The organism is Halorubrum rutilum (genome assembly GCF_024494565.1).
Genome location: NZ_JANHDN010000008.1, coordinates 1 through 114,654 on the forward strand (window position 1 = coordinate 1; position 114,654 = coordinate 114,654).

At 70.9% G+C, this 114,654-nt stretch carries 98 protein-coding genes, 1 tRNA gene and 1 pseudogene; 51 read left to right on the forward strand and 49 right to left on the reverse strand.

Annotation, left to right across the window (positions count from 1 at the left end):
• Positions 1–106: 106 nt before the first annotated feature.
• A tRNA-Ala gene (locus tag NO900_RS14980) sits at positions 107–178 on the reverse strand.
• 257 nt (positions 179–435) lie between these two features.
• Here NO900_RS14980 and NO900_RS14985 point away from each other — a divergent pair.
• The 3 genes from NO900_RS14985 (at position 436) to NO900_RS14995 (ending at position 3,352) form a co-directional block, all read left to right on the forward strand.
• Entirely contained in the window at positions 436–1,203 is a 768-nt protein-coding gene (locus NO900_RS14985) for a CTP-dependent riboflavin kinase (RefSeq protein ID WP_256409845.1), read from the forward strand.
• Entirely contained in the window at positions 1,203–1,991 is a 789-nt protein-coding gene (gene ribB, locus NO900_RS14990) for a 3,4-dihydroxy-2-butanone-4-phosphate synthase (RefSeq protein WP_256409846.1), read from the forward strand. Before NO900_RS14985 ends, ribB begins: the two co-directional genes overlap by 1 nt.
• 431 nt (positions 1,992–2,422) lie before the next feature.
• The gene (locus tag NO900_RS14995; protein WP_256409847.1) at positions 2,423–3,352 is read left to right on the forward strand and encodes a branched-chain amino acid transaminase; all 930 of its coding nucleotides are present in this window, start codon (positions 2,423–2,425) and stop codon (positions 3,350–3,352) included.
• Positions 3,353–3,416: 64 nt separating this feature from the next.
• Here NO900_RS14995 and NO900_RS15000 read toward each other — a convergent pair whose 3' ends face one another.
• Positions 3,417–4,121: a DUF502 domain-containing protein gene (locus tag NO900_RS15000; protein ID WP_256409848.1), complete on the reverse strand. Its 705-nt coding sequence runs from the start codon at positions 4,119–4,121 to the stop codon at positions 3,417–3,419.
• Between the two features lie 127 nt (positions 4,122–4,248).
• Entirely contained in the window at positions 4,249–5,088 is an 840-nt protein-coding gene (locus NO900_RS15005; protein WP_256409849.1) for a proline dehydrogenase family protein, read from the reverse strand.
• Positions 5,089–5,192: 104 nt separating this feature from the next.
• On the opposite strand from NO900_RS15005, the gene NO900_RS15010 reads away from it, so the two are divergent.
• The 5 genes from NO900_RS15010 to NO900_RS15030 all read left to right on the forward strand — a co-directional run bounded on the left by NO900_RS15010 (position 5,193) and on the right by NO900_RS15030 (position 9,732).
• The gene (locus NO900_RS15010; protein WP_092565637.1) at positions 5,193–5,735 is read left to right on the forward strand and encodes a CDP-2,3-bis-(O-geranylgeranyl)-sn-glycerol synthase; all 543 of its coding nucleotides are present in this window, start codon (positions 5,193–5,195) and stop codon (positions 5,733–5,735) included.
• A 219-nt stretch (positions 5,736–5,954) separates the two neighbouring features.
• A complete protein-coding gene (locus NO900_RS15015) occupies positions 5,955–6,137 on the forward strand; it encodes an HVO_0416 family zinc finger protein (RefSeq protein WP_092565639.1) in 183 nt (60 codons plus the stop codon).
• An 88-nt stretch (positions 6,138–6,225) separates the two neighbouring features.
• The gene (locus tag NO900_RS15020; RefSeq protein WP_008002314.1) at positions 6,226–6,384 is read left to right on the forward strand and encodes a DUF7563 family protein; all 159 of its coding nucleotides are present in this window, start codon (positions 6,226–6,228) and stop codon (positions 6,382–6,384) included.
• Positions 6,385–6,469: 85 nt separating this feature from the next.
• Positions 6,470–8,314, forward strand: a complete 1,845-nt coding sequence (locus tag NO900_RS15025) for a UvrD-helicase domain-containing protein (RefSeq protein WP_256409850.1) — start codon at positions 6,470–6,472, stop codon at positions 8,312–8,314.
• A complete protein-coding gene (locus NO900_RS15030; RefSeq protein WP_256409851.1) occupies positions 8,311–9,732 on the forward strand; it encodes a M24 family metallopeptidase in 1,422 nt (473 codons plus the stop codon). The genes NO900_RS15025 and NO900_RS15030 overlap by 4 nt, the downstream gene beginning before the upstream one ends.
• A gap of 15 nt (positions 9,733–9,747) precedes the next feature.
• Here NO900_RS15030 and NO900_RS15035 read toward each other — a convergent pair whose 3' ends face one another.
• Positions 9,748–10,032: a DUF7533 family protein gene (locus tag NO900_RS15035; RefSeq protein ID WP_256409852.1), complete on the reverse strand. Its 285-nt coding sequence runs from the start codon at positions 10,030–10,032 to the stop codon at positions 9,748–9,750.
• Positions 10,033–10,144: 112 nt separating this feature from the next.
• Between NO900_RS15035 and NO900_RS15040 the strand changes: the two genes are divergently transcribed.
• Positions 10,145–10,774, forward strand: coding sequence for a riboflavin synthase (locus NO900_RS15040; RefSeq protein ID WP_256409853.1), 630 nt, complete (start codon positions 10,145–10,147; stop codon positions 10,772–10,774).
• Positions 10,775–11,393: 619 nt separating this feature from the next.
• On the opposite strand, the gene NO900_RS15045 is transcribed toward NO900_RS15040, so the two are convergent.
• Complete coding sequence (locus NO900_RS15045; protein ID WP_256409854.1) at positions 11,394–12,101, reverse strand: phosphoglycerol geranylgeranyltransferase; 708 nt, start codon at positions 12,099–12,101, stop codon at positions 11,394–11,396.
• Positions 12,102–12,180: 79 nt separating this feature from the next.
• On the reverse strand, positions 12,181–13,260 hold the full coding sequence (locus NO900_RS15050) for a tubulin/FtsZ family protein (RefSeq protein ID WP_256409855.1): 1,080 nt from the start codon (positions 13,258–13,260) through the stop codon (positions 12,181–12,183).
• Positions 13,261–13,334: 74 nt separating this feature from the next.
• Here NO900_RS15050 and NO900_RS15055 point away from each other — a divergent pair, with 74 nt between their 5' ends.
• The 12 genes from NO900_RS15055 (at position 13,335) to NO900_RS15110 (ending at position 26,217) form a co-directional block, all read left to right on the forward strand.
• The gene (locus tag NO900_RS15055) at positions 13,335–13,979 is read left to right on the forward strand and encodes a DUF7310 family coiled-coil domain-containing protein (protein WP_256409856.1); all 645 of its coding nucleotides are present in this window, start codon (positions 13,335–13,337) and stop codon (positions 13,977–13,979) included.
• A gap of 69 nt (positions 13,980–14,048) precedes the next feature.
• Positions 14,049–14,618 carry a DUF7311 family protein gene (locus tag NO900_RS15060; RefSeq protein WP_256409857.1) on the forward strand — a complete coding sequence of 190 codons (570 nt, stop codon included), beginning with the start codon at positions 14,049–14,051 and terminating at the stop codon, positions 14,616–14,618.
• Positions 14,619–14,651: 33 nt separating this feature from the next.
• Entirely contained in the window at positions 14,652–16,577 is a 1,926-nt protein-coding gene (locus NO900_RS15065; RefSeq protein WP_256409858.1) for an ATPase, T2SS/T4P/T4SS family, read from the forward strand.
• Positions 16,574–18,385 (forward strand): type II secretion system protein, encoded by a 1,812-nt coding sequence (locus NO900_RS15070; protein WP_256409859.1) that lies wholly within the window; start codon positions 16,574–16,576, stop codon positions 18,383–18,385. The genes NO900_RS15065 and NO900_RS15070 overlap by 4 nt, the downstream gene beginning before the upstream one ends.
• A gap of 96 nt (positions 18,386–18,481) precedes the next feature.
• Positions 18,482–18,970, forward strand: coding sequence for a DUF7283 family protein (locus tag NO900_RS15075; protein ID WP_256409860.1), 489 nt, complete (start codon positions 18,482–18,484; stop codon positions 18,968–18,970).
• Positions 18,951–19,391: a DUF7285 family protein gene (locus NO900_RS15080; protein WP_256409861.1), complete on the forward strand. Its 441-nt coding sequence runs from the start codon at positions 18,951–18,953 to the stop codon at positions 19,389–19,391. Before NO900_RS15075 ends, NO900_RS15080 begins: the two co-directional genes overlap by 20 nt.
• Positions 19,388–20,080 (forward strand): DUF7284 family protein, encoded by a 693-nt coding sequence (locus tag NO900_RS15085; RefSeq protein ID WP_256409862.1) that lies wholly within the window; start codon positions 19,388–19,390, stop codon positions 20,078–20,080. Before NO900_RS15080 ends, NO900_RS15085 begins: the two co-directional genes overlap by 4 nt.
• Before the next feature lie 2 nt (positions 20,081–20,082).
• Positions 20,083–23,334, forward strand: coding sequence for a DUF7286 family protein (locus NO900_RS15090; RefSeq protein WP_425492676.1), 3,252 nt, complete (start codon positions 20,083–20,085; stop codon positions 23,332–23,334).
• A 42-nt stretch (positions 23,335–23,376) separates the two neighbouring features.
• Complete coding sequence (locus tag NO900_RS15095) at positions 23,377–23,844, forward strand: DUF5791 family protein (RefSeq protein ID WP_256409864.1); 468 nt, start codon at positions 23,377–23,379, stop codon at positions 23,842–23,844.
• Complete coding sequence (locus tag NO900_RS15100) at positions 23,841–24,761, forward strand: NAD-dependent epimerase/dehydratase family protein (RefSeq protein WP_256409865.1); 921 nt, start codon at positions 23,841–23,843, stop codon at positions 24,759–24,761. Before NO900_RS15095 ends, NO900_RS15100 begins: the two co-directional genes overlap by 4 nt.
• Before the next feature lie 78 nt (positions 24,762–24,839).
• Complete coding sequence (locus tag NO900_RS15105) at positions 24,840–26,015, forward strand: DHH family phosphoesterase (RefSeq protein ID WP_256409866.1); 1,176 nt, start codon at positions 24,840–24,842, stop codon at positions 26,013–26,015.
• A gap of 70 nt (positions 26,016–26,085) precedes the next feature.
• Positions 26,086–26,217 carry a hypothetical protein gene (locus NO900_RS15110; RefSeq protein WP_256409867.1) on the forward strand — a complete coding sequence of 44 codons (132 nt, stop codon included), beginning with the start codon at positions 26,086–26,088 and terminating at the stop codon, positions 26,215–26,217.
• 45 nt (positions 26,218–26,262) lie between these two features.
• Here the strand turns inward: NO900_RS15110 and pan1 are convergent, their stop codons facing one another.
• A complete protein-coding gene (pan1, locus tag NO900_RS15115) occupies positions 26,263–27,480 on the reverse strand; it encodes a proteasome-activating nucleotidase Pan1 (protein ID WP_256409868.1) in 1,218 nt (405 codons plus the stop codon).
• Positions 27,481–27,620: 140 nt separating this feature from the next.
• Here pan1 and NO900_RS15120 point away from each other — a divergent pair, with 140 nt between their 5' ends.
• The 4 genes and pseudogenes from NO900_RS15120 (at position 27,621) to rad50 (ending at position 32,383) form a co-directional block, all read left to right on the forward strand.
• On the forward strand, positions 27,621–27,884 hold the full coding sequence (locus tag NO900_RS15120; protein ID WP_094525277.1) for a MarR family transcriptional regulator: 264 nt from the start codon (positions 27,621–27,623) through the stop codon (positions 27,882–27,884).
• A gap of 100 nt (positions 27,885–27,984) precedes the next feature.
• A pseudogene (locus NO900_RS15125) lies at positions 27,985–28,338 on the forward strand (DUF7966 family protein).
• Positions 28,335–29,699 carry a DNA double-strand break repair protein Mre11 gene (gene mre11, locus NO900_RS15130; protein WP_256409869.1) on the forward strand — a complete coding sequence of 455 codons (1,365 nt, stop codon included), beginning with the start codon at positions 28,335–28,337 and terminating at the stop codon, positions 29,697–29,699. Before NO900_RS15125 ends, mre11 begins: the two are co-directional and overlap by 4 nt.
• Positions 29,696–32,383 (forward strand): DNA double-strand break repair ATPase Rad50, encoded by a 2,688-nt coding sequence (gene rad50, locus NO900_RS15135; protein WP_256409870.1) that lies wholly within the window; start codon positions 29,696–29,698, stop codon positions 32,381–32,383. The genes mre11 and rad50 overlap by 4 nt, the downstream gene beginning before the upstream one ends.
• Before the next feature lie 13 nt (positions 32,384–32,396).
• Here rad50 and NO900_RS15140 read toward each other — a convergent pair whose 3' ends face one another.
• The 3 genes from NO900_RS15140 to NO900_RS15150 all read right to left on the reverse strand — a co-directional run bounded on the left by NO900_RS15140 (position 32,397) and on the right by NO900_RS15150 (position 33,661).
• Positions 32,397–32,897 carry a DUF7346 family protein gene (locus NO900_RS15140; protein ID WP_256409871.1) on the reverse strand — a complete coding sequence of 167 codons (501 nt, stop codon included), beginning with the start codon at positions 32,895–32,897 and terminating at the stop codon, positions 32,397–32,399.
• A gap of 26 nt (positions 32,898–32,923) precedes the next feature.
• The gene (locus tag NO900_RS15145) at positions 32,924–33,370 is read right to left on the reverse strand and encodes a DUF7322 domain-containing protein (protein ID WP_256409872.1); all 447 of its coding nucleotides are present in this window, start codon (positions 33,368–33,370) and stop codon (positions 32,924–32,926) included.
• A gap of 117 nt (positions 33,371–33,487) precedes the next feature.
• The gene (locus tag NO900_RS15150) at positions 33,488–33,661 is read right to left on the reverse strand and encodes a DUF7331 family protein (protein WP_256409873.1); all 174 of its coding nucleotides are present in this window, start codon (positions 33,659–33,661) and stop codon (positions 33,488–33,490) included.
• A gap of 102 nt (positions 33,662–33,763) precedes the next feature.
• On the opposite strand from NO900_RS15150, the gene NO900_RS15155 reads away from it, so the two are divergent.
• The 6 genes from NO900_RS15155 to NO900_RS15180 all read left to right on the forward strand — a co-directional run bounded on the left by NO900_RS15155 (position 33,764) and on the right by NO900_RS15180 (position 42,806).
• On the forward strand, positions 33,764–37,933 hold the full coding sequence (locus tag NO900_RS15155) for a DNA polymerase domain-containing protein (RefSeq protein ID WP_256409874.1): 4,170 nt from the start codon (positions 33,764–33,766) through the stop codon (positions 37,931–37,933).
• A 133-nt stretch (positions 37,934–38,066) separates the two neighbouring features.
• Positions 38,067–38,987: an ABC transporter ATP-binding protein gene (locus NO900_RS15160; protein ID WP_256409875.1), complete on the forward strand. Its 921-nt coding sequence runs from the start codon at positions 38,067–38,069 to the stop codon at positions 38,985–38,987.
• 52 nt (positions 38,988–39,039) lie between these two features.
• On the forward strand, positions 39,040–40,470 hold the full coding sequence (gene sufB, locus NO900_RS15165; RefSeq protein WP_256409876.1) for a Fe-S cluster assembly protein SufB: 1,431 nt from the start codon (positions 39,040–39,042) through the stop codon (positions 40,468–40,470).
• 1 nt (position 40,471) lies between these two features.
• A complete protein-coding gene (gene sufD, locus NO900_RS15170; protein ID WP_256409877.1) occupies positions 40,472–41,692 on the forward strand; it encodes a Fe-S cluster assembly protein SufD in 1,221 nt (406 codons plus the stop codon).
• Positions 41,693–41,839: 147 nt separating this feature from the next.
• Positions 41,840–42,325 carry a ferritin-like domain-containing protein gene (locus tag NO900_RS15175; RefSeq protein WP_256409878.1) on the forward strand — a complete coding sequence of 162 codons (486 nt, stop codon included), beginning with the start codon at positions 41,840–41,842 and terminating at the stop codon, positions 42,323–42,325.
• Between the two features lie 43 nt (positions 42,326–42,368).
• Entirely contained in the window at positions 42,369–42,806 is a 438-nt protein-coding gene (locus tag NO900_RS15180; protein WP_256409879.1) for a metal-dependent transcriptional regulator, read from the forward strand.
• A 38-nt stretch (positions 42,807–42,844) separates the two neighbouring features.
• Here the strand turns inward: NO900_RS15180 and prf1 are convergent, their stop codons facing one another.
• The 3 genes from prf1 to NO900_RS15195 all read right to left on the reverse strand — a co-directional run bounded on the left by prf1 (position 42,845) and on the right by NO900_RS15195 (position 46,844).
• A complete protein-coding gene (gene prf1, locus NO900_RS15185) occupies positions 42,845–44,095 on the reverse strand; it encodes a peptide chain release factor aRF-1 (RefSeq protein WP_256409880.1) in 1,251 nt (416 codons plus the stop codon).
• Positions 44,096–44,581: 486 nt separating this feature from the next.
• Positions 44,582–46,390: an arginine--tRNA ligase gene (gene argS, locus NO900_RS15190; protein WP_256409881.1), complete on the reverse strand. Its 1,809-nt coding sequence runs from the start codon at positions 46,388–46,390 to the stop codon at positions 44,582–44,584.
• Positions 46,391–46,508: 118 nt separating this feature from the next.
• A complete protein-coding gene (locus NO900_RS15195; RefSeq protein WP_256409882.1) occupies positions 46,509–46,844 on the reverse strand; it encodes a putative quinol monooxygenase in 336 nt (111 codons plus the stop codon).
• Positions 46,845–47,016: 172 nt separating this feature from the next.
• Between NO900_RS15195 and NO900_RS15200 the strand changes: the two genes are divergently transcribed.
• Entirely contained in the window at positions 47,017–47,997 is a 981-nt protein-coding gene (locus NO900_RS15200) for a hypothetical protein (protein WP_256409883.1), read from the forward strand.
• A gap of 32 nt (positions 47,998–48,029) precedes the next feature.
• On the forward strand, positions 48,030–48,677 hold the full coding sequence (locus NO900_RS15205) for a helix-turn-helix domain-containing protein (RefSeq protein ID WP_256409884.1): 648 nt from the start codon (positions 48,030–48,032) through the stop codon (positions 48,675–48,677).
• Positions 48,678–48,715: 38 nt separating this feature from the next.
• On the opposite strand, the gene NO900_RS15210 is transcribed toward NO900_RS15205, so the two are convergent.
• Both NO900_RS15210 and NO900_RS15215 read right to left on the reverse strand, forming a co-directional pair.
• Positions 48,716–49,651 carry an NAD-dependent epimerase/dehydratase family protein gene (locus NO900_RS15210; protein ID WP_256409885.1) on the reverse strand — a complete coding sequence of 312 codons (936 nt, stop codon included), beginning with the start codon at positions 49,649–49,651 and terminating at the stop codon, positions 48,716–48,718.
• Positions 49,652–50,074: 423 nt separating this feature from the next.
• Entirely contained in the window at positions 50,075–51,685 is a 1,611-nt protein-coding gene (locus NO900_RS15215) for an ABC transporter permease (RefSeq protein ID WP_256409886.1), read from the reverse strand.
• A 117-nt stretch (positions 51,686–51,802) separates the two neighbouring features.
• Between NO900_RS15215 and NO900_RS15220 the strand changes: the two genes are divergently transcribed.
• The 3 genes from NO900_RS15220 (at position 51,803) to NO900_RS15230 (ending at position 54,902) form a co-directional block, all read left to right on the forward strand.
• Entirely contained in the window at positions 51,803–52,357 is a 555-nt protein-coding gene (locus NO900_RS15220; RefSeq protein WP_256409887.1) for a gluconate 2-dehydrogenase subunit 3 family protein, read from the forward strand.
• Positions 52,354–54,012, forward strand: coding sequence for a GMC family oxidoreductase (locus NO900_RS15225; protein WP_256409888.1), 1,659 nt, complete (start codon positions 52,354–52,356; stop codon positions 54,010–54,012). The genes NO900_RS15220 and NO900_RS15225 overlap by 4 nt, the downstream gene beginning before the upstream one ends.
• A gap of 236 nt (positions 54,013–54,248) precedes the next feature.
• Positions 54,249–54,902 carry a dolichyl-phosphate hexose transferase gene (locus tag NO900_RS15230; RefSeq protein WP_256410010.1) on the forward strand — a complete coding sequence of 218 codons (654 nt, stop codon included), beginning with the start codon at positions 54,249–54,251 and terminating at the stop codon, positions 54,900–54,902.
• Positions 54,903–55,471: 569 nt separating this feature from the next.
• On the opposite strand, the gene NO900_RS15235 is transcribed toward NO900_RS15230, so the two are convergent.
• Genes NO900_RS15235 through NO900_RS15250 form a run of 4 tightly spaced genes read right to left on the reverse strand, consistent with a single transcriptional unit; the run spans position 55,472 to position 61,487 of the window.
• On the reverse strand, positions 55,472–57,844 hold the full coding sequence (locus NO900_RS15235) for a DUF7846 domain-containing protein (protein ID WP_256409889.1): 2,373 nt from the start codon (positions 57,842–57,844) through the stop codon (positions 55,472–55,474).
• A gap of 15 nt (positions 57,845–57,859) precedes the next feature.
• Positions 57,860–59,008 (reverse strand): extracellular solute-binding protein, encoded by a 1,149-nt coding sequence (locus NO900_RS15240; protein WP_256409890.1) that lies wholly within the window; start codon positions 59,006–59,008, stop codon positions 57,860–57,862.
• A gap of 39 nt (positions 59,009–59,047) precedes the next feature.
• Positions 59,048–60,229 (reverse strand): alpha-1 4-glucan-protein synthase, encoded by a 1,182-nt coding sequence (locus NO900_RS15245; RefSeq protein ID WP_256409891.1) that lies wholly within the window; start codon positions 60,227–60,229, stop codon positions 59,048–59,050.
• Positions 60,230–60,251: 22 nt separating this feature from the next.
• On the reverse strand, positions 60,252–61,487 hold the full coding sequence (locus NO900_RS15250) for a lysylphosphatidylglycerol synthase transmembrane domain-containing protein (protein WP_256409892.1): 1,236 nt from the start codon (positions 61,485–61,487) through the stop codon (positions 60,252–60,254).
• A 193-nt stretch (positions 61,488–61,680) separates the two neighbouring features.
• Between NO900_RS15250 and NO900_RS15255 the strand changes: the two genes are divergently transcribed.
• The gene (locus NO900_RS15255; RefSeq protein ID WP_256409893.1) at positions 61,681–62,241 is read left to right on the forward strand and encodes a rhomboid family intramembrane serine protease; all 561 of its coding nucleotides are present in this window, start codon (positions 61,681–61,683) and stop codon (positions 62,239–62,241) included.
• 74 nt (positions 62,242–62,315) lie between these two features.
• Here NO900_RS15255 and rpsJ read toward each other — a convergent pair whose 3' ends face one another.
• From rpsJ to NO900_RS15275, 4 genes are all read right to left on the reverse strand, one after another.
• The gene (rpsJ, locus tag NO900_RS15260) at positions 62,316–62,624 is read right to left on the reverse strand and encodes a 30S ribosomal protein S10 (protein WP_004048854.1); all 309 of its coding nucleotides are present in this window, start codon (positions 62,622–62,624) and stop codon (positions 62,316–62,318) included.
• Positions 62,625–62,627: 3 nt separating this feature from the next.
• A complete protein-coding gene (tuf, locus tag NO900_RS15265) occupies positions 62,628–63,893 on the reverse strand; it encodes a translation elongation factor EF-1 subunit alpha (protein WP_256409894.1) in 1,266 nt (421 codons plus the stop codon).
• Between the two features lie 210 nt (positions 63,894–64,103).
• Positions 64,104–65,090 (reverse strand): homoserine dehydrogenase, encoded by a 987-nt coding sequence (locus NO900_RS15270; protein ID WP_256409895.1) that lies wholly within the window; start codon positions 65,088–65,090, stop codon positions 64,104–64,106.
• Positions 65,087–65,680 (reverse strand): amino acid-binding protein, encoded by a 594-nt coding sequence (locus NO900_RS15275; protein WP_256409896.1) that lies wholly within the window; start codon positions 65,678–65,680, stop codon positions 65,087–65,089. The genes NO900_RS15270 and NO900_RS15275 overlap by 4 nt, the downstream gene beginning before the upstream one ends.
• Positions 65,681–66,051: 371 nt before the next feature.
• Between NO900_RS15275 and NO900_RS15280 the strand changes: the two genes are divergently transcribed.
• Positions 66,052–66,831: a hypothetical protein gene (locus NO900_RS15280; RefSeq protein WP_256409897.1), complete on the forward strand. Its 780-nt coding sequence runs from the start codon at positions 66,052–66,054 to the stop codon at positions 66,829–66,831.
• Here the strand turns inward: NO900_RS15280 and NO900_RS15285 are convergent.
• Positions 66,828–69,017 carry an elongation factor EF-2 gene (locus tag NO900_RS15285; protein WP_256409898.1) on the reverse strand — a complete coding sequence of 730 codons (2,190 nt, stop codon included), beginning with the start codon at positions 69,015–69,017 and terminating at the stop codon, positions 66,828–66,830. The two genes, NO900_RS15280 and NO900_RS15285, sit on opposite strands and share 4 nt — an antisense overlap.
• A 196-nt stretch (positions 69,018–69,213) precedes the next feature.
• Between NO900_RS15285 and NO900_RS15290 the strand changes: the two genes are divergently transcribed.
• On the forward strand, positions 69,214–69,858 hold the full coding sequence (locus tag NO900_RS15290) for a bifunctional 4-hydroxy-2-oxoglutarate aldolase/2-dehydro-3-deoxy-phosphogluconate aldolase (RefSeq protein ID WP_256409899.1): 645 nt from the start codon (positions 69,214–69,216) through the stop codon (positions 69,856–69,858).
• A 258-nt stretch (positions 69,859–70,116) separates the two neighbouring features.
• On the opposite strand, the gene polC is transcribed toward NO900_RS15290, so the two are convergent.
• The 6 genes from polC to NO900_RS15320 all read right to left on the reverse strand — a co-directional run bounded on the left by polC (position 70,117) and on the right by NO900_RS15320 (position 81,230).
• A complete protein-coding gene (gene polC / locus NO900_RS15295) occupies positions 70,117–75,774 on the reverse strand; it encodes a DNA polymerase II large subunit (RefSeq protein ID WP_256409900.1) in 5,658 nt (1,885 codons plus the stop codon).
• A 16-nt stretch (positions 75,775–75,790) separates the two neighbouring features.
• Entirely contained in the window at positions 75,791–76,210 is a 420-nt protein-coding gene (locus tag NO900_RS15300) for a PPC domain-containing DNA-binding protein (RefSeq protein ID WP_256409901.1), read from the reverse strand.
• 181 nt (positions 76,211–76,391) lie between these two features.
• On the reverse strand, positions 76,392–76,769 hold the full coding sequence (locus tag NO900_RS15305) for a NifU family protein (protein ID WP_144799984.1): 378 nt from the start codon (positions 76,767–76,769) through the stop codon (positions 76,392–76,394).
• 95 nt (positions 76,770–76,864) lie between these two features.
• Positions 76,865–77,191 (reverse strand): DUF5783 family protein, encoded by a 327-nt coding sequence (locus NO900_RS15310; protein WP_256409902.1) that lies wholly within the window; start codon positions 77,189–77,191, stop codon positions 76,865–76,867.
• Between the two features lie 232 nt (positions 77,192–77,423).
• Positions 77,424–80,129, reverse strand: a complete 2,706-nt coding sequence (locus tag NO900_RS15315) for a heavy metal translocating P-type ATPase (protein WP_256409903.1) — start codon at positions 80,127–80,129, stop codon at positions 77,424–77,426.
• 501 nt (positions 80,130–80,630) lie between these two features.
• A complete protein-coding gene (locus NO900_RS15320; protein WP_256409904.1) occupies positions 80,631–81,230 on the reverse strand; it encodes an AsnC family transcriptional regulator in 600 nt (199 codons plus the stop codon).
• Positions 81,231–81,362: 132 nt separating this feature from the next.
• Between NO900_RS15320 and NO900_RS15325 the strand changes: the two genes are divergently transcribed.
• Positions 81,363–81,560: a heavy-metal-associated domain-containing protein gene (locus tag NO900_RS15325; RefSeq protein WP_256409905.1), complete on the forward strand. Its 198-nt coding sequence runs from the start codon at positions 81,363–81,365 to the stop codon at positions 81,558–81,560.
• A gap of 34 nt (positions 81,561–81,594) precedes the next feature.
• Here NO900_RS15325 and lpdA read toward each other — a convergent pair whose 3' ends face one another.
• From lpdA to NO900_RS15360, 7 genes are all read right to left on the reverse strand, one after another.
• Positions 81,595–83,022, reverse strand: coding sequence for a dihydrolipoyl dehydrogenase (gene lpdA, locus NO900_RS15330; RefSeq protein WP_256409906.1), 1,428 nt, complete (start codon positions 83,020–83,022; stop codon positions 81,595–81,597).
• Complete coding sequence (locus tag NO900_RS15335; RefSeq protein ID WP_256409907.1) at positions 83,022–84,740, reverse strand: 2-oxo acid dehydrogenase subunit E2; 1,719 nt, start codon at positions 84,738–84,740, stop codon at positions 83,022–83,024. The genes lpdA and NO900_RS15335 overlap by 1 nt, the downstream gene beginning before the upstream one ends.
• Before the next feature lie 2 nt (positions 84,741–84,742).
• Positions 84,743–85,729, reverse strand: coding sequence for an alpha-ketoacid dehydrogenase subunit beta (locus NO900_RS15340; protein ID WP_256409908.1), 987 nt, complete (start codon positions 85,727–85,729; stop codon positions 84,743–84,745).
• Positions 85,730–86,833, reverse strand: coding sequence for a pyruvate dehydrogenase (acetyl-transferring) E1 component subunit alpha (gene pdhA / locus NO900_RS15345; protein WP_256409909.1), 1,104 nt, complete (start codon positions 86,831–86,833; stop codon positions 85,730–85,732).
• A gap of 312 nt (positions 86,834–87,145) precedes the next feature.
• Positions 87,146–87,568, reverse strand: coding sequence for a DUF8146 domain-containing protein (locus NO900_RS15350; RefSeq protein ID WP_256409910.1), 423 nt, complete (start codon positions 87,566–87,568; stop codon positions 87,146–87,148).
• 125 nt (positions 87,569–87,693) lie between these two features.
• The gene (locus NO900_RS15355) at positions 87,694–88,344 is read right to left on the reverse strand and encodes an RPA family protein (protein ID WP_256409911.1); all 651 of its coding nucleotides are present in this window, start codon (positions 88,342–88,344) and stop codon (positions 87,694–87,696) included.
• A gap of 1 nt (position 88,345) precedes the next feature.
• Positions 88,346–89,272, reverse strand: coding sequence for a replication factor A (locus NO900_RS15360; protein ID WP_256409912.1), 927 nt, complete (start codon positions 89,270–89,272; stop codon positions 88,346–88,348).
• Between the two features lie 766 nt (positions 89,273–90,038).
• Here NO900_RS15360 and NO900_RS15365 point away from each other — a divergent pair.
• The 4 genes from NO900_RS15365 to NO900_RS15380 all read left to right on the forward strand — a co-directional run bounded on the left by NO900_RS15365 (position 90,039) and on the right by NO900_RS15380 (position 94,554).
• The gene (locus NO900_RS15365) at positions 90,039–90,341 is read left to right on the forward strand and encodes a DUF7091 family protein (RefSeq protein WP_256409913.1); all 303 of its coding nucleotides are present in this window, start codon (positions 90,039–90,041) and stop codon (positions 90,339–90,341) included.
• Positions 90,342–90,427: 86 nt separating this feature from the next.
• Positions 90,428–91,645 carry a hypothetical protein gene (locus NO900_RS15370; RefSeq protein WP_256409914.1) on the forward strand — a complete coding sequence of 406 codons (1,218 nt, stop codon included), beginning with the start codon at positions 90,428–90,430 and terminating at the stop codon, positions 91,643–91,645.
• Positions 91,646–91,771: 126 nt separating this feature from the next.
• Positions 91,772–93,706, forward strand: coding sequence for an ABC transporter substrate-binding protein (locus NO900_RS15375; protein WP_256409915.1), 1,935 nt, complete (start codon positions 91,772–91,774; stop codon positions 93,704–93,706).
• Entirely contained in the window at positions 93,703–94,554 is an 852-nt protein-coding gene (locus tag NO900_RS15380; RefSeq protein WP_256409916.1) for a phosphatase PAP2 family protein, read from the forward strand. Before NO900_RS15375 ends, NO900_RS15380 begins: the two co-directional genes overlap by 4 nt.
• Before the next feature lies 1 nt (position 94,555).
• On the opposite strand, the gene NO900_RS15385 is transcribed toward NO900_RS15380, so the two are convergent.
• Positions 94,556–95,227: a DsbA family oxidoreductase gene (locus tag NO900_RS15385; protein ID WP_256409917.1), complete on the reverse strand. Its 672-nt coding sequence runs from the start codon at positions 95,225–95,227 to the stop codon at positions 94,556–94,558.
• An 85-nt stretch (positions 95,228–95,312) separates the two neighbouring features.
• Here NO900_RS15385 and NO900_RS15390 point away from each other — a divergent pair, with 85 nt between their 5' ends.
• Positions 95,313–96,197, forward strand: a complete 885-nt coding sequence (locus tag NO900_RS15390) for a hydroxymethylpyrimidine/phosphomethylpyrimidine kinase family protein (RefSeq protein ID WP_256409918.1) — start codon at positions 95,313–95,315, stop codon at positions 96,195–96,197.
• A 19-nt stretch (positions 96,198–96,216) separates the two neighbouring features.
• Here the strand turns inward: NO900_RS15390 and NO900_RS15395 are convergent, their stop codons facing one another.
• From NO900_RS15395 to NO900_RS15430, 8 genes are all read right to left on the reverse strand, one after another.
• Positions 96,217–97,029 (reverse strand): ZIP family metal transporter, encoded by an 813-nt coding sequence (locus tag NO900_RS15395; RefSeq protein WP_256409919.1) that lies wholly within the window; start codon positions 97,027–97,029, stop codon positions 96,217–96,219.
• A gap of 74 nt (positions 97,030–97,103) precedes the next feature.
• Positions 97,104–97,250 carry a hypothetical protein gene (locus NO900_RS15400; RefSeq protein ID WP_256409920.1) on the reverse strand — a complete coding sequence of 49 codons (147 nt, stop codon included), beginning with the start codon at positions 97,248–97,250 and terminating at the stop codon, positions 97,104–97,106.
• Complete coding sequence (locus NO900_RS15405; protein WP_256409921.1) at positions 97,247–98,053, reverse strand: hypothetical protein; 807 nt, start codon at positions 98,051–98,053, stop codon at positions 97,247–97,249. Before NO900_RS15405 ends, NO900_RS15400 begins: the two co-directional genes overlap by 4 nt.
• Positions 98,053–99,078, reverse strand: coding sequence for a signal peptidase I (locus tag NO900_RS15410; RefSeq protein WP_256409922.1), 1,026 nt, complete (start codon positions 99,076–99,078; stop codon positions 98,053–98,055). Before NO900_RS15410 ends, NO900_RS15405 begins: the two co-directional genes overlap by 1 nt.
• On the reverse strand, positions 99,078–100,523 hold the full coding sequence (locus tag NO900_RS17570; RefSeq protein WP_321169234.1) for a DUF7467 domain-containing protein: 1,446 nt from the start codon (positions 100,521–100,523) through the stop codon (positions 99,078–99,080). The genes NO900_RS15410 and NO900_RS17570 overlap by 1 nt, the downstream gene beginning before the upstream one ends.
• The gene (locus NO900_RS15420) at positions 100,520–101,269 is read right to left on the reverse strand and encodes a hypothetical protein (protein WP_256409923.1); all 750 of its coding nucleotides are present in this window, start codon (positions 101,267–101,269) and stop codon (positions 100,520–100,522) included. Before NO900_RS15420 ends, NO900_RS17570 begins: the two co-directional genes overlap by 4 nt.
• Positions 101,270–101,528: 259 nt before the next feature.
• Positions 101,529–102,323, reverse strand: a complete 795-nt coding sequence (locus NO900_RS15425; protein ID WP_256409924.1) for a SipW-dependent-type signal peptide-containing protein — start codon at positions 102,321–102,323, stop codon at positions 101,529–101,531.
• Between the two features lie 164 nt (positions 102,324–102,487).
• Positions 102,488–104,137 (reverse strand): SipW-dependent-type signal peptide and vWA domain-containing protein, encoded by a 1,650-nt coding sequence (locus tag NO900_RS15430; RefSeq protein WP_256409925.1) that lies wholly within the window; start codon positions 104,135–104,137, stop codon positions 102,488–102,490.
• Positions 104,138–104,579: 442 nt separating this feature from the next.
• Between NO900_RS15430 and NO900_RS15435 the strand changes: the two genes are divergently transcribed.
• Positions 104,580–105,140, forward strand: a complete 561-nt coding sequence (locus NO900_RS15435) for a DUF7344 domain-containing protein (protein ID WP_256409926.1) — start codon at positions 104,580–104,582, stop codon at positions 105,138–105,140.
• 95 nt (positions 105,141–105,235) lie between these two features.
• Here the strand turns inward: NO900_RS15435 and NO900_RS15440 are convergent, their stop codons facing one another.
• Positions 105,236–106,099, reverse strand: a complete 864-nt coding sequence (locus NO900_RS15440) for a DUF8054 domain-containing protein (protein WP_256409927.1) — start codon at positions 106,097–106,099, stop codon at positions 105,236–105,238.
• A gap of 390 nt (positions 106,100–106,489) precedes the next feature.
• Here NO900_RS15440 and NO900_RS15445 point away from each other — a divergent pair, with 390 nt between their 5' ends.
• The 4 genes from NO900_RS15445 to azf all read left to right on the forward strand — a co-directional run bounded on the left by NO900_RS15445 (position 106,490) and on the right by azf (position 111,308).
• Positions 106,490–106,963 (forward strand): DUF7344 domain-containing protein, encoded by a 474-nt coding sequence (locus NO900_RS15445; protein WP_256409928.1) that lies wholly within the window; start codon positions 106,490–106,492, stop codon positions 106,961–106,963.
• Positions 106,964–107,020: 57 nt separating this feature from the next.
• Positions 107,021–109,810 carry a DNA mismatch repair protein MutS gene (gene mutS / locus NO900_RS15450; RefSeq protein ID WP_256409929.1) on the forward strand — a complete coding sequence of 930 codons (2,790 nt, stop codon included), beginning with the start codon at positions 107,021–107,023 and terminating at the stop codon, positions 109,808–109,810.
• An 86-nt stretch (positions 109,811–109,896) separates the two neighbouring features.
• The gene (locus tag NO900_RS15455; protein WP_092567268.1) at positions 109,897–110,247 is read left to right on the forward strand and encodes a cell division protein SepF; all 351 of its coding nucleotides are present in this window, start codon (positions 109,897–109,899) and stop codon (positions 110,245–110,247) included.
• Between the two features lie 170 nt (positions 110,248–110,417).
• Complete coding sequence (azf, locus tag NO900_RS15460; protein ID WP_256409930.1) at positions 110,418–111,308, forward strand: NAD-dependent glucose-6-phosphate dehydrogenase Azf; 891 nt, start codon at positions 110,418–110,420, stop codon at positions 111,306–111,308.
• A 7-nt stretch (positions 111,309–111,315) separates the two neighbouring features.
• Here the strand turns inward: azf and NO900_RS15465 are convergent, their stop codons facing one another.
• Positions 111,316–112,017 (reverse strand): DUF309 domain-containing protein, encoded by a 702-nt coding sequence (locus tag NO900_RS15465; protein ID WP_256409931.1) that lies wholly within the window; start codon positions 112,015–112,017, stop codon positions 111,316–111,318.
• 55 nt (positions 112,018–112,072) lie between these two features.
• On the reverse strand, positions 112,073–112,354 hold the full coding sequence (locus NO900_RS15470; RefSeq protein WP_256409932.1) for a hypothetical protein: 282 nt from the start codon (positions 112,352–112,354) through the stop codon (positions 112,073–112,075).
• 332 nt (positions 112,355–112,686) lie between these two features.
• Between NO900_RS15470 and NO900_RS15475 the strand changes: the two genes are divergently transcribed.
• Positions 112,687–114,528: a cation:proton antiporter gene (locus NO900_RS15475; protein WP_256410011.1), complete on the forward strand. Its 1,842-nt coding sequence runs from the start codon at positions 112,687–112,689 to the stop codon at positions 114,526–114,528.
• Positions 114,529–114,654: the final 126 nt, after the last annotated feature.

Below are 114,654 nucleotides of genomic sequence, written 5' to 3' on the forward strand. Positions count from 1 at the left end.
CTTTCTCAGCGATGGGAAGCGACGCTACATATACTAGCGAGCTAAACCGGCACGAGAACGCGCGAGACCCGACTCTCTGGTCCTGCGGAGTCGAGTAAAATTCAGATGGACTCGCGGGGATTTGAACCCCGGGCCTCTTCCTTGCGAAGGAAGCGATCTGCCGCTGATCTACGAGCCCGCACCCGGAATCAATCGCCGTTCGTATTTGTACCTTACCTTTCGACGACCCGCACGCGGGTGGTTCGCAGGCGACGGCGGGCGCCGCGGCTCGCGACGAAGGCCGCCGATACCGACGGAATTAGATAGCCGCCCGCCCGATGTGCAGTCGAAACGATCCGCCCGGTGGCCATCAAACCGAGCCTAAACCAGATTAACGTTTTTGGGACGCATCCCACATTCGTTACCCTTTTGCGTGCGGACGACCCAGATCCGGGCATGGCAGAAGCGACGGCGACGGCGGACCCCGACCCGGCCGCGATCGCGGCCCTGAAACACGTCGGGCTCGTCGGCGGCCTGACCGAGACGAAGGTGTCGTGCGCGGCGCTGGGCGACCGCCTCGACGCCTCGACGCAGACGGCGTCCCGGCGGCTCCAGACCCTCGAATCGGCGGGCTACATCGAGCGCGACGTGGTCGGCGACGGCCAGTGGGTGCGCGTCACCGACGCGGGCGAGGCGGCCCTCCGCGCGGAGTACGCAGACTACCGCCGGCTGTTCGAGAGCGAGGTGGAGCTCGTCCTCCGCGGCGCCGTCACCGGCGGGATGGGCGAGGGGCGCCACTACATCACCCTGCCGGGCTACGCCGAGCAGTTCCGCGAGCGCCTCGGCTACGAGCCGTTCCCGGGCACGCTCAACGTCGACCTGAGCGAGGAGAGCGTCCGGCGGCGCGGCGAGATGGCCGGGATCGAGGCGGTCCCCATCGACGCGTGGGAAGACGAGGACCGCACCTACGGCGCGGCCTCGTGTTACGGCGTCACCCTCGTCGCCGGCGACGAGCGCTACGAGTCGGTCCACGCGATCGTCCCCGACCGGACCCACCACGACGACGACCAGCTAGAGCTGATCGCCCCCGACCGGCTCCGCGACGAGCTCGACCTCGACGACGGCGACGAGGTCGAGGTCCGGGTGAGCGCGACGAGCCGCGCCGACGACCCCGCCGAGAGCGAGGCCCCCGACCGCGAGGACCGGGAGACGGAGGTGGCCTGATGCGCGCCGACGTCGACGCCGACGGGGACGCCGAGGTGGCCCCGGGAGGCGACGCCGGGGCGACGGCCGACGGCGGGGCGACCACCGAGGGCGAGGCGGGCAAAGCGGGTGACGCGGCCGACGCGTCCGAGTCGGTCGAGCGCGCGCTCGCCGCCTTCCGCGCCGGCGACCCGGTCTGCGTCCACGACTTCGCGGACCGCGAGGGGGAGACGGACATCGTCTACCCCGCCGGGGCGGTCGACGAGGCCGCGGTCGCGCACATGCGCAACGACGCCGGCGGGCTGATCTGCGTGGCCGTGAGCGACGCCGTGGGCGACGCGTTCGACCTGCCGTTCCTCGCGGACGCCATCGACCACCCCGCGGTCGACGACGACCCCGACTACGACGACCGCTCCTCCTTCTCCCTCCCCGTGAACCACCGCGAGACGTTCACCGGGATCACCGACGCGGACCGGGCGCGGACCGTCTCCGAGCTCGCGAGCGCGGCCGACCGCGTGCGGGACGATCCGACCGGCTACGGGCCGGAGGACTTCGCCGCGGAGTTCCGCGCGCCCGGCCACGTCCACGTGCTGCGCGGCGACCGCGACGGGCTCGGCGGCCGGACCGGACACACCGAGCTCGGGCTCGCGATGGCCGAGGCCGTGGGCGCCGCGCCCGCCGCCGTCGTCTGCGAGATGCTCGACGACGAGACCGGCGACGCGCTCGCGCCCGCGGACGCCGCCGCCTACGCGGCCCGCCGCGGCATCCCCTACGTCGAGGGCGCCGCCCTCGTCGAGGCGCTGAAGTAATCGACCGCCGCTGCGGTCGGCGCGCGCCTGCGAGCGGTCGCCCCCGGCGACCGCGAGCCAGCACGTGCGAGGGACGCGGTGAGCGCTCGCAGAGCGCGAACCGCGAGGCTGGGGAGGCGTGAGGCTGCGGTGCGGGGCGGGTGGGACTCAAAGGGGCAGCCGGGAGGGCGAAGCCCGGCGACGGAAGCACCGCAGCGAGCAATGCGAGCGAGGAGCGCACCGAGCCGCGCGAGTCCCGCGAGCAGCGCGAGCGGGACCACGAACGTCGCAGCCCGCGCAGCGAAGCGAGCAGGAACGACGTTCGGAGGTCCTCCCGGCTGGGGCTTTGGAAGTGTTTGTCGTTGTCCCGTTGGAGGAATCGAAACTCCATTCCTCGCGACGGACCCGGTCGGTTGTTACAGTTTTAAGACCGCCGGCCGCAACCACGAACCATGGGATTCGACGAGATGGACGTCGACACGATCTGGAAGAACGGGGAGTTCCTCGACTGGGAGGACGCGACCACCCACGTTCTGACCCACGCGCTCCACTACGGGAGCGGCGTGTTCGAGGGCGTCCGCTGTTACGACACCGAGCGGGGGCCGGCGGTGTTCCGCTGGGACGAACACCTCGACCGGCTGTTCGACTCCGCGAAGATGTACGACATGGACATCGAGCACTCCCGCGAGGAGATCACCGAGGCGACCCTCGAACTCCTCGACCGGCAGGACCTCGACTCCGCGTACATCCGGCCGATCGCCTACTACGGGTACGACTCGCTGGGCGTCTCGCCGAAGGACTGCCCGACCGACCTCGTGCTCGCGGCGTGGCCGTGGGGGGCGTACCTCGGCGAGGAGGCCCTCGAAGACGGCGTCGACGTGATGGTCTCCTCGTGGCGGAAGCACGCCTCCTCGCAGGTGCCGACGAACGTGAAGACCACCGGCCTCTACGTCAACTCCATGCTCGCGGGCGAGGAGGCCCGGCGGAACGGCTACGTCGAGGCGATCGTCCTCAACAAGGAGGGGAACGTCGCCGAGGGACCGGGCGAGAACATCTTCATGGTGAACGACGGCGAGATCTACACCACCGGTCCCGCGCAGTCCATCCTCGAAGGGATCACCCGCGACACCGTCATCACGCTCGCGGAGGAGCGCGGCTACGAGGTCCACGACGAGGCCGTCATCTCTCGGGGACAGCTGTACACCGCCGACGAGCTGTTCTTCACCGGCTCGGCGGCCGAGGTCACCCCGATCCGCTCCGTCGACGACACCGAGATCGGCGCGGGCACCCGGGGACCGGTGACCGAGGAGCTCCAGCAGGCCTTCTTCGACCTCGTCGAGCGGCGGACCGACGACCACGACGAGTGGTTCGCCTACGTGTAGCGGTTCACGGCGCACCGCGACCCGCGGGAAACCGCGATTCGCGGCGCACCGCGGCGCACCGCGCTCAGTCGGTCTCGCCGTCGGTCGGAGGGCGTTCCGTCTGTCCGGGCGTGCCGTCGGTGCGGACGCCGCCGACCCCGCCCGGGCGGTCGGCGTCGCCCTCGGGCGGACGCTCCTCCTGAACGGGGACCTGGTGGGCGGACTCGGCGAAGCCCGCCGAGAGGACGCGAGTCATCCCCTCCTCGACCGTCTCGCCGGTCTCCTCGATGCGCTCCGGCTCGACCTCGATGACGAAGCCGGTGGTGATGTTCGGCGCCGTCGGCATGAACAAGACGATCTTCCCGTCGCGGGTCTTCTTCCCGGTGCGGAACGCCGTCATGCGGATCCCGGGCCACGTCTCGATGTACACCGGGCTCTGGAGCTCGTCGGTCCCGGAGACGGCCGTCTCGATCGCGAGCTTGGAGGCGTTGTACACCACGCGCAGCGCGGGGATCCGGTTGATCGCGCCGTCGACGGCCGACTCCGCCAGCCGGCCGAACGTCGTCCGCATGAAGTAGCCGACCGCGAGGACGACGGTGGCGAACACCGCGAGCGCGATGACCACGCGGGAGACCGGTTCCAGCGGGCCGGGGATGATCGCCGGCTGGAGCCCCTCGATGAGGGGGATCGAGGCGATGTAACGGTAGATCCACTGAATGACGAGGAGGAGGACGAGGAGGGGCGCCAGCACGATGAGCCCGCTGGCGAAGTCGCGTTTCCACGTGGACATCTGTCGAGTTGGTATGTGGCGGCGACGCTTAAGAGGGCTTCCACGCGTCGGCGACCCGGAACCAGCCGGCGACCCGGAACGCTCGTCGTCGCCACCGGCGAGCGACCTGAAATGCTCGCCGCCACCGTCACCGGCCGGCGACCGCCCGGAGCGCGAACGTCAGGTTCTCCTTGCGCTCGCGGACGCGCCGGTAGAAGTACGAGAGCCACTTGTCGCCGAACGGCGCGTACTGGACCACGTCGACGCCCTGCGCGGCCAGGTCGCGCTGGGCGTCCTCGCGGACCCCCATCAGCATCTGGACCTCGTAGTCGGTACCGTGGTCCCGGGCGAGCCGGTCCGCCAGCGAGATCATCGCCGGGTCGTGGCTGCCGACGGCGACGCCGCGGTCCCGGTGCTCGAAGAGGACGCGGAGGTCCTCGCGGTACGCCTCGTCGACGCGGGCCCCGTCCGTGTACGCGACCGACGCCGGCTCGTCGTACGCGCCCTTCACGAGCCGGATCGCCCCGGGGACGTCGACGAGGCGGTCGAGGTCGTCGCGGGTGCGCCTGAGGTTCGACTGGACGCACTGCCCGACGCGCCACGGGTACTCGGCCGCGATCGACTCGAAGGCGTCGAGGGTGTCGTCGGTGGTGTCGGCGCCCTCCATGTCGCACCAGACGAAGGCGTCGAGCGCGTCGGCGCGAGCGACGATCTCCCGGTAGTGCTCCTCGAAGAGCTCGGCGGAGGCGTCGAGCCCGATCTGCGAGGGCTTCACCGAGATCCGGGCGTCGAGGCCGCTGTCGGCGATGTCGTCGAGCAGAGAGAGATACGCGTCGGCGTCGGCGCGGGCGGCCGCCGGGTCGTCGTAGTGCTCGCCGAGCAGGTTGACGACGACGGCGATCCCGTCCTCGTTGCACGCGCGGACGTGGTCGAGGGCCTCCGGGACGCTCTCGCCGGCGACGAACCGCCGGGCGATCGGGGGGAGCATACCCGAGATGGGGGCGGCGGCGACTTCACTGTTGCCGAGCCGAGGGCCGGCCCCGTCCGGCGCGGATCCGTGGTTTATAAATCGCCGACGCCTGTCCACCGCGTATGATCGGCTCGCTCGTCGCGACGGCGTTCTGGGCGATGGTCCCCGCGTACGTGCCCAACAACGCCGCGGTGCTCGCCGGCGGCGGCCGCCCCATCGACGGCGGCCGCGAGTGGCGCGGGGCGCGCCTGCTCGGCGACGGGAAGACGTGGCGCGGCACGGCGGTCGGCACCCTCGTCGGCGTCGCCCTCGCGCTCGCGCTCAACCGCCTCAACGACCCCGCGAGCGCCGCGCTCGGGGTCGACCTCCCGACGTTCGCGCTCCCCGCGGCGGTCGCGCTCGCGTTCGGCGCGATGTGCGGCGACATCGGCGCCTCCTTCCTCAAGCGGCGCTCCGGCCGCGAGCGCGGCGCCGCGTTCCCCGGGCTGGACCAGCTCGACTTCGTCGTCGGGGCGCTCGCGGCCGTCGCCGTCGTCGACACCGACTGGGCGCTGGCGACGTTCACGCCCGCCGTCCTCGCCGCCGTCCTCGTGATGACGCCCGTCCTCCACGTTGTCACGAACGTCGGCGCCTACCTCCTCGGCCTGAAGGACGAGCCGTGGTGAGGGAGCGCGGCCGCGACCGGCCGCGAGGCCGAGCGGCCGAGGGCGCCGCCGGATCCGACGGAGCCGGCGAAGCCGACGAAACCGATGGAACTGGTAGAATCGACGGAACCGACCGATCCGGCCGATTTCCTCGCGACGACCGATCGCGCGTCGACGTTTCTCCGGACTGACGGGAACGGTGAGAAGATATTTATGTTCGCGTGGTATTCGTTCACACGCATGTCTAGTAGTGCACCCAGCTCGGACGACGACGTGCTCGACGAGTTCCTCTCCGACCGCGGCCACGAGACGGAGATCGTACGCTGGGAGCGATCCTATAACAAGCTCCAGTGTCCGGAGTGCGGTGCACTCCACCCCGAGGGAACGGCGCGGTGTGACGTCTGCGACTGGCGCCCGACCTGACGCCGACGACGGCGCAGGGGGGATTAGCGGTTTTCTTTCGCCTAGACTCGGCGGCAGCATTATGTGGGATCAATCGATACAGTCGACCATGCCGACCTGCCAGAACTGCGGTTCGTTCGTCACGACCGATTACGTTCGGGTGTTCACCCCGAACGAGGTCGACCGCCCTCGCGTCTGCCCCGCCTGCGAGGACCTCGTCCGCGACGGCGCCGACGTTCGGGAGGCCCGCGCGACCCGAAGCAACTGACCCGTCGACGGAGGCGATCGCTGGGTTCCGACCGGAGCGGCCCCGAGCCACGGCGTTTAAGGAGAACCGGGATCACGGGTAGACAATGACCGATCCCACGGTGACGCGACTGTTCGGCGGTCCGGGCAGCGGGAAGACCACGGCGCTCCTGGACCGCGTCGAAGGGATTCTCGAAGACGACGACGCCGATATCCGCGACGTCCTCGTCGTCTCGTACACGCGCGCGGCCGCCGCCGAGATCCGCGAGCGCCTCGCGGAGCGGCTCGACGTCTCCCCGCGCAGCCTCCAGGGGAACGTGAGCACGATGCACGCGAAGGCGTACGAGCTGCTCGATCTGTCGCGCGGCGACGTCGTCGGCGAGGACGACAAGGAGGCGTTCTGCGAGGAGTACGGCATCGAGTTCGAGGACCAGCACGGCGGCGCCGGCCGCCGGACCGCGCGGTCGACGACCATCGGCAACAAGATCATCGCCACCTCGCAGTGGCTCCAGCGCACCGAGCGCGACGTGGCCGACTGGTACGACGTGCCCTTCCAGTGGAACGTCGAGGAGGTCCGGCTGCCGCCCGAGGAGGACCCCAACGCCCAGCAGGGGAACAAGTACACCCCGACGTGGCCCTCCGACGACGACCGGATCGACATCCCCGAGACGATCCGGGCGTGGCGCGGCTACAAGGGCGACAACGACCTCGTCGGCTTCGCGGACATGCTCGAACGCGTCGCGCAGCGCTCGCTCGTCCCGAGCGTCGACTACCTGATCATCGACGAGTTCCAGGACATCACGACGCTGCAGTACAACGTCTTCGAGGAGTGGCGCCCGCACATGGAGAAGGTGCTCATCGCCGGCGACGACGACCAGGTCGTCTACGCGTGGCAGGGCGCCGACCCCGACCTCCTGCTGGACACCGAGGTCGACGAGGACGTGGTCCTCCCGAACTCCTACCGGCTCCCCTCCGAGATCCTCAACGTCGTCAACGCCGAGATCCGCCACATCGACAAGCGCCAGGAGAAGGACCTCCACCCGCGCAAGGAGGGCGGCACCGTCGAGGCGATCCAGGCGCCGTCGATGATCGAGCTCGTCCGGAACGTCCGGTACACGGTCGAGGACGACGAGGGCGACATCATGTGCTTGTTCCGCGCGCGGTACCAGATGTTCGACTTCATCGACGAGTTCATCGACCACGGGATCCCGTTCACGATGCTCACCGACGGGCGGATGTGGACCGACCGCGTGCAGGACTACGTCAGCGCCGTCGAGAAGGCGGAGGCGGGCGATCCCGTGAACGGGCTGGAGGCCCGGCGGCTCGCCGACATGCTCCAGGACTCCGCGTTCGGCACCCACGACCGCGACGAGTTCTACGACTTCCTCGACGACCGCGAGGAGGCCGCCGACGCCGACGACGTCTCCCTGATCGAGGTGACGCCCGACGAGCTCGACGACCACATCCCCTTCATGCCGGACACCGCGAGCGCCGACGACATGGTCCGGAAGGTGACGAGCTTCCAGCGCAAGTCGATGGGGGCGTACTTCGACGGCGACTACGGGGAGACGGACCCGACCCGCGTCCGCGTCGGCACCATCCACTCCGCGAAGGGCCGCGAGGCGGACCACGTGTTCGTCGCGACCGACCTCACGGAGAAGGTCGTCGAGCAGATGGCGGCCTCCATCGACGACCCGACCGACGTCGACGGCGTCGACGAGTTCACGAAGGCGACGAGCCCCGTCCCCGTCCTCACGGACAACGAGCGCCGGGTGTTCTACGTCGGGATGTCCCGCGCCCGCGAGCGGCTCGTGATCATGGAGAGCCTCATCGGCGGGGCGCCGACGCTCCCGATCAGCGTCCTCCTCTTCAACGAGCTCCGCGACGAGACCCCCGAGGAGCTCGTCGAGGAGGTCCAGGCCGAGCTGGCGGTCCCCGAACCGGAGCCGTGAGCGACGGGGGCGAGGGGGACGGCGGCGACGCCGCGCTCGCCGGAGGCGACCGCCGGCTCCGACCCCTCCGAACCGACCTCACCCCGATCGCCGAGGCCGTCGCGGCCGCCGACGCCGACGCGTTCGTCGCGGTCGGCGACCGCTTCGACGACGACGTGCGGTACCTCACGCGCTTTTCCGGCCCGGACCGAGCGTCCGCGCTGGTGGTGGTTCCGGAGGACGGGGCCGAGGGCGACGACGAGGACCGCGACGGCGACGGCGCGGGCGGCCGCGGCGCGGTTGCCCGCGCCGTCTGCTGCCCGCCGAGCCTCTTCGCCGAGCAGGCCGAGCGGGAGTTCGTCGGGAGCGCGCGCGCTCGAAGCGACGGTGAGAGCGACGGCGACGCCGGCTTCCACGACGGCGTCGCCCGCGAGGTCCGGACCGAGAGCGTCGGCGACCACGCCGGGGAACGCGCGGCCGCGGCGGTCGCGGCGCTGCTCGGCGACGGCGACGCGACGGAGGACGAGGGTTCGAACGGCGACGGCGGGTCGAACGCCGACGGCGCCGCCGACCGCACCCTCCTCGTCCCGCCCGCGGTCCCCCACGACGCCGCCGTCTACCTCGAACGCGCCGGGAACGCGCTCGCGTCGACCGACGCGGTGACGACGACGCGGGCCCGGAAGACCGGCGCGGAGCTCGACCGCCTCCGCCGCGTCCAGCGCGCGGCGGCCGCGGGGATGGCGCGCGCGGAGACCGTGCTGGCGGGCAGCGAGGTCGACGAGGGCGACGCGGGGAGACCGATCCTCCGGTGGGCGGGCGCCCCCCTGACGACCGAGCGGCTCCGGCGCGAGGCGAACGCGGTCCTCGCCGCCCGCGGCGTCCGCGACGCCGGCAACACCGTGATCGGCGCCGGCCCGTCGGCCGCGGACCTCCACTACGTCGGCGACGAGCCGGTCCGGCCGGGCGAGACGGTGTTGCTCGACATCTCGCCGCGCGGCCCCGACGGCTACTACGGGGACCTGACCCGGACGTTCGTCGTCGACGGCGACGGCGGCTGGGAGCGCCGCGCGTACGTCGCGGTCGAGGCCGCCCGCGAGGCCGCGCTCGCGGAGGTCGAGCCCGGCGTGCCGGCGAAGACCGTCCACGGCGAGGCGGCCGCCGAGCTGGCCGCCTACGGCTTCGATCCGAACGCCGGCGAGGGCGAGGCGGGGTTCACGCACGGCACCGGTCACGGCGTGGGCGTGAGCCTCCACGAGTCGCCGTCGCTGTCGGCAGGGGGGGCAGGCAAGCTGCGATCGGGACACGTCGTGACGGTCGAACCCGGCGTCTACGACCCGGACGTCGGCGGCGTGCGGCTGGAGGACCTCGTCGTCGTCACCGAGGACGGGTACGAGCTCCTCGCGGAGTATCCGTTCGGAATCGTGCCGGAAGAGCGGTAGGGAGCGCGGCGCGACTCACTTCTCCGATGCATCCGTCGGCGCCGAATCGGTCGCGTCCGCCTCGGCGGCGTCCTCGCCCCGGAGCTGTCGCGGGAGCAGTCCCGAGATCAGCCCGCGGAGGATCCGGCCCGGGTCGAGGAAGTACTGGGGGAGGACGACCATCGCGACGGCGACGACGAGCAGCCCGGCGCCGAGCGCGACCTCGCCGGCGAACAGCCGGATAACGGCGTAGTTCGCGAGCGGCAGCGCGAAGACCAGCGACGCCGCCAGCCCGATCATGTCGGTCAGCCCGAGGTTCATTGGCGGCGGGTTGGCGCCGGGCGTTCAAAAGGGGCGCGGGAGGGAGGGGAACGGGCGCCGAGAGGTCGGCCGAACACCGAACCGATATGTGTCGCGCGCGCCCAGTTCCGGTATGTTCACCGGCATCGTCGAGGGCACCGGGACCGTCCGCGAGCGGACCGAGACCGAGGACGGGCTCCGGCTTCGGATCGGCGTCGACGGCTTCGACGACCTCCACCACGGCCAGTCGATAAGCGTCAGCGGGGTCTGCCTGACCGTCGAGGAGTACGATACCGGCGCCGACGCGAACGGCACCGACGAGGGAGGCGCCGACGGCTGGTTCGAGGTGTTCCTCGCGAGCGAGACGGTGGCGAAGACGTACCTCGGCGACGTCGGTGAGGGCGACGCCGTCAACGTCGAGCGCGCGATGCCCGCCGACGGGCGGTTCGACGGCCACGTCGTGCAGGGCCACGTCGACACCGTCGCCGAGGTGACGGGGATCGAGCGCGTCGGCGAGGACTGGCGGTTCACCTTCGCGATTCCCGAGGGCCACGCCGACTACCTCGTCGACAAGGGGTCGGTGACGCTCGACGGGATCTCGCTGACGGTCGCGGAGAAGCGCGAGGCGGAGTTCGACGTCGCGATCATCCCGACGACGTACGAGCTGACGACGCTCTCGAAGAAGTCGGTCGGCGACCCGGTCCACCTAGAGGTCGACGTGATCGCGAAGTACGTCGAGAACATGCTGGAGGGGTACGCCTGAGAGGTGATATGGCGAGGCGGCGATTCGAAACCTCGGGTAGATCGGCCGTGTAATTCCGGGGCCGAGACCGCAGTGGACTCCGTCAAACAATCAGTCGCTCTTTTATAAACCGGTGTCTACGGATCGGCGGCGAACACCTCCAAAGCCCCAGCCGCGAGGGCTCGGTGCGCTCGCTGCGCTCCTCGTCACTCGCTTCGCTCGTTCCTGCGGTCCTTGCGTCGCGCGCCTTCGCCCTCGCGACTGCCCCTTTGAGTCCCGCCCCGCACGGCACCGCACAGCACCTCACGCCTCCCCAGCCTCGTCACCGGACTACGTCCGGTTGCAAGCGAGAGCTTCGCTCTCGCCCTGTCGCTGGCGACTGGCGCCGCCAGCGACTCCCTCGCGCGTGCTGACTCGCGGCCGCCGGGGGCGGCCGCTCACAGGCACGCGCCGGCCGCATCGACGGTCCGCTCAGTCCGGCGGATCGACTGTCCCCCGCACAGAGCATCCGCGAGCGAAGCGAGCGGTTCACCGACGGCGAGGCGAACGCCGAGCCGTCGGATTTTTCCCTCCAGGTTTTTCGAGGAGAGGTTCCAGAAGCGAACGAAGTGAGCGAAGGAACCCGACGAGAAAGAGGTGGTCAGTCGTCGTGCGCGTCCTTCGCCCCGTTCACCGTCTCGCGGACGGCGTCGACGCCCTCGTCGTGGAGCAGGTCGCCGACGACGATCACGTCGCTGTGGGCGGCCATCTCGTTGGCCGACTCGTAGTCCGAGATTCCGCCGCCGTAGAAGAGCGTGGCGTCGTCGAGCGCGTCGTGGGCGGCGGCCACCTTCTCGGTGTCGCCGAACGTGCCCGAGTACTCGACGTAGACGATCTCCTGGCCGAACATGCGCTCCGCGACCTTCGCGTACGCGCCCACGTCGTCGGCCGCGAGGTCGCAGTTCGCGTCGGTCACCTCCGCGACCGCGGCGTCGGGGTTGAGGACGATGTACGCCTCGGTGTGGGTCCGGTCCCAGTCGAGGTCGTCGATGCGGACCCACTCCTTGTGCGCGCCCGTGATCCAGAACGGGCCGCCGGCGTTGAACACCGTCGGGATCAGGTAGCCGTCGAGCGCGGGCGAGTCGATGACGACGCCGGGGTTCGACGGCTCCTGGTACAGCGGGACGTCGTACTCGGCCGCGGCGTCGACGACGCGCGTCATCTTCTCCGCGGTGACGTCGAGGGTCCCGCCGATCTCGATCGCGTCGGTGCCGGTGCGGCAGACGTCCTCGAAGGTCTCGCCGTCCCGCAGTTCCTTGTCGGGATCGACCTTCAGCACGTGGTCCCAGTCGTCCCACGGGTTACTCATCGGCAACGACTCCACCGGGCGGCACCAAAAAGGTGCGGAACCTGCCTCGTCGTCCGTCCCTCGGCGAACCCCGCGCCGCTCACAGCAGGTCGTCGAGCTCGTCGTTGTCGAACGCGGACGCGGGGTCGACCCGCTCCTCCGCCTCGTCGCGGACCGCCTGCCGGGCGCGTTCGAGGAACGCCTCGACCCGGCGGGAGCGCTCGACGCCGCCGAGCAGCACGAGGGCCGCGATCCGGTCGGAGTCGAGCGGGAAGTCGCCGCCGCGCACCTGCGTCGACCCCGTCTCCTCCTGGAGCCACTTGCGCGCCTTCTCCGCGCCCTTCCGGGAGATCCGGTCCGGGTCGCCGGCGACGGCGACGAGGGCGGCGTCGGCGTCGGTCGCGTTCGGGAGCGACATGCCCGTCATCACCGCGCTCCGGACGGTACTCATCACGGTCGCGACGTTCTCCTCGGCGTCCTCGGCGGCCGGCGCCGAGGCGAACCCGACCGCCGCCATTCCGCCGGCCCGAAGCGTGTTGATCACCTCGCTCGTGTCGACGACGGACTCGCCGACGCCCTCGACCGCCTCGCCGGCGGCCAGGAGGAGGCCGACGCGCCGCGCCATCGACTCGTTGATCGCGGCGTAGCCGCCCTCCACCGACTCGCCCGCGGAGCGCCACGCGTCGTTGTCGAGCAGGAGCGTCGCGTCCGCCTCGCGGACGAGCGTCTTCAGCGAGCGTCCCGCGTTCACCTGGTACATCGCGCCCTCGTCGCGGCCGGGGAGGATTCCGATCGCGTACACCGGCACGTCGTACACCCGGCTCAGCTCGCGGACGAGCACCGGCGCGCCGCCGGAGCCGGTGCCGCCGCCGAGCCCGGCGACCACGAACAGCGCCTCGGCCTCCGCGGTCACCTTCGGCGCGAGCGCGTCCAGCACCTCGGTCGCGTCCTCGTCCATCACGTCGGCGGCGAGCTCGTTGTCGCCGCCGACGCCGTGGCCGTTCACCCGCGACTGCCCGACGAGGACCGCGTCGAGCGGGAGGGGATCGAGGTCCGCCGCGGCCGTGTTGACCGCGAGCGCGTCGAGCACCGCGCCGTAGCCGGCGTCGGCGTCGAACCGGGCGAGGGCGGTCGCGAGCTTCCCGCCCGCCTGCCCGACGCCGAGGAGGACTGTCTTCATGATCGGTGGATACCGGATCCGACGTATTACGCCTTCCCCCGAGTTTAAGTGCGAAATCGGGCCCAACGGGCGACATGTCGAACGCCACCGACGACGGGCGTCGGCGCCCGGACCGCGGAGAGCGATCGCACGCCGCCGGAACCGACGGACGGGGGGACCCGCGGATCGAGGACCGACTCGACGAGCGCCTCAGCGCGGTCGAGCGCGCCGTGACGGAGTCCGACGCCGCCGTCGCGGACCTCGGGGACAGCGCCGCGGCCGCGGCGGAACGCGAGGCGCTGGAGTCGCGCGTGGCCGAGCTCGAATCGCGCGTCGAGGAGCTGGAGGCCGCGACGCAGGCGATCAGGGGGTACGTGGGGTCGATCCGGGCCGTCAACCGCGAGGTCGAACGCCGGGCCGACCTCGCGCTGGCGAGGGCGAGCTGCGGCGGGGACGCCGCCGCGGAGACCGCACCGCGGAGCGAGGCCGACCGCGCCGGCGCGGACCCGGACGGCGCCGGTCCAGGCGACGCGGTCTCGGGAGACGCGTCCCCGAGCGAGGCGGTCCCGGGCGAGGCGGCGCTCGACGCCGCCGTCCCCGAGGACGCCGCCGCTCCGAGAGGTGCCCCCGATCGGGGCGACGGGGGAGGAGCCTCCGACCCGGAGGCCGTCGAGTCCGACGGGGAGGCGGACGGATCGTGGCGAGACGGGCCGTTGGACCGACTCCGTGAGTCGCTGTAACGCGGGCCGTCCGACGGGTTCGGAGGCGGTGCCTCGGAACGGGGCCCCGGCGGGAGGGACGCGGGATCCGTGATCCGCGTCGTGCTCACGGTCCTCGTCGCCGTCGCCCTCCTCGCGGCGGCGGCGCCGGCGCTCGAAGACGCCAGGGCGAGCACGACCGTCGAACGGCTCGACACGGAGGTGGACCGGATCGAGCGCGTCGTCGGCGATCTCACCGCGGGCTCCGTGAGCGTCGCGGACCCCGCGCTCGCCGCGCGAACGACCCTGACCGTCCGGGTCCCGAGCGGGTTCGCGGCCGCGCCGGTCGACGGCGTCGCGCTCGTGGAGACCGGGGGCGTCGACGAGAGCGGCTCGACGACGACGGAACGGGGAGCGACGGACGCCGCGGAAGCGGAGGCGACGGCGACGGACGCCGCGGAGGCGGCGGCAACGGTCGACGACACGGAAGCGAGCGTCGCGCTCCGGTACCGGATCGACGGCGGCCGCGAGCGGACCGTCCAGATCGCGCCGGGGGTCGCGGACGCGACCGTCGCGGTCGACGGGGGAGCGATCGCGCTCCGGCCGGGCGGCGAGAGCCGGCTGGTCCTCCGCCTCGTCGACGACGGCGGACCGACAGTCCGGATCGCCAGGATCGGGTGAGCGCTTATATGCGATGCCGGGGGCACGCCCGCCGTGAACCTCGATCTCCCCTCGCTGTCGCGGATCGGCGGCGGCGAGCCGCCGCTGCGGTCGCTGCCGTGGACCGACGCCGAGCGGGACTGCCGGTGCGAACCGTCGTTCCGGGAACCGGTCGGAACGGGCGTCGGCGACCGCGCCGTGCTCGCGGTCGACGCCGGCGACTGCCCCGGCCGCGGCGACCTCGCCGAGAGCCCGGACTGCCTGGCGACCGTCGTCGAGGCGCTGACCGAGCGCGACGCCGACGTGATCAGGACCCGTCACCGGGGGCGCGAGCGGGCCTACGCCGGGCGGGCCGCCGCGTGTCTCGTCGCGGCGGGTCGGTTCCGCGAGCGGATCGGCTTCCACGAGACCCGGCTCGCCGACCGCGTGACGTGCGACCCGGTCGGCGCCGCCCGGGAGGCAACCGGGCGCGAGGGGCCGCCGGCCCGGATCGCCGCGGAGACGGGCCTCTCGACGGTCGTCGAGGGCGCCGACGAGGTCGGGGACGTGTTGCGAGCGCACGTCGGACCGCGGATCGCGGCCGCGCGGGTCGCGACCGCGCCGCCGCCGGGCGCCGAACTCGTCGATCGCTGGGGGCTGGATACCGGCGCGACCGTCCGGTTATACGAGGGGTCCGGACCGCTCCGGACGTATCACCTCACGCCGCCGGTCCGGGACCTCGACGACGGGGCGGTCGGACGGCTCGACGACGCGAAGCGGCGCCTGCTCGACGACCCGACCGGAGGGGCCCGAGCGCCGGGGCGCGCCGCCCGCGCGGCCGCGGAGGACGGCGACCCCGTCTCGACGCTCGCCGAGGTACTGCGTCGGCACACGCGGGGCTACGGGGCGTTCGAACACGTGTTCGCCGACGACCGGGTGAGCGACGCGACGCTGTCGGCGCCGGTGACCGAGAACCCGCTCCGCGTCGTCGTCGACAGCGAGCGCTGTCGGACGAACGTGCGGCTCCCGCCCGAGGGGGCCGCCACGCTCGCGTCCCGGCTCCGCCGGACCAGCGGTCGGGGGTTCTCGCGCGCGAGCCCCACGCTCGACGCGACGCTGGAGACGGACGCCGGCCGCGTCCGCGTGGCCGCGACGACCGACCCCGCCAGCGACGGCCTCTCGTTCGCCTTCCGCCGCGGCGACCCCGACGCGTGGACCCTCGCGCGGCTCGTCGACGTCGGCACGGTCACCCCGGCCGCCGCCGGCCTCCTCGCCGTCGCCGTCGGGCGCGGCGTGACCGGGCTCGTGGCCGGCGGACGCGGCGCGGGGAAGACGACCGCGCTCGGCGCGCTCCTGTGGGAGCTCCCCGCGGAGACGCGGTCGATCCTGATCGAGGACACCCCCGAGCTCCCGGCGAGCGCCCTGACGGCCGCCGGGCGGGACGCGCAGCGGCTCCGCGTCGGCGACGGGGCGGAGCCGTCGCCGAGCGACGCGGTCCGGACCGCGCTCCGACTCGGCGGCGGGGCGATCGTCGTCGGCGAGGTCCGCGGCGAGGAGGCGCAGGCCCTCTACGAGGCGATGCGCGTCGGGGCGACCGGCGAAACGGTGCTCGGGACGATCCACGGCGAGGACCCGGCCGCGGTCCGGGAGCGGGTGGTCTCCGACCTGGGCGTGTCGCCCTCGTCGTTCGCCGCGACCGACCTGATCGTCCTGCTCGACGACCACCACGTCGACGTGATCGCCGAGGTCGTCGGACGCGACGACGGCGCCGCGTTCGACCCGCTGTTCGAGCGAACGGGCGAGGGGCTGGCGCCGACCGGACGGATCGACCGCGGCGAGAGCCGGCTCGTCGAGCGACTCGCGGGGACAGACGGATCGTACGCCGCGGCCAGGGCGGCCGTCGAGGACCGGGGGGAGCGGATCCGCGAGGCGGTCGCCGCCGGGCGGACCGACCCGGAGCGCTACGTCGAGTTCGTCGGCGCGGACGGTGAGACGGGATGACGGGACCGGTCGAGGGTCCGGCCGACGGCTCGGTCCGCGGGCGGGGAGACGGCGACGCGGCCGGGTCCGCGGAGCTCCGCCGCGCGATCGCGTTCCTCGGCTGGGAGACCCCGGCCGAGCGCGTCGTCGAGGTCGGCCATCGCGCCGGCGTCGGCGCCGGCCTCCTCTCCGTCGCCGCGCTCTCCCTCGTCGTCGGGCCGGTCCCGGGGGCGCTCGCCGGGCTCGCCTGCGGGCTGACGGCGACCCACGCGGTCCATCGGACGCCGGTGTGGCTCGGGGAACTGCGGCGGACGCGTGCGCTCGGGGCGGCGCCCGGTCTCGTCGGCCGGCTCGTGTTGCGGATGCGGCTGGACCCGTCGGCGGAGCGCGCCGTCCGGTTCGCCGCGCGCACCGGGGACGGGCCCCTCGCCGAGGGGCTGGCGCGCCACGAGCGCGGGAGCGCGAACGGGCCGACGAGCGGGCTCCGGGCGTTCGCCCGGGAGTGGCGCCCGTGGTTCCCCGCGATCGACCGCGCCGCGGCGCTGGTCCGGACGGCGGCGTCGGCGCCGGCGGAGCGGCGGGGGCGCTGCCTGGACCGCGCGCTCGACGCGACCGTCACCGGGACGACCGACCGGCTCGCGGCGTTCGTCGGCGAGGTCCGCGGTCCCGTCTCCGCGCTGTACGCCTTCGGCGTACTGCTCCCGCTTGCGCTGATCGCCCTACTGCCCGCGGCCGCGGCGTCCGGAGTGCCGATCGGGGCCGGCGTCGTCACCGGGCTGTACCTCGGCGTCCTCCCCGCCGGGCTGCTCGCCGCGTCGGCGTGGCTGCTCTCGCGGAGACCGGTCGCGTTCGCGCCACCGTCGATCGACGGCGACCACCCGGACGTGCCGGAGCGCGGGCGACGCGCCGTCGCGGCCGGCGCGGTCTCCGGGGTCGTCGCGGCCGCGACCGCCGCGCGGCTGGTCGCCGGGTGGACCGCGCTCGTGGCCGGAGCGGGCGTCGGGACGGGGGCGGCGCTCCTCGTCGGCGTCCGACACCGACGGGCGGTGCTCTCCGAGATCCGCGCCGTCGAGCGCGGGCTCCCGGACGCCATGACCGTCATCGGCGGCGACGTGGCCGAGGGCGTCGCCGCCGAGACGGCGATCGCGAACGCCGGCGAGCGGCTCGACGGCGCGACCGGCGAGCTGTTCGAGCGCGCCGGCCGTCGCAGCGAGACGCTCCGAGTGAGTGTGCGGGAGGCGTTCCTCGGTCGGGGCGGGCCCGCCGTTCCGGTCCCGTCCCCGCGGGTCCGCGGCGCGGTGGCCCTGCTCGCCGTCGCCGCCCGAGAGGGGCGCCCGGCGGGCGACGTGCTCCTCGAACTCGCCGACCAGCTGGAGGAGCTCCGCGCGCTCGAAACCGACGCCCGGCGACAGCTCGCGACCGTGACGGGGACGCTGACGAACACCGCCGCGGTGTTCGCGCCGCTCGTCGGGGGCGCGACCGTCGCGCTCGCGACGGGGATCGAGACGGTCGACGCCGGCGGGTTGGGAGCCGGGGCGACCGCCGGCGCGGACGTCCTCGGAGTCGGCGGCGGGGACCCCGCCGGCGCCGGAGGCGCGGGCACGGCCGAGGGAGACGCCGGCGGCGGCTCCGGAACGCTCTCCGTCCCCCTGCTCGGTCGGGTCGTCGGCGCCTACGTCCTGATCCTCGCGGCGCTGCTCACCGCGCTGGCGACGGGGCTGGAACGCGGGTTCGACCGGACGCTGGTGGCCTACCGCGTGGGGATCGCGCTGCCGACCGCGACGGCGACGTACCTCGTCGCGTTCGTCGGCGCGGAGGCGTTGCTGTAGCGACCGCCCCCCGACCGCTCCGTAGCGACCGACCCCCGACCGCCGCCCGCGTGCTTCGGGCGGTCGGTTAAGTATCATGCCGCGGCCAGCCGCTCCGTGTTCGAGACCAACCTCGACGCGACGTACGCGTGGCTCGGCCTCGCCGCCGTGAGCGTCGCGACGGCCGGCGTCGCCGCGACGCTCCCCGCGTCGCCCCCGCCGGACGCGGCGGGCGTCGCACACACGGTCGAAACGGTCGCCGACGGGGAGTACCCCGCGACGGCGGAACACGGCATCGCCGCCGACCGGATCCGCCTCACGCCTCGGTCGATCTCGCTGGGCGGGGAGGGCGGCAGCGCTCGGGCGCCGCTCCACGGACCGCGGATAACGCCGGTTCCGACGGGCCGACGAGGCGGAGCCGGCGACGACCGGCTTCGACGGGTACTGGAGGGGGTTCCACCGGGCGCGGCGTTCGACGGTCCCGACGCGCTGTCGGCGGCGGCTGAGCGCGCCCGGGCCGTCGACCACGGCTGGCGATCGGCACCGGAGCGGCTCACCGTGCGGCGCGTGCACTACGGAGGGGTACATGTCACGCTCGTCGGGTGAGGCGTTCGATCCGGGAGACGGGACCGCGGACCGCGCGGCGGTCGAACCCCTCGCCGCGCTCGTCGCGGTGGTGGCCGTCGGCGCGGCGCTGGGGCTGTACACCGTCGCGCTCGACGACGCGACGGTCGACCGGGAGCGACCGGGCGCCGAGACGGCGCTCGACCGGACCGAGCGGGCGGCGACGGTCGGCGGCGTCTTGGAGCCGGACCGACTCCGCGACGCGGCGCCGTTTCGGTATCCGACGACGGTGACGGTCGAGGCCGACGGGACGACGTGGCGGGTCGAGTCGGGCGAGGACGCGCCCGGTCGCGCGGCGGTCGAAGCCGCGGACGCGGTCGCGGTCGCCGAGCGACCGGTGACCGTGCGAGTCGGGCCGGGCCGGAACGTCCGCGGGACGCTTCGCGTGGGGGTCCGCCGGTGACGAGCACCGTGCTCGACGTGACGGTCCTCCTCCTCTGCGTGTCCGCGGGCGTCGTCACGCTCTCCGGCGTCGGCGGCGACGTCGGGGTTCGAGGCCCGAGCGCCGGCGAGACGGCCGACCGACTGGTGACGGAGACGGTGACCGTGCGGTACCGAGCGCCCGCGGCGGCGAACGGTACCCGGGGGATACGGGCGACGCGGGCGGAGCTGCTCGCGCTGCTCGTCGCCGACGTCGGAGGTTCGAACGGCGAGCGGGGCGCCGCTCAGGACCGCGACAACGGGACGGCGGAGGCGTTCGAGTCGCGAGCGACGGCGGCGGTCGCGGCGGGGCTCGGCGAACGGACGCGGATCGACGCGACGGTTCCGACCCCCGCGAACCGGGGGCGCGGAACCGGGGGAGCGACCGCCGGCCACTCCGCACCGACTCGCCGCGACGTCCGGCGGGGAGCCGAGCCGAGGGCCGTGTTGGAGGCGTCGAACGCGTCGGAACCCGCTCGGCGAGACGATTCCGGTCGTGGCTCGAATCGAAGCGAACCGGCCCGGTCGGCGGCGGCCGAGCCGACGGCACCGGTCACCGTCGGCGCCGAGCCGCCGCGGGGCGCCGACGTCGTGACCGCGGTCGTCACGCACCCGATGCCGAGCGGAACCGAGGCGGACGGGGCGATGCGAATCGTCGTGAGGCGGTGGTGACCGTGCCGGATCGCGGAGCGCCGAGGCGCCGGCGCGGGCGCGGCGGATCGGACGAGCGAACCGGGAGGCGGTTCGCCGTCAACGAGCGCGCCCGCGTCCCCTTCGCGCTGATCGGCGTGCTGCTCCTCGTGACGAGCACGGCGTACGCCGCGGGGATCGCGGACCAGGGGCTCGTCGGCGAGGACCGGAGCGTCGAGCGGGCCGTCGAGCGCGTCGACGCCGACGCCACGGCCGCGCTGCGGGCCGCGGCGCGCGAGGCGGCGCACGACGCGGCGCGAGAGCCGGTGACGCGGGCGCCGACCGGCGGTGCCGGAGCCGAGGCGGTACGCGAGGGGTCGGCCTTCGCCGACGCGTTTCGGATCCGGTTCGCGGTCGCCGGCGCCGACGCGCTGTCCGCCGTCGACGCGGAGGTCGGATCGGTGACGGCGTCGGCGTCGCTGCCCGCGGTCGACGAGCGGGAACTCTCGGCGGCCCGCGACCGCGTCCGCGTCGAGCCGGCCGCGAACGGGACGGCGACGCGCGTGACCTTCGAGGGGGTGGAGACGACCGCGACGCGGGACGGACGGACGCTCGTGAACCGCAGCGCGGACAGGACCGTCGTGGTGGCGGTGCCGACCCTCGCCGCCCACCGGCGGACGCAGCGGTTCGAGGCGCGGCTCGACAGGGGACCGGTCGAGGGACCGGGGCTCGGCCGACAGCTCACCGCGAGCCTCTATCCGATGACCTGGGCGCGCGGCTACGCCCAGTACGCCGGGGCGCCGGTCGAGAACGTCCTCGCGAACCGCCACGTGGAGCTGTCGACGAACGCGGGGCTCGTCCGGACCCAGCGGGCCGTCTTCGGAACGAGCGACCCGGACGCCCGCGGCGGGGTCGCGCGGGCGACCGCGCGGACCGGGCTGACCGACCTCCTCGCGCCGACCGGGCTCAAGGAGGGGTCGTGGACCGACACGGTGCTCGGGGCGCCGACGCCGACCGGTTCCGGCGGCGTCGCGGCGGGGTCGCGCGCCGGAACGGGCTCGAACGGGGACGCGAGCGAGGACGCCGCGTTCGAGACGGAGACGGACCGGACCGACGAGGAGACGGCGGTCCGGATCGGGCACGCAGCCGACGTCGGAGCGACCCGCGTGCACGGCGACCTCGACGAGGTGATCGACGGGTCGTACCGGGTCGAGGCCGAGGTGGAGACCGCGACGGTGCAGGTCGCCGACGGGGGGCGACTCTCGCCCCCGTCACCCGGCGGCGACTGGCACCGCGTCGACGAGTCCCGGTCGGAGGGCCTAACCGGCGTCTCGGGGAGTGACGTGCCGGGAGGGGTCCCCGCGGGGCTCGTCGCTCCCGGCGAGCCGGTCTCGTTCGGCGACGCGAGCCGCGAGGTGACGGTCGAGCGCACCGCGACCGCGACGTGGGAGCGGGAGGTCGTGGAGCGGGGTCCGAACGGCAGCGTCGTCGACCGAACCGTGTACCGGACGACGACCGGCGACGAGGCGACCGACCGCTACCGCGTCGCGATCGCGGTGACGGGCCGGCACGCCCCCCGCGACGACGCCCCGGACCGGCCCGCGGCGACGTTCGGAGCGGGAAGCGCGGCCGAGGCCACGGATCTGCAGGGAACGCCGGAGGCCGCTCGATCGGCGCTCGACGTCGGTACGGCGGCCGAGGTGGACCGGCTCGCTCGCGACGCCGTCCGGAGCGGCGACGTCGGCGACGCGACGGTCGTCCACGGGTCGCCGTCGGCCGGCGAGCGGGACCGCGCGGCGGCCGACGTCGCCGCGCTCGCCGCCACGGTCCGGGAGTTCGAGACCGACGCGTCGATGGAGTCGGCGGCGGTCGGCGAGGCGGAGCCGTACGCCGACCTCGCCGACGCGGTCCGCGACCGCCGGGCGGGGCTCGTCGACGCGCCGGCGACGTACGACGGGGCGAGCGACCGGGCGCGGACCGCCGCCCGCGCCGCGTACGTCGACGCCGTCGTCGCGGAGCTGGAGGCCGCCGCGGCCGACCGCGAGACTGCGACGGACGGGTTCCTGGACCGGGTGAACGGCGCGTTCAGCGGTCCCTCGGTCGGCGACGTGATCGCCGCCCGCGAGGCGGCGAAGGACCCGGGTACCTACACCGTCGACGGCGGTCCGGGCGGATCGGTGACGTTCTCGCCGCGGGGGGCGCCGGGGTACCTGCCGCGGACGGCGGTCGACGGCGAGCGGCTGGCGGGCGTCGAGGAGGCGTCGACCCGGCCGCTCGCCGTCCGCAATCTCAACTACGTCACCGTCCCGTACGGCGACCTGTCGAGCGGGATCGTGGACCGGATCCTCGGGGCCGGCGATACGGTCCGGATCGGCACCGCCGGGCGGGCGCTCCTGCTCGCCGAGAAGGCGCTAGCCGCGAGCGACGACCCCGGCCTCCGCGACGACCGGGACGCCCTCGCGGATCGGGTTGACGAATCGCTGCGGGCCGTCGATCGGGACCTCGAGGGCGTGCTGCGGGACCGGACGTCGCTCTCGGGCGAAGCGCGGCGCGGAGCGGTCGACGAGGCCGCGGCATCCTACGATTCGGCGGGCTACCGAGCGGCCGCGGTGGGCGACGGCGAGTACGCGGAGCGCGTCGCCGCCGAGGCCGCGACCGCCGGCGGGCTGTCGACCGCGGCCGAGGCGTCGCTGGCCGCGCACCTCCGCGTCGCGCTCCGGCGGGCGGCCGGCGGGGACGACGCCCGCGTCCCGACGCGGTTCGTCGAGCCGCCGACCGAGGGCGCGCGGCTCCTGCTCAGGGACCGCATGGAGAAGGCGATCGAGCGGGAGGCCGCGCGCGCCGGCGAGGCCGCGACCAGGGAGCTCGGCGAGCGGGCGGCCGAGGAGTTCGGCGAGAAGTGGTCGCTGAAGCCCGCCCGGAGCGTCGGCGCGGGGCTGCCGGTCGCCCCGGTGCCCGGCTACTGGGTGACGACCGTGAACGCCTGGCGCGTGCAGGTCCGCGGGGAGTACCCGCGGTTCGCCCTGCGGGCCGACGTCGGCACGCCGGGGAAACCGTTCGAGTACGTCCGACGGGAGGGCGACGTGACGCTCGACGTCGACGGGGAGTCGGTCCGCCTCGGAGCGACGGAGCCGATCCGGTTCGAGACGGGGACCGTCGTCGTGCTCGCGGTGCCCGCCGGCCCGCCGGGGGTCGGCGACGTCGACGGCGTCCGCGACGAGACCTCGCCCGGGTGGCCGTGTCCGGGCGCGACGGCGGCGTCGGAGGGAGGGGAGGCGAGCTGCGCCCCGCCGTGAGCCGACCGCAGCCGTTTTGAGAGACGGCGACCGAAGGCGACCATGTTTCACGAAGTCGTCGAGGACGGGGCGGTGGCCGGGACCGCCGGCGCCGACGAGACCCCCGACGCCGACGAGGTGACCGCGACCGCGCTGCTCGCGGCGTTCGAGTCGCTGGTGAGCGAGGCGGTGGCTGAGGCCGGCCGCGGGCGCGTCGGCGACGAGACCGACGTCGACGAGGCGGCGATCGAGGCGGCCGCCGACGGCGACGCCGCGGGACTCAGCGTGACCGACGCGGCGGCGATCGTCGCCGTGACCGCCGACCGCGACGCCGACGCGGTCGTCGCCGAGCTGCGCGACCACCTGCTGATGGGGATGGCGACGGCGGTGCTCGACGTCGACACCCTCGCGGCGGGGATCGACGCGGACCTCACCGGCCAGGAGGTCCAACAGGCGCTCGAGGGACGCGCCGGGATGACGCTCGGACAGCTCGCGGAGGTCATGGCGGTCATCGAGCGCCGGAAGCGATGAGGGTCGCGATCGTCGGCTGCGGCTACGTCGGCCTCGAACTCGCGGCGCAGCTCGCGGCGCGCGGTCACGCGGTGACGGGCGTCCGCCGGTCGGACGCCGGCCTCGACGCCATCGAGGAGGTCGGGAATCGGATCGACGGCGACGGCAGGGTCGACGCGGTGCGCGCGGACGCGACCGACCCCGCGTCGCTCGACGCGCTGCCCGACGCGAACGCCGTCGTCTTCGCGGCGAGCTCGGGCGGCCGCGGGGCCGACGCGGCCCGCGAGGTGTACGTCGACGGCCTCCGGAACGTGATCGAGGCGTACGCCGGGCGGCCGTCGTCGCCGGACCGGCTCGTCTACACCTCCTCGACGGGCGTGTACGGCGACCACGACGGCGCGTGGGTGGACGAGGGGACGCCGATCGACCCGACCACCGAGAAGACGCGGGTCCTCGCGGAGGCGGAGCGGATCGCGCTGGAGACGGCCGGAGACGCCGGTATCGACGGGACCGTCGCCCGGTTCGCGGGGCTGTACGGCCCGGACCGGTATCGGCTCGAACGGTACGTCGAGGGGCCCGTCACCGCGGGGTACCTCAACATGGTGCACCGGGACGACGCCGCGGGGGCGGTCCGGTACCTGCTGGAGACCGATCGCGCGCGCGGCGAGCCCGTCGTCGTCGTCGACGACGAGCCGGTCGACAAGCACGCGTTCGCCGACTGGCTCGCGGACGAGTGCGGCGTGCCGCGGCCGGAGAAGCGGTCGAAGGCGGAGCGGATCGCGGCCGGCGACCTGTCCGCGGCCGCCGAGCGACGGGTCCGCACGAGCAAGCGCTGTTCGAACGACCGGCTGCGCGCGCTCGGCTACGAGTTCGCCTACCCGACCTTCCGCGAGGGGTACCGCGACGCGGTGCGGTCGTTCCGGGCGGCCGGGGAGTGAGTCCGACGCGCGGTCCCGTCGTCGGCCGGTCGGAAGGGTAACGAACCTTCATGTGTCGGGAGGGAGTGTCGGGGACACATGTGGAACCAGATCGCGGCCGACGAGCGCCTCGCGCGGGCGGAGGCGTTCGTGCGGGAGAATCCGGAGCTGACGGCGGTCGCCGTCGCCGTCGCGCTCGTCGCGATCGCCGGCGGATACCTCCTGTTCCGCGCCCGCTGGACGTCCGGGGTGCGGTTCCGGCGTCTGCTCGCCGAACAGGAGGAGATCGCGGTGCTGATGCACCCGAACCCCGACCCGGACGCGATGTCGGCGGCGCTCGGCGTCGCGTCGCTCGCGTCGCAGGTCGGCGTCGACGCGACGGTGCAGTACCCCGGCCAGATCCGCCATCAGGAGAACCGCGCGTTCCGGACGGTGCTCGACCTGGACCTGGAGCCGATCGAGCACGTGAGCGACCTCGCGGCCGAGTCCGTCGTCCTGGTCGATCACAACGAGCCGCGGGGGTTCGCGGGGGCCGACGGCGTGCTCCCGGCGGCGGTCGTCGACCACCATCCCGGCGACGGCGCCGGAGAGCTGTTCACCGACGTCCGCACCGACTACGGCGCGACCGCGTCCGTCGTCGCCGAGTACTTCGAGGAGAACGACGCGACGCCGGTCCCGCCGGACAAGCACGCGAGCGAGACCGACAGCGACCTCACGCTCCCGACGGACACCGCGACCGGGCTGTTGTACGGCATCCTCGCCGACACGAAACACCTCACGGTCGGCGCGAGCGAGCCGGACTTCGCGGCCGCCGCGTACGTGTACCCCGGCGTCGACCAGGACCGCCTCGACCGGATCGCGAACCCCGCGGTCGACGCGGAGGTGCTGGAGGTGAAGGCCCGGGCCATCGCCGGGCGCCGCATCGAGGGGTCGTTCGCCGTGGCCGACGTCGGCGGCGTGAACAACGTGGACGCGATCCCGCAGGCGGCCGACGAGCTGATCCAGCTCGAAGGGGTCAGCGCGGTCGTGGTGATCGGCGAGCGAGACGGGACGGTCCACCTCTCCGGGCGCTCCCGCGACGACCGGGTCCACATGGGCAACGCGATCGAGTCGGTGCTCGCGGACGTCGAGAACGGCGACGGCGGCGGCCACTCCCGGATGGGCGGCGGGACGGTCGCGCCGCGGATCGACCCGACGAGCGACGATGCCCCGGAGACGGTCGACCGGGACGACCTCGCCGACTCGCTGTTCCGAGCGATGGCCGGCGACGTCTGACCGCGGGAGAGCGGAGAGGGACCCGACGGCCGGTGCCAGTTTTTAATTACCGGGCCGCGGAGGAAGGGGTATGAACCTCGACCTCCCGACCGACGACGGCTGGCGCGCGCTCGCGGGCGTCGGCGTCGGGTACGCGCTCGCGACCGGACTGATCTTCGTCCTGCTGTTCGCGGTCCCGTACCTGATCGTGCGAGCGCTGTGACGGCGGCGGAAAGAGCGGACTGGAGCGGGGGCGTCGCGGCCGCGATCAGGCGAACGCGAGCGAGTCGTCGGCGCCGCCGTCGTCGTCCTGCTGGAGCTTCTCGTGGGCTTCGAGGAAGTCGTCGAGCGTGACCTCGGTGCGGTCGTCGCGGATGGCGAACATCCCGGCCTCGGTGCAGATGGCCTTGATGTCGGCGCCGGACGCGTCCGGCGTCATCTCGGCGAGCTCGTCGAAGTCGATGTCGCTCGCGAGGTTCATCTTCCGGGTGTGGATCTGGAAGATGATCTCGCGGCCGTCGGTGTTCGGCTTGGGGACCTCGATGAGGCGGTCGAACCGGCCCGGCCGGAGGATGGCGGGGTCGAGCATGTCGAAGCGGTTCGTCGCGGCGATGATCCGGACCTCGCCGCGCTCGTCGAAGCCGTCCATCTCCGAGAGCAGCTGCATCATCGTGCGCTGGACCTCGGCGTCGCCCGACGTCTTCGAGTCCGTCCGCTTCGAGGCGATCGCATCGATCTCGTCGATGAAGAGGACGGCGGGCTGGTTCTCGCGGGCGACCTCGAAGAGGTCGCGGACGAGCTTCGCGCCCTCGCCGATGAACTTGTGGACGAGCTCGGAGCCGGCCATCTTGATGAACGTCGCGTCCGTCTCGTTGGCGACCGCCTTCGCGAGCATCGTCTTCCCGGTCCCCGGCGGGCCGTACAGCAGGACGCCGCTCGGGGGCTGGATCCCGACGTCCTCGAACATGTCCGGGTGTTCGAGGGGCATCTCCACGGTCTCGCGGACCTCCTGCATCTGGTCTTCGAGGCCGCCGATGTCGGCGTAGGTGACGTCGGGGGAGTGCTCGACCTGCATCACGCGGGCGCGCACGTCCGTCTCCTTCTCCAGTTTCTTCACGACGGACAGGGAGTTGTTGACCGCGACCCGGTCGTCGGGGTCGAGCTTCTCTCGCATCTCCTGCGTGATCTCCGTCAGCGCCTCCTGATTGTTGCCGTGCTGCTTGATCACGGCGCCGTCGGGCGTGATCTCCTGGACGGTCGCCACGAACAGCGGGGACTGCTTCAGCTTCTTGTTCTCGTGGGTGAGCCGTTCGAGCTTCTGCTGGTACTTGTTGTTCTCCGCGTTCGCGTCGAGGAGCTTGTCGCGCATCTCCTCGTTCTGCGACTCCAGCACGTCGAGCTCCTCCTGGAGGGACTCGATCTTCTCCTGTCTCGACGCCGACCCCTCGTCGTAGGGCATCTCGACGTCGTCGACGGTGTCAGTCATTGTCCGTAATAAGGCGTCTCGCGCGTAAGAGGTTTCGGGTGGGGGAGAGTCGGACGGGACGAATCCGGGTTTGAATGTCCAATAGTAATTAAACAGGATAGTAAATATTATCTAACGGCATGAGATATGGGAAGGTACGCATGAGCACCACCGACGCCGTCACCGCCGACGAGGACGTCACGGACCGCTGGAGCGCCGTCCGCGATCTGCCCCCGAGCGCGAAGCTCGTGGCGAAGGTACTCGACTACAACGACACGCTGACGCAGAGCGAACTCGCCGAGGAGACGCTGCTGCCGCCCCGGACCGTCAGGTACGCGCTCTCGCGGCTGGAGGAGGAGGACGTCGTCGACTCGCGGTTCTCCTTCACCGACGCCCGGAAGCGGCTGTACACGCTCGCGGTGTAAACCGGTGAGCCCGGCGGCGACCGCTAAGCCCGCCGGCGACCGCTGACCTGCCGGCGATCGCCGAGCCCGACCTTATGACCGATGCCGACGCAGGGACGCCGTGGTCTCGACAACCGCCGTCAAGCGGGCGCTGGCCGCGCTGGCGACGCGCACCGACACCGCGACCCGGCCGTACACCGCCGTGATCGACGAGGCCGAGGCCGCGCGGACCGACCTGCGGCGCGCCGCCGGCTTCGTCGGTTCGGTCGGCCTCGACCGACTGGAGGACGCGGTCGCGGCCGCCGAGCGCGACGGCGACGAGGCCGCGGCCGAGCGCGGCCGCGCGGCGCTCGCGACCTACCGAGCGTTCCGCGAGGCGGCGGCCGGCGGGGAGTGAGGCGACCGGGGCGCCGACCACTTCCGCTCCGGCCCCGGAACCCCTAAACCCGGCACCGGCCAACACCCGGGCAGATGACGCGGGTGATCCACACCGGCGACACCCATATCGGGTACGCGCAGTACCACTCGCCGGTCCGACGCCAGGACTTCCTCGACGCCTTCGCGGCCGTGGTCGACGACGCGGTCGACGGCGACGTCGACGCGGTGGTCCACGCCGGCGACCTCTTCCACGACCGGCGGCCCGAGCTCGCCGACCTGATGGGCACCATCTCGGTCCTCCGCCGGCTCGACGACGCCGGGGTCCCCTTCCTCGCGGTCGTCGGGAACCACGAGTCGACGCGAGGCGGCCAGTGGCTCGACCTCTTCGAGCGGCTGGGACTCGCGACCCGCCTCGGCGACGAGCCGACGGTCGTCGGCGACGCGGCCTTCTACGGGCTCGACCACGTCCCCGTCTCGCGCCGCGACGACCTCGACTACGCGTTCGCGGCCCACGACGCCGACTACGCCGCCCTCGTCGCGCACGGGCTCTTCGAGCCGTTCGGCTACGCCGACTGGGACACCGAGGCGGTGCTCGCGGAGAGCGACGTCGACTTCGACGCGATGCTCCTCGGCGACAACCACACGCCCGGCGTCGCCGAGGTGAACGACACGTGGGTCACCTATCCGGGGTCCACGGAGCGCGCGAGCGCGAGCGAGACGGAGGGACGCGGCTACAACCTCGTCACCTTCGACGCCGACGCCGCCGGGGGCGACGATCGCGTGGAGATCCGACGGCGCGCGCTCGACACGCGCCCGTTCGTCTTCGTCGAGGTCGAACTGCGCGAGGGCGAGGGCGCGGCGCGGGTCCGCGAGCGCGTCCGCCAGCACGACCTCGACGACGCCGTCGTGCTCGTGAGCGTGACCGGCGACGGCGACCCGGTCACGCCGGCCGCGATCGAGGAGTTCGCGACGGAGGCGGGGGCGCTCATCGCCCGGGTCACCGACCGCCGCGAGGTCGAGACCGACGCCGAGGTCGACGTGAGCTTCGCCGACCCCGAGGACGCCGTGCGGGAGCGGATCGAGGAGATGTCGCTCTCCGAGGCCGCCCGCGACGTCGACGAGGCGGTCCGCGCCGAGACGCTCCCCGACAGCAACGTCAGGGAGACGGTGAAGGGGCGGGTCGAGGAGCGGATCGACGACCTCGACGCGTTCGACCGAGGCGGGGCGGGCGGTAGAGGCGAGGAGAGCGACGCCGGGGGGGATTCCGAGGGCGGCGACGGCGACGCCGGAGACGACGAGACGGACGGAGACGAGGACACCGCCGACGACGAGGTGATCGACGACGACGCCGACGAGACCGACGACGAGGCGGTCGACGGTGACACTAACGCCGACGACGAACCGACCCCCGAGACGTCCGCGACCGACGGCCAGGTCTCCATGGAGGACTACCTGTGAACTTCGACCGGGTCCGGCTCTCGAACTTCAAGCCGTACGGCGACGCCGACCTCCGGCTGACGCGGGGCGTCACGGTCATCCACGGGCTCAACGGCAGCGGGAAGTCGTCGCTGCTGGAGGCCTGTTTCTTCGCGCTGTACGGGTCGAAGGCGCTCGACGGCACCCTCGACGACGTCGTCACGAAGGGCGAGGAGGAGACGGAGGTCGAGCTGTGGTTCACCCACGACGGGAGCTCGTACCGCATCGAGCGCCGGCTCCGGGTGTACGACGACCGGATCGACCACCAGTGCACGCTCGAATCCACCGACGGGAGCGACGTGAGTCGCGACGGCGCCCGGGCCGTGCGCGAGTTCGTCACCGGGCTCCTCCGGATGGACGCCGAGGCGTTCGTCGGCTGCGCGTACGTGCGGCAGGGCGAGGTGAACGAGCTGATCGACGCCACCCCGCGCGAGCGGCAGGACACGATCGACGACCTGCTCCAGCTCGGGAAGCTGGAGGAGTACCGCGAGCGCGCCGGCGACGCGCGGCTCGGCGTCGAGGACGTGCTGGGGAACCGTCGCGGCCGGCTCGACCAGCTCGACGAGCAGATCGCGGCGAAGGAGGAGCGCGACCTCCACGAGCGGCTCAACGGGCTCGAAAGCGACCTCTCGGAGGTCACCGACGAGATCGACCGCTACGAGGACCAGCGCGAGCGGGCGAAGGAGACGCGCGAGGCGGCGGCGGAGACGCTCGCGACCCACGCGGAGAAGCGCGAGGAGCTGGAGTCGGTCGAGGCGGCGATCGACGAGATCGAGGCGGCGATCCGCGAGGCCGAGCGGGAGCGCGACGAGCACCGCGAGGCGATCCGGGAGGCCCGCGAGCGGATCGCGGAGATCGAGGCCGCGATCGACGACCGGCTCGACGACGCGGGCCTCGACGCGGCGAGCGAGGCGGCGATCGCGGCCCGCCGCGAGGCGCTCGACGACCGGGAGGAGCGGCTCCGCGAGGAGCTCGACGACGAGCGGGTGAGCGCCGAGGCGTTCCGGAACCAGGCGACGAACCTCGCCGGGAAGGCCGACGACCTCGCCGACCGCGCCGCGGAGCTGGAGGGCGAGGCCGACGATCTCGCCGACGAGGCCGAGGCGGCCGCCGAGGAGGCCGACGAGCGCGAGTCCTCGGTCGCGGAGCTCCGCGAGGAGGCCGAGGGGCTCCGCGAGCGGTTCGCGAGCGCCGACGTCGACCGCGACGGCGTCGCCGACGAGCGGGAGGCGCTCCGGGAGCGGCGCGGCGAGGTCCGCGAGCGGATCGCGGAGCTGTCCGCGGAGCTGAAGAACGCCCGGGAGCGCGTCGAGGAGGCCGAGGCCCTGCTCGCGGCCGGCAAGTGCCCCGAGTGCGGCCAGCCGGTCGAGGACTCGCCGCACGCGACGGGGATCGAGGAGGACCGCGAGCGCGTCGACGAGCTCGAGACCGAGCTCGAAACGGCCAGAGAGCGCGAGACGGAGCTCGACGAGCGGGTCGAGGAGCTGGACGAGCTCGCGGCGGCCGCGGACCGGCTCGACGAGATCGAGGAAACGACCGAGACGCTCGAAGAACGGGCGACGGAGAGGCGCGAGGCGGCCGAAGCGAAGCGGGAGGCCGCCGCCGAAAAGCGGGAGAAGGCGGAGGCGAAGCGCGCGGAGGCGGAGGAGACCCGCGAGGTCGCCGCCGAGAAGCGCGAGCAGGCCGAGTCGACCGCGGAGCGGGTGTCGGCGCTCGAAGAGGCGCTCGACGAGGTCGACGACGCCAGGGCGGCGGTCGACGCGGTCGAGGAGCGGCTCTCGGCGGTCGTGGACGCGGAAGACGAGATCGAGCGCCGCCGCGAGAAGCGGGAGAGCCTGAGAGAGGTGAACGACGAGCGGCGCGACCGGCTCGCGGACAAGCGCGAGCGGCGCGACGAGCTCGCGGCCGCGGTCGACGAGGCCGCGGTCGAGGAGGCGAGAGAGCGGAAGCAGGAGGCTGAGGAGTACCTCGAACGCGTCGACGGGGAGCTGGACCGGCTCGCGGAGCGACGCACGGAGCTGGAGAACGCGATCGGGAGCGTGAACGGCGAGATCCGGGAGCTGGAGGCTCTCCGCGAGGAGCGCGACGAGCTGGCCGCGACCGTCGAGGCGGTCGAGGGGCTCCACGAGGAGACGAGCGAGCTGGAGGCGATGTACGGCGACCTCCGCGCGGAGCTCCGACAGCGCAACGTCGCCGAGCTGGAGCGCACCCTCAACGAGACGTTCGACCTGGTGTACGGTAACGACGCCTACTCGCACATCGAGCTCGACGGCGAGTACGCGCTCACCGTCTACCAGAAGGACGGCGAGGCGCTCGACCCCGAGCAGCTCTCCGGCGGCGAGCGCGCCCTGTTCAACCTCTCGCTGCGCTGCGCGATCTACCGGCTGCTCTCCGAGGGGATCGAGGGCGCGGCGCCGACCCCGCCGCTCATCCTCGACGAGCCGACCGTCTTCCTCGACTCCGGCCACGTCTCGCGGCTCGTCCGCCTCGTCGAGGAGATGCGCGGCTTCGGCGTGGAGCAGATCCTCATCGTCAGCCACGACGACGAGCTGGTCGGCGCGGCCGACGAGCTGGTGACCGTCGAGAAGGACCCCAGCTCGAACCGGTCGACGGCCCGCCGCGCGGACGCCGCCGAGCTCGACGTCGCGTCGCTCGCGGACGACTGACCGCGGCCGCCCCTCAGGCGTCCTCGGAGCGGGCGTCCTCGGCGTGGGCGTCCCCGGCCGCGGCGTCCTCACCCGCGTCGTTCCCGTCCGGTCCGCCTCGCAGGAGCCCGATCGCCTCGGTCGCGGCCGCGGTCGCCTCGTACCCGCGTCGTCCGTCGACCTCGACCTCGTCGATCAGGCCGGCCGCGCGCAGTTCGGCGACCGTCCCGTGCAGGTCGGACTCACAGAGGTCGGTCGCGTCGAGCAGCCCGATCACGGGGAGCGGTCCCTCGTCGACGACCACCGCGAGCAGGCCGAGCGACCGGTCGTCGTGGACCGCACGCATCGTCCGGCGAACCGGCGCGGGGATCCCGGAGGCCGCGGTGGCGAGCGGCGACTCGCCGTCGACGACCTCCAGCTCGTCGTTGTCGACGTAGCGCTCCGCGCCGGTGGCCGGGTCGCGGACCCGGCTCGACTCCGCGGAGCGCTTCACGAGGAGGTACGTGTCGCCGTCGGCGTCGCGGACCGTCTGCATGGCCGAGGAAGGGAGACCGCGAGACATTACGCTTCCGGGGATGGGGGGTCGTCGTTCGCGGGCGCGGAGTCCTCGTCCGTGGGTGCGGAGTCCCCGTCCGTGGGCGCGGAGTCGTCACCGGTCTCGGCCGCCTCGTCCCGCGAGCGCTTCCAGGCGCGATACGTCTGGTACGTCCGGAGGCCGGCGAGGAGTCCGAGGGCGAACAGCCCCGCGCCGACCCGCGCCCGTCCCTCGAAGAACCACAGCATCGGGCCGAGCGAGACGAGGAGGACCGCGGCGTTGGCGTAGATGACGGCGGCGACGAACGCGCGGAGGGTGTCGGAGTCGACGTCGCTCGCGCCCTCGAAGTCGCCGTCGTCGTCGAACGTCTTCACCGAGGGGGCCTTCGGGATCTCCGGCGTCATCTCCCGTTCGGCGTCGGAGCTCTCGCCGAAAGAGACCTCGCCCTCGTCGTCCTCGTCGAGACTGAACACGACCCTTCGTAGGCGGGGGCGGGGCAAAGGGGTTCCGTCCGGTCGGCGTCGAGGCGTCGCGAGGGAGTCGGCGTCGGCGAGCCGGACCGTGAACGGGCGTGGGTCCGGGCCGTCCCGTCAGACCGCGTCGGCGAGCCGGACCGTTCGGCTCGCCTCGACCCACGCGAGGGGGTTCGCGGCGTCGAACAACACCACGTTCCCGTCGTCCTCGTACGCCTCCACCTCGGCGTCGACCGCGTCGCGACCGGTCGGGCGAACCGCCTGGGGTTCCGAACGTGGGTCCGAAGACATGGACCGTGGTAAGTCGTCACACATTAAATGCCTTTCCGTGGCGGGACTCCTCGCCGCACCCGAAAGCCGAGTTTTTTAGCCCGGTGCCGCCGAAGGACGGGTATGACTCAGTCGGGGCTGTCGGACTTCTCGTCGGACGCGGACGGCGAGGGGAGCGACGGCACGGAAACCGAACGGGATGACCTCACCGCGCAGGAGGCGGCCGTCGTCGCCGGCGGCGGGCGGGGCCGCGTCAGCGACGTCGTCGACGTCGACGAGGCGAAGTTCCCAGCGTCGACCGGGACCGTCGAGCTGATGATCACCCAGATCGACTACGCCGTCGAGGGGTACGGGAGCGACGAGTACCCCGTCGTCCACGTGTTCGGCCGGCGACCGGCCGAGAACGTCGACGGGGACGCGGACCACCTCGACGGGGACGCCGACCGCGACGTCGTCGAACACCTCCGCGTCCTCGGCGTCGAGCCGTACTTCTACGTCCCCACCGACGACCTTGACCGCGACCCCGTCGAGGCGTACGACGTGGTGATCGGGACGCGTGAGGAGGGCCCGGACGGCGAGCCGTACGAGAGCATCCGCGGCGAGCCGCTCACCCGGATCGTCACCCGCACGCCCCGCGACGTGGGGAACATCCGCGACGACTTCGAGACCACCTTCGAGGCGGACATCCTCTTCCCCAACCGCTTCCTCATCGACAACGGCCTCAACGGCGGGATCCGCGTCGAGGAGCGCCGGTTGGACGACGAGGAGGGCACAATCCAGGTCCACGAGGGCCACCTCGAACCCGCCGAGGTCGACGCCGACCTCCGCGTGAACACCTTCGACATCGAGGTCGACGACCGCCGAGGGTTCCCCGAGGACGGCGAGGAGCCGATCATCTGTCTCACCAGTCACGACTCCTACGACGACGAGTACGTCGTCTGGCTGTACGACGCGCCGGAGGCCGAGATCCCGCCGCCCGAGGACCTCCCCGACTACGAGGGGATCGTCGGCGACGAGGGGTCGGAGCTGGAGTTTCGGGTCCGAACCTTCGAGGAAGAGGCCGCGATGCTCGACGCGTTCGTCGACTACATCGACGAGACGGACCCGGATCTCTTTACAGGGTGGAACTGCCTACCGGCGGACAGTCAAATTCTCAAAGCGGACGGGACCGAACAACGGATCGAGGACGTGTCTGTCGGAGACGAGGTCATAGGGAGCGACGAACAGCAGACGACGACCGCGGAGGTCACGAACAAGTGGGAAAGCGAGAAGGATATTCTTCGATATAGACTCGCGGACGGAACTGATCTCCGCAGTTCGGAGGACCACCGTGTGATGGTCGGTGACGACGATCAAGTCGACTGGAAGGAGGGAAGCGAGATCGACGTCGGGGACTATCTCCTCAAGCCGCGAAAGTTGAACGTCGACTCGGAGCGTGTCCCGACCCTGAGTGACCTCGTCCCAATCGAATGCCAGCGGTTCGGAAGTAGAGAAGCAATCAAATCGTTCAAATCTGGACTTCCTTACGGTGCCGTTTCTGAACTCGCAGAGGAGTTCGATCTCGCCACAGGAACCTTACATCACCCGAAAACAGATGTCTGGACTCCGGAGCGCTGTCTGATCGCGTCTGACCGGTACGACGTTGCGCTCCCTGACGGCGGGCGGGAGTACCGCCGCACGCGGAACGACCTCGACAGGGAACTTACCGACCACGAGATGTATCTCGCGGGACTGGTCCTCACGGACGGAACGATGTCGCCCGATGACGGAGTCCGTTTCTACAACACGCGCGAGGAGTTACACGAACAGTTCCCCGGTGAAACGCATCTCGAACCCGATGGAAAGGGATGCTACAAGCAGAACGTACTGGACTACGCTCGGATGTACGCGTTCAACGGGCTCGGGATTCCATTCGGCAATAAAAACGATGGAGAAGTCGATCTCTCGACAGTTTTCGAACTTCCAGAATCGTATATAGAACGGTTCTTAGCGGGATTGATCGACGGAGACGGGAACATCTCATCTTCAGTGACCGTTGCGGCCGAAAATCGGTCTATCGGAGAATGGTACGTGAAGTTATTCCGCCGGCTCGGCATCTATGCAGAACAACGTGAGGACGTGGTTCGGGTCCCGGACGCAGAGCGTGAGATTCAGCGGCTCAGGGATCGGATCCTCCCGCATCTGTCTCACTCCAAAAAGCGAGAGGCGCTAAAAGCGCTGGACGGCGGAAAGAGTGGACGAAGCGAGAACATCCCGTACGCGCTCTTTGAGGCTGACACCGGCACTGACGAGAAGCGGATCGGCCGGAACAAACACCGCCGAGGAATTAATCTCAAACGCCACGAAACGACTCTCGACGAGTGGCAGGAGTACGTGTTTGTGGAGGTTGAGGACGTGGAGCGTGTCGGTACGGAGACGACCTACGACATCGAGACGACCACGCACAACTTCTTCGCAGATGATTGTCTCGTCCATAACTGCGAGGACTTCGACGTCCCGTACTTCTTCGACCGGATGGAAGAGCTAGATCCGGGAAGCGAGTATAATCTCTCGGTGGATCGATTCTCCCGGATCGGCGAGGTGTGGCGCTCCGGCTGGGGCGGCCCGGACATCAAAGGCCGCGTCGTCTTCGACCTGCTGTACGCGTACAAGCGCACGATGTTCACCGAGCTGGAGTCGTACCGCCTCGACGCGGTCGGCGAGCGCGAGCTCGGCGTCGGGAAGGAGCGCTACGCCGGCGACATCGGCGACCTCTGGGAGCGGGACCCCGAGCGGCTCCTGGAGTACAGCATCCGGGACGTGGAGCTGTGCGTCGAGATCGACCGGGCGCAGGACGTGATCGCCTTCTGGGACGACGCCCGGAAAATCGTCGGCTGTAAGCTGGAGGACGCGACGACGCCCGGCGACGCGGTCGACATGTACGTGCTCCACATGGCGTACGGGAACTTCGCGCTCCCGTCGAAGGGCCAACAGGAGGCCGAGGAGTTCGAGGGCGGCGCGGTGTTCGACCCGATATCGGGGGTCCGCGAGATGGTGAGCGTGCTCGACCTGAAGTCGTTATACCCCATGTCGATGGTGACGATCAACGCGTCACCCGAGACGAAGGTCGACCCCGCGGAGTACGACGGCGAGACGTACCGGACTCCGACGGGCGTCCACTTTCGGAAGGAGCCCGACGGTATCATCCGGGAGATGGTGAACGAACTGCTCGACGAGCGCGAGGAGAAGAAGGCGCTCCGGAACGAACACGATCCCGGAACCGAAGCGTACGAGCAGTACGACCGTCAGCAGGGAGCTGTCAAGGTCCTGATGAACAGCCTGTACGGCGTTTTCGGCTGGGATCGATTCAGGCTGTACGACCGCGAGATGAGCGCTGGCGTCACTTCTACCAACCGAAAGGTGATCGACTTCACCGCCGACGTGACCGAGGAGCTAGACAGAAAAGTTACATACGGGGATACCGATTCGGTCATGCTCTCGCTGGGGGATCTATCGAAAGGGAAGGCGATCGAGACCTCCTTCGAGATCGCGGACCACATCAACGCCCGGTACGACGACTTCGCGCGCGAGGAGCTCAACGCCGACTCGCACCGCTTCGAGATCGAGTTCGAGAAGCTCTATCGGCGGTTCTTCCAGGCGGGCAAGAAGAAGCGGTACGCCGGGCACATCATCTGGAAGGAGGGGAAAGACGTCGACGACATCGACATCACCGGCTTCGAGTACAAGCGCTCGGACATCGCCGGCATCACGAAGGAGGTCCAGCAGAACGTCATCGAAACGATCGTGACGGGCGACGACATCGACGAGGACATGGAGGAGGTGAAGGCGTACCTCGTGGACGTCATCGCCCGCGTGCTCGACGGCGACGTCGACCTCGAAGAGATCGGGATCCCCGGCGGGATCGGGAAAAAGCTCGACGCCTACGAGACGCCGACCGCGCAGGTCCGGGGGGCGAAGTACGCCAACCTGATGCTCGGCACCAACTTCGGGAGCGGGTCGAAGCCGAAGCGGCTGTACATCGAGAAGGTCCACCCGGACTTCTGGGAGCGGATGGAGGAAGACGAGGGCCTCGACCCGCAGCGCGACGGGCTGTACGGGGAGTTCAAGCGCGACCCGGACGTGATCTGCTTCGAGTACGCCGACCAGGTCCCGGACGAGTTCGAGGTGGACTGGGAGAAGATGCTGGACAAGACGCTGAAGGGACCCATCGAGCGCGTGATCGAGGCGCTCGGGATGTCCTGGGAGGAGGTCAAGACCGGCCAGGAGCAGACCGGACTCGGCTCGTTCATGTAGCCGAGTCGTCTCGGAGAAAGCTCTTTTCGATCGTTGGAAAAATTCTTACCGAATTCAAGAGTTTTGACGGGGGAATGCGTAACCATTAACCCCCTCAACCACCACCGTAAACGTACGAGGCACGAGAATACACATGGCTACTCTCGAAATCAACGATCTTCACGCACGAGTGGCGGAAGAGGGCGGCGAACGCATCCTTCGGGGGGTCGACCTGACCGTCGAGTCCGGGGACATCCACGCGCTGATGGGACCGAACGGCTCCGGGAAGTCGACGCTCGCGAAGGTCATCGCCGGCCACCCGGCGTACGAGGTCACCGACGGGGAGATCCTGCTCCACCTCGACGAGGCGGACGTCGCCGACGTCGACGCCGACCTCGACGACGAGGACTACCACTGGGAGCTCCTGGAGCTGGAGCCGAACGAGCGCGCCGCGCTCGGCATCTTCCTCGGCTTCCAGTACCCGGCGGAGATCGAGGGCGTCACCATGACGAACTTCCTCCGGCAGGCGCTCAACGCCAAGGCGGACGAGCGCGAGGAGCTGTTCGAGGACGAGGAGGCCGAGGAGGCCGACGCCGACGAGGACGACGAGGGGTACGAGACCTCCCCGATGGAGGGCCCCGCCGACGACGGCGAGATCGGCGTCGCCGAGTTCCAGCAGATCCTCTCGGAGAAGATGGAGCTGCTCGACATGGACGAGAAGTTCATGCAGCGCTACCTCAACGCCGGCTTCTCCGGGGGCGAGAAGAAGCAGAACGAGGTCCTGCAGGCCGCGATGTTAGAGCCCGCGATCGCCGTGCTCGACGAGATCGACTCCGGGCTCGACATCGACCGGCTCCAGGACGTCTCGAAGGGGATCAACGCGCTCCGCGACGAACAGGGCACGGGCGTCCTCCAGATCACCCACTACCAGCGCATCCTCGACTACGTCGAGCCCGACCACGTCCACGTCATGCTCGACGGCGAAGTCGTCAAGAGCGGCGGCGCGGAGCTCGCCGAGAAGCTCGAGGACAAGGGGTACGACTGGGTCCGCGAGGACGCGTTCGAGGCGGCGTAACCATAAATGGTCACGCGACAGGAATAAACGGGGAAACACGTAACATAAAATCATGAGTTCACAACAAGACGACCTCAAGGAGACAGACACCGAGGCCCGCTTCGAGTTCAAGAAGGAGGAGAAGTCCGCCTTCCAGACCGAGAAGGGCCTCACCGAGGAGACGGTCCGCGTCATCTCGGAGGACAAGGACGAACCGGAGTGGATGCTGGAGCGGCGCCTGCGCGCGCTCGAACAGTTCCAGGAGATGCCGATGCCGACCGACTGGCCCGGGCAGCCGGACCTGAGCGAGGTCGACGTCGACGAGATCATCCCGTACATCCGGCCCGACGTCGACGTCCGCGCGGGCGTCGACGACTGGACGGAGCTCCCGGACGAGATCAAGGACACCTTCGACAAGCTGGGCATCCCGGAGGCCGAGAAGAACGCGCTCTCCGGCGTCGGCGCGCAGTACGAGTCGGAGGTCGTCTACCAGAACATGCAGGAGCGCTGGGAGGAGAAGGGCGTCATCTTCTGTAACATGGACGAGGCCGTCCAGGAGCACGAGGAGCTCGTCCGCGAGCACTTCATGACGAAGTGCGTCCCGCCGAGCGACAACAAGTTCGCGGCGCTCCACGGCGCCATCTGGTCCGGCGGCTCGTTCGTCTACGTGCCGGAGAACACCACGGTCGACATGCCGGTGCAGGCGTACTTCCGGATGAACTCCGAGGGGATGGGCCAGTTCGAGCACACGCTCATCATCGCCGAGGAGGGCTCCGAGGTCCACTACATCGAGGGCTGTTCCGCCCCGAAGTACTCGGCGTTCAACCTCCACTCCGGCGGGGTCGAGGTGTTCGTCGGGGAGGACGCGCACGTCCAGTACTCCACGGTGCAGAACTGGTCGAAGAACACGTACAACCTGAACACGAAGCGCGCCATCGCCGAGAAGGGCGGGCGCATGGAGTGGATCTCCGGGTCGATGGGGTCGAAGGCGACCATGCTGTACCCCTCGACGATCCTGAAGGGACGCGGCGCCTCCGACAACCACATCACCATCGCCTTCGCGGGCGAGGGCCAGGACATCGACACCGGCGCGAAGGTGTACCACAACGCGCCGGAGACGAAGTCGACCGTCGAGTCGAAGTCGATCGCGAAGGACGGCGGCCGCACGAACTACCGCGGCCTCGTCCACATCGCCGACGGCGCCGAGAACTCCTCGACCGCCGTGGAGTGCGACGCGCTGATGTTCGACAACGAGTCGACCTCCGACACGATGCCGTACATGGAGATCAACGAGTCGAAGGTCGACGTCGCCCACGAGGCGACCGTCGGGAAGATCGGCGACGAGGACATCTTCTACCTCCAGTCGCGCGGCCTCGACGACGACGACGCCAAGCAGATGATCGTCTCGGGCTTCATCGAGCCCATCACGGAGGAGCTACCCATCGAGTACGCCGTCGAGCTCAACCGGCTCGTCGAGCTGGAGATGGAGGGCTCGCTCGGATAACATGAGCACGAAGCAAATCGAGAGCCTCTCGGAGGACACGGTACGACGCATCGCCGACGAACGCGACGAGCCCGAGTGGCTCCTCGAGACCCGTCTGAACGCGCTCGCCGCGCTGGAGACGGCCGATCTGCCGGACGTCATCCAGACGCCCGGCCGCCGCTGGACCGACCTGGAGGCGCTCGACTTCGAGTCGCTCGTCGACCCGCTGAACCAGTCCGACGCCACGGAGCGGGCGGCCGGCGACGACGAGGTCGTCGTCCTCCCGTTCACCGAGGCGTTCGACGAGTACGGCGACGTCATCGAGGCGAACTTCGGCTCGGTGCTCGACCCGGAGCACAACTACCTCACGGCGCTGTCGGTCGCGCTGTTCACCACCGGCACGTTCGTCTACGTCCCCGAGGGCGTCGACGTCGAGGACGTGACGGTGCGCGCGGAGATGAACTCCCGCTCGCTGTTCAGCCAGACGCTCGTGGTCGCCGAGGAGTCGTCGTCTGTGACGATCCTCGAATCGATCACGTCCGGTGACGGCGAGGCCGCCGTCGACGGCGACCGGTACTTCTCGAACCTCGTCGAGATCGCCGCAGGCGAGAACGCGAACGTGCAGTTCGGCTCGCTCCAGAACCTCGACGACGACTCGTACACCTACTCGCTGAAGCGCGGCGTGACGGACGCGTACGCGACGGTCGACTGGATCGAGAGCAACTTCGGCTCGAAACTCACCCGCTCGGACGTCGAGACCGAGCTGAACGGCGACGGCTCCGAGAGCCAGATCGTCGGGACGTTCTTCGGCACCGACGACCAGCACTTCGACCTGAACGCCCGGGTCTGGCACCAGGCCGAGCACACGACGGCCGACCTCGTCACGCGCGGGGTGCTCGACGACGTGGCCCGCTCCGTCTACGAGGGCGTCCAAGACGTCGGCGAGGACGCGTGGAACACGTCCAGCTACCAGCGCGAGAACACGCTGATGCTGTCGGACGACGCCGAGGCCGACGCGTCGCCGAAGCTGATCATCCACAACCACGACACCGAGGCGTCGCACTCCGCGACGGTCGGGCAGGTCGACGCCGAGGACCTGTTCTACCTCGAGAGCCGCTCGATCGACTCCCGCACGGCGCGGAACATGCTCGTCGAGGGCTTCTTCGTGCCCGTGTTAGAGGAGATCGCGGTCGACGAGTTCCGCGACGACGTTCAGGAGCTCGTCTTCGAGCGGCTCCAGTAGACGGCCGGCCGCGTTCGAACGCGTGTCGCCGCGGTTCTCGTTTTTTGTGCCGCTGACGTCCCGGGTGAAGGGGAACTCCTTAAGTCGGACTACGCCTGAGCACGAGTGTATGCGAACGGGCGTATCGAGCGGCGACGGGTGGTGGCCGTGAGCGTGAGCCAGCGGATCGGCTCCGACGACCAGCTCGCCCGCCTGTTACAGATCGGGATCGTGTTGGAGGAGGTGGTCGAGGCGCGGGCCCACCACCACTACCGCGGGGTCGACGACGAGCTCGACGACGAGATCGAGGCGCTGCTCGCGGACGCGGCCGAGGAGTCGGCCGACCACCGCGAGCGGCTGGAGTCGCTGATCGCCGGGCTCGGGGTCGACAGCGTCCCGTTCGACGAGATCGAGTCGCTCGTCGACGCCCGCTACGGGCGGACGAAGCCCGAGGACTTCGACGGGATCCTGTACGACCAGCTGTGCAACGAGGAGACGGCCTACAAGTTCTACGACGACCTCATCGAGGCGATCGAGGCGTCCGACGCGGCGTTCTCGATCGACCGGGAGCGCCTCCTGGAGACGTTACGGACGATCCGGGAGGAGGAGGCCGAGGGCGTCAGCGAGGTCACGGAGGTCATGGAGCGACGATGAACCGGCGTATCGAACCGACGACGAGCCCCGACGGAGGAGAGCCGTGAACACCGCAGACCAGTACCTCAAGACGATATACGTCGTACAGGAACAGGAAGACGGGCCGGCCTCGACGGGGTCGATCGCCGACGCCCTCGACGTGAGCCCAGCGAGCGCGAACGAGATGATCGGGAAGCTGGAGGAGCGCGGGCTCGCCGAGCACGAGAAGTACAAGGGCGTCCGGCTCACCGACGACGGGATCGTCCGGGCGCGGGACGCGCTCCAGACGTACTGCATCATCGAGCGCTTCCTCGCGAACGTCCTCGGCGTCGAGGAGTTCCGCGAGGAGGCGCACGAGCTGGAGGCCGTCATCGACGACACCGTCGCCGAGCGGCTCGACACGATCATCGACCGGCAGCCGGAGTGCCCGGACTGCTTCGACCCCGAGACCGACGCCTGCGCGTGTCTGGAGGTCGCGATGGCGCCGGTCGAGTCAGACTGAGCCAGGGGCCCCGAACCGTCGGGAGGTCTCTGCGATCCTCAGACGCCCGTCGAGTACCGCAGGATACCCGCGATACCGCCGAAGGCGTCCATCAGCTGTTCGCCCTTCTCGAAGTCCGTGGAGATAAACTTCGTGTCCGTCCCGCGCTGTTCGGCGATGCTCATCAGGTGTTCGATGGCGTCCTCGCGCTCGTCGACGTCGGCCGGCTCCCCGCACTCGGCGCACTCGTGGTCCGGCGTGGAGTGCCGCGAGTCGACCACCTCGTACTCCTCGTGGCCGTTCGGACACTCGTAGACGACGACGTCGGAGCGGAGGTCCTCGGAGATGAGCAGCCGGTCGACCGACCCCATGATCAGGTTCCGGCGGGTCTGCTCGAAGCCGTACGTGGCCTCCTCGCCGGTGTTGAGCTTCTCGAAGAACTCCTCCATGTGGCGCTTGTCCTCGACGATCTCCTGGTCGGCGAGCGCCTCGCTCGCGTTGTCGACGAGGTCCTTCAGCCCGGACTCGTCGGTGTACGCCACGTCGAACTTCCCGAGCACCTTGTCTTGGAGCTCGTGGTGGAGGTAGTCGCCGTCGAGGAACTCGTCTTTCGTCGGGGAGGGGCCGCCGACGAGGATGCCGTCGAGCTCGTGGCGCTTGTCGACGAACAGGTCGTTGGCCATCCCCGCGACCTCCTGATAGAAGTTGTCGATCGCTTCCAGCCGGAGGCGGGCGAACCGCTGCGCGGACTGACCCCCCTTCCGCTGTTTGCCGGGGACGAGCGAGGAGGCGGACTTGACGGGTTCGACGCGCTTGCCCTTGAGCCAGCCGACGTTGGCCTCGCGGCGGTCCAAGACGATGAGCCCGAACAGCCCGGAGTCCTCCAGCATGTGTTCGAGCGGCTCGGTGAGGAACTCGGAGTCGCAGTGGTAGCGGAACGACTCGACGGGCTGCGGGGGCGACTCCAGCGTCCGGGTGACCATGTCGGTCTGGCCGCCGCCGGCGTCGATCGCCCCCGAGAAGATCACGATCCCGTTCTCGGGCGGATACGTGTCGTAGTAGCGGAGGCGGTCCTTGATCGAGGTGAGCGCGTCCTGTACCGCGGTCCGGGTCTGCTTGGACTTGATGTTGGACGCTTCGCTGTGTTCCTGGGTGACGTGGGCCACCACGTCGGAGATCTGCCGGTCTTCGGGAATGTAGATGGTGACGAGCTGCGTGCCGGAGCCCTCGAACTCCTTGAGCTCCTCGATGACCTTCCGGAACTCGTACTTCCGTCGGTCCTCGCTCGCCGCTTGGGCGTCGCTACTCATTACCCGAACTACGGCGGCGTGCGTGTAAGTAAGCTTTGACCTCCCCGTTAGGAAGGCGGTACCGAGTCGCACGGGCCATCAGATGCGTGGTTGTTTATAACCCAACTGCGGTGGCGCGTGCCTCCGAGCGGCCGCCACCGGCGGCCGAGGAGCACGCGCGAGGGAGCCGGTGAGCGCTCGGAGAGCGCGAACCGCGAGGCTGGGGAGGCGTGAGGTGCAGTTGCTGTGCGGAGCGGGGTGGGATTCAAAGGGGCAGTCGCGAGGGCGAAGCACGGCGCAGCAAGTACCGCAGCGAGTGAGCGAAGCGAACGAGCGAGGAACGCAGCAAGCCGCGCGAGCTCTCGCGGCTGGGGCTTTGGGAGTGTTTGCCGCCGAGTCATCGGTCACGTACTACAGAGCGGCTGGGGATTTAGAAGTGTTCGCAGCAGCGTCAACAGCGATATCCCGATCGAAGAAAGCCGAACGACAACCTCGATAGTACCGCTCCTACATCGACTCTGGCGCCTCGACCCCGAGCACGTCGAGCGCGTTCGCCATCGTGTGCTTCGCGGCCGCGACGAGCGCGACGCGCGCGGCGCGGAGCTCGTCGTCCTCGGCGGTGACGACCGGGCACTCCCGGTAGAAGGCGTTGTACGCGTCGGCGAACTCGCGGGTGAACGTGGCAACCGTGTGTGGCTCTAAGTCGTCGGCCGCCGCCTCAATGACGGCCGGGAAGCGGGCGACCTCGCGGAGGAGCTCGCGCTCCGCCTCGGTCTCGAAGACCGCGGCGTCGACGTCGAGGGCGTCGGCGTCGACGGTTCCCGCGGAATCGGCCGTCACGCCCGGCACGTCGACGCCCTCGGCCGCGGCCTCGTCGAGGATGCCGGCGCAGCGCGCGTGGACGTACTGGACGAACGGCGCCGACTGCGCCTCGAAGTCGAGCGCGTCCTCCCACTCGAAGGTGATCGCCTTCGCGGGCTGCTTCGAGACGATGTCGTACCGGACCGCGCCGATCCCCACCTGATGGGCGATGCGCTCGACGTCCGCCTCGGTGAGGTCGTCGTCGCGGATGCGGTCGTCCATCCGGCTCTCGACCGCCTCGCGGGCGCGGTCGATCGCCTCGTCGAGCAGGTCGTCGAGCATCACGCCCGTCCCGCGCCGGGTCGACATCTTCCCGTCCGGGAGGTTCACGTACGAGTAGATGACGTGGCCGAGCCGGTCCGTGTCGTTGCCGAGGAGTTCGAGAGTCGCGTCGAGCTGGTCGGCCTGCAGCTTGTGGTCCTCGCCGAGCACGGTGACGGCGCGGTCGTAGTTGTCGAACTTCCACTCGTGGTGCGCCAGGTCGCGGGTGGTGTAGAGGCTCGTGTCGTCGGAGCGCAGGAAGACGAGGTTCTTGTCGATCCCCCACTCGTCGAGCTCCAGCTGCCACGCGTCCTCCTCGTAGACCGCCTGCTCGGTCTCCTTGAGCCGGGCCGCGATCTCGTCGGTGGAGCCGTCGCGCATGAACCGCGTCTCCTTGACGAACTCGTCGAACTCGGCGGGAAGCCGGGCGAGACACTCCTTCATCCCGCCGAGAACGGTGTCGACGACCTCGCCGACGCGCTCGTACGTCTCGTCGTCGCCCGCTTCGAGCCCCTGCAGGATCTCGGCGATCTCCGCCTCCGCGGCCTCGACCGCGGCGGGCTCGGCCTCCTCTAAGAAGGCGTTCCCCTTGCGGTAGTACCGCACGAGGTCGTACTCGGCGCGGTCGCGGGCGGGCTCCGCGTCGAGGTCGGACTCGTCGAACCGCTCGTACGCCCACGTGAACACCGCCATCTGGCGGCCGGCGTCGTTGACGTAGTAGTGGCGGTCGACGTCGTAGCCGGCGTACTCCATGAGGTTCGCGACCGCGTCGCCGACGATCGGGTTGCGCGCGCGGCCGACGTGGACCGGGCCGGTCGGGTTCGCGCTCGTGTGCTCGACGACGACCGACGCGTCCCGGTCGGGGAGCGCGCCGTAGCCCGCGTCGGCGGCGGCCGCGTCGAGCGCGTCGACGAGGTAGCGCTCGCCCGCGTGGAAGTTGACGTACGGCCCGGCGGTGTCGACCGAGTCGAGGTAGTCGTAGCCGGCGACGGCGACCGCGTCGGCGACCTCGCCCGCCACCTGCGGCGGGGGCGCGCCGACCTCGCCCGCGAGCCGGAAGGCGACGCTGGAGGCGAGCGTCGCGTCCATGTCGTCGGGCGGGCGCTCGATGCCGAGGTCGTCGGTCGGGAGGTCGAGCGCGGCGAGGGCGTCCGCGAGCGCCGCCTCGACCTCCGACCGGAACTGCCTGAACATACCGACCGTTCGACGGGCTGATTAAAAGGGCCTTCCGAAGCGACGCGGTGGAGGAGCGGGCGCGTGGGAGCGGCCGCCGTGACCGCGCGACCGATACGGAGGGCGGATTCCGCGCGCGTCAGTCCAGCGCGTCGACCGCGTCCCGGGGCGTGAGTTCGACGCGATCCGTCTCGTCGGCGCGGATCCGGATCGTTTCGACGTTCCCGTCGGCGAGCTCGGGGAGGGACTCGACGAATCGGCGATACTGTTCGGATTCCGCGTGGGCCTCGGCCGCGGCGGCGTCCTCGTACTGTTCGAAGAAACGCACGACGTCGGGGTCGCCGACGTCGGTCATCGCGCGGTAGCGGACCGTCCCGTCTTCGGTCCGCGAGCGGTCGACGAGGTCGTCGACGAGCGCCATCGCTTCGGCGCGCTTCGCCGGATCGAACCGAATCGTCGTGTGGTTGATCAGCATGTCGAGAGACGAGTAGCCGCCGGAGGTACGTATGTGATGGGTGAATTCGCCGCCGCGTTGACGCCGCGTACGGAGCGGTACCCGCGGGACCCGCTTGCGCTCGTCCGTTCCCGACGCCGAGATACCGTTCGGACATAAAGAGGCTAACTGGGCCGTGGAAACTGACCCACTCGTGGCCCTCGTACGGGCACACATGGGTCGCCGGGAGACGGATAACCGCGCTGCGGAAGGATCGACGGAGACCGCCGCCGACGGACCGGGCGTCCGTCGGACGTACCCCGAGCGCGGCGGTATCGACGTCTTCGACTCGCTGCTGGTCCGCCAACCGATCGCTGACGGACGGACCGGAGCCGTCAGGGATCTGCTGGCGGACTGGGCGGGCGACAGCGCCGACGGTGACGTTCGCACGCTGTTACCGGTCGACGGCGCGACGCTGGTGACGCTGTTCCTCGACGATGGCGGGTTCGGCCTGACCGACAATGCCGGACGCGATCCGAGGCGCGGCGACGCGGTGCTGTGGTACGTCGAGGTGGTCGACGACGACGCCGAGGCGTGGACGACGCCGGACGAGACGATCCGAAGCGCGTCACCGCTGTTCGAGCGCGGACTGTCGGACCTGCTCACGGGCGAAGCGACGGTTCACGCCGACGGTCGCGGCGACCACCGGTACGTCACTCACGTGACGAACCCGCACCGGCAGGAGCGGTACGTCGACGCGGTCGGACGGTCGCTGGTCGCCCCCGTCGCCGGTGACGAGCTCCCGATCCCGGTCGCGGTCGTCTCTCTCGGGGTGAAAGCCGGCCTCACTAGCACCCTCGTCGCACGCGCCGTCGACCTCGTTAACCAACTCAAACGGTTCGACCGCGTACGGGCCTGGGCCCGTGAGGAGACGGAGACGGTCGAGGCGGAAGCGGTGTACACCGAGTCGCTGCTGCTTGAGGAGGTCGGCGACCGTCAGGTGGTCCACTACTATATCGAGACCGAGGACATGGACCGGCTCTACGAGGCCTTCCGCGAGTCCGACGACTGGGAGGCACGCCTTTCCGAGTGGGTGCTGCGGCGGGTGCTAGCGACCCCGGAGACGTTCCTCGATCCGCCCCTAGAGACGGATTGCGAGGTCCTGATCCACGCCGTCGACCCCGAGCGGCCCTGAGCGCTATGTCGGTCCGGCCCACAGGCACCGGTATGCACGCCGCGCGCGTCGCGCTGGAAATCCCGGCCGAACACCTCCACCCGATGCATCGGTTCGTCTGTGAGTCTCCGGCGGTCGACCGAGAGACGATACTCGAACGGGACGCCGGTGGCGAGATGACGACGCTGTTGCTCCACGTTGCGGGCGACCGTCAGCGCTACGAGCGGACCATCGACGAGGTCGCACGGGTCGAGGAGTGGACGACCACCGTCGCCGAGGAGGGGTTCTACGTCTACGTCCGGACGCGGTTACGCGCCCGCGAACGGCGGTACCGAGAGGCGCTGGACCGCGACGCCGTGCTCGTGGTACCGCCGGTGGAGCTGCGCTCGGACCGGACCGTCAGGCAGACGATGGTCGGCCCCGGCGACGCCCTCTCCGCGGCCATCGAGGCGCTCCCGGGCGGCGTCGACGTCGAGGTGCTCCGGACCGGCACGTACGACCGCTCGCGCGGCGTCCGGGTGAGCGACCGCCAGCGAGAGGCACTTGCCGCGGCGTGGGACGCCGGCTACTACGAGATACCCCGCGAGGGCGACATCGAGGCGGTGGCCGGCGCGCTGGACTGCGCGACGTCGACGGCCTCGGACCTGCTCCGACGGGCCGAGCGGCGGGTCGTGGCGGCCGCGCTGGACGAGCGGTCGTGACGCGCCCCGCGGCGAGCCGTCTCCGGACGGACGCCTCCCTATGTCACGATCTCGTCGATGAGTTCGCGCGCGCTTCGCCGCACCGCCTCGTCGCTCTCGATCGACGGCTCCCAGCCCAAGTCGGCCAGCCGCTCGATCGACAGCCGCATCTTCGGCACGTCCCCGGTCCAGCCGCGGTCGCCGCCGGTGTACGCGTAGTCAGGGTCGACCCCCAGCTCGTCGCTCACGATGTCGGCGATGTCGGTGACCGACGTGGTCGTCCGCGTGCCGAGGTTGTAGACGTTGTACGCGTCGTCGGCGTGCTCGACGACGTGCTGAATCGCGTCGACGCATTCGGTGACGTGCATGTACGACTTCTCCTGGCGGCCGTCGCCGAGGATCTCCAGCCTCGTGGGGTCGGCGTCGAGCTTCTCGATGAAGTCGGGGATCACGTTGCCGCGCTGGCGCGGCCCGACGATGTTCGCGAACCGGAACACCCACGACCGGATCCCGTAGGAGTGCGCGTGCGTGGAGATGAGCCCCTCGTCGGCGAGCTTCGAGGAGCCGTAGATGGAGATCGGTTCGAGCGGCCCGTAGTCCTCGGGCGTCGGGCGCGGCGCCTCGCCGTAGACGGTCGAGGAGGAGGTGAACGCGAAGCGGTCGATCCCGACCTCGCGCATGCGGTCGAGGACGTTGTACGTCATCTCGGTGTTCTCCTCGAACAGCTCCCGGTCGTCGTCGTAGTTCGTGTCCGTGTACGCCGCGAAGTGGAAGACGATATCGAGGTCGCCCGTGACCGCCTCGGCGACGTCGCCGGGGTCGGTCAGGTCGGCCGCGACGAAGTCGGCGCCGTCGGGCACTCGGTCGCGGGTCCCCTTCGAGAGGTCGTCGGCGACGCGGACGGTCGCGCCGCGGTCGAGCAGGCCCGCGGCGAGGTGGCTGCCGACGAGGCCGGCGCCGCCCGTGACGAGCGCGCGTGAATCGGCGAGGTGCATGCGTACCCGTGTGACGGTGGTGGGTAAGTACGTGTGGAATCGGAACGGGACGCGGTCGTGAGGGATCGCTGATAGATCGCTGTTGCCGACACAGTGAGCGCTTCCGGAGAACCGGCCGCTCGGCTATACTTCGGTAACCACGAATCTACCACAGACACCTCCAAAGCCCCAGTCGCGAGGGCTCGCGCGGCTCGCTGTGGTCCTCGTCACTCGCTCCGCTCGTTCCTGCGGTCCTTGCGTCGCCGTGCTTCGCCCTCGCGACTGCCCCTTTGAGTCCCACCCGCACAGCACAGCGACCGCACCTCACGCCTCCCCAGCCTCGCCGCGGCCGCCATCGGCGGCCGCGGGCTCCCTCGCGCGTGCGGTTCGCGGCCTGCCGGCCGCTCACCGGCACGCGCCACAGCAGCCTTCGAAGCGCCTCTCTCACAGCCCCTCTTCGCCGCCCTCCTGCGCGAGGATGACGACCATCGAGAGCCCGGAGATGACGAGGAGGATGAGCGTGGGGACGACCGCGTACTGGTACAGCGCCGTCGCCTGCGCGCGCCAGATCTGCGTGACGATCGTCTCGAACCCGGACGGGCGGAGGACGAGCGTGACCGGGAGCTCCTTCATCGTCGTGAGGAAGACGAGGGCGGCGCCCGCGACGATCCCCGACCGCACGAGCGGGAACGTCACGCGCCTGAACGTCCCCGTCGGCGACTCGCCGAGCGTGCGCCCGGCCTCGACGAGCCGCCGGTCGACCTGGAGGATCGACGTGCGGGCCGACCCGACGGCCTGCGGGAGGAAGCGGACCACGTACGCGAACACCAGGAGCGGCAGCGTCTGGTAGAGCCACGGCACGTACCCGGAGCCGAAGTAGACGAGCGCGAGCGCGAGCACGATGCCGGGGACCGCGAACCCGACGTACGTGGCGCGCTCGAAGACGGTCGCGAGCGGCGAGTCGTGGTTCGCCGCGAAGTACGCGATCGGGATCGCCGCGAGCGCGGCGGCGACCGCGGCCGCCGCCGAGACCGACACGGAGTTGAGCACCTGGACCGGGTCGAACGCCATCGAGGGGCGGCGGCCGGACTCCGATCTGACCAGCCACAGCCCGAGGATCCAGAGGGGGACGAGCAGCGCGAACCCGGAGACGCCGGCCGGCAGCAGCGTCGCCGGCCAGCGCAGCCACCCGAGCGACACCCGGTCCTCGGTCCGACCCGCGTCGTCGCCGCTCGTCTCGCGGTCCGAGCGGACGGCCCACTCCAGCGCGAGCACGAGGACGACCACGACGAGCAGCTGGAGGGAGAGCAGCGCGGCGTAGTCGCGACCGAACGCGTTGTACTCGACGTAGATCTGGCGGGTGAACACGGGGAGCCGCATGATCGACGGCGTCCCGAAGTCCGAGACCGCGTACAGCGCCGCGAGCAGGGACCCGGCGGCGATCGCGGGGCGGATCGTCGGGAGGGTCACCCGGCGGAACGCCGACAGCCGGCCGTGGTTCAGCGTTCGGGCGGCCTCCAACAGCGTCGTGTCGAACGACAGCAGCGCGGCGCGGGTCGTCAGGTAGACGTACGGGTACGTGTACAGCGTGATGACGAGGATCGTGCCGGAGAGCCCGTAGATGTCGGGCACCCGCTCGACCCCAAGCGGCGCGAGCACCTCGTGGAACTCGCCCTGCGGTCCGAACGCGGAGACGAACGAGAAGGCGCCGACGTAGCTCGGCACGACGAGCGGGAGCGCGACCGCGACGGACCAGAACCGGCGGAACGGGAGGTCGGTCCGGGCGGTGAGGTACGCGAGCGGGACGCCGAGAACGATACAGGAGACGGTGACGCCGCCCATCAGCAGCAGGCTGTTGACGAGCACGTCGGCGGTCCCCGCGCTGAAGAGGAGGTCGACCGCGCGCTCGCGCTCGACGGCGACCGCCTCGATGACGAGCCACGCCAGCGGGAACACGAGCGCGGCGGCGATCGCCGCGCACAGCAGCGTCAGCCCGATCGGAAGCCGGTCGTCGCCGTCCGTCAAGCGGTCGCGGATCCGGTGTCGCAGGGTCATTGTGCGGGGGGCGGTGTCGCTCTGTCCGAGGGTGGCCGCGCCCGCCGTTAGGGGTTCCGATCCCCCGGCGAGCGCGCTCCGACGGATATAAGAATTTAGGGATACCTAAAACCTTCCATGGAACTGACGCGACGCGACGCGGCGGCCGCGCTGGCCGCGATCGGCGCCACGGGCGGCGTCGCGCTCGGCGTCCGTCGAGCGGGCGACGGTGCGGCGCGACGGGACGGGACCGCGGGAGACGGCGAGGGGACCCCCGACGACGAGGCGGTCCGCGAGACGATGACCGCGGTCGCGCCCGTCGTCTACCCGGAGTCGGTGACCGGCGTCGAGGCGTTCGTCGAGGGGTTCCTCGACGGTCGCCTCGACGGGTCGGCGCACGGCGAGGGGATCCGAGCCGCGGTCGGCGAGGTCCGGTCGGCGTCGCGGTCGTGGTACGACGCGCCGGTCGCCGAGCTCTCGGCGACCGAGCGCGACTCGCTGCTCCGCGAACTCGGCGCCGACACCGCGGAGGAGGACCCGCGCGGGTCGGCGGCGGAGCGGGTGCGCTACTACGTCGTCAACGAGCTCCTCCTCGCGCTGTACGCCTCGCCGACCGGGGGCGAGCTCGTCGGGATCGAGAACCCGCAGGGGTACGCGGGCGGCGCGGAGAGCTACCGGGAGGGGCCGCGATGAGCGGCGCGGAGAGCGTCGGAGACGGGCGGTCGGACGCCGGCGACGGGGGGGCCGACGACGTCGACCGCACGCCGGTCTCGGACGCCGACGTCTGCGTCGTCGGCGCGGGGCCGGCGGGCGCGCTCGTCGCCGACCGGCTCGCCGGCGACCGCGAGGTCGTGGTGCTCGACGCGGGCCCGCGGTTCGACCCCGCGGACCGGCTGGCGCGTCAGGAGCGGGCGATCCGACCCTTCTACGGCCGGCCGGACGTGTGGGGCGTCGGCGGTGAGCGCGACGCGCACGAGAACGCCGGCGACCGGTTCTACCCGCTGAACCACGCCCGCGTGAAGGGCGTCGGCGGGTCGACGCTCCACTGGCAGGGGATGGTGATGCGGCTCCACGAGGACGACTTCAACTCCGGGTCCGTCCGCGGAGTCGGTCCGGATTGGCCGATCGAGTACGGCGACCTCCGGCCGTACTACGCCGAGGCCGAGCGCGAGCTCGGGGTCGCGGGCGCCTCGGACAACCCCTACGCGCCGCCGCGCGAGGAGCCGCACCCGATGCCGGCGTTCGAGCCCTCCTACAGCGACTCGCTGTTCGCCGAGGCCTGCGAGGAGCTGGGGATCGACATGCACTCGGTGCCGAACGCGCGCAACTCCGAGCCGTACGACGACCGGTCGGCCTGCGTCGGCTACGGCACCTGTCAGCCCGTCTGTCCGAGCGGCGCGAAGTACGACGCGACCGTCCACGTCGAGCGCGCCGAGGAGCGGGGCGCGACCGTCATCGACCGCGCCCCCGTCCGGCGGCTCGAACACGACGGCGACGACCGGGTGACCGCGGCGGTGTACGCGACGCCGGACGGCGAGGAGCACAGGCAGGAGGCGGACGCGTTCGTCGTCGCCTGCGGGGGCGTGGAGACGCCGCGCCTCCTCCTCATGTCCGCCTCGGACCGCTACCCGGACGGGCTCGCGAACCGGAGCGGCCACGTCGGGGAGTTCTTCATGGACCACCTGTTCGCCGGCGCTGGCGGGACGCTCGACGAGCCGACCCGGCAGAACCACGTCGGCTTCTACACCAGCGCCTGCGACCAGTTCTACGACGAGGCCGACGAGTCGCAGGCGCCGTTCAAGCTGGAGTTCTTCAACTACGCCGGCCCCTCGCCGGTCGAGATGGCGCTGTCGGGCGACGACTGGGGCGACCCGCTCTTGGAGCGGCTCCGCGACGGGTACGGGGACCACGTCGCGATGGGCGGGCTCGTCGAGCAGGCCCCCGACGCCGACAGCCGCGTGACGCTCGCCGACGACCAAACCGACGGTCACGGCGACCCGGTGCCGCGGATCGAGTGGACCGTCGGCGACCGCGCGCTCGATACGATCGAGCGCGCCAACGAGATCCAGGTCGGGATCTTAGAGGAGCTCGGCGCCGACGTCGAGTGGGTCGCCGGGCCGGACGCCACTGGTCCCGCCTACCACCACATGGGGACGACGCGGATGAGCGACGACCCCGACCGCGGCGTCGTCGACGCCGACTGCCGGACCCACGACCTGACGAACTGCTGGATCGCCTCCAGCTCCGTCTTCCCGACGAGCGGCGCGATGAACCCGACGCTCACCATCGCCGCGCTCGCGCTCCGCGTCGGCGACGACGTCGCCGGGTGGCTCGGCGACGGGAGCTGACGCCTCGACGATATTATTTTAGGTAAACCTAAAAGTTCAAGTGCGTGCGAACGGAGAGACGGGTAATGAGCGACTCAGCACACGCGACGAACGGGTCCGCGGCCTCGATCGAGACGGATTCGGCCGACGAGACGGGCTCGCGCGACGGAACGAACGCCGCCCCGACCGGGGAGGCGGACGCGGCGGTCGGCGCCGCGGACGGCGACGGGTTCACGTTCGATGACCTGAGCGTCGTGATGGGGACGTACAACGAGGAGGAGGCCATCGCGACGGTCCTGGAGGACATCGACGAGGTCACCGACGGGAAGGCGGAGGTCGTCTGCGTCGACGGCTCCTCGGACCGGACGGCGGAGATCGCCCGCGAGCACGGGGCGACCGTCGTCGAGCAGGAGCCGCAGGGGTACGGCGTCGCCGTGCGCGAGGCGATCCTCACGCCCGACCGCCCGGTGGTCGTCACAACCGACTGCGACGACACCTACCCGATGGAAGCGCTGCCGGAGTTCCTCGCGGAGATCAACGACGGCGCGGACGTGGTGAGCGGCGACCGGCTCTACCACGGCGCGGAGGCGATGCCGGCGTTCAACCGCCTGGGCAACCACGCGTTCGCGGCGGTCGCGAGCCTCCTCATGGGCGAGCGCGTCCACGACACCACCACGGGGATGCGCGCGTACCGCCGCGAGATCGTCGAGGAGATCGGGTGGACGGAGAACACCGGGCTCTCCGCCGAGCTCCTCATCCGCCCGCTGATGCGCGGCCACGACGTGCGCGAGCGCCCGATCGCCTACGCGGAGCGGCTCGGCGACACGAAGCTCGACCCGATCGGGGGCGGCGCCGCCATCGCGAAGTCGATCGTCACCGTCTGTCTCGAAGAGCAGCTCCGACGGTTCTGAGGGCGCTTCGCCCTCGATCCGTCGTCGGACGGCGGTCCGGAGGTACACTGTGGGCACAGTGGACCGCCGCCGGCGACGTTTTCCACGACCCCAAGCGACGGCGCTACCCAGTCGTCATCGACCGCAACTGTGCGGTGGCGCGTGCCTGCGAGCGGCCGGAGCGAAGCGGAGGCCGCGAGTCGGCACGCGCGAGGGAGTCGGGCGCGACGAGGGCGACCGAAGGGAGCCCGAAGGACGCGCCCGACGAGGCTGGGGAGGCGTGAGGTGCGGTCGCTGTGCGGGGCGGGACGTGACTCAAAGGGGCAGCCGCGAGGCCGCAGCAGGCGTTCACGAGAGCTTTGCTCTCGTGAGCCAATCAGAACGCGAAGCGTTCTGATGACGACGTAAGCACCGCAGGGAGCGAACGAAGTGAGCGACCGAGGAGCACAGCGAGCGTACTGCGGCCTCGCGGCTGGGGCTTTGGAGGCGTGCTTCGCTGTTCGAGAGCTAATTATATATAGCCGAGCGGCTGGGGCTTTGGAGGTGGTTTTCGCTGGTCTGCTAGCGACTATTTACAAGAAATCGACGTATCAGTCGCTTGTATCAGCGTCCGTCTCGAAGACGACCCACTCGGGGTGGGTGTCGGGCTCGTCGGGAAGGTACGTCCCCTCGTTGCCGCACTCCGTGACGAGCCGGCAGGTCGAGCGCTCGGGCGGCCAGACGGCCTCGACGCGCTCGCCGTCAACGCGTTCGCCCCCGGCGTCCGCCCCGTCGCCGCCCGTCACCCGGACCGTCACCTCCTGCCGATAGGTGTACGTCGCGCCTGCGGGGTCGACGAGCGTCACCGTCACGGCGACCACGTCGCCGTCGGGGTCGAAGGGGACCGGCGCGCTCGCGTTCGCGTCGCCGCCCGCCGTCGCCGCGCCGGGCAGCCGGACCCCCGCCGGCGTCACCGCCCAGTCGACCGCGAGCGACGCACCGGGGTCCGACACGGTGTAGGAGGCGCGCTCCGGGCCGCCGGCCGCGCCCCGCCGCGGGTCGACGCGGACTCGGGCGCGGGCGACGCGGTCCGGGACGCCGACGGTCGCCTCGGCGTCGATCCGCTCTCCGGACCGCCGGTCGAGCGACTCCAGCTTCGGCGTGACGCGGGCGTCCGGGTCCGCGGTCCAGACGCCGTGATAGCCGTAGCGGTAGAGCGTCCGGTCGGGGTAGGCGTCGAGCACCGCGAAGTTCTCCTCCGGGTCGCGGTCGAGCGCGTAGACGACCTCGCCGTCGAGCCCGGGGCCGTTCCGGAGGTACTGGAACGGGTGGTTCTGCCACTCGCCGTACGGCGTGGGGACGAACACCAGCCCGTCCTCGAACGTCGTCTCGTCGAACGGGGCGTACGCGGCCTCGTGTTTCGCGTCGATCTCGGCGTTCCGCTCGATCGGCTCCGCGGCCGCGTCCGCGGCGGCGACACCGGCGACGACGACCGCGCTCGCGACGGCCAGCGCGAGCGCGACGCGGGCGACCCGGGGAGAGCCGATCCGCGCCCCGGCCGCCGAGGCGGTCAGCCGGTCGCGGACGACGGGCAGCGCCCGGGCCACGGCGGCGACGCCGAGCCCGCCGAAGGCCGACAGCGGGACCAGCAGGTCGAAGTGGTAGAACGGACCGAACAGCGACGCGAGCCCGTCGGTCGGGTCCGAGAGGTCGGCGAGCGCGTTGTGCGTCCCCCAGAAGTACAGGTTCCCGACGACGACCGAGACCGCGACCCCGACGAGGAGGAGGGCGGCCGTCCGCCGGAAGGCGGGGGAGCCGGAGGCGTCGACGGTCCCGTCCCCGCCGTCGGCGGCCGGCTCGGCCCGGCGCGGATCGCCGCGCGCCAGCCATCGTCGGAGCGCGACCCCGCCGCCCGCGAGCGCCGCGAGCGTCCCGAGCGGGCCGGCGGCGAACCACCGCGTCGCGACCTCCTGGAGCGCGTACCGGTTCGACTCCAGCGCCAGCCCGAGCGTGTAGTCGACCGAGTGGCCGAGGATGCGCCGCTCGCCGAACCCGGGGCCGTCCATCGGCGCGAACACCTGGTACGGGAAGACGAGCGGCGACCCCGTCATCCGGGCGTTGTACGCGAGCGTGACGCCGACGAACAGGGTGCCGAACAGCGCCGTCAGCCCGTGGCGACGGATCGGGTCGGGAAGTCCGCGGGACCCGCCGACCGGGAGCGCACGGCGGCCGAGGGCCGCGAGCGCGCGCGGCGCCGACCGCTCCGTCTCGGCGCCGAAGCGACGGACCGCCGATCCCACCCGCCACAGCGCGTGGCCGATGAACGGCGCGGCGAACAGCACCGCGGTGTACGGCCGCGAGAAGAAGGCGATCCCGATCGCGACGCCCGCGACCCCCGCGGCCGCGAGCGACCGGTCCCGGACGCTCCGGAGGTACGCGACCGCGAAGACCAGGTTGAAGAACGTCGTCGGCGCGTACGGGAGGAACGCCGACGACGTCGCGATCGCCATCGGCGACGCGGCGAAAAGCACCGCGGCCGCGAGCCCGGCGCGGCGGCCGAACGTCAGCGAGCCGAGCAGGTAGACGAGGGCGGCGTTGCCGGCGGCGACCGCCGCGAGCGTCACGCGCGGCTCGCCGAACAGCCCCATCGAGACCGCGAACATCGCGGCCGGGACGGGGTTGTACTTCGGGTAGAGCCGCCCGCCGTCCTCGATGAAGAACCACGGGTGAACGGCGTCCGCGAGCGGCCCGGCGTGGAACTCCAGCTGCCCGCCGAGCAGGAGCGCGGCCTGCGTGAGGTAGACGCCCTCGTCGTGGTTCGCCGAGTGGTGCGAGAAGACGGTGGCGGCGATCGCGAACGTCAGGACGCCGGCGGCGACGGAGACGAGCGCCGCGGCGAGCGTCGCCCGGTCGGCGCGGGCGAGCCGCTCGCGGAGACGCGTCGCGAGCCGGCGGGGACGAGCGAACGGGGGAAGCACGGCCACGGGCGGCGGGTGAGCTCAGATCTCGACGCCGGCCTCGCGCATGAGGTCGATCGTCGGTTCGAGGTTCGACAGCTCCGAGAGGTCGATGTCCGGGACGTCGAGCTCGTCGATCGTCGGGAGGTCGCCGATGGGTTCGACGTCGGGGATCAGCGGGTACTCGAAGGTGGACCGCGCGAAGTAGTCCTGCGCCTCCGCCGACAGCAGGTGGCGCACGAAGTTCGCGGCGAGGTCGGCGTCGGCGGCGCTGTCGACGACCGCGGCGCCGGCGACGTTGAAGACGGCGCCCGCGTCGCCCTCGGTGAACGAGGTGGCGATCGGCGCCTCCGGGTTCCCGTCGAGCACGCGCTGGATGTAGTAGTGGTTCGTGAACGCGGCGTCGATCTCGCCGTCGGCGATCTCCTGGCAGGTGACGAACTCGTCCGGGTACGTCGCGGCGCCGCGCTCGACCATCGCCTCGAGCCACTCGCGGGTGGCCTCCTCGCCCTCGAGGAGCCGCATCGCGGTGATGAACGCCTGCGCGGAGCCGTACGACGGCGCCCAGCCGAGGTCGCCCTCAAACTCGTCGGGGTACGCCATGATGTCGTCCGGCAGGTCCTCCTCGGAGAACTCGTCGGTGTTGTACGGGACCGTCCGGGCCCGCCCGGAGGTGCCGACCCACTGCTCCGTGCGGAACTCCTCGCGGACCAGCTCGGCGATGTCGTCCGGGAGCGCCTGCGTGCGCCCCTCGTCGGCCAGCGCGCCGAGCGCGCCGGCGTTGACCGAGTAGAACACGTCGGCCGGCGATCCCTCGCCCTCGTTGGCGATCTGGTTGACGAGGTCGGTGGACCCGCCGTACCGGACGGTCAGGTCGAGGTCGTCGTACAGGCCGTCGATGTAGCTGACGAGCTCGCCGACGAGGAACTCCCCTCGGCCGGAGTAGACGGTGAGCTCGCCCTCCAGCGGGGGCATCTCGGCCATCGGCGTGCCGCCGGGGGCGTCGCGCCCCGCGCGGCCGGAGCCGATCTGGCCGACGGCCCCGCCGCCGGCGCCGCCGTCGCCCCCGTCGTCGGTCTCGTTACAGCCGGCGAGACCGGCGATACCGACTCCCCCCGCCGCCGCGAGGAACTTCCGTCGTCGCACGTTTCGCCCGCCGATGTCGCGTTCGTCGGATTCGTGGTTCGTCATGTGTTTTAGGCTTACCTAAACAGTTTTAATCGTGTCGGTTCAGTCGTCCGCGACCGCCGGCGTCCGCCGGATCCCGTCGAGGCAGTCGAGCCAGTCGCGCATGTACTCCCCGCAGTGGTTGAGGAACGCGCCGTTGTTCCACTCGGAGAAGTCGCCCTCGGCGAGCGCGTCGGCCATCTCCCCGAAGACGGCCGCGTACGAGTCGGCGTCGGCGCCCGCCTCGTCGATGACCTCCCAGACGTGCTCGTTCAGCTCCAGCCCGGCCACCTCGTTCGCGAGGTCGTCGAACGTCGAGCGCGGGGCCTTGTTGTGTTCGCACAGCGGGTCGCCGTTGTAGATCCGCTTGCCGAGCACGTCGCAGGCGCGTTTTAAGAACAGACCCGACCAGATGTCGTCGAAGCGGCCCACGTCCCACTCGTTGTCGTCCATCGGGAGCTGGTAGAACGCCGGGATCACCTCGCGGCGGAACGCGAGGTTCATCGAGCAGACGGTGAGGTAGTCGCCGCGCGCGGCGACGAAGTCCTCGCCGAAGTCGTCGGCGGTCGTGCGGGTCTGCGCCTGGCCCTCCAGGTCGCCGTCCATCAGGATCCGGACCGCGTCGAGGTCGGGGACGTTCGTCCACAGGCCCTGCGAGGCGACGACCTCCCCGGCCTCGACCTCGACGGCGTCGGTCTCGACCGTCTCGTCCATCGCCGAGTACGGGTAGCCGCGCGGGTAGAGCCCGTGCTCGTCGGCGTTGTCGTAGAGGACGTTCACCCAGTTCTCGTCCGAGCTCACGCGCTCGATCGAACCGCCGAACGCGAGGTTCTCCATGTGGCGGCCGAAGTAGTCGACGTCGTCGTGCGGGAGCGTGTCGTCGTCGATGAACACGCCGTAGTCGAACGAGTCGTCGGCCCACATGTACAGCAGGCCGAAGCTCGTCTCGGCGTGGCTCGCGGCCGGGACGACGTGGCCGTACTCCGCGACCCCGTTGGTCTCGTACCACTCCTCGCGGCGCGTCCCGTCGAACACATCGCCGGAGACGTCGAGGTCGTCAAGCATGGCGCGCATCTCGTCGACGTCACAGAAGTCCTTGGTGACGAGGACGAAGTGGAGCCGCGAGACGTCGAACCCGTGGTCGCGGGCGTTGGCGACGTACTCGCGGAGGCACTCGTACTCTCGGATCGTGGGGACGATCACGCAGATGTCCCCGCTCGCGGCGTCTGGGCGGCGTTCTTCCATACTCCGAGGTTTTTAGGCTAACCTAAAAGTCTGACGGTCCGGGACCCGACGACTCGGCTTCCGCGCTCGCGTCCGGCGCCGCGTCGCCGCGCGCCCCGCCCGTCCCGGGCTCGCCGGCGACGCTCCCCCCGTCGGCCTTCACCGAGGGGTTCGGCTCGCCGTCCGACGCGGGGCCGGCCGTCGGCGAGAGGCCGAGCGCGAGCGCGGCGACGCCGCCGCCCGCGAGCGTGACGGCGTTCTTCAGCGCGTGGTCGAGGATCGCCGCCGCGAGCGCCGTCTCGACCGGGAGCCCCGTCGCGCTCACGACGAGGCCGGTGAACGCGGCCTCGTACAGCCCGATCCCGCCCTGCGAGAGGGGGAGCACCTTCGCGAGGTTGCCGACGCTGACCGCGAGCGTCCCGACGACGAACAGGGTCGGCGTCGGGACGGCCCCCCCGATCCCCCCGGTGAGCGCGGCGAGCACGAGCACCGCCGTGAGGACGTCGAGCGCCCAGACGAGGACGCTCCACAGGAACACCGCACCGAGGCGGCGGGGGTCGGCGGCGACGACCCGGACGGACGCCCCGAACCGGACGAGGGCGTCGACGGCGTCCGAGAGGCGCGGGCGGTCGGTCTCCGAGCGCGCGAGCCGGTCGCGGAGGGCGGGTCCGAACCGCCGGTCGCTCCGGGCGACCGCAACGGTCGCGACCGACGCGGCCGCGGCGACCGCGGCGATACCGCCGGCGGCCGCGAGCGCGGTCGACGGCGCGACGGCCCCCACCGAGTCACCCGAACCGGGCGATCGCCCGGTGAGGAGCAGGAGCGCGAGCCCGGTCCCGCCGAGGACGCCGATCGCCACGAGGTCGAAGGCGCGCTCGACGGCGAGCGAGGCGACGCCGGTCGGGTACGGGACGTCCCGCCGCTCCTTGAGCAGGTACGCGCGGACACCGTCACCGGCGCGCGCGGGGATCGCGAGGTTCGCGGTCTGGCTGGCGAAGACGGTCGCGGTGAGGAACCCGGTCCGGCAGCGGCGGCCCATGGCCGCGAGCACGTCGCCGTACCGCCGCCCCCTGACCGGCCACGAGAGCAGGTAGACGCCGGTCGCGACGGCGAGGAGCGTCGGGTCGGCCGTCGCCATCGCCGCGACGGCCGCGTCCGCGTCGAGGCCGCGCGCGACGAACGCCGCGCCGACCCCGAGGACGAGGAGCGTTCCGACGAGGGTGAGGCGCTCGCGGGAGACGCCGGCCCGGAGTCGGGCCCGGAGCCCGGCTGGGGTCACGGTCGCGACCCCTCGCTGCGGACCGGACGCGGCCGGCCCGCCGTCGCTCCGAGACGACGGCGTTCGAGGCGCGGTTCGACGGTCATACGTTGATTTAGGTCACCCTAAAACATATAACGCTGACGGTTCGGGACACGGGCTCCCGGCGGCGACGCGGCCGCGCTTAAGTCGGTCCGACGCGAACGGGAGACCGATGCGCGCGACCCTCGAAACCCTCGCGGCCGCCGCGCTCGTCGGGATCGCGCAGGGCGCGCTCCGGCTCGTCGGCCTCGCGGGGCTCCTCGCGCTGTCGACCCCGCTGTCGGCGGCGCCCTGGACGGTCCTCACCAGCGTGTACGCGCACGGGTCGATCGGCCACCTGCTGGCGAACGGGCTCGTCCTGCTGCTCGTCGGCCCCCTCGTCGAGCGCCGGACGACCCGGCTCCGCTTCCACGCGTTCGTGGCGACGACCGGGGCGCTCGCCGGGATCGCGCAGGTGACGCTCGGCGGGCTGTTCGGCCCGCCGACGGCGGTGTTGGGCCTGAGCGGCGCGGTGTTCGCGCTCGGCGGCTACCTCCTCGCCGGCAACGTGGTGACCGCGACCCTGTTCGACCGGCTGCGGCTCCCGCCGCGCGCGCAGTTCGCGCTGTTCGGGCTCGCCGCCGTCGCGCTCACCGCGACGACCGCCGCGCCCGGCGTCGCGCTGATCGCCCACGCCGTCGGCGCGTTCTGCGGCCTCGTCGCGGGCCGGGTCGGACTGCTGGACGTGCGGTGAGAAACGGGAGGCGAAGCGCGGCGCCGCCGCTGGCGGCGGGAATAAAACGGAGAGAGCGAGGGACGCCCTAGCGCTTAGTCTTCGAGAACGATCTCGATGCTGACGTCGTTCGGCACTTGGACGCGCATGAGCTGGCGGAGCGCGCGCTCGTCGGCGTCGATGTCGATCAGCCGCTTGTGGACGCGCATCTCCCAGTGCTCCCACGTCGCCGTCCCCTCACCGTCCGGGGACTTTCGCGACGGGATCTCCAGCGTCTTCGTCGGCAGCGGGATCGGGCCCGACAGGGCGACCCCCGTCGAGTCCGCGATCTCGCGGACGTCGTCGCAGATGTCGTCGAGGTCCTCGGGGCTCGTGCCGGCGAGGCGGACGCGTGCCTGCTGCATCGATTATCGCTCGTTGACTTCGAGCACCTTGCCGGCCGCGATGGTCTGGCCCATGTCGCGGATGGCGAAGCTGCCGAGCTCCGGGATCTCGCCGGAGGGCTCGATGCTGAGCGGTTTCTGGGGGCGCACGGTGACGACCGCGGCGTCGCCGGACTTGATGAAGTCCGGGTTCTCCTCGGCGACCTCACCGGACGAGGGATCGATCTTCTGGTTGATCTCCTCGATCGTACAGGCGACCTGCGCCGTGTGGGCGTGGAAGACCGGGGTGTAGCCGGCCGTGATGACCGACGGGTGCTGCATGACGACGACCTGCGCCTTGAACGTCTCGGCGACGCTCGGCGGGTCGTCGGCGGGGCCGCAGACGTCCCCGCGGCGGATGTCGTCCTTGCCGATGCCGCGGACGTTGAACCCGACGTTGTCGCCAGGCTCGGCCTTGGGCACCTCCTCGTGGTGCATCTCGACCGTCTTCACCTCGCCGCCCACGTCGGACGGCTGGAAGGAGACGTTGTCGCCGGTGTTGAGGACTCCGGTCTCGACGCGTCCCACGGGGACGGTCCCGATGCCGGAGATGGTGTAGACGTCCTGGATGGGGAGTCGGAGCGGCGCGTCCGTCGGCGGCTCGGACTCCGGCAGGTCGTTGAGCGACTCCAGCAGGGTGGGGCCGTCGTACCACGGCGTGTTGTCGGAGGGCTCGGCGACGTTGTCGCCCTCGAACGCGGAGATCGGCACGAAGGTCGTGTCGTCGGTCGCGAAGCGGACCTGGTTGAGCAGGTCCTCGACCTCGCCGATGACCTCCTTGTAGGTGGACTCCTGGTAGTCGACCAGGTCCATCTTGTTGACGCCGATGATGAGCTCGTTGATCCCCAACGTGCGGGCCAGGAACACGTGCTCTCGGGTCTGGGGCGCGACGCCGTCGTCGGCCGCGACGACGAGCACCGCGTTGTCGGCCTGCGAGGCGCCCGTGATCATGTTCTTCACGAAGTCACGGTGGCCCGGGCAGTCGACGATGGTGAAGTAGTAGTTGTCCGTGTCGAACTCCTGGTGGGCGATGTCGATCGTGACGCCGCGCTCGCGCTCCTCGGCGAGGTTGTCCATCACGTAGGCGAACTCGAAGCCGCCCTTGCCCTTCTCTTCGGCTTCCTCGCGGTGCTGCTCGATTACGTGCTCGGGGACGCTCCCCGTCTCGAAGAGGAGGCGACCCACGAGCGTGCTCTTGCCGTGGTCGACGTGGCCGATGATGGCCAGGTTCTGGTGCGGTTTGTCACTCATGGGGTAATCACGCGCTAAGGCGCTCTGTGAGTAAGTTTCGGTAGATTCCACTAAAACGGTTTCGATACGGCTCACAGAGTTTCGCGCCGCGGTCCGGCGATTCTCGACAACGCGGGGCACGGCACAGCGGCGCACGGGCGGGGGCGCGGTCGGCGTCACCGGTGGGGCTGCGGTCGACGTCGCCGCGACGCGGTCCGGGCCGAGGGCGACCTACTCCAACCGCCCGACGTCGCCGAGCACCGCGCTCGCGGTCTCCGGCCCGCCGGCGCCCCGGCCCGAGATGTTGAGCCGGCCGGCGTGCTCGGTCTCGATCTGGACGATGTTCTGCGTGCCGGAGACCGCGAGCGTCCCGTTCTCGGGGACGAGCCGCGGCGCGACGCGGACCGTCTCGCCCGTCGCCTCGCCGATGAGCCGGACCGTCCGGCCGTCCTCGGCCGCGAGCCGCAGCGCCGAGCCGGGGACGTCGCGGATCCCGGAGACGTCGGCGTCGTCGAGCGTGAACTCCCGGGCGGCGGCCGGGTCGTCGGCCGCGCCGAACGAGAGCACGTTCGCGAGGATGACGCACTTCAGCGCCGCGTCGGTCCCGTCGACGTCGAACGAGGGGTCCGCCTCGGCGACGCCGAGGTCCTGCGCCTCCGCGAGCACGTGCTCGTAGTCGAGCCCCTCGGCGGCCATCCGCGTGAGGATGAAGTTCGCCGTCCCGTTGAGCACCCCCCGGACCGCCGTGACGTGTCCGGGCTCGATGTCCTCGACGGTCGAGACCGCCGGGATGGCGCCGCCGACGGTCGCCTCGAACCGGATCTCGCCCGCGCTGTCGGCGACGGCCCGCCGCAGGTCGCCGAACCGCTCCGCGACCGGGCCCTTGTTCGCGAGCACGGCGTGGCGGTCGCGCTCCAGCGCGCGGGTCACGTGCGAGAAGCCGGGCTCGGCGTCGCCGAGCGTCGTCGGCGTCGCCTCGACGAGGACGTCGTAGTCGGCCGCCAGCGCGTCCTCGGGGTCGCCGTCGCCGACGATCCCGCGCTCCGCCTTGCGGGCCACCACGGCGTCGGGGTCGACGCCGACGCCCCGGCCGCCCGTCCCGTCGGCGACGGTCGCCGACGCGGAGTCCGCGACCGCGACGACCTCGTGGCCGTGTTCGCCCGCGAGCTCGACGACGGAGCGTCCGACCGCGCCCGCCCCGATAACGGCGAGTCTCACGCCTCCACCCCCGTGAGCGGCTCGACGAGCCGCAGCTCCTTCTCCTCGGCCAGCTCCCGGACCGCCGCGAGCGCGGCCTCCGTCTCGCCGGCGCGGGCCTCCAGGCGGAGCCGGGCGCTCGACGCCTCCTCGGTGCCCTGCGGCGCCGCGAGCGACACGTCGGCGACCGACGCCGACTCGCAGGCCTCGATCCGCGAGAGCGTGTCGGAGAGGTCGGTGTCGATGAGGTGGCCGAACAGGAGGAGGGTCACCTCCTCGGCGTACCGCTCCGTCCCCGCCTGCATCACGTTCACGCCCTCGGTCCGGAGCGCCTCGACGATCCCCTCGAACCGCTCCTGGGTCGCCTCGAAGTCGACCTCGACCGGGATCCGACCGCGCGGGGTCTTGTTCCCCCGCTCGTGGTAGATCGAGAGGAGGTTGCCCCCGTTGTCGGCGATCGGCCGGAGGGCGGCGAGCAGCTGGCCCGGCTCGTCGACGAGTTCGAGCCGCACCGTGTGCGTCGACGGCGTCGCCGAGGCGTGCCCGCCGTCGGGGCTGGCGTCCTCGTCGTCCGCCGCCTCCTCGGGGACCCCGTCGCGGGCGTCGCTCACGCGGCCACCTCCGCGAGGCCGGCGGAGTCGGCGTCCGCGACCGTCGAGGGCGGTGCGACCGGCGGTGTGGTCGCGGTTCGGCACGGTCCTGTCGGCGACGCGGAGCGGTCGCTTGCTGGCTCCGTCGCGGTGCGCCGAGCGGGAGTCGTGCCCGTCTGCATACCAGAAGGAAGTCGGGGGATCGGGTATAAGCCTTCGGCGATGGCAGGCGTTGCCTCGCTCGTCGGCGTGTGAACTCACGGCACGGAAAGCGGCGGGGGTGGTCCGACGGGGAGCGGCACATTTCGACGGAGCGCGCGGGCGCAGCGTGTGTTACGGCCCTCGAAGCGGGCAAAAGACATTTTCCACCGCCCGCGGTACCGTCCGCAGCGATGCCCTCCACCGACAGGCGAACGGCCCTGAGATACGTCGCGCTCGCGATGACGGGACTGATCGGGGCGGACCTGGCGATGGAAACGGTCGGATCACCGGACGAACCGCCCTCGTGGGGCCCTCCCGTCGAGGGCGGGCACGGGGACTGGGCGATCATCGACCGGGACACCGATCGGTTCGACGGCGAGGCGGTCGACGCGACCCTCGTGTTGACGGTGCAGGGACCGAACGACGGCTCCGACCGGTTCGACGACGACGGGACCCGCGTCGTCAGCTACGAGGCGACCGTGGACGACGAAAACCGGGAGTGGAACTACGTCCTCGGCCGACCGCGCCTCTCGCTCCGCCTCGGACTGGACGGAGACGGTGCGGGGACGGTCTTCTTCTCGAACGCCAACGCGTACGGGGACACGCCGGACGACGACGTGGCCGGACACAGCGAGATCAGCCACGCGTTCGACGCCGGGAGCGGCCGAGGGGCCGTGAATCCGCTCCAGAACTACTCGAGGTCCGCCGACGGCGACGGGACCGAAGTGGACGCGACCATGGAGTCGAGCGTCACCGTTCCGGTAGTGAAGACGTGGCTGCGAGGGGTCGGCGGCCGGATCGAGACCGGGACCTTCGGTGCGAGATCACGGAGACGGTCACCTTCGTCGGGTGACTGCAACCGCGAGGATCCGCGCCGGATTCGAGGGGCGAGCGCTATCGATTACGGGGAGACGCCGCAAAACGGAAGACAGCTAAACCGAGGCAGACCGCGGACCGCGTCGTCGACTTAGAAGTAGTCGATCGACGACGGCAGTTCGAGCTTCATCCCCTTGCGCTCGCGGATCTCCATGATCTTCTCGCGCTGGAGGTTGTCGACGAGGACGCGGAAGCCCGCGTTCTCGGTGTTCCACGAGGCGCGGCCCTCGGTGGCCGAGCGGATGTCGGAGGAGAAGCCGATCATCTCCTCGACGGGCGCGATGCCCTCGACGACCATCAGGTCGCCCTCCTGATACATGTCGTCGACGCGGCCGCGGCGGCCCTGGATCTCGCCGGACGCGGCGCCCATGTGCTCCGAGGGCACGTCGATCCGGACGTCCTGAATCGGCTCCAGCAGGCGGACCTCGCCGTCGATCAGCGCGCGGTGGACCGCGTCGCGGACGGCGGGGATGACCTGCGCGGGCCCGCGGTGGATGGTGTCCTCGTGGAGCTTCGCGTCGTGCAGCCGGAACAGCGACCCCTGGACCGGCTCGGCGGCGAGCGGCCCGTCGTCGAGCGCCTCTTGGAGCCCTTCGAGGACGAGCTCCATCGTCTCGTTGAGGTGCTGGATCCCCTTCGTGTCGTCGATGAGGATGTTGGTCCGGTGGATGTCCTCGACGTTCTGGGAGGTGTCCTTGTCCATGCCGGCCTCCTGGAGCGCCTCCCGGCGCTCAAGCTCGGGCATGTCCATCGAGACCTCGCCGAGCTGGATGGCGTCGACGATCTCCTGGGCCATCGGCTCGACCGTGAGGTAGAACTTGTTGTGGCGGTTCGGCGACTGCCCCTCGACCTCGCGGGACGCCTCCTGGGGCTGCTCGCGGAAGACGACGATCGGCTCGCCGGTGATGACCGGGATGCCCTGGTTGTCGCGGATCCGCTGGGTGATCACTTCGAGGTGGAGCTCGCCCTGCCCGCTGATGAGGTGCTCGCCCGTGTCCTCGTTGATCTCGATCTGGATCGTCGGGTCCTCCTTGGCGACCTGCTGGAGCGTCTCGATGAGCTTCGGCAGGTCGTCCATGTTCTGGGCCTCGACGGACTTCGTGATGACCGGCTCGGAGATGTGCTCGATCGACTCGAACGGCGTCATCTCGACCGAGGAGACGGTGGAGCCGGCGATGGCGTCGCGCAGTCCGGTGACGGACGCGATGTTCCCCGCCGGGACGCGGTCCACCTCCTCGCGCTCGGACCCCATGAACAGGCCGACGCTCTGGATCCGGTTCTTCCCGGCCGTGCCGGAGACGTACAGCTCCTGGCCCTTCTCCAGCGTGCCGGAGAAGACGCGACCCGTCGCGATCTCGCCCGCGTGCGGGTCCATGGAGATGTCGGTGACCATGAAGACGACCTCGCCGTCCTCGTCGACCAGTCGCATCGTGTCGGCCAGCTCGCTGTCCGCGTCGCCGCGCCAGATGCGCGGGACGCGGCGGGGCTGGGCGTCGACCGGGTTCGGGAAGTGCTCGCAGACCATGTCGAGCACGACGTCCGAGAGCGGCGTCCGCTCGTGGAGCTCGTCGCGCTTGTCGGCCCGTTCGAGCTCCATGATGTCGCCGAAGTCCATGCCGGTCCGCTGCATCGACGGCATCGAGACGCCCCACTTGTACAGCGCGGAGCCGAACCCGACCGTGCCGTCCTCGACGGAGACGGTCCAGTCCTCGGGGATGTCGTCCATGTTCTCGGCCATCCCGCGGATGAGCTCGTTGACGTCGGCGATGACCGACATCAGCCGCTCCTGCATCTCCTGGGGCCCCTCCTGGAGCTCCGAGATGAGGCGGTCGACCTTGTTGATGAACAGCGCCGGCTTCACGCCCTCGCGGAGCGCCTGGCGGAGCACCGTCTCGGTCTGGGGCATGGCGCCCTCGACGGCGTCGACGACCACCAGCGCGCCGTCGACCGCGCGCATGGCGCGGGTGACGTCGCCCCCGAAGTCGACGTGGCCCGGCGTGTCGATGAGGTTGACGAGGTGGTTGGTGTCGCCGTACTCGTGGGTCATCGAGACGTTCGCCGCGTCGATGGTGATCCCCCGCTCCTGTTCGTCCTCCTTCGTGTCCATCGCGAGCTGCTCGCCCGCGGTGTCCTGGGAGATCATGCCGGCGCCGGCCAGCAGGTTGTCGGAGAGCGTCGTCTTCCCGTGGTCGACGTGGGCGGCGATGGCGATGTTCCGGATGTTCCCCGGCGTGTCCATCAGCCGCTCGCACTCTTGAACGATCTTCTTGCGTCGGCCCATTATACCGCTTGTTACCGATAGCAGGGTCAAAAGGGTAGTGTTTCTCCGCGGCCGTTTCGGCGCGGATCGCCCCGATCACCGGCGATTTCGTGCCGATCGGTCGCACGGTCCGACGGGGACCACCGAGGCGGACGACCGCCGTTGCGCGGCGGCCGTCTCCACGCGGATTTAAGTGCTCGGTGCGGGACCGAGGCGTATGAACGAGACGCTCTCTCGGCTCGCCGACACCGGCGTCGTCGCGGTGCTGCGCGGGGTCGAGGCCGATCGGCTCATCGAGATCACGGAGGCGCTCCGCGAGGGCGGGGTCACCACCGTCGAGATCACCGCGGACACGCCCGACGTCGCCGGGAAGCTCGGCGAGGTCGCGGGCTCGTTCGGCGACGAGGTCGTCGTCGGGACCGGCACCGTCCTCGACAGCGAGACCGCCCGGACCACGCTGATGGCCGGCGCGGAGTTCGTCGTCTCGCCGAGCCTCCACGAGGACGTGATCGAGACCTGCAACCGCTACGGCGCCGTCACCGCGCCCGGCGTGATGACGCCGACGGAGGCGATCCGCGGCTACGAGGCCGGCGCCGACTTCGTGAAGGTGTTCCCCGCGAAGACGGTCGGTCCGGACCACCTCGCCGCGATGAAGGGCCCGCTCGGCCAGATCCCGATGATGCCGACCGGCGGCGTCGGTCCGGACAACGCCGGCGACTACGTCGAGGCCGGGGCGTTCGCGGTCGGCGCCGGCGGCGCGCTCGTCGACTACGACGCGGCCGAACGCGGCGACTACGACGAGATCACCGAGACCGCCCGGGAGTTCACGCGGGTCGTCGCGGAGGCGCGGACCGACGACTGAACGGGAGCAGCGTCGCGTCGGTCTCCGGAATTTCAATGGCATGCCAGACCATGCCAAACAGACAATAGCGCGAGAGGCCGACGCCGAGACGGCTTCCAGCCCGCCCGCACGACGAGAGGCACACCGCTGGGAGTCGTCCCGAGAACCCTGTCGGCACCCGTTTCCGAGCCCGCCGGCGGAAATCCCCCCTCTCCCCTCCTCCCCCGGCGGGCCGGGTCACGCCGTCACGGTCCGTGCCGCGGCGGCGGTCGCGGCGCGTCACATGAAGTCCGCGATGCCCGACTGCTTGTTGGTGTCGTCCTCGAAGATCGATTCGAGCGACTCCTCTAACACCTTCAGCCGCTGTTTCGTGTAGGGCCGACAGCCGAACCGGTCGGCGACCTCGATCGCCGTGTCGACGTACTTGTTCACCGACCCCCGGTGGACGGTGAGGTTCACCCGGCCGCCGCACTCGCGGCAGTCGCCCGAGAGTGGCATCCGGCGGTACTTCTCGCCGCAGTCGAGACACCGCGTCTCCTGCCGCGAGAACGCCCGGAGGTTCCCGATGATGTCCGGGAGGAAGTGGTACTCGATGACCCGCTCGGCCACGTCGGTCTCGTCGACCGCGCGGAGCTTCCGGGCCAGCTCCAGCTGCGCGTCCATCTTCTCCATCATGTCGCCGAGCGTCTTGTACGCCGATAGGTCCGGGCCCATCGCGATATCCGTCGTGTCGTGGGTGTGGTCGAACCCGTGGTACTCGTCGTCGGTGCCCAGCGTGTCCTCGCCGAGCTGAATGCGGTCCGCCAGCTCCTCCGGGTCGGTCAGATCGAGCGTCGCCTCGTAGAACTCGCGCGGGTACTCGCGCACGATGTCCATGTTGTGCGCCTCGTCGTCGATCTCGGAGGGATCGATCCGCGAGGACATCACGAGCGGGGCGTCCATGGAGTTGTGAGCGTACAGCCAGTTGGCCGTGAACACCGGGTCACCGCCGACCTGCAAGTCGTAGAGGTGGCCGTCGTAATCGATGCGATCTACGTCGGTAACCCGGAGATACGCGAGGTCACCGTCAACGAGCGGACGGATCGCGTCGAGATTCTCGCGTGCGACGGGTGGGAGGTCGCGCTCGTCGAGCGTCCCGACGATCGACTCCAACTGTTCGAGACTGATGTTTTCACGTCGCTTGAGGTATTTCGGGATGAGCTCGGTGATACCCGAGATGTCCATGCGCCTGATTTCGAGGAGCTCCTCAGGAACGCCGACCGTGAGACTCTTCGGTTGATATGGATCCTCGCCATTGAGGACGCGTCGAAGCGGGTTGTCCGATGCCCCGCCGGAGACGGTCACCGTGTAGATCCGTTGTCGAGGCGTCTCTCTGTCGCGCGTCGAGACGTTGGCAACGATGCCGAGTCGGTGGAGCAGGAAGACGATCCCGTCTTTGAGGTCTTCACTCGTCGTATGGAATCTGATCGACGTGTGATTTTCGTCGGTCGTTTCGCTCCCGTCTCCAGTAATGAATCCACGTAAGAACGACCGTACCACCGATCGGTCGCCGCGGCGGATCGGTTCGGGAACGACCTTTTCGCTCGAATCGTACGACTCCTCGTCACGGAAGCCGAGTTCGAACAAGACGTCCTCGAACACGGCCGGGAACCCGATTTCGTACGCCTTGTTCGACCACCGTACCGACGGTTCGACGCCGAGCGTATCCGTGATGATGCGCTCGGCCCGTCGGACGACCTCCTCGTCGGCGTTGGTGATAGTTGGTCGAACGGACGAGGTCGATCCCTCAGCGGCGAACAGTCCGAGAAGCCACGAGAAGTCCTCGTTCATCGGGATATACCGCGAGACGCCCTTCGAGGATCCCTTGCGACCGATCTGCGGGTTCCACTCGGCGCGCCAGTTTCGTGATACCCCTTCGATATCACGGAGGGTTCGCAAGGCGACCTTCTTTTTCGAGAGTCGATACGAGAGTCCGCCGTCGAAGGCAGCGCGAGCGTCACTTCCCCACGGCGCCTCGTCCCACACCTCTCGGAGATAGGATTCAACCGATTCGTCGATGAACACGTAGGGGTCGTCGACGCACTCCGCGACGTCGACGACGTTGCCGGCCTGCGGCTCGACGTCGAACTGCTGTGGTGCGACGACGAGGTCGCCGACTTCGAGGTCATCGCCGGCGACTTCTTCGATACCGTCATCGTACCGAAACAGACTGTGATTCGGCGTGATATCGAGCGATCGTCCGAACTGCGTCTCGACCCTGAGCAGGGTCTCGTCCTCGTCGGCGCGGTATCGGATCGCCTTCTCAATCGGTTGGAGACTCGACTCGTGACCCTCGTCGAACGTGTACGTCTGCCAGCCTTCGTGTACGCACGTTCGTTTCTTGAACTTTCCATCGACTTCGACGGGCGATTCGAGCTCGTTCCAGAACTCCTCGAATGTGAGGTATCGGATCCGCCCCTGTGGATCGCGAGCGACGAGTCGGGAGTCCTCGGCGACACTGCCGCCACGCTGATCGGGGAGGTACTCCTTCGAGAAGTTGAGAAGTCCGTCCATGAGCAGCATTACGCAATCCTCGTCGCCGTCACACTGAGCGACCAGTAAATCGTTCGCCGCGAGCGTGTGCGTCTCGGCGACCGTGAGATTGTAGGTGTATTCAACGTCGCTTTCGAGGAGTTCGATCGAATCGACTACGTCCGGCTTAATCCCTCCGTCCGCAGTCACATCAGCGGTGACGGCCGCCGACGTCTCGTAATCGACAGTCGTCGCTGGAACCAAATCACCGGACTCCAGTTCGTTCGCGGCGACCTTCTGAACACTTCCGTCCTCGACTCGCAGCATCTCGTGGTCGGGCGTCACGCGAATAGAGCGTCCACGCCGAGTCTCGACCCGAACGAGATGGTCCTGACTCGGGTGTTTCGAGATAGCAGTCACCGACTGTGTCGACCTGTTTCCGCATTCGTCGATCGAAGGGACTTCGATTGAGCCATCGAGTTCGTCCACGAGCGTTCCGAAGTCGTCTGTCTCAGGGTCATCCAACCAATCCTCAACGAAGGTCTCGATACTCTCGCGCTGCCAACCCGCTTCGTCTCGGTACTTGATCTCCGTCTCCGGGTGGAAGCAGTTCCGCCGTTTCGCGGCGTGAAAGTACGGATGAGCGTATCCGACGGCGGCCGACGTGAATCCCACCACTCTCCCGACAGTCGCGGCGCTCGTGTGGGGGGCCATCCCGAAGACGAGCTCGCCGACGAGGTCGTCGCGCTCGTTCACCTCGTAGAAGCGGGGGAGCCCGTAGAACTGTTCGAGGAGGTCGTCGACGAAGTCGGCGGTCCGCAGCATGTGCTCGGCGGCGCCGTCGGAGAGGACGATGTCTTGGACCCGGAGCTCGACGAGCTGGTCGTCGTGGCGCAGCGGCTCGCCGTCGATGTCGGTCTCGTAGCCGATCTCGCGGAGGTGGTCGGCGGTGACGTCGAGCTCCTCGGGCCGGACCGACGTGACCGGGAGGTCCGTCATGTCGTATCTGACCGTGCCGTCCTTGAACGACGTGACGCCGTTCTTCGCGCGGAGGATCCCCTTCTCGATCGGCTCGGGGGTCTTGTTCCGCGAGGTGAGCCCCTGGACCCCCTTCAGGATCTCGAAGGAGGCCTCGCGCTCGCCGACGGTCTCCAGCGCGGAGCGGTAGGCGTCGTTGAGGTCGACCTCCTGGTACGTCGCCGCCCGCACCTCCCACTCGCAGCGCGGGCACTCGACGCGGCCGGCCTCGTCGGGCTCGCAGACGGTGCCGCAGTCGTTGCACTCGTAGTGGGGCTCGGTGTGGACCTCGCAGTCGGGACAGCGCGCCTTGTACGTGTGCTCGCCGCAGTCGGGACAGACCCGGTCGGAGACCTCGACCTCCAGCCGGCCGCGGTGGCCCGAGTCGTCCATCACGCTCGCGGCCTCGGCGACGTCGCGCTGGGGGCCGCCGGCCTCGTTGATCGGGAACAGGGTGTGGACCGCCGGGGAGAGGTCGCGGCTCTCCGACTTCTCGGGCCGGCCCATCCGGTTGCCGATCCGGGTCGGCGCGCGCTCTCGTATCTCGAACGGCGCGACCTCGTTGACGGCCTTCACGGCGTTGTCGCCGTCGGCCCACTCGCGGGCCGCCGCCGAGAGGTCGTCCGCGCTCCACGTCTTCCGGAGCCCGTCGTCGACGCCAAGCGACCGCGCGAGCGGGCGCCACGTCGGGATCCGGAGCGCGTCGGGCGTGGCGGTGTGCTCGACCAGCAGCGCCTCCAAGGCCGTTTGCGTCGCCTCCGTGCGCTCGATCGCGAGGACGCCCTCGACCACGTCGCCGTCGGCGACCGCCTCGGCGAGGGCCTCGAACGCCGCGACCGACACGTCGTGCCAGAGGTAGGTGTACTCGGGATGGAGCGGGCAGTCGTACTCGCGCGCCCACGCGAGTGCCTCGTCGACCTCGGGGTGTTCGAGGTCGACGTGGGGGTCGTCGCGCAGGGCCTGCACGTCGGCGCCGGCGTCGGCGAACTCCTTGACCCACCACTCGGAGACGTACGAGGCGGGCGCGAGCGGGTGGTTGTTCTCGACGAACTCCCCGTAGTTGACGAGGTACTCGCCCAGGTCGAGCACCTTCTCGACGCCGTTGCGGACCTCCTTCGCCTCTTCGGGGTCGTCGATGCGCCGGACCTCGCCGTTCGCGAGCCGGACCGTCGGCCCCTCGATGGAGTCGACAGGGACGACCCCGTGGGCCTTCCCCGGGCGCTCCGTCTTGATCTGCGTGCCGGCCGCGAGGAAGTCGTCGACGAGGTGCATCGTCGCCGGGTGGACCCCGCCGGTCGCGAACCCGTGGTTGCGCGCGCGACCGTACCGGAGCCGGAAGCCGCCCGCCTCGCTCGGATGGGTGAACACGGGCCGACCCGCGATCAGGTCGCGGAGGAACTTCTGCGAGGGCTTCGCGCGCGGCGGGCCGTCGGGCTCCTCGCCGCCGGACTCGCCTCCCTCGTCGCCGGCGTCTCCGGCGTCGTCCGCGTCGGTCTCACCGCCGTCCGCTCCCGGTTCGCCGTCATCCTCACCGGACGCCGCCGCGTCGCCCTCGCCGGCCCCGTCATCCCCGATCGTCCCGTCGATCAGGTCCTGGAGCCAGGGCCAGTCGACCTCGTCGAGGTCGCGGGTGTACCGCTGGATCTTCGGGGCCTTCAGCGCGATCCCCTCGGCGGCGACGAGGCACATCCCGCCGCGCGCGGAGTTCGTGTCGACGCGCTCGAGGTCGCGGAAGCCGGAGACCTCCTCGTCGCTCGTCGCCTCCCCGTCGAGCATGACGGGGATGTGCTCCGCGATGAACTTCGACTCCTTGTCCTTCGGCGTGTACTGGAGCCCGGTGTCCTTGTCGTAGAGGGCGATCTCCTCGGCGTAGCGCTCGACCTCCACGTCGCGCGGCTTGTACCGATCGATGCCCAAGAGCGATCGGGCGTAGTCGGCGACGAGCACCGACAGCGCCTGCGCGGTCCCGCCCGCCGACCGGATCGGTCCGGCGTAGTAGACGTTGACGAACTCGGTGCCGTCGTCGTTCTCCAGGAGCTCGACGCGGTCGATCCCCTCGATCGGGGCGGCGACGACCCCCTCCGTGAGCAGGGCGACCGCGGTCCGGACCGCGCCCTCGACCTTCCCGGCGCGGGAGTCGTAGTCGCCGACGGTCCCCTCGACGAAGTCGGTGACGAGCTCTAAGGCCGCCTCCTCGCGGGACATCTCCCCTTCGAGCTCGCGGACGCGCTCCGCGACGCCGTCGATGCCGAGGATGTTCTCGACGCGGTCCGCCATGTCGCGGGCGACGGGGATCTCCACCTCGGGCTCCGGGTCGTACCCCTGCCCCTTCGCCGTCTCCGCGAGCTCCAGCGCCTCGTCGAGCCGGTCTTCGATCCGGGCGAAGTAGCGCTCGTCGTCGGGCCTCATCGCCGCGAGCGCCGCCTCACAGCCATAGGTCGAGGTCGGTCGTCTCGTCGTGCGACCGCTCCAGCGGCTCGTCGAACGCGCGCAGGTGACACTCGCCCGCCCAGACCGTCCCGGAGTCGAGGTGCCCGGCGAGCGCCTGCCCGCTCGGGCGCGACAGCACGGCGTGGGTGTGCGCGAACACGTCGCCGTCGAGCAGCGAGACGTTCCCGACGCATGCGGCGACCTCCAGCGGCTCGTCGAAGGTCACCGACCGGTACTCGGTGTCCTCCTGGTCGTAGAACCAGACGTCGGCGTCCTGCACGGCGCCGAGCGCCGTGAACCAGCCCGCCTCGACGTCCTCCGCGCGGGCGAGGTCCTCGATCTCCTCGCGCCAGTCGGCGCCGGTTTCGAATCGGGCGACGTACTCCGCCGTCGTCTCGACTTCCCGGTGGTGCATAGGAATCGCCCACGGTCGCCGAGGGCAAAAAGGCTTCAGTCGCGGTGTCGCGGCCGACCGGATCCGAATTGGTATAGCGAATACGGGTTTATTCTTCGAACGCGGCTTCACAGCGGGAACGCACAGATCCGTCGCTAGGGGAGCAGAGGCGTCGGAAACGAGGAATCGAGAGGCGACGCGCTTAGAACGGGGCCTGCGGACCTTCGTCGTCGCCGCCGTCGTCGGTCGTCTCGCCGGGGAACGAGGGAGACATCCCGCCGCTGCTGGTCCCGCCGAGGTCGCCGTCGGCGCCCGAGTCCATGCCCGTGTCGGCGTGGACCGTCTCGATCTCCGGGATCTCCTTGACCATCCGGGACTTGATCGCCTGGATCGTCATCGGCGAGATGCCGCAGCCGGAGCAGGCGCCCCCGAGCTGGATCGTGACCTCGCCGTTCTCGCGGTCGAGGTGGCTGATCGCGGCGCTCCCGCCGTGCATCTGGATCTGCGGGAAGTTGCGCCGCAGGAAGTTCGTGATCCGCTCGCGGAGCTCGTTTTCCCCGTCGGCCGTGTCCGTGCTCATGCCAGCGAGTTGGCGGTCGGCGGGCTTATGCCTTTGGTTCGACCGAACTCGAACCGCGAGAACCGGCGTCTCGAACGACGAATCGGGGGGAGACGCTACTCCGGCCGGTCGACCTGGAACGTCCGGTGGAGCTCCGCCTCGATCCGCTCGACGTACTCCTCGAGGGTCTCCTCGAACGTCTCGTCGTCGACGAGGACGCCCTCCAGCCGATCGCGGGGGTTCTCGGGGAGCTCGACGCGGAACTCGCCGTCCTCGTAGAACGGCTCGGACTCGTTGAGGATGGTCTGGTCGATCCCGTGGATGAGCTGGGAGTCGTGACGCTCGTTCATGTGGTTGAACGCGTTCTTGTACGCCCGCTGGAGCTCGTTGAAGTAGTTCGCGTACTTGTCCTCGAACTTCTCGGGGTCGAACTCGTCGGCCATGTCTCGTCGGACGGCCCGACGAGGAAAAAGCCGGTCGATCGCGGGCGGGACGCCGGAAAACGACGGCAAGCGCCGCCTCGGAGCGCTGAGAGGCGCCGTTACCGAAAGGCGGAAAATACGGGGACGAGCGCTTGGTGAATTGTATAGCGCTATATCAAAACCGCGCGAGTGCGGATCCGCCGCTCGACCGAGGTCGACGGAGACGCGCGAGAGACCGCGTCCGCAACGGCGACTACCGCAGCCGGCCGAGCAGCCGGTAGTCGCGGTCGGGGTCGTACCGGCGGAACAGCAGGCTGTTCGTCAGCACGCTCACGCTGGAGAGCGCCATCGCCCCCGCGGCCAGCGCGGGCTGGAGCAGGCCGAGCGAGGCGAGCGGGATCATCAGCGTGTTGTAGCCGAGCGCCCAGACGAGGTTCTGTTTGATCTTCCGAAGCGTCGCGTCCGAGACGCGGATCGCCTTCACCACGTCGAGCGGGTCGTCGCGCATCAGCGTCACGTCGGCGGCCTCGATCGCCACGTCGGTGCCGCTCCCGATGGCGGTGCCGACGTGCGCGACCGCGAGCGCCGGCGCGTCGTTGACGCCGTCGCCGACCATCATCGCCTTCCGGCCGTCGGCCTGGATCGCCTCGACGGCGTCGGACTTGTCCTCCGGCAGGACGCCCGCCCGGACGTTCTCGGGGTCGATGCCCACCCGCTCGGCGACGGCGCGGGCGGTGCGCTCGTTGTCGCCGGTGATCATCATCACGTCGATCGCGCGGTTGCGGAGGGCCGCCACGGCCTCCGCGGCGCTCTCCTTGACCGTGTCGGCGTCGGCGACGACGCCGATCAGCTCCCCGCCGTTCGTGTCAGCGGGCGCGCGAGCGACGAGCATCGCCGTCTTCCCCTCGCGTTCGAGACGTTCCATCGTCTCGGTCGCGGCCGAGGCGTCGACCCCCTCGTCGGCCAGCAGCTTGCGGTTCCCGACGAGGACCTCGCTCCCGTCGACCGTCGCGCGGACCCCCTGTCCGGGGACGTTCTCGAACGTTTCCGGCTCGGGGACCTCTAGGCCGCGTTCGCGCGCGCCCTCGACGATGGCGCGGGCGAGCGGGTGCTCGCTGTCGCGCTCCGCGGCGGCGGCGAGCCGGAGCACCTCGTCCTCGGCGTCGCGCTCGGCGTCCGGAGTCGCGGGGTCGGGATCGGCGTCCGAAGTCGCGGCGTCGCCGTCCTCGGACTCGGCTCGCCGCGCCGCGCCGCCGTCGGGGACCGGGTCGCCGTCGCGGTCGAACGCGACGACGTCCGTCAGCTCCATCTCGCCCTCGGTGAGCGTCCCGGTCTTGTCGAAGACGACGGTGTCGACGTCCCTGGCGCGTTCGAGCACGTCGCCGCCCTTGAACAGGACGCCGTGGCCGGCGCCGATCGCGGTGCCGACCATCGTCGCGGCCGGCGTCGCCAGCCCCAGCGCGCAGGGGCAGGCGATGAGCACCGCGGAGGCGAAGACGACGATCGCGAACTCCGAGACGGAGACCGCGCCGCCGGCGACCGCGGGGCCGCCCGCGACGAGCCCCCACAGCGGGAGGCCGTTCACGAACGCGGCGAGCGCCGCGGGGAAGCGGTACCAGACGGCCCCCCACAGCAGGGCGTTGACGATGACCGCCGGGACGAAGTACGCCGAGATGCGGTCGGCGAGGTTCTGGATGTCGGGCTGACGCGACTGCGCCTCCTTGACGGTCCGGACGATCCCCTGAAGCGCGGTGTCGGCGCCGACCTTGGTCGCCTCGACGACGAGCGCGCCGTTCTCGTTGATCGTCGAGCCGATCACCTCGTCGCCCTCGCGCTTCTCGACCGGGACGGCCTCGCCGGTCACCATCGACTCGTCGACCGCGCTCCGCCCGTCGACGACGACGCCGTCGGTCGGGATCTTCTCGCCCGGCCGGACCTTCATTCGGTCGCCGACCTCGACCTCGTCGACCGGGACCTCCTCCTCGTCGCCGTCCTCGTCGATCAGGGTGGCCCGGTCGGCCTCCATCTCCAAGAGCCTCCGGAGCGCCTCGCCGGCCCGGCCCTTCGAGCGGGCCTCCAGGTAGTTGCCGAGAGTGATGAAGACGAGGATGAGCGCCGCCGTGTCGAAGTAGAGGCTCCCGGCGATCGCGCCCGAGAGCGCCGCGACCGAGTAGGCGTACGCGGTCGTGGAGCCGAGCGCGATCAGCACGTCCATGTTGGCGCGCCCGTTCGTCACGAGCGCCTTGTAGGAGTTCTCGTAGAACGGGCGCCCCAGGACGACCTGCACGGGCGTCGCGAGCAGGAACTGGACCCACCCGATCCGGATCCCGAAGACGGTCTCCGGGAAGAGCGCCCCGTCGAACAGGAGGTGGTCGGCCATGAACAGGAGCAGCGGCGCCGCGAGCGCGGCCCCGAAGAGCGTCAGGCGGAGCTGCCTGCGGACCTCCTCCTCGCGGGCCGCGTCGCGGGCGTCCCGTGGGGCGTCGCTCTCGCCCGTCTCCGCACCGGACTCTCCTCCGTCGGCCGCGTCACCTCCTCTCTCCCGGACCGGCGAGTAGCCCGCCGACTCGACCGCGTCGTAGAGGTCGCCGGGCGAGGCGTCGGCGGGGTTGTACCTGACCCGCGCCTCGTCGGTCGCGTAGTTCACGTCGGCCTCGATCACGCCCGGCGTCGATTCGAGGGCGTCGGCGTTGGCCTCCGCGCAGTTCGCACACGACATGTCCGTGATCGCCACGGTGACGGTCTCGCTGACCGCGCCGTAGCCCGCGGCCTCGATCGCGTCGAATATCTCGCCGAGCGACACCGCGTCGGGGTCGTACTCGACCGACCCCTCGTCGGTGGCGTAGTTGGCGTTCGCCGAGACCACCCCGTCGAGGTCGCCGAGTGCGTCCTCGATCGTCGCCGAGCAGTTGGCGCAGGACATCCCCGTGACGTTCAGATGGGCTGTTCTCGTTGGCATATCTATTACTACGTGTCCCTCCCTTAGGCGGTTTTCTGCTTCGCGATCGGGGGTTCAGATGGGTCGAAACCTTCGAATGCAAAGCGGCTACCGATCCCGAGAGACCGAGGAAAGGGAAGAGGAGAAGTCGGAGCGATTGAAGACCGTATTTAAAAAGAGGGCGGTGGCGCGCCGGTGAGCGCCCGTGAGGGCGCGAACCGCGCGCGAGGGAGTCGCTGGCGGCGCCAGCCGCCAGCGACGAGGCTGGGGAGGCGTGAGGCTGCGGTGCTGTGCGGGGCGGGTGGGACTCAAAGGGGCGGCCACGAGAGGCGCGGAGGCGACGTAAGCACCGCAAGGAGGGAGCGAAGCGACTGACTGAGGAGCGCAGCGAGCGTGCGCGCCTCTCGCGGCCGGGGCTTTGGCGGTGTTCACCGACGATCTTTCGATGGGCCCTTATAAACGAGCGATTGGGGAGTTTCAGGCGTTCACCGACGATCCGCGGTCACCCACTCATGCAGCGTATCACGCGCCCCCCTCCAGTCGCTGGTACCGCTCTCTGAACCGCGACAGGCAGGACGGACAGCAGAAGTGGTACACCTCGCCGTCGATCCGCGCCGTCTCGCCCTCGCTGTCGACGGTGTTCGAACACTCCGCGCAGGTCAGCGCGAACTCCACGCCCTCGACCGAGGGCGTCCACTCGAACTCGTCGACCAGCGTGACGGCGTAGTCGTCGACGGCGACCCCCTCGAACAGCCCGGCCACCCACTCCCTGACGTTCCGCCCCTCGACGCGCCCGTACACCCGCAGATCGCCCTCGGCCGTGACGAAGACGTGTCCGACCGCGTCGGCCTCGCGGGCGCGCTCCCGCGCCGCGTCGAGCGCCTCGGGGCGGTTCGGCGGCAGCTCCGCGTCTACCAGCACGGGGACACCGGCCCGGAGCTTCGTCCGGTCGACATCGACCGTGAACCCCTCGATGACGCCGGTCTCCTCCAGCCGCGTGACGCGGTCGGAGACTGCCGGTCCCGACAGCCCCACGCGCTCGCCGATCTCGCTGAACGGGCGCCGGGCGTCCGCGGCCAACAGCGACAGGATCTCCAGGTCCGTCTCGTCGAGGTCGCGCATGGGGTCGGGTACGGGCTCGCGATACAAGACGGTTGCCCGGGTTCGCTTACGATTCCAAAGCGTGTGCCGCGATTGAACCGGACTCGCGAAGCGGAAAGCGACAAACGTCCGCCGGCCCTATCGTCACTCGTCATGGGCCGAACGATCACGGTCGAGGGAATGTCGTGTGGACACTGCGAACGGAGCGTCGCGGAGGCGCTCGAAGGCGTCGACGGCGTCGAGCGCGCGACCGCCGACCGCGAGAGCGCGTCCGCGACCGTCGAGGGCGACGCGGACCCGGACGCCTTGGTGAGCGCCGTGAGCGAGGCAGGCTACGACGCGTCCGCTTGAGCGGGACGTAGCGGTCGACTCGCCCGCCGCTCGCCTACCGGTTCAGCGTGTGGATCGCCTGGCCGCGGGCGTTCTCCGCGGCCTCCATCACCGCCTCCGCGAGGGTCGGGTGCGTGTGGACCGTCGCCGCCACGTCCTCCAGCGTCGCGCCCATCTCGATCGCGAGCGCGACCTCCGCGACCAGCTCGGACGCCTCCGGCCCGACGATCTGCCCGCCGAGCACGAAGCCGGTCTCGTCGTCGGCGACGAGCCGGACGAACCCCTCGGCGTGGCCGGTCGTCAGCGCCCGGCCGGAGGCGTTGAACGGCATCTCGCCGACGACGGGGTCGAACCCCTCCGCCTCGGCCTCCGCCTCGGTCAGCCCGACCGTCCCGATCTCGGGGTCGGTGAAGACCGCCGCGGGGATCGCTTGCTGATCCATCGCGGCCGGCTCGCCCGCGATCACCTCGGCGGCGACGATCCCCTCCTTCGAGGCCGCGTGTGCGAGCATCGGGTCGCCGGCGACGTCGCCGACGGCGTGAATGTGGTCGACCGCGGTCCGGGTCCGGTCGTCCGTCTCGATGAACCCGCGGTCGTCCGTCTCGATCCCGGCGTTCTCGGGGTCGAGCCCGTCGGTGACCGGCTGGCGGCCGACCGCGACGAGGACCTTATCGACGCCGTACGTCGACTCCGCGCCTTCCTCGGTCTCAGTGTGGAGGAGGTAGCCGCCGTCGGCGGCCTCCGACCACTCGCTCGCGCCCTCGCCGAAATTGAACTCGACGCCGAGCTCCTCGGCGCGCGTGCGGACGATCCGCTTCACGTCGTCCTCGTACGGCTGCAGAATATTGTCGAGCATCTCGACGACCGTCACGTCGGCGCCGAGCTTGGCGTAGGTGGTCGCCAGCTCCATCCCGATGTACCCGCCGCCGACGACCCCGAGCCGGTCCGGGACCGTCTCGGCGTCGAGCGCCTCCGCGGAGCTCCAGACGTGGTCCTCCGCGAAGTCGAAGCCGGGGATCTGTATCGGGCGCGACCCGGTCGCGACGACCGCGTGCTCGAACTCGATCGACTCGGAGCCCTGCCCCTCGCCGCCGTGCGCGACGCGCGCGGTGTGCTCGTCAACGAAGGAGGCGGTCCCCTCGATCAGGTTGACGCCGTTCGCCTTGCAGAGCTTCTCGACGCCGCCCGTCAGGCGGTCGACCACGCCGTCCTTCCACTCGACCATCTTCCCCATGTCGACGGCGGGGTCGGCGTGGACGCCCATGAACTCCGCGTTGCCCGCCTCGTGGGCGAGCCCGCTCCCCGTGATCAGCGCCTTCGAGGGGATACAGCCGCGGTTCAGACAGGCGCCGCCGTAGGCGTCCCGCTCGACGAGCGTCGCGTCGAGCCCCTCCTGTGCGGCGCGGATGGCGGCGACGTAGCCGCCCGGTCCGCCGCCGATGACCAGTACCTCCGTTCCGGTTGCGATGTCTCCGACGACCATTATTCGTTGAGTAGCAGCAGGGGGGTTTCTAAGTGTTCCATCACGGTGTTCGCGAACTCGGCCGCGACCGCGCCGTCGACGACCCGATGGTCGATCGAGAGTGACAGCGGGAGCGTCGGCGCCGGGACGACCTCGCTCGTTCCGTCGCGCTCGCGCACGACGGGGCGCTCCTCGATGGCGCCGAGCCCTAAGATCGCCGTCTCCGGGTAGTTGATGATCGGCGTCGCGAACTCGCCGCCGACGGCGCCGAAGTTGGTGACGGTGAACGTGCCCCCCTTCATCTCCGCGGGCTTGAGCGACCGGTCGCGGGCGCGCGCCGCGAGGTCGCGCACCTCTTCGGCCAGCTCGAAGAGCCCCTTCTCGTCGACGTCGTCGACGACGGGTACCATCAGCCCGGCGTCGGTCGCGACCGCGATCCCGAGGTTGTACTCCTTCTTCAGGACGATCTCCTCCTCGTCCTCGCGGAGCTCGCTGTTGAGGTACGGGTGCTCCTTCAGCCCCGCGACGATCGCCTTCATCACGAACGGCATGTAGGTGAGCTTCACCCCCCGCTCCGCCGCCGTCGGCTTCAGCTCCTCGCGCGCCGCCACGAGGGCGTCGACCTCGGCGGTGTCGTGGTGGGTGACGTGCGGGGCCGTGAACTTCGAGCGCTCCATCTGCTTCCCGATGGTGCGGCGCACCCCGCGGTACGGGACCGTCTCGTCGCCCGACTCGGGCGCGCTCGTCTCGTCGCCGCCCGCCTCTGTCGCGCCGGCGGGAGCGGGCTCCGCGTCGCCGGCGGCGTCGCTCGCGGCGGGCTCCGCGTCCGCGCCGACGTCGACCGGCTCCGGTTCGGGCGTCGGTTCGGCCGACCCGCCTCCAGTCGACGCGGTCGCGGCGGCCGACTCCAACGCGTCGGCGTACGCCCGCACGTGCTCGCCCGTGACGAACGCCTCGCCGTCGCGGGTCTCGTCGGTCGGCACGTCGTCGACGTCGACGCCGCGGTCGCGAGCGAGCTTCCGCGTCGCCGGCGTCGCGAGCGTCGTGTCGCGGCCGGCCGGCTCCGGGGCGTCGCCGGACCCGTCCTCGCCGCGCTTGCGCACGGCCGATTTCCGGTCCCCGGAGCCGACGTCGGTCGGGGTCGGCGCGGGCGCCTCGTCGGATTCGGCGCCGCCCGCGTCGGCGCCTCCCGCGTCGCCCGCGGCGTGCGCCCGCACGTCGGCCTCGGTGACGCGACCGCCGGGACCGCTCCCGTCGACCGCGGCGAGGTCGACGCCGAGTTCGCGCGCGAGCCGGCGGGCCGACGGGGGCGCGAAGGTGCGGCCCGAGGGCGTCTCCGGTTCGGCGTCGGCCGCGGCCGGTTCCGGCTCCGCGTCGGCGGTCCCCGGCTCGGCGCTCGCCTCGTCGGCGGCGGCCTCGCTCTCGGCGGCGGCCGCGGTTTCGTCGCCCGCCTCGTCCACCGCGTCCGCCTCACCCGTCTCATCCGCCTCACCTTCCTCGTCGACGCGGAACGAGATGATCACGTCGCCGACGGGGACCATCTCACCCTCCTCGACGAACAGCTCCTCGACGGTCCCGTCGTAGCTCGACGGCACCTCGACGAGCGCCTTGTCGGTCTCGACCTCCGCGACCGGCTGGTCCTCCTCGACGCGGTCGCCGGGGGCGACGAGCCACGAGACCAGCTCGCCCTCGGCGACGCCCTCGCCCACGTCGGGCAGTTTGAACTCTTTGACCGCCATGGTCAGAACTCCACCGCCTCCCTGATACCCTCCTCGATGCGGGTCGCGGTCGGGAGGTAGTAGTCCTCCAGCGCGTACAGCGGGTAGGGCACGTCGAAACCGGTGACGCGCTTCACGGGCGCCTCCTGGTACAGCAGCGCCTCCTCCTGGACGATAGCCGTGATCTCCCCGGCGAGCCCGCCCGTCTTCGGGGCCTCGTGGACGACGACCGCGCGGCCGGTGGCCTCGAACGCGTCGACGATCGCCTCGCGGTCGAGCGGGGAGACGGTGCGGAGGTCGACGACCTCGCACTCGACCCCCTCCTCGGCGAGGCTCTCGGCCGCCTCCAGCGTCGGGCGCGTCATGGCGCCGTAGGTGAAGACGGCCACGTCGTCGCCCTCGCGGCGGGTCGCGGCCTCGCCGATCGGGACCGTGTACGGCTCCGCGGGCACCTCGTCGCGGAACGCGCGGTAGATGAGCTTCGGTTCGAGGAAGATCACCGGGTCGGGGTCGCGGATCGACGCCGCGAGCAGCCCCTTCGCGTCGTACGGGGTCGAGGGGATGACGACCTTGAGCCCGGCCTCGTGCGCGTAGAACGCCTCCTTCGACTCGGAGTGGTGCTCCGGCGCGCGGATCCCGCCGCCGTACGGGGCGCGCAGGGTCATCGGGAGCGTGAACCGGCCGCGGCTCCGGGCGCGGAACCGCGCCATGTGAGAGACGATCTGGTCGAAGCCGGGGTACATGAACCCGGAGAACTGGATCTCCGGAACCGGACGCAGCCCCATCGCGGCCATGCCGACCGCGCAGCCGACGATCCCCGACTCCGCCAGCGGGGTGTCGACGACGCGGTCGCCGCCGAACTCGTCGAACAGGCCCTCGGTCGCCCGGAAGACGCCGCCGTTCTTCCCGACGTCCTGGCCGAGCACGAGGACGTCGTCGTCCTCGCGCATCTCGCTGTACAACCCGTCACGTACCGCCTGAACGACGGTGAGATTCTGTGTGTCGCTCATTTACTCCTCCAGGAACGCCTCGTCGCCGTGCGTCTCGCGGAACGCCGCGAACTCCTCGCGCTGTCGCTTCAGCTCGGGCGGGAGCTCCGCGTACGCGTGTTCGAACAGCTCGCTCGGTTCCGGCCGCGCGACCGCCTCCGCCGCGTCGATGGCGTCGGCGACGCGCTCCTCGACCGCGCTCTCGATCTCGGCGACGCGCTCGTCGTCGAGGATCCCCTCCGCGCGGAGGTACGCCTCCAGCCGCGGGATCGGGTCCTTCTCCTTCCAGCGCTCGACCTCGTCGTCGTCGCGGTAGACGGTGGGGTCGTCGGCGGTCGTGTGCGCGCCGAAGCGGTACTGGACCGCCTCGATCAGCGTCGGGCGCGGGCGGTCGGCGTCGGGGTCGCGCGCCTTCTCGACGGCCGCCTCCGTGACGCTGTACACCGCGAGCGGGTCCATCCCGTCGACCTGCACGCCGTCGATCCCGTACGCCTCCGCCTTCTGTGCCAGCGTCGCGCTCCGCGTCTGCCGCTCGCGGGGCACGGAGATGGCCCACTGGTTGTTGTTACAGAAGAAGACGGTCGGCGTGTCGAAGACGCCGGCGAAGTTGACGCCCTCGTGGAAGTCGCCCTCGCTGGTCGCGCCGTCGCCGAAGTAGCAGAGGAACACCTCGTCGGTGCCGCGGAGCTTCGACGCCCACGACGCGCCCGTGGCGTGGGGCACCTGCGAGGCGATGGGGACGGCGACCGGGAAGACGTTGACGCCCTCGGGCGCCTCGTTGCCCGCCTCGTGGCCCATCCAGTAGAGGAGGGTCTGTTTCAGCGGGAGCCCGCGGACCAGCGCCGCGCCGTGCTCGCGGTAGGAGGGGACCATCCAGTCGCCCTCGGCGAGCGCGGTCGCGGAGCCGATCTGCGCGCCCTCCTGTCCCGACAGCGGCGGGTACGTCCCCATCCGCCCCTGTCGCTGGAGGCTCACCGCCCGGCCGTCGAAGTGGCGGGCGAGCCGCATGTGACGGTAGATGTCGACGAGCGCCTCGTCGTCGAGGTCGGGGACGTCGCCGACGACCTCGCCGTCCTCGTCGAGCACGCGAACCGGATCGTCGTACGCCCTGTCGAACACGCTCACGGTCGGACCCACCTGTTCATGTTCGAACAGTCCGCCGCCCGGGTAATATCGTTTTCGTAGGTAGTTTACGATGCTCAGAAATCGGTCGGCGCGCTGAGAATCCGTCCATCAGACCCCGGGAGAATCGGACGTCTCTGAATAACCCGCGCCGAGCCCGGCAATATTTTCGGCGACTCGGCGGTTTCCTCGAACAGTACCGGACAAACCGGACGGTTTCCCGAGGGATCGAAACCGCGGCGGGAGGCGGCACCGCGACTCGACGGGGTCGATCGGAGCGCGGGGAACGGCGGGCGGGACGCGGCCGGACGCCGGTCACCCGAGCCGGAAGGAGGGTTCGTCGGGCTCGCCGCGATCGTCGCGGTCGCCGTCGAGGTCCTCCAAGTGGATCACGTCCTCGTCCTCGTCGTCCAGCTGCTCGCGGAGGTGGTTGATGTACCGCTTGTGCTCCTCGAGCTGCTCGCGGAGGTGGTCCGCTTCGAGCTCCAGTCGCTCGTGCTCGCGGACGAAGCTCTTGGGGACCTCGACGCGCGGGGGGAACACCTCCCCGGTCTCGGTCTCGCTCTGGAGCTCCGCCTCGGGGACGGCGCGGACCTGTCCGTCGTGGGCAACGAGCGTGTCCACGTAGTCCCGGAACACCGCTGACAGCGAGATGTCCCGCTCCTCCGCGATGTCGCGGAGCGCCTCGAACGCGTCCTCGTTGACGCGGAACGAGATCGTCTTGTTCTTGTTGCCCATCACCGATCGGCTCCTCGCGCGAGCCACTTAAGCGTTCGTCAGACGGTGGCACGGAACGAGTGAATACCGGGGATTACGGGCGTGAGACGCCCGAGGAACGCCGCGATCCGAGAGACCGGGGCCCGTCAGGGCTCCGGCGTTCCGGCCGGGTCCGCGGCGTCGCCGAGGTCCTCGTCCGCGGCGTCGCCGGCGAGCTCGTCGCCGTCGCCCTCGTCGAGGTCCTCCAGCGCCGACAGCGCGGCGGCCTTGTACGTCTCGGGGTCGAGGTCGTACTCCTCGCGGGCCATCCGCGCGTACTCGTTCCCCTCGTCGTCGAACGCGGCGACGCGCTCGATCGTCCGCGTGGCCGTCTCGGCGACCCAGCGGTCGCGGGTGGCGGCGTCGACCTCGGTGATCGACTCGGGGCGGACGGAGACCCGGACGGTGCCGTCGTCGGTCTCGTACGTCCGGGGCTTCCCCACGACTGCGACGTACGCCGGGGGCTCCGTGTCCCGGAGCTTGGAAGCGGCTTCCGGCTGGTACTGGCCGGCGTACACGAAGAACGTGCCCGTCGGGTCGACGATGCGGCCGCGCCAGTACTCGCTGTCCTCGCCGACGTCCTCCTTCTCCGTGAGCGTCCCCACGAAGAAGACGCGGTTCGCGGACTCGCCCGTCGGCAGCAGCGCGTAGACGGGGGCGCGCTCGTCGTCGGACTCGGTGAACGTGTAGCCGGCGTCGTTGAACTCGCTCGCGAACGCGCGCCGGGCGACCTCTCGGGTGGGTGCGGATTGACTCATATCAGATCGACCTCGCTTCGATCAGCGCGCTTTCCACGTCGACTTCGCCGGGGTTCTCCATCTCGTCGGCCAGGACGTACCGGCCGAAGGTGGGGCCGGTGACGCGGTAGTACCGCCCGAGCACGTCGTCGGCCATCTCCTCGGCGACGACGGTGGTGTCGAGCGCGTCCATCGCCATGTCCTTGGCCTCCTCTAAGCCCATCCCGGTGAGCTCCTCGGTGGCCTCGCGGTCGAAGATGACCTCGGTGACGGTCTCGCCGTCGTCGAGGACGCCCTTGATCCGCAGGTCGAACTCGCCCTCGACCTGCCCGTGCTCGGAGCAGCGGCCGTTCTGGAGGACGCGCGTGCAGTCGTCCTCGGGGCAGCGCTTGATCAGCCCGGAGCCGGACTGGATGTCCACGAGGGCGCCCTCGACGGTGTCGGCGTTGTCGCCGACCTCGATCTCCTCGTCGACCTCGGTGATACCGGTGGTCCGGTTGAGCTTCACCGAGTAGCTGCCCTCGTACTCGTCGGTGACGACGTTCGAGAGCTCGTACGCCTTCCCCTCCTCCAGCTCGGGGAGGTCGGAGGTCTCGAAGGCGACGAACTTGATCGTCCCCGACTCGTCGCCGAGGAGCCCGACCTGCGAGATCGAGTCGCTGCGGGGCTCCCAGAGGTCGACCAGCTTCACGCGTAGGTCGACCCACTGTTCGTCCTCGTCGATCTCGTCGACCAAGACGGACTCGCTGCCGCCGCGGCCGAGCTCGTCGCGCTCCATCCCGGCGTCTTCGAGGTAGCCGTTGGTGACGCTCCGGCGCGCCTCGTCGAGGGGCACGCGGTACTCGTTGACGAGGTTCTCCAGTCGCTCCTCGACCTCGTCGGCGTTCACGTCGAGGTGGTCCGAGAACTGTTCCGCTATCGCTTCCGCTTCCTGTCGCAGTTCGCTCATGGGGTGTCTCCGCCTCCGGTCGTGTTTCAATGGGAGGCGTACGACGGTTGGTTCCTCACGGTATTAAAAATCCCGTAACCGCGGTGAAAGTGGTCCGTTCGCCGCCCTCACGGACGCTTCCGGCGGTTCTCGGTATTCGACGGCCGGCCGCGTCAGACGCCCGTATGCCACGCGCGGGCGCCGTTTCAAGTGGAACCGTACCACGCGAGTCGTCCGCACGCAACGTTCAGATGTAAATAGAGTCCGGTGGCGTGCGCCTGCGAGCGGCCGGCGGGCCGCGAGCAGACCGCACGAGGGAGTCAGTCGTCCGGAGCGAAGCGAAGGACGACTGACGAGGCTGGGGAGGTATGAGGTGCGGTTGCGTTGCGGGGTGGGACTCAAAGGGGCAGCCGCGAGGCGGGCGCAGGTGACGCAAGTAGCGTGGCGCTGCGCGCCACGGAAAGCCGCCGGACGCGCCGCCGGCGACACCGCAGGGAGCGAACGAAGTGAGCGACCGAGGCGCGCAGCGAGCGTGCGCCCGCCTCGCGGCTGGGGCTTTGGCGGTGTTCACCGCAAGGCGATCGATCGCGTACCGCCGAGCGGCTGGGGCTTTGGCGGTGTTCACCGTCCGTCCGAAATCAACCATTATAAACAATCGACCGGAGATTCGGAGAGATCCACCGCGACGGCGACGGTATATAAATCACTCACGCCGGGCCCGTCAACAGCGAACCGATCATCCGCATATCGCCAACGGACCTATATCCCGCGCGCCGGTACGACTCCCATGGACGACCGACTCGAACGCGTCATCCGCCAAAAGCTCCGCGAGGCGGGCAAGCAGTTCGAGGAGGCGAAGCGGGCGTACGCCGAGGCGAGGGACGACCCCGACGGCGACGCCGCGGGGGCGGACCGGTACGACCTCCCGACCGACGACGACGGGCGCGCCCGGATCGTCTGCCGGCGGCACGCGGAACGGCGGGCGGTCGCCGTCGACGCCGAGGGGCGCCCCTCCTGTTTCGACGCCGGCCACCCCGACTGCGAGGGCTGCGCCGAGGACGTCCGCGACGGGGTCGTCGAGACCTGGTGAGGGCGGATTCGGCGGGCCCCCGTCGAGGAGGGCGGTCCCCCCGGCCACCCGGAAGGCGTTTTTAGACGGGCGTCCTCGGAGCGGTCATGAGGCGAGCGACGGTCGTCGGGCTCCTCCTCGTCGTCGGGGTCGGCCTGGCCCTCTCCGGCGCCCTCGCCGGGCCGCCAGGAGGGCCGCCGGGAGGGCCGTCGCCCGCGGAGGAGCCGGAGGCGGCGACGGTCTCCGAGGGGTCGCTCATCGCGGTCGACGGCGACTACCGGCTGTGGCCGTACACGAGCCGGAGCCGGTCGGTCGAGGGGCGGACGCTCGCGATCAACGTCGTGGTGCACGCCGACGCGGCGGCGACCCGGACGGCGATCGAGCGCGGGACGGCGGCCGACTGGGAGGAGACCGACCGGGCGGAGTCGGCGGCGACCGCCGACGCCGAGCGGGTGCGGGCGCTCGTCGAGCGCGACTGGGCCGACGCCCGCAGCTCGACGCGGTACGGCTACGTCGAGGGGCCCGGGGGCGGGACGTGGCTGACGGAGACGTTCGAGCTCCACGACGGGACGTACCTCGGGGTTCGCGACCACCTCCGGGCGTACGAGTCGCCCGACGGGGCGTACACCGCGATCCAGGCCCACGAGGAGTACTACGACTGGTTCCGGCTGCGTCACACGGTGCCCGGGATCGACGACCCGGCGGTCCGGCTGGAGGACGAGTTCATCCGCGGGGCGGTGGACGCCGAGGTCCGCCGCGAGTACCGCGGGATCGAGGGCGGCTGGAGCGACGGCTGGCTCTCGGTGATCGAGCTGGCGTCGCTCGCGACCGTCGCCGGCGCCCTGCTCCGGCGCCGGACCCGGGCGGCCGCCGTCGACCTCGCGGGACGGAGCCGTCGGGAGGCGGCGCGGCACGCGGGCGCGGCGCTGCTCGGGGCCGCGCTCGGCGCCGTCGTCGTCGGCGTGCGGGCGGCCGGGGTCGGGCTCGAACTCGCGTACCCGGCCCTGCCGCCGAAGGCGATCGCCGGGCCGCTGTACCTCGTCCTCGCGGTCGGGCTGCCGGCGCTCGTCGTCGCCCGGTCGCGCGAGTGCGACCCGACCGCGGTCGCCCTCGCGGTCGTCGTCGGGGTCGGCGCGGGGTTCGTCCTCGACTTCGCCGCGCTCGGGGTCGCGGTGCCGCCCGCGCTCGTCGTCCACCGAGCCGCGCTGCTCGCGGCGCTCGGCGCGGTCGCCGCCGGACGCGCCGCCGGCGACCGCCCCGTCCTCGGCGCGGGGCTCGCCGCGTGGGCGGTCGGGCTGGCGCTCCCGCTCGCGGGCGTGATCTGAGGCGGTCGGTGCCCGAATCGCGGTGATCGCCGCCCGAATCGCGGCCGAGTCCCCCGGTCGCCCGGGCGGCGCGGCGCGAGGACACCACAGAAGGGATATACCTCGGCGCCGAAACGGTACGGAGGAATGAACGGGTGCGTCAGCCGGCGGACGGCGCTCGCGGGGATCGGTCTGGGGGCCCTCAGCGCCGGCTGTCTGGGCCGAACCCGCAACATCGCGGGGCGCGACGGGGCGTCCCAGCTCACGCTGCGGATCGACGCGGCGCCGGCCGACAGCGACCCGAACGCGATCCGGATCGCCAGACACCTCGCCGAGAACCTGAACGCGGTGGGAATCGACGCCCGGATCAACACCCTCGGACGGACGGACCTCTGGCGGAAAGTGTTGATCAACCGGGACTTCGACGTGTACGTCGGTCAGTTCCTGGAACACGAGCCGTTCGACCCGGACGCGATGTACGCGTTCACCCACTCGCGGTTCGTCGCCGAGTCGGGCCGGCAGAACCCGTTCGGGTTCGCCGACCTCAACGGCGTGGACGAGCGGCTCGAACGCCAGCGGCGGGCTGAGGGCGACGCGCGGGCCGACGCCGTGGCCGCCCTCCAGCGCTCGCTGTGCGAGCTCCAGCCGTTCACGGTCGTCGCGTTCCCGGACCCGCTCACCGCGGTCCGCGGGGACCGGTTCGCGGGGTGGACGAACCGGCGGCCGGTCTCCGTGGCCGGACTGCTCGGGCTAGAGCGTGAGGAGGCGGTCGACGGCGCGGAGTCCGGGGACGCGACCGACGACGGCACCGGCGAGAACACGACCGACGACGGTGCGATCATCAGCGACGCGACCGGAGATGACACGGAGGCCGAGATCGCGCTCGGCGGCGACGCAGCGCGCGGAGACGACGGCGCCGTCCTCCGGCTGGTGACGACCGACGCCAACGTCACGGAGAACTGGAACCCGATCGCGGCCGAGTACCGGCGGGAGGGGACGTTCACCGCGCTGCTGTACGACCGACTCGCGCTGGCGGACGGCGACGAGGTCGTCCCGTGGCTCTGCTCGGGGTGGGAGCGCGACGACGGGACCGTGACCGTCAGGCTGCGCGACGCGCGGTGGCACGACGGCGAGCCGGTGACCGCCGGGGACGTGGCGTTCACCTACGAGTTCCTCCGGGACACCTCGATGGGGGCGCTGGAGACGGCGGTGCCGACGCCCCGGTTCCGCGGCCGGAGCTCGGTCGTCCGGGCCGCGAGGGCGGTCGACGACAAGACGGTGGAGCTCTCGGTCGGCGACGTCAACGACGCGGTCGCGGCGCGCGCGCTCCGGGTGCCGATCCTGCCGGAGCACGTCTGGGCGGACCGGACCGACCCCGCGACGATCGCCGGCTTCGAGTTCGACGTGGCGACCACCGAGGCGGTGGTGACGAACAACGAGGACCCGGTCGGCAGCGGGCCGATGCGCTTCGTCGAGGCGACGCCCGAGGAGTCAGTCGCCTTCGAGCGGAACCCGGACCACTTCCTCGCCCGCGCGGGCGACGGGGAGTCGGGGGCGGATCCGGCCGCCGGGATCCCGGAGCGGTTCCGCGGGAAGCCGGCGTTCGACCGGCTGGAGGTCGCGGTGATATCGTCCGACATCGCCGCGGTGCAGGCCGTCGGCGACGGCCTCGCGGACGCGACCGTGTCGAACCTCGGCCCGGACGCCGTGCCGCGGATCGGGCGGGAGGCCGACGCGCGGCTCGTGACCGGACGGGCGGGCGGCTTCTACCACGTCGGGTACAACGCCCGGCGTGCGCCGCTGTCGAACCCGCGGTTCAGGGCCGTCCTCGCGTCGCTGATCGACAAGCGCGCCCTCGTCGACGACGCGTTCGACGGGTACGCGCGGCCGGCGGCGTCGCCGCTGGCGACCTCGCCCGAGTGGGTGCCGAGCGACCTCTCGTGGGACGGTCGGGAGGCGGACCCGGTGTACCCGTTCGTCGGCGACGACGGGTCGCTCGACGTCGAGGCGGCCAGGGAGCGGTTCCGCGACGCGGGGTATCGGTTCGACGGCGAGGGCCGGCTCCTCTCGAGGGGCAAATGAGCTGGCTGCCGTCGGTGATCGGGTCCGTCGCGCTGTGGACCGGCGGGGCGCTGCTCCTCGCGGCCGCGACGGTCATCGGTCCGGACCGACTGCGCGGCCTCCGGGGCGACCTCGGCCGGCGGCTGTGGCGCTCGCGCCGCGCGCTCGCCGCGCTGGGAGTCGTGCTGGTCGCGAGCGCGGTCGGCCGGAGCTCGCTCCACGTCGTCTCGCGGCTGTGGGGGCTCCAGCTGACGGGCCTGATCTACGCGATCGAGGGCGAGTTCGTCGGCCGGCTGCAGGCGACGCTCGTCGCCCCCGAGCTGACGGCGTACTTCTCCGCGATATACGTGTACGGCTACGCGTTCCTGCTGTCGTTCCCGTTCCTCGCGTACCTCGCGCTCCCGCGGACGGTGGCGCTGCGGCGGCTGCTCGTCGCGTACACGTTCAACTACGCGATCGGGCTCGCGATCTACACGGTCGTGTTCGCGCACGGGCCGCGGAACCTGAACGTCGCGACGTCGCTGCTGTTCACCCACAACCCCGAATTCACCGCGCTCACGAGCGAGATAAACAAGCCGACGAACGTCTTCCCCTCGCTTCACACGTCGCTGTCGGTGACCGTCGCGGCGTTCGCCCTCCTGACGCGCGAGGAGTACCCGCGGTGGACGCCGCTCGCCCTGTGGATCTCGACGTCGGTGGTGATCGCGACGATGTACCTCGGGATCCACTGGCTCATCGACGTGATCGGCGGAATCGCCCTCGCGCTCGGCGCCGTTTCCCTCTCGTACCGGATCGTCGAGCCGGACGACGAGGCGGGGGACGGCCCGGGCGATAAAACCGACGGCGACGAGGTCGCCGGCGACGCCTAGCTCAGGCCCCCTCGACGAGGCGTTCGAGCTGCTCCGGCGGCACCGCGCCGCGGGCCGCGTGGCCGTCGTACGCGAACGTCGGGACCCCGGTGATACCGCGCTGCCGCGCCGCGTCGAACATCGCCGTCACGCGCTCGCGGAGGTCGTCGTCGCCGAGCGCGGCGTCGACGACGTCGGCGTCGAGCCCCTCGACGTCCCCCGCGACGTCGACGAGCACCTCGCGGTCGCCGATGTCGCGCCCCTCCCGCCACAGCGCCGCGAACACCGCGTCGTCGAAGGCGGGCCACGCCTCGGGCGCGGTCTCTTTCACGTGCACGGAGACGAGCTGGGCGGGCAGCGAGTCGACGTCCGTCGCGATCTCCTGGGCCATCTCGACATCGTACTGCTCCTGGAGCCGGCGGACGTTCTCCTTGGCCTGCGCGTAGTACTCCTCCCCCTTCCCGTCGTCGGCCTCGTGGTCGATGCTGCCGTCGGGGTTGCGCTTGCCCGCCCGGAGGTCGAACGGGTGCCAGTCGACCGCGAGCGGCTCGTCGCGCGTCGCCTGGTACTCGGCGAGCGACCGCCGGCCGAGGTAGCAGAACGGGCAGACGTAGTCGGAGTAGACGGTGATCGATTCCGTCGCGTCGCCGGCCGACTCGCCGCCGGCAGCGTCGTCGGAGTGAGCGTTCGACATACCTCCGGTTCGACGGCGAGCGGCAAAGGCCGTTCGGCGGCGGCGATCGCCACGACTTAGTACAACCGAGTGGTATTACCAGAGTATGACACGCGAGCGCGAGCCCGTCTCTCCGCCCGTCGCACTGACGATCGCCGGCAGCGACAGCGGCGGCGGGGCGGGGGTCCAGGCGGACCTGAAGGCGATGACGGCCCACGGCGTCTTCGGGACCGCGGTCGTGACGGCGACGACGGCGCAGAACACCCGCGGCGTCGAGGACGTCCACGCCGTCCCGGCCGATCACGTGGCGAGCCAGTACGACGCCGTGATCGAGGACTTCGACGTCGGCGCGGTCAAGACCGGAATGCTCGCCACGGCGCCGATCGTCGAGACCGCGGCCGGGCTGCTCGCCCGCTGTCCGGCCCCCGTCGTCGTCGACCCGGTGATGGTCGCCGCGAGCGGCGACCGGCTGCTCTCGCCCGCGGCCGAGGACGCCTACGAGGGGCTGATCGAGCGCGCGACGCTCGTCACCCCCAACGCCGACGAGGCGGCGGTCCTCGTCGACGACCCGGTCGAGACGCCCGCGGACGCCGCGGCGGCGGGCCGGGAGCTCGTCGCCCGCGGCGCCGGCGCGGCCCTCGTGAAGGGCGGTCACCTCGACGAGGACGGCGAGACCGTCGTCGACACGCTCGTGATCGGAGACGCGGGCGGAGACGAGCGCGGCGACGCCGACGCGGCCGAGGCCGACGCCGCGGGAGGGACCGAACCGACCGTCGTCCGCTTCGAGAATCCCCGCGTGGCGACCGACGCGACGCACGGCTCCGGCTGCGCGCTGTCGAGCGCGATCGCGGCGCGGCTGGCGCGGGGCGAACCCCTGCGCGAGGCGGTCGGGAGCGCTGTCGGCGAGATGGGGTCCGCGATCCGCCGCGGCTACGACGTCGGCGAGGGACCCGGGGCGGTGAACCCGACCGCGTTCGACGGCGGGATGTGAGGGGGGAACCGAGACGCGGTCAGACGAACGCGAGCGGCGTCATCAGCGCGGCGCCGGCCGCGATCCCGGCCGCGAGCACGGGCTTCCCGCCGCGGGGGAGGTCGGCGCCGGCCGCCAGCGCCTCCGGGACGAACTCGGTCGCGACGAGGTAGATCATCGCGCCGGCCGCGAACCCGAAGCCGTACGGGAGGAACTCGCGGGCGTACCGGACGAACGCGAAGGCGATCACCGCGCCAACCGGCTGCGGGAGGCTGGAGAACACCGCCCACCAGACCATCTTCCACCGGGAGACGCCCATCGTCCGCAGCGGGATCGAGATGGCCGTTCCCTCGGGGACGTTGTGGATCGAGATCGCGACCGTCATGAACGCGGCGAGCAGCGGGACGGTGAACCCGAACAGCTCGGTCCCGCCCGCCAGCCCGAGGTCGGCGAAGGAGACGCCGACGGCGACGCCCTCGGGGAAGCTGTGAACGGTCAGCACGCCGAGGATCAGGACGAGCTTCCTGAAGTCCGCCTCCTCGTACTCCCGCGGGTCGATGTCGGCGTCCAACAGCACGTCGTGCGCGACGACGACGAGGACGACGCCCGCCGCCAGGCCGACCCCGATCTCGACGGGCGTCCCCTCGGCGAGCCCCTCCCCAACGAGTCCGAACAGCGACGCCGAGAGCATGATCCCGGAGGAGAACCCCCACAGCGCCACGTTCCCGCGGTCACTGATCGTGTCGAAGAGGAAGAACGGGAGCGCTCCCACGCCGGTCGCGAGCGCCGTGATCAGCCCGGCGACGAAGACGAAGGCGAACGCGTCGAGGGCGACGGCGTCGAGGCCGAGCATACATTCGTCGTTCGCGGAGCGCGGCGATAAACACGACGGGCGGAACCACCGATCGGGAACGGGAAGCGGCCGCCCTAACTGAGTCCGCGGACGAGACCGAAGAGGACCCCGAGGAGGAACAGCGCGAAAAGCAGCAGGAGGACCGTGAGCTTCGTCCCGGGAGACAGCGAGCGGTCGTTGGCCTGCTCCGGAGGGGACGGCGGTCGAATGGACAGCGTCACGGGATCGTCACCGCGGCGAGCGAATCCGTCGACTCGCCCGGCTGGGCAGCGGGGGCGTCCGACCGATCGTCGTCGTCGGGCCCGTCAGAGGAGGGGTCGTCCTCGACGTCACCGCCGTCGGCGGGAGCGGTGTCGCCGACCGCACTGTCGTCGCCGTCGGCGTCATCGCCGTCAGGGGAATCGTCGTCGGGAGCGTCCGACGGCGAGGGCGCGGGTTCCGGGGTCGGCGCCGACTCCGGCTCCGAATCGGGGTCGGTCGGTTCCGGACTGGAGTCGGTCGGCTCCGAATCGGTATCGGTGGATTCGCCGTCCGATGATTCCGAGTCCGACGATCCCGCGTCTGCCGGGTCCAAACCTGTCGGTTCCGGCTCGGAGTCGGGCGATCCGGAGTCGTTCCCGTCGGCGTTTTTGCCGGGCGAGTCGGACTCGGGGTCTGCCGAGTCGGGGTCGTCGCCGGGGGACTTCGATTCGGTACCGACGGCCGTCTCGTCGCCGACCGGGTCCGAGCCGTTCGGGCCCGGATCCGACCCGTTCGCCGACGGGTCGGCGGTGGGCGATTGCACCGCGTCCGGACCGAATCCGTCGGTTTCCGGCGGGATCCCGGTGAGACCGATCTCTCCGAGTTCCCCGGTCGTCGAGTTCTCCGGTTCGAACTCCTGCGCCTCAAACTCCTGCGCCTCGAACGTCACCGTCACGTCGGCCTCGGACGAGAGCACCGCGAGGGTGTACCCGCCGCCGAACGCGACGCTCCACACCAGCAGCGCGGCGACGAGCGCGACGGCGACGCCGCGGGGGGCCGCCATCACTCCGCCTCCCCGGCGCCGTCGGTCTGCGCCGGGCCGACCGCCGAGCCGTTCGGCGCCGGCGAGGGCGACCCCTCCGCGGGATCGTCGGCCGCCACCGTCTCGCCGTCGGGTGACGCGGGGGCCGTCGGCGGTTCCGCGGTCGCGCGGTCGAGCACGCCGCTCGCCGGGACCCAGGTCGCGAGTCCGCCGAGCAGGACCGTCGTCGCGGCGACCGCGACGGCGATCGTCGCGGCCGTCCGGAGCTCGATCGCGACGTAGATCGCGTAGGGCGCGAAGACGGCGAGCACCCCGACGGCGCCGCCGACCGCGTCGACCGACACGCCGCCGGCGTCGGTCGCCGACGTCGCCTCGGCCTGTGCCGGCGGTTCGGTCGCTGTCTCGGGGGGGATCGCCGGCTCCCACTCGGCGGTCGGCGTCGCATCGGCGGACGAGTCCAAGTCGACGGACGCGTCCGTCTCCGCGACCGAATCCGCGTCGGCGACGGTCGCCGCGTCCGGGGCGCCGCCGTTTCGCGAGCGGGCGACCGACAGCAGCTCGGACGCCGCGAGCAGCCCGAACGGGAGCACGACGAGGGCGACGAACCCCGCCGGCGTGCCGGCGAACTGGATCACGTACCCGATGTACGGGATCGTGAGGACCACGACGCCGACGAGGTTCGACCCGGGAACGAGCCCGGGGTCGGGCCCCTCGTTGGCGTCGCCCATCGTCTCGAAGGCGAGGGCGCCGCCCTCGTCGACGACGTCGATCACGCGGTGCGTCACGGGCACCTCGCTCGTGCCGCGCACGAACGTGATCACGTCGCCGGCGGCGACCGCGGCCGGGTCGCGCTCGGCGACGATGACCACGTCGCCCGGCGCGATGGCGGGCGTCATGCTCGCGGTGAGCACGACGAAGCTCTCGTCGGCGCCGACGGCCTCGGGGGCCGCGAACACCGCGAACGGGGCCACGAGGGCGATCAGCAGGACGATCCCGAGTACGTTCGCCGCGCGTTTCGCCCGTGGTGATGTGAGTATGGTTGTCATCAGTTCGCCTCCGAGCCGCACAGCGGCTCGCCGTCCGTCGTCGTTCCGGCGACGATCTCGAAGTCGCCGTACGCGTCGCCGACCGCGAGCGGCTGCGAGCAGCTCACGTGGATCGCGACGGTCTCGCCGCCGACGCCGATCTCGACCTCCGGGCCGAGCCTGTCGGCCCCCCGACCGGGGCGGTCGACGTCCTTCCCGTCGAGGGTGAAGACGTCCCCCTGTGAGACGGTCCCGGCGAACAGCTCGCCGCTCGTGTTCCCCTTCGTCGAGACGACCGAGACGGTCGCGTCGTCGGCGCCGAGGTAGCGGACGTCGAGGGTCGCGAGGGAGACGCCGGTCCCCTGGTCACAGACGGCGCACTCGGGGCCGGGCTCGGGCTCGTCGTCCGGCGTGTCGCCGCCGTCACCGCCGGTGCCGGTCCCGCAGACCTTCTCGTCGTCTGTCGTCGTCACCTCGACGACCTCGAAGTCGCCGTAGACGTCGCCGGGACCGAGAGGCACCGAACAGCTGGTGTGGATATTGGTCTCGGTACGCTCGTTCCGCGACGCGCCGCCGCCGGAGTCGAGGTAGATGTTCGGCCCGATCCAGCCTGGCGTGTTCGTCCTGGAATCCGCACCGTCGAGGGCGAACTCCTCGTTCGGCCGGACCGTGGCGTCGAATATCGTCGTCGGGGGGTTGTTGCCGTTCCCCCGTCCGTTCCCGCCTCCGCCGCCGCCGGCGGCCCGGACGACGAGCGGGTCGATGGTCTCGTCGCCGAGGTATTTGAGCCTGAGCCCGCCGATTTTGACCTCGTTTTCGTCCGCGCAGGGGACACACCGATTCTCGTCGCAGACGCGGGCGGCGAAGGGGTTCGCCGCCTCCGCGTCCGCTTCGGTGGTGTGGCGGCACTGCTCGGCGTACAGCCGGAACGTCAGATCGGCGGTCTGGCCGCCGACGTCCGTCGCGCCGGCCGGGAGCCGCCAGTAGACCGCCACGCGGATCGCGTCCTCGGGGTCGAGACAGCCGTCGTCGATCCGCTCGCCGTCGAACAGGTCGTCCCGAACGGCGGCGAGAGGTCTGTACCTCCCGGTCACCGACGTTCCGTCGACGCGAACGTCGACTTCGAGCTCGCGCGCGAGACCGTTGTTCGCCACGCACTCCGTCGCGAGCCAGACCCGAACCGGGTTCGTCCGAGCGCCGATTTCGAACGTCTCGTCGCCCGAGTCGCCGCGGTCGATGTCCGACACGTCGACGGCGACGGTGCCGTTCGTGAGCTCGCCGTTCACCAGGAGCTCGACCGTGCCGGCGCCGAGGCCGTTGTTCGGGAAGGTCTCGCGGTCTGAGAGATACGCTCCGGTACCGAGGCCGCTCGCCATCCCGACCGCGCCGACGCCGCCGATACCGGCGAGCAGGCGGCGGCGGCTCAGGCCGCTCGGACGCCCCGCTCCGTCGTCTCCGTGAGTCATGCGGACCCCCCGGCGTTCATTTCGAACGGATTCCCCTCAGAACCGCACTCGTCCGCGATGAACTCCACGAGAAAGTCCACCGTGCCGCCCTGGCCGGCGTTGCCGCCCTCGGCGGTAAACTCCCACTCGAAGGTCAGACAGCGTTGCTCGCCGGGGCCGAGGCATCCGTCGCCGAGGAGCCCCGGTCGTAGCTCGACGCCGTCGGCGAGGGCGGACCCGTCGATGTCCGCGAGCGTCCCGTCGGCGATCGTCGGTCCGACGCCCGCGAACTCGCCCTCGGCGCCGCCGCAGCTACCGATCCCGAAGATCCCCGTGTCTTGCCGGACCGTGAGTGAGATGCGCTCCGCGAGCGCAACGCTCGCGGGGTCAGAAGTACTGAGATCGGGCTTGATCCGCAACCACACGCGGGCGGTGTCATCTGGATCTTCGAGCCGGAGGCCGACGCTCGCGGTCCCGTAATCGTGCGGCAGCGCGTTGGCGACATCAATGAGCCGGATTCCGGCAATTTCGACATCGTCCACCGCACCGACCGGGGTCGAGTCGACTGCGGTCCCGTTCTCCGTGCGCCGCCAGCCGACAAGCAGATTCAGCGGCGTGTCCGTCTGGGCGTACGTGTACGCCGAATACTCGTCCCAGTTGCCAGTCCCCGTCCGCCGTCCGGAGGCGGCCCCGAGGGCGGCGAAGCCGACGGCTCCGGCGCCCGCGAGTGCCTCCCGCCGCGTAAGTCCTGATTCCTTCTGTGTCATTGTCTGTCGTCGCGGCTCCGAACGGCCGTGTCGTCGATGACTGTCTAACGCTGCTCCCCGACCTATATATGCGCTCCCTACCGGCAGTAACAATCGCCGTCGCCATCCGGTATGTGTCCCGTACCGAGCGGTACGACACCCCTCCGGTACGACATCCCCCTCGGGGTGAAGGCCCGCCCTACCGACCGGGAGAGACCCCCTTTCGGGGTCTCATGATCTTATGACTGCCGGTCGTCGACCTCCGCCTCACATCACCGCCTCACTGAGCCGTGCTGTTGCCCTCGGGGACGGTCAGGAAGGGGCTGTCCGGTGACTCGTTGTGTCGCTCCTGTTCCGCGTGGAACGAGAAGTCGAACGTCACGGCGTCGGTCTGGATCTCGTTTTCGACCGACGTCGGAACGTTCCAGTCGATACAGAGGCACGGCCCGGCCTGTTCGCCGAACTCGGAGCTGGCTGGGTACGCCCCCGAGTCCGTCCCGGCGTCCAGCAGGAAGCCGGACTCCAGCTCGGCTGCGAGGTCGCCGAGGGTGTAGTCCTCGGGGTTGTTGAGCGTCCGAATCGTCTCGAAGGACTCTGTTTCGTCATCGAACTCGCAGTAAGACACGGTGACAAGGATCGCCTCACTGAGGTCGCCCTCGCCCGCGCCGTCGTTCGGCGAGCCGACGGTTCCCGCGTCCGCGGGATCCGTGTCGTCGACTTCCGCTTCGGGTTCTGTCAGCCCGTTCTCGTAGTCGGTGAGGCCGTTCTCGGTGCCAACCCACAGCCACGCCGGGTTGTCGACGATCTGCGGACAGAACACCAGCCGCCCGGAGTCGCCGGGCTTGACATCGTCGATGACGTACTCGTACCCGGTGGGGTTCCCGTTGATCGTCCCGGAATCGCCGCCGGACCCCGCGCTGCCCTGCTCGTAGCTCGTCTGGTATTCGACCGCGAGGTCAAGTTGCCCGGCGGTGAGTGTGTTGTTCTCGAACGTTTCGCTGTCGTTGAAGTACGCCGTGGTGCCCAAGCCCGCGCCCGCCGAGGCCACGCCGACTGCGCCGAGTCCGACCAGCATCTTACGCCGCGATAGTCCGATTGTGTCGTCGTTCATGGTTGTGTATCCCTTATTGGGAACTCCCGGCGGGGGTCGCGAACCGCCCTGTTGGCCGCCCGAGGGCGCCGAAACGGGATGGACGAGCGAACGGCTCGTCTGGGTCGTTCAGTGGGCTATTCGAGCACCTACTCGGCGACCTCACAGACGCCGAACGGGTTCTCGTTGTGGCGGGCCTGCTCGGCGCCGAATCCGATATCGAACACGATCGAGTCGGTCTGGATCTCGTTGCCCACCTCCTCGGGGTCGATCGACCACTTGAAGCCGAAGTAGTACGTGGAGCACGCGCTGAACGGCGTCGCGTTCACGTCGGGACAGCTGACCGTCGGTCGGGTCTTGTCCGTGTCGTTCCCTCCCTGTCCCGCGGCGTCTGGCTCGTTGAGCGTCAGGAGCGGCTCGGCGTCGAGCAGCAGTCCGTCGCCCCCGAGGAACTCGCTGAGCTTCCCCTCGAACAGGCAGACCTCGCCCGCCTTGTGGAGAGCAATATGCTGGAACGTGCCGGCCACGTTGTTCGGTACCGTGCCGAAGCTGAGCTTCTCGCGCGGGCCCGCGGTGCCGTTCGCGTCGGAGGCCATCTCGCGGAGCAGCTCCCGCGCTTCGAGGATCGTGTCCTCGCTCGTGGCGTCGCCCGGAATCGGAACGAGGTCGTACTGGACGGTGTACACCGTCACGCCATCGTCTTTCGCCGCTTGTGCCTCGTCTTCGGCTGCTTGGACAGGGTCAGACCCTCCGCTCGTCGCAACGCCGTCACCGAGGATCACCATACACTTGCCCTCGGCGTCGCCGCCGTCGAGAACGTCGCGAGCCTCGCTAATGCCGTCGGCCATGTTCGTCCCCTCCCGATTCGAGGAGTCCTCGTCGAAATTCGGGCTGTCCGGGAGTCCTTCGAGGTAGTCCCGAGCCCCGTCGTAGTCAGTCCCGAGCGGGACATCGACCCGGCCGTTGTTGCCGAACGTGACTACGGAGATGTTGATCGGTTCCGGCGCGTTCTCGCTGGCCGCTTCCAGTTGGTCCACGAGACTGACGGCCCCGTCGACCGCGTCCTGGAGCTTCTGCGGGTCGTACTGATCCGTCGAGCCCTGGAGCGACGGGTCGGTCTCAACCATCGAGTACGAGCGGTCGAAGACGATGACTGTGTCGTGGTCGCCCATCAGCCCCTCGAAGGCGTTGTCGCCGTCGTCGTACCAGAACTTCACGTCAATGGAGTCGGCGAGCTCGCCCTGGTCTTCCCCCGCGGTACCGTCGATCTCCATCTCGGGCTCAGTCCGGCCGTTCTCCTTGTTCTCGATCAGATCGCCGCCGACCCGCAGGTAACCGGGGTTGTCAAACAGGTGCGCGCTGAACGTCACTTCGCCGTGGTCGCCGGGCTTGACGTCGTCGAGCTCGATCAGCGGGCCCGCGAAGTCGTCCGGCAGGTCCGCGAAGTACTCGCCCTTGTACTCGTCCGTGGCCGCGCGGATGTCGTACTCGTCGTTGTCGATGACCCAGTCCGAGAGGTACTCGCCGAAGTCCGGGATTATATCTTGGTCGTTGTCACCGTTCGAGTCCGGGTACGCGCTGATCTGTTCGAGGCCGTTCGGGCCCGTGTATGTCTGTTGCCAGTCGAGCAGGAGGTCGAACTGCCCGGCGGTGAGCGTGTTGTCCTCAAACGTTTCGCTGTCGTTGAAGTACGCCGTGGTACCGAGTCCCGCGCCCGCGGACGCGACGCCGACCGCGCCGAGGCCGGCGAGGACCTTGCGCCGCGAGAGTCCGATTGTGTCGTCTGTGTCTTGGCTCATGCTTTCTCTCCCGACCCGCCCCCGTCCGCTGCGGTCAGCCGAATCGGTTACTCCCCTCTCCGTGAGGTACCCACCTAGTTACGCGCAGCCACGTCACCGTCGAACGAGGGGTTCGATTCGGTGGAACGATCGGTTCACGCGGTCAAACGCCGCGTTCGACCGGCGGTCCGGGGCCCCTACTTCGGGCAAAAACGGCGGCAAGAACGCCGTACTTCGGTCGAAGTGACCGGTATGGTTCCCGTGTCGCCTCCGGGACGGCGACGGTCGCGGGCGAGGCGGGACCGAGCCGCTCGTCCCGGTGCGGGCTATCGGTTTCCCGACCTCGAATCCGGGGCGGCGAGCTCGTCGAACGCGAGGGTAGCCGGCGCATACATATGCCCCGAGCGGAAGATGTAGCGTCAACGACCGGTCTCCGTGCCGTGCGGAGTTCGGATCCGCGATCATGAAACTCAGAACAGACGTCCTCCCGGCGGAACAGGTGTATTCCATCCTCGCGAACGAGCGTCGTCGGCGCGCCATCCAGCAGATCAGAGACGTCGGCGGGACGGTGACCGTCCACGAGCTGTCGGCGCTGGTGGCGAGTCACGAGAGCGGCGAGAGCCCGCCGCCGAAGCGGTGCCGCGAGAGCGTGTACACGTCGCTCGTGCAGACGCACCTCCCGAAGCTGGAGGAGCTCGGCGTCGTCGAGTACGACCGGGGGACGCAGACGATCGAGCTGTCGCGGCACGCGCGAGACGTCTCGCTGTACACCGAGATCGTCGCCACGGGCGGGGTGACGTGGTCGGAGCTGTACCGCGCGCTCGGCGTCGTCTCGCTAACCGTCCTCCTCGCGGCGCTGCTCGGTGCCCCGCTCGTCTCCGCGGCCGATCCGGTCCTGTTGACGAGCCTCGCGCTCGGGCTGTTCGCCGCCGCGAGCGCCTACCAGCTCTGGCTCAACCGCTTCTCCGTGCTCCGGCAGTTCCGGATCGGACGCGACGGCCTGCTCTCGCGGCGGCGGAGCTGAGACGAACGCCGACGTCTGCGATCCGTCGGGTTAGTTGATAAACAAGCCACCAGTGATTCGGAGGGCTTCACCACGAAACGACCGGTCGCGGCGTGTTATTCGGCCGCGAGCGACGGCGGCAGGTCCATCTCGAACAGTCGGGCGTCGCAGGCGGTACAGCGGCCGGCGATCACGTCGCGGGTCGTACAGCAGGACTCGACGACGCGCTCTTCGAGCCGCACGGCCCCCTCGCAGACGGGACACGCCTCGGCGAACAGCCGAAGCGCGCCGAGCACGCCGCTCCGCGCCGCGAGGGGGAGCGACGGCCAGTCGTCGAGCCGCTCGGTCAGCGCGCGGTCGGCGGCGACGTCGGCGAGGAACGCCGCGCGCGACTCCCAGTGGCCGATGCGTTCGTCGTCGGCGAACGCGAACCCGGTCCCGCCGCGCCAGTCGAGCGAGAGCGACTCGGCGTCGACGCCGGTGAGCGACGCGAGCGCCGCCAGTTCGGCGTCGCCGCCGGCGTCGATGCGCGTCTCGCGGAGGGCGGCGTCCCACGCGGCCGCGAACCACGGGGCGAACTCGAGGTCGGCGCCGTCGGGCGTCTCGACGAGCACGTCCGCCGACAGCAGGTACGACTCCGCGTCGACCTCGGCCGGCGGCGCGGGCTCGGTCCCCTTCCCGAACAGCCGGAGGACGCGCTCGGGGAGGTAGCGCTTCGTGAGTTCGGGCGTCCCCGGGACGAGGTAGCCGCGGAGCCAGATCGCGGCGAGCGCGGCCCCGAACCCGGCAGCGCCGAGGGCCGGGCCGGCGACGGCGGCCGCCGCCGTCGCTCCGGCCGCCGCGATCGCGACGTTGACTCCGGTACACGGGAGACAGCGGTTCTCGCCGGTGTACTCCGGACGGCGGAAGCGGTCGAGGGGGCGGCGGTCGGCCTGCCCCGCGTCCGGGTCCGAGACGGTCGTGTCGTGTGTGATCGTCATGACGCGGTCTTGGCGCGGAGCGGTCGTATGTATGCAGCGCCTACCGGCCGCGTTCCGGCCCGAGACGAGCGCTCGCCGCGAGTTCGCGGGCGGTGCCACGCGGACGGGGAGACGGGGCGCTTCGGTCCGCCTCGTTTCGCGATGAAATTAACTATATCTGGTAATTGTACCGAGACGTCCTCTATCAAAGCACGATAATAGACGCCTCAGACGATCAAATACGTTTTGTATGAAATAATAGACATACTTAAAGTGACAAGTTATATGTGCTTCGGTGTCAATTGGCAATCGGAGCGGATCCGCGGCAGAGAGCCATGACACCCCAACTTGCCGGCACGACGGAGAGAGAGCGACGACGGGGACGGACCAACGCGGGACGAGATATTCACGATGCTGAGCAACCAGCGGCGACGGAACGTGATAACCTACCTGAAAGAGCGCGGGGACGACGCCCGCGTGAGGGACATCGCCGAACAGCTGGCGGCGTGGGAGAACGACCGCGAGATCAACGAGGTCACGTACAAACAGCGGAAGCGCGTCTACACCGCGCTCCACCAGTCGCACCTGCCGAAGCTGGCGGAGGGCGGGTTCATCGACTACGAGCCGAACAGGGGGATCGTCTCGCTGACCGAGGAGAGCCGAGAGCTGGAGGTGTACCTCGAAGTCGTCTCCGAAAACGAGATCCTGTGGAGCGAGTACTACCTCGGCCTCGCCGTCGTCTGCGGGCTGCTCGGCGGCGCGGCGTGGATCGGGACGGTCCCGTTCGCGGGCGTCTCCGGCTACGCGTACGCGGTCCTCTTCGCGGTGCTGTTCGGCGTCTCCGGGGCGGTGCACCGCACGGTGACGCGCCGGAACCGGGTGTAGGCGCTCGGGACGCGACACCCGCAGGGTTTTAGCCGCCCACGGCGGGAGTACGGACATATGCCAACGGGGATCGTCGGGGAGTTCCTCGATCTCAAGGCGGAGACGGACGCGGACGTCCTCGCGATGCAGTGCGGCGACTTCTACGAGTTCTTCGCGGACGACGCGGAGCTGGTCGCCGACGAGCTCGACCTCTCGATCTCGCAGAAGTCCTCGCACGGCTCGTCGCACCCGATGGCGGGCGTCCCGCTCTCGGAGCTGACCCCCTACGTGAAGGCGCTCGTCGAGCGCGGCTACCGGGTCGCCGTCGCGGACCAGTACGAGACCGACGACGGCCACGCCCGCGAGATCACCCGCGTCGTTACGCCCGGGACCCTCCTCGAAACCGCCGACGACGACGCGCGGTACCTCGCGGCGGTGGTTCGCGAGGAGGACGAGACAGACGGCCCCTACGGCCTGGCGCTCGCGGACGTCACCACGGGCCGGTTCCTCGTCACCGAGGTCGACGACGAGAGCGACCTCCGGGCGGAGCTGTACCGGTTCGACCCCGCGGAGGTGCTCCCGGGGCCCCGCGTCCGCAACGACGACCGGCTGCTCGGCGCGGTCCGCGAGGACCTCTCCGGGTCGGTCTCGCTGTTCGACGCGGAGGCGTTCGCGCCGGGGCGGGCGAGACACGCCGTTCGGGAACAGTTCGGGCGGGAGACCGCCGACAGCGTCGGGATCGACTCCGACCTCGCGCTGCGCGCGGCCGGCGCGGTCCTCGGCTACGTCGAGGAGACGGGCGCGGGCGTGCTCGCGTCGATGACCCGGCTCACGGCGTACGGCGACGGCGACCACGTCGACGTCGACGCGACGACCCAGCGCAACCTCGAGCTCACGGAGACGATGCGCGGCGAGGGGGAGGGGTCGCTGTTCGAGACGGTCGACCACACCGTCACCGCGGCCGGCGGCCGGCTGCTCCGCGAGTGGCTCACGCGGCCGCGACGGGACCGGGCGCGGCTCGACCGCCGGCTCGACGCCGTGGAGGCGCTGGCGTCGGCGGCGCTCGCGCGCGACCGCCTCCGAGAGACGCTCGGAGCGGCGTACGACCTCGAACGGCTCGCCTCGCGGGCGACGAGCGGGAGCGCTGGCGCACGCGAACTCCTCTCGGTGCGCGACACCCTCGCGCTGGTGCCGGAACTCGTCGACGCCGTCGAGGGGACCCCGCTCGCGGACTCGCCGGTCGCCGAGGTGCTGGACGGCCTCGACCGGGAGCGCGCGAGCGCGCTCCGGGGCGAGCTCGCCGACGCGCTCGCCGAGGACCCGCCGAAGGCGAAGACGCAGGGGGGGTTGCTGAAGCCGGGGTACGACGACGAGCTCGACGAGCTGATCGAGAGCCACGAGGAGGCGGCCGAGTGGCTCGACACGCTCGCGGAGCGGGAGAAGCGGCGCCACGGGCTCAGCCACGTCACGGTCGACCGCAACAAGACGGACGGCTACTACATCCAGGTCGGAAAGTCGGTCGCCGACCGGGTGCCGGACCACTACCGCGAGATCAAGACGCTGAAGAACTCGAAGCGGTTCGTCACCGACGAGCTCGAAGAGCGCGAGCGGGAGGTCCTCCGGCTGGAGGAGGCCCGCGGCGAGCTGGAGTACGAGCTGTTCGAGGAACTCCGCGAGCGGGTCGCCGACGACGCCGCGCTGCTCCAGGACGTGGGGCGGGCGGTCGCCGAGGTCGACGCGCTCGCGTCGCTCGCGACTCACGCCGCCGGCAACGACTGGACGCGCCCGGAGCTGACCGACGAGCGCAGACTCGACGTCGAGGCCGGTCGCCACCCCGTCGTCGAGCGGACGACCGACTTCGTGCCGAACGACCTCCGGCTCGACGGGGAGCGCGGCTTCCTCATCGTCACCGGCCCGAACATGAGCGGGAAGTCGACGTACATGCGGCAGGCCGCCCTGATCCAACTGCTCGCGCAGGCGGGGTCGTTCGTGCCCGCCCGGGCCGCCGAGGTCGGGCTCGTCGACGGGATCTACACCCGCGTCGGCGCGCTCGACGAGCTGGCGCAGGGCCGGTCGACGTTCATGGTCGAGATGCAGGAGCTGTCGAACATCCTCCACTCGGCGACCGCGGACTCGCTCGTCATCCTCGACGAGGTCGGCCGCGGCACCGCGACCTACGACGGGATCTCCATCGCGTGGGCCGCGACCGAGTACCTCCACAACGAGGTGCGCGCCCGCACCCTCTTCGCGACGCACTACCACGAGCTGACGGCGCTGGCGGACCACCTCCCGCGCGTGGCGAACGTCCACGTCGCCGTCGACGAGCGCGACGGCGAGGTGACGTTCCTCCGGACCGTCCGCGACGGCCCGACGAACCGGTCGTACGGGGTCCACGTCGCCGACCTCGCGGGCGTCCCCGACCCGGTCGTCTCCCGCGCCGACGCGGTGCTCGACCGGCTCCGCGAGGAGAAGGCGATCGAGGCGAAGGGGTCCCGGACCGGGAGCGAGAGGGCCGGAAGCGGGGGCCCGGGAGACGGGAGCGGCGGTCCGGGAGACGGCGGCACGAAACAGGTCGTCTTCGACCTCTCGTCCGGGTCGTTCGCGGGCGAGGGTGACGCCGGGCCGGCCGGGGCGTCTGGGTCCGCCGAAGCGGGCGCCGACGGCTCCCCCCCTGAAGAGGGTCGAAACGGGGCGGTTCGGGAGTCGGCGTCGGGCGGCGCGGCGGAGGCCGCCGAGGCCGACCGCCTCGATCCGGAGACCCGCGCCGTGATCGACGAGCTGAGCGACGTCGACGTCGCGGAGACCGCGCCGGTGGAGCTGCTCGCGCGAGTGCAGGAGTGGCAGGATCGGCTCGACGACGGGGACTGAGACGCGGGACGCGGGGCGCGGGACACGGAGCGCGCCCGGGTGCGTCTGACGTAAGAACTAATGTCCGACCTCGACGTGTGGTGTGTATGGGCATCATGAGCAAGATCCTCGGCGGGGGCGGCAACCGCTCCGTCGACGACTACGTCGAGCTCGACATCGACGACTTCGCCGAGGCGCACGCCGAGACGGGGATGCAGGTACACATCGCGGAGATCGGCGACCAGAGCGACGTCATCCCGATCAAAGACGCCGTCTACGACGGCGACTTCGTCATCGCCGACATCACCCGGCACTCCACGTCGGACCGGACGATCGAACACATCATCGACGAGCTGCGACAGGTCGCCCAGGAGGTCGACGGCGACATCGTCCAGAAGGGCGACGACCAGATCGTCGTGACGCCGACGGGCGTCTCGGTCTCGCGGGAAAAGCTGTAGCCGGGACCCGTCCCGTCCTCGGGGTCACCGTGTTCTCGGGCTCACCGTGTCCTCGGGACCCCCTCGCCTGCGCGCCGATTGTACGACGTTCGCCCGTCCGTCCGCCGTGACCGTCGGGTACGGGGTCGAACCGTGTGTTATATGCCCGTCTCCCGCCCACGTACGACCGAATGGACGAGCCGGTCCTGCTGACGGGCGCCGGCGGACGGGTGGGCCAGGCCATCCTCCGGGGCATCGGCGACGACTACGACTGGCGGCTCCTCGACAGGGAGCCGCTCCCGGCCGCGAAGGTGCCCGACGGGGTCACCGACGCCGACCGGTACGTCGCGGACATCACCGACGAGCGGGCGGTCCGGGAGGCGATGCGGGACGTCGGCGCCGTGATCCACCTCGCCGGCGACCCGCGGAAGACGGCGCCGTGGGACTCCGTGCTCCGCAACAACATCGACGGGACGCAGGTGGTGATGCGCGCGGCCGCCGAGGCCGGCGTCGAGCGGTTCGCGTTCGCCTCCTCGAACCACGCGGTCGGCGGCTACGAGACCGACGACCGGACCCCCGACCTGTACCGCCCGGACGACGGCTACCGCCTGGACGGCACCGAGCTCCCCCGGCCCGGGAACCTCTACGGCGTCTCGAAGGCGGCCGGCGAGGCGCTCGGCCGGCTGTACCACGACGAGCACGGGATGAGCGTCGTCTGCGTCCGCATCGGGAACCTCACGAAGGACCACCCGCCCCGCGAGTACGAGCGCGGGCAGGCGATGTGGCTCTCGCACCGCGACTGCGCGCACCTGTTCGACCGGTGTCTCCGGGCCGACTACGGCTACGAGATCGTCTACGGCATCTCCGACAACGACCGGCGCTACTACTCCCTCGAACGCGCCCGCGAGGCGCTCGGCTACGACCCCGCCGACAACTCCGCCGACTACACCTTCGAGGGCGAGCCGAAGGAGGGGGCCGCGACGGGCGGCGGGGAGGGGGATTCCGACCGGACCGCCGCCGACGAACCCCCCGCGGAGCCGAACTTCCCCTCGGACCCCGACACCCCGACCGACGGCGCCTGACGGGGGGTTAGAAGAGGTCGTCGACGTCGCGCCGCTTTCGCTCCGCCAGTTCCACGTGGTCCGCGAGCCGCGCGGCCACCTGCGGGCGGGCGTCGGGCTCGCGGAGGAACGCGAAGAGGAGCTCCGCGAACCGCGTCCGGCCGGTGCCGCGCTCCTCGCGCGCCAGCGCCGCCGCCGCCTCGAACGTCGCCGGGTCGCCGCGGTCGACCGCCTCGGCGAGCGCGGGCGCCGCGAGCAGCGCGGCCGAGAGCGTCAGGTCGTCGAACCCCGGCGCCGCGCCGCCGATCCGGATCGGCGGGGGGGCGACGCGTTCGACCGTTTCGGGGTCGGCCGCGAGCCGTCGGCACCACTCCCGGACGGTCGCGACGTCGACGCCGTGGGCCCCGCCGTCGGCGTCAGAAGGCGTCTCCTCGGCGAATCCGGACAGGTACCGCGCGCCGTTTCCGGCGCAGCCGGCCGCGCCGGACCAGTTGCCCTCGGTCGCGTGGCGGGTGGCCGCCGCGGCCGCGATCAGCCCGTGGAGCAGGCGCTCGTCGTCGCCCTCGTCGAGCGGGAGCCACGCCGCCTCCCACGGGTCGTGGGCCGCGAGGACGTGCCCCTCGTTGAACAGGGCGGCGCCGGCGGCGAGGGCGGCCGAGACGGAGGGGGGGCCATCGGCGTCCTCCGCGTCGTCGGCGGCGTCGCGGACGCCCGAGTCGCGGTCGGTCATGCGCGGGTGTCGACGACGGCGACGTAAAAAGGGCGAGACACGCGTCCGGGTCGGCTCACCGCTCCCCGGGACCTACCGCCGAGTCGCCGCCGGGAACCGGCAGCGCCCGGTCGACGACGGCCGGGTAGCGGCGCCAGAGGGTCGCGCCGGCGACGACGCCGACGGAGAGGGCCAGTACGAACGCGGCCGCGACCGGGAGAGAAGCGGCCGCGACGGTCGCGACCGGCAGCGTCGCGAGGACGGCCAGCGCGCGCGGCGACGGCGGCGCGGCGGGGCGGGGACCCGCGTACGGGTCGAGGTGTGCGGTGCGTCCGTGGCGGGGTCGGTCTCGTGTCATCGTTGGAGGGGAAGCGGCGCGAGGCCCTCGCGCCGCGGTCGGCGGCCGTGCGGCGGGGACCGTGTCGGGTCCGAAAGGCGTCATCGGCCGTGAGAGCGTCTGAGGACGGGAGGGGACGCCCGATACGGGGGTTCGCTCGGGCGCGTCCTCACGCAGGGGAGGAACCGAGGTAATAGTTTCCCGAGTGTGCGGATCAATGGCGTGATTCGGCGCTCCGAGGGGATGTCCGCGGATCACCGCCGGCGGAGCGGCGCGGCCGGGCGGCCCGGTCTCGCGCCACCAGTACACTAAGGAGGGCGGCGCGCGTACGAACCGTAGACGTGTCCAGCCTGTTGCCGGTCATCGCGGCGATCCTCGTGTCGGGGCTCGTCGTCCAGCTGGTCGCTCACCGGCTGAAGGTGCCGAGCGTCATCTTCTACCTCCTCATCGGCGTCGCGCTGGGACCGGAGGCGTTGGGGCTCGTGACGCTCGAAACGTTCGGGAGCGGGCTCGAAATCGTCGTCGGGATCAGCGTCGCCATCATCGTCTTCGAGGGGGCGTTCGCCCTGCGGGTCGACCGGATCCGCGGCGCCTCCACGGTGTCGCTGCGGCTGGTGACGGTCAGCGCGCTCGTGATGTTCCTCGGGACGGCGGCCGCGGTCAGGCTCTTCGAGGGCGCCAGCTGGGAGATCGCGCTGCTCATCGGCGCGCTGCTCGTGGCGACCGGGCCGACCGTCATCACGCCGATACTCAACGTCGTCCGGGTCCGGGACCACGTCGCCACCGCGTTGGAGACCGAGGGGATCGTCAACGACGTGACGGCCGCGATCGTCGCCGTGGTGATCTTCGAGACGCTGCTGCTCGACGACCTCGGGGTCCCCGCGACCGTGTTCTCGTTCGTCGAGCGGCTCGGCGTCGGCGTGCTCGCGGGCGTGCTCGCGACGGTGGTGATCTACTACCTGCTGGAGAGCGACCTGGTCCCCGAGCGCGACGTGCAGGCGTCGCAGTTCCTCGTGTTGGCGGCGGCGGTCGGGGCGTTCGCGGCCGCCGAGGCCGTCGCCGCCGAGGCGGGCATCGCGGCGGCGGCGACGAGCGGGATCCTGCTCGGCAACCTCGACATCGAGAACAGGGAGGAGATCGAGCGGTTCGCGGAGAACACGACGCTGGTCGTCCTCTCGTTCGTGTTCATCTCGCTGGCCGCGCTGATCGACGTCGAGGCGGTCCTGCAGCTCGGCCTCGGCGCCGTCGCGCTCGTCCTCGTGATCATGCTCGTGCTCCGCCCGCTCGGGGCCCTGATCGCCACCGCCGGCGTCGAGCGGTTCACGCGCCCGGAGCGGCTGTTCATCGCGAGCGTGGGGCCGCGCGGGATCATCCCGGCGAGCGTGGCCACGCTGTTCGCCATCGAGCTGGAGCTCGCGGGGAACGTGGCGGCGGGCGAACTGCTGGTCGGGACGGTGTTCGCCGTCATCTTCGCGACGGTCGCGATCGAGGCGGGGCTGGCGCGGCAGATCGGCGACGCCCTCGGAGTGTCACCAATGCGCACGATAATCATCGGCGGCGGCCGGGTCGGCCGGGCGCTCGCCACACGACTGGAGCGGCGGGGCGAGTACGTCGTCGTCGTCGAGACCGACGACGAAGCGATCGAGCGGGCGCGCTCGGAGGGGTTCACCGTCCACGACGGCGACGGCAGCGACACCGAGACGCTGCGCGACGCGGGCGTCGAGGACGCGAAGCGCGTGATCGCGGTGACGGGCGACGACGACATCAACCTCCTCGCGTGCCAGCTCGCGATCACGAAGTTCGACGTCGATGCCGTGTACGCGCGGGTGAACGAGTCGGACAACCTCGACGCCTTCGAGAGCATCGGCGTGAAGGGGATCGACTCGCCGACGGCGACGGCGGTGGCCATCGACGACGAGATCGAGCGGCCGGCGATCACCCACTGGATGAACGAGCTCGGCGACAGCCACGACGTGCAGGAGGTGGAGGTGACCGCGGAGGAGCTCGCCGGGAAGACGATCCGCGACCTCAACGCGCAGATCCCCGACGGCACCTTCGTCGCCGTCGTCAGCCGGGACGGGGAGAACCACGTCCCGTCGGCGGACAGCGTGCTGGAGTACGGCGACCACGTCACCTTCATCGGCGACTCGGACGCGGTCAGGCGCGCGATGGAGCGGTTCCACCCGCACGACTGAGCGCGGTCGCTCACAGCCGTCGGCGTATGCACGACTCGCGGTGCTCACCGTGTTCGCCACGTGGTGCGTCTGAAAGCGTCCCGATCGTCACGTGTTGTGTCCGAAAACGTCCTGACGGAGTCCTGC

Excerpts from the sequence above, each read along its gene's own strand:
- NO900_RS15335 (WP_256409907.1), bottom strand. The coding sequence starts at position 84,740 with ATGGCGGTCAAAGAGTTCAAACTGCCCGACGTGGGCGAGGGCGTCGCC.
- NO900_RS15045 (WP_256409854.1), bottom strand. The coding sequence starts at position 12,101 with ATGAGTAACCCGTGGGACGACTGGGACCACGTGCTGAAGGTCGATCCC.
- NO900_RS15210 (WP_256409885.1), bottom strand. The coding sequence starts at position 49,651 with ATGCACCTCGCCGATTCACGCGCGCTCGTCACGGGCGGCGCCGGCCTC.
- NO900_RS15000 (WP_256409848.1), bottom strand. The coding sequence starts at position 4,121 with ATGTCCACGTGGAAACGCGACTTCGCCAGCGGGCTCATCGTGCTGGCG.
- NO900_RS15470 (WP_256409932.1), bottom strand. The coding sequence starts at position 112,354 with ATGACACGAGACCGACCCCGCCACGGACGCACCGCACACCTCGACCCG.
- NO900_RS15380 (WP_256409916.1), top strand. The coding sequence starts at position 93,703 with ATGAGCTGGCTGCCGTCGGTGATCGGGTCCGTCGCGCTGTGGACCGGC.
- NO900_RS15110 (WP_256409867.1), top strand. The coding sequence starts at position 26,086 with ATGAACCTCGACCTCCCGACCGACGACGGCTGGCGCGCGCTCGCGGGC.
- NO900_RS15305 (WP_144799984.1), bottom strand. The coding sequence starts at position 76,769 with ATGAGCACGGACACGGCCGACGGGGAAAACGAGCTCCGCGAGCGGATC.
- NO900_RS15300 (WP_256409901.1), bottom strand. The coding sequence starts at position 76,210 with ATGCACCACCGGGAAGTCGAGACGACGGCGGAGTACGTCGCCCGATTC.
- NO900_RS15035 (WP_256409852.1), bottom strand. The coding sequence starts at position 10,032 with ATGAACCTCGGGCTGACCGACATGATCGGGCTGGCGGCGTCGCTGGTC.
- NO900_RS15220 (WP_256409887.1), top strand. The coding sequence starts at position 51,803 with ATGGAACTGACGCGACGCGACGCGGCGGCCGCGCTGGCCGCGATCGGC.
- azf (WP_256409930.1), top strand. The coding sequence starts at position 110,418 with ATGGACGAGCCGGTCCTGCTGACGGGCGCCGGCGGACGGGTGGGCCAG.
- NO900_RS15015 (WP_092565639.1), top strand. The coding sequence starts at position 5,955 with ATGTCTAGTAGTGCACCCAGCTCGGACGACGACGTGCTCGACGAGTTC.
- NO900_RS15105 (WP_256409866.1), top strand. The coding sequence starts at position 24,840 with ATGTGGAACCAGATCGCGGCCGACGAGCGCCTCGCGCGGGCGGAGGCG.
- NO900_RS15240 (WP_256409890.1), bottom strand. The coding sequence starts at position 59,008 with ATGACGAACCACGAATCCGACGAACGCGACATCGGCGGGCGAAACGTG.
- NO900_RS15025 (WP_256409850.1), top strand. The coding sequence starts at position 6,470 with ATGACCGATCCCACGGTGACGCGACTGTTCGGCGGTCCGGGCAGCGGG.
- mutS (WP_256409929.1), top strand. The coding sequence starts at position 107,021 with ATGCCAACGGGGATCGTCGGGGAGTTCCTCGATCTCAAGGCGGAGACG.
- NO900_RS15205 (WP_256409884.1), top strand. The coding sequence starts at position 48,030 with ATGCACGCCGCGCGCGTCGCGCTGGAAATCCCGGCCGAACACCTCCAC.
- NO900_RS15355 (WP_256409911.1), bottom strand. The coding sequence starts at position 88,344 with ATGAGTCAATCCGCACCCACCCGAGAGGTCGCCCGGCGCGCGTTCGCG.
- NO900_RS15375 (WP_256409915.1), top strand. The coding sequence starts at position 91,772 with ATGAACGGGTGCGTCAGCCGGCGGACGGCGCTCGCGGGGATCGGTCTG.
- NO900_RS15020 (WP_008002314.1), top strand. The coding sequence starts at position 6,226 with ATGCCGACCTGCCAGAACTGCGGTTCGTTCGTCACGACCGATTACGTT.
- lpdA (WP_256409906.1), bottom strand. The coding sequence starts at position 83,022 with ATGGTCGTCGGAGACATCGCAACCGGAACGGAGGTACTGGTCATCGGC.
- NO900_RS15245 (WP_256409891.1), bottom strand. The coding sequence starts at position 60,229 with ATGGAAGAACGCCGCCCAGACGCCGCGAGCGGGGACATCTGCGTGATC.
- NO900_RS15225 (WP_256409888.1), top strand. The coding sequence starts at position 52,354 with ATGAGCGGCGCGGAGAGCGTCGGAGACGGGCGGTCGGACGCCGGCGAC.
- NO900_RS15425 (WP_256409924.1), bottom strand. The coding sequence starts at position 102,323 with ATGCTGGTCGGACTCGGCGCAGTCGGCGTGGCCTCGGCGGGCGCGGGC.
- NO900_RS15005 (WP_256409849.1), bottom strand. The coding sequence starts at position 5,088 with ATGCTCCCCCCGATCGCCCGGCGGTTCGTCGCCGGCGAGAGCGTCCCG.
- ribB (WP_256409846.1), top strand. The coding sequence starts at position 1,203 with ATGCGCGCCGACGTCGACGCCGACGGGGACGCCGAGGTGGCCCCGGGA.
- NO900_RS15455 (WP_092567268.1), top strand. The coding sequence starts at position 109,897 with ATGGGCATCATGAGCAAGATCCTCGGCGGGGGCGGCAACCGCTCCGTC.
- NO900_RS15315 (WP_256409903.1), bottom strand. The coding sequence starts at position 80,129 with ATGCCAACGAGAACAGCCCATCTGAACGTCACGGGGATGTCCTGCGCC.
- NO900_RS15095 (WP_256409864.1), top strand. The coding sequence starts at position 23,377 with ATGTTTCACGAAGTCGTCGAGGACGGGGCGGTGGCCGGGACCGCCGGC.
- NO900_RS15350 (WP_256409910.1), bottom strand. The coding sequence starts at position 87,568 with ATGGGCAACAAGAACAAGACGATCTCGTTCCGCGTCAACGAGGACGCG.
- NO900_RS15390 (WP_256409918.1), top strand. The coding sequence starts at position 95,313 with ATGACACGCGAGCGCGAGCCCGTCTCTCCGCCCGTCGCACTGACGATC.
- NO900_RS15340 (WP_256409908.1), bottom strand. The coding sequence starts at position 85,729 with ATGAGCGACACACAGAATCTCACCGTCGTTCAGGCGGTACGTGACGGG.
- NO900_RS15440 (WP_256409927.1), bottom strand. The coding sequence starts at position 106,099 with ATGACGATCACACACGACACGACCGTCTCGGACCCGGACGCGGGGCAG.
- pan1 (WP_256409868.1), bottom strand. The coding sequence starts at position 27,480 with ATGACTGACACCGTCGACGACGTCGAGATGCCCTACGACGAGGGGTCG.
- NO900_RS15120 (WP_094525277.1), top strand. The coding sequence starts at position 27,621 with ATGAGCACCACCGACGCCGTCACCGCCGACGAGGACGTCACGGACCGC.
- NO900_RS15290 (WP_256409899.1), top strand. The coding sequence starts at position 69,214 with ATGAACGAGACGCTCTCTCGGCTCGCCGACACCGGCGTCGTCGCGGTG.
- NO900_RS15370 (WP_256409914.1), top strand. The coding sequence starts at position 90,428 with ATGAGGCGAGCGACGGTCGTCGGGCTCCTCCTCGTCGTCGGGGTCGGC.
- tuf (WP_256409894.1), bottom strand. The coding sequence starts at position 63,893 with ATGAGTGACAAACCGCACCAGAACCTGGCCATCATCGGCCACGTCGAC.
- NO900_RS15310 (WP_256409902.1), bottom strand. The coding sequence starts at position 77,191 with ATGGCCGACGAGTTCGACCCCGAGAAGTTCGAGGACAAGTACGCGAAC.
- NO900_RS15080 (WP_256409861.1), top strand. The coding sequence starts at position 18,951 with ATGTCACGCTCGTCGGGTGAGGCGTTCGATCCGGGAGACGGGACCGCG.
- NO900_RS15320 (WP_256409904.1), bottom strand. The coding sequence starts at position 81,230 with ATGCGCGACCTCGACGAGACGGACCTGGAGATCCTGTCGCTGTTGGCC.
- NO900_RS15255 (WP_256409893.1), top strand. The coding sequence starts at position 61,681 with ATGCGCGCGACCCTCGAAACCCTCGCGGCCGCCGCGCTCGTCGGGATC.
- NO900_RS15050 (WP_256409855.1), bottom strand. The coding sequence starts at position 13,260 with ATGAAGACAGTCCTCCTCGGCGTCGGGCAGGCGGGCGGGAAGCTCGCG.
- NO900_RS15070 (WP_256409859.1), top strand. The coding sequence starts at position 16,574 with ATGACGGGACCGGTCGAGGGTCCGGCCGACGGCTCGGTCCGCGGGCGG.
- NO900_RS15215 (WP_256409886.1), bottom strand. The coding sequence starts at position 51,685 with ATGACCCTGCGACACCGGATCCGCGACCGCTTGACGGACGGCGACGAC.
- NO900_RS15140 (WP_256409871.1), bottom strand. The coding sequence starts at position 32,897 with ATGCAGACGGTCCGCGACGCCGACGGCGACACGTACCTCCTCGTGAAG.
- NO900_RS15465 (WP_256409931.1), bottom strand. The coding sequence starts at position 112,017 with ATGACCGACCGCGACTCGGGCGTCCGCGACGCCGCCGACGACGCGGAG.
- NO900_RS15435 (WP_256409926.1), top strand. The coding sequence starts at position 104,580 with ATGAAACTCAGAACAGACGTCCTCCCGGCGGAACAGGTGTATTCCATC.
- NO900_RS15395 (WP_256409919.1), bottom strand. The coding sequence starts at position 97,029 with ATGCTCGGCCTCGACGCCGTCGCCCTCGACGCGTTCGCCTTCGTCTTC.
- NO900_RS15155 (WP_256409874.1), top strand. The coding sequence starts at position 33,764 with ATGACTCAGTCGGGGCTGTCGGACTTCTCGTCGGACGCGGACGGCGAG.
- NO900_RS15100 (WP_256409865.1), top strand. The coding sequence starts at position 23,841 with ATGAGGGTCGCGATCGTCGGCTGCGGCTACGTCGGCCTCGAACTCGCG.
- NO900_RS15195 (WP_256409882.1), bottom strand. The coding sequence starts at position 46,844 with ATGCTGATCAACCACACGACGATTCGGTTCGATCCGGCGAAGCGCGCC.
- NO900_RS15430 (WP_256409925.1), bottom strand. The coding sequence starts at position 104,137 with ATGAGCCAAGACACAGACGACACAATCGGACTCTCGCGGCGCAAGGTC.
- NO900_RS15040 (WP_256409853.1), top strand. The coding sequence starts at position 10,145 with ATGTTCACCGGCATCGTCGAGGGCACCGGGACCGTCCGCGAGCGGACC.
- sufD (WP_256409877.1), top strand. The coding sequence starts at position 40,472 with ATGAGCACGAAGCAAATCGAGAGCCTCTCGGAGGACACGGTACGACGC.
- NO900_RS15160 (WP_256409875.1), top strand. The coding sequence starts at position 38,067 with ATGGCTACTCTCGAAATCAACGATCTTCACGCACGAGTGGCGGAAGAG.
- NO900_RS15150 (WP_256409873.1), bottom strand. The coding sequence starts at position 33,661 with ATGTCTTCGGACCCACGTTCGGAACCCCAGGCGGTTCGCCCGACCGGT.
- rpsJ (WP_004048854.1), bottom strand. The coding sequence starts at position 62,624 with ATGCAGCAGGCACGCGTCCGCCTCGCCGGCACGAGCCCCGAGGACCTC.
- NO900_RS17570 (WP_321169234.1), bottom strand. The coding sequence starts at position 100,523 with ATGACTCACGGAGACGACGGAGCGGGGCGTCCGAGCGGCCTGAGCCGC.
- NO900_RS15385 (WP_256409917.1), bottom strand. The coding sequence starts at position 95,227 with ATGTCGAACGCTCACTCCGACGACGCTGCCGGCGGCGAGTCGGCCGGC.
- NO900_RS15420 (WP_256409923.1), bottom strand. The coding sequence starts at position 101,269 with ATGACACAGAAGGAATCAGGACTTACGCGGCGGGAGGCACTCGCGGGC.
- NO900_RS14985 (WP_256409845.1), top strand. The coding sequence starts at position 436 with ATGGCAGAAGCGACGGCGACGGCGGACCCCGACCCGGCCGCGATCGCG.
- argS (WP_256409881.1), bottom strand. The coding sequence starts at position 46,390 with ATGTTCAGGCAGTTCCGGTCGGAGGTCGAGGCGGCGCTCGCGGACGCC.
- NO900_RS15365 (WP_256409913.1), top strand. The coding sequence starts at position 90,039 with ATGGACGACCGACTCGAACGCGTCATCCGCCAAAAGCTCCGCGAGGCG.
- mre11 (WP_256409869.1), top strand. The coding sequence starts at position 28,335 with ATGACGCGGGTGATCCACACCGGCGACACCCATATCGGGTACGCGCAG.
- NO900_RS15280 (WP_256409897.1), top strand. The coding sequence starts at position 66,052 with ATGCCCTCCACCGACAGGCGAACGGCCCTGAGATACGTCGCGCTCGCG.
- NO900_RS15285 (WP_256409898.1), bottom strand. The coding sequence starts at position 69,017 with ATGGGCCGACGCAAGAAGATCGTTCAAGAGTGCGAGCGGCTGATGGAC.
- NO900_RS15410 (WP_256409922.1), bottom strand. The coding sequence starts at position 99,078 with ATGACAACCATACTCACATCACCACGGGCGAAACGCGCGGCGAACGTA.
- NO900_RS15405 (WP_256409921.1), bottom strand. The coding sequence starts at position 98,053 with ATGGCGGCCCCCCGCGGCGTCGCCGTCGCGCTCGTCGCCGCGCTGCTG.
- sufB (WP_256409876.1), top strand. The coding sequence starts at position 39,040 with ATGAGTTCACAACAAGACGACCTCAAGGAGACAGACACCGAGGCCCGC.
- NO900_RS15360 (WP_256409912.1), bottom strand. The coding sequence starts at position 89,272 with ATGAGCGAACTGCGACAGGAAGCGGAAGCGATAGCGGAACAGTTCTCG.
- NO900_RS15325 (WP_256409905.1), top strand. The coding sequence starts at position 81,363 with ATGGGCCGAACGATCACGGTCGAGGGAATGTCGTGTGGACACTGCGAA.
- NO900_RS15230 (WP_256410010.1), top strand. The coding sequence starts at position 54,249 with ATGGGGACGTACAACGAGGAGGAGGCCATCGCGACGGTCCTGGAGGAC.
- prf1 (WP_256409880.1), bottom strand. The coding sequence starts at position 44,095 with ATGAGTAGCGACGCCCAAGCGGCGAGCGAGGACCGACGGAAGTACGAG.
- NO900_RS15445 (WP_256409928.1), top strand. The coding sequence starts at position 106,490 with ATGCTGAGCAACCAGCGGCGACGGAACGTGATAACCTACCTGAAAGAG.
- polC (WP_256409900.1), bottom strand. The coding sequence starts at position 75,774 with ATGAGGCCCGACGACGAGCGCTACTTCGCCCGGATCGAAGACCGGCTC.
- NO900_RS15010 (WP_092565637.1), top strand. The coding sequence starts at position 5,193 with ATGATCGGCTCGCTCGTCGCGACGGCGTTCTGGGCGATGGTCCCCGCG.
- NO900_RS14995 (WP_256409847.1), top strand. The coding sequence starts at position 2,423 with ATGGGATTCGACGAGATGGACGTCGACACGATCTGGAAGAACGGGGAG.
- NO900_RS15055 (WP_256409856.1), top strand. The coding sequence starts at position 13,335 with ATGTCGAACGCCACCGACGACGGGCGTCGGCGCCCGGACCGCGGAGAG.